Annotated in this window: 95 protein-coding genes and 2 pseudogenes (1 of these 97 only partly in view); 30 read left to right on the top strand and 67 right to left on the bottom strand. The window is 64.7% G+C overall.

Annotation, left to right across the window (positions count from 1 at the left end):
- The 18 genes and pseudogenes from urtD to cbiE all read right to left on the bottom strand — a co-directional run.
- Positions 1-171 carry the start of an urea ABC transporter ATP-binding protein UrtD gene (gene urtD, locus BLV20_RS11635; protein WP_092301312.1) on the bottom strand. Its footprint begins 690 nt before the window's first position, so the window shows 171 of its 861 coding nt (coding positions 1-171); its start codon is at positions 169-171; its stop codon lies off the left edge, out of view.
- Entirely contained in the window at positions 168-1,247 is a 1,080-nt protein-coding gene (urtC, locus tag BLV20_RS11630) for an urea ABC transporter permease subunit UrtC (protein ID WP_092301309.1), read from the bottom strand. The genes urtD and urtC overlap by 4 nt, the downstream gene beginning before the upstream one ends.
- Entirely contained in the window at positions 1,247-2,743 is a 1,497-nt protein-coding gene (gene urtB / locus BLV20_RS11625; protein ID WP_092301306.1) for an urea ABC transporter permease subunit UrtB, read from the bottom strand. The genes urtC and urtB overlap by 1 nt, the downstream gene beginning before the upstream one ends.
- A gap of 121 nt (positions 2,744-2,864) precedes the next feature.
- Positions 2,865-4,130 carry an urea ABC transporter substrate-binding protein gene (urtA, locus tag BLV20_RS11620; RefSeq protein ID WP_092301303.1) on the bottom strand — a complete coding sequence of 422 codons (1,266 nt, stop codon included), beginning with the start codon at positions 4,128-4,130 and terminating at the stop codon, positions 2,865-2,867.
- A gap of 411 nt (positions 4,131-4,541) precedes the next feature.
- Complete coding sequence (locus BLV20_RS11615; RefSeq protein WP_092301300.1) at positions 4,542-5,552, bottom strand: FecCD family ABC transporter permease; 1,011 nt, start codon at positions 5,550-5,552, stop codon at positions 4,542-4,544.
- On the bottom strand, positions 5,549-6,520 hold the full coding sequence (locus BLV20_RS11610; protein WP_092301297.1) for an ABC transporter substrate-binding protein: 972 nt from the start codon (positions 6,518-6,520) through the stop codon (positions 5,549-5,551). Before BLV20_RS11610 ends, BLV20_RS11615 begins: the two co-directional genes overlap by 4 nt.
- A 244-nt stretch (positions 6,521-6,764) precedes the next feature.
- Positions 6,765-7,305 (bottom strand): annotated as a pseudogene (locus BLV20_RS11605) (ABC transporter ATP-binding protein); the annotation flags it as partial.
- 130 nt (positions 7,306-7,435) lie between these two features.
- Positions 7,436-9,562 (bottom strand): TonB-dependent receptor, encoded by a 2,127-nt coding sequence (locus tag BLV20_RS11600; RefSeq protein WP_092302055.1) that lies wholly within the window; start codon positions 9,560-9,562, stop codon positions 7,436-7,438.
- Positions 9,563-9,731: 169 nt separating this feature from the next.
- Positions 9,732-11,114 carry a PepSY-associated TM helix domain-containing protein gene (locus BLV20_RS11595; protein WP_092301291.1) on the bottom strand — a complete coding sequence of 461 codons (1,383 nt, stop codon included), beginning with the start codon at positions 11,112-11,114 and terminating at the stop codon, positions 9,732-9,734.
- Positions 11,115-11,259: 145 nt separating this feature from the next.
- A complete protein-coding gene (locus BLV20_RS11590; protein ID WP_092301288.1) occupies positions 11,260-13,395 on the bottom strand; it encodes a TonB-dependent copper receptor in 2,136 nt (711 codons plus the stop codon).
- A gap of 91 nt (positions 13,396-13,486) precedes the next feature.
- On the bottom strand, positions 13,487-13,885 hold the full coding sequence (locus BLV20_RS11585) for a DUF2946 domain-containing protein (RefSeq protein ID WP_092301285.1): 399 nt from the start codon (positions 13,883-13,885) through the stop codon (positions 13,487-13,489).
- A 54-nt stretch (positions 13,886-13,939) separates the two neighbouring features.
- Positions 13,940-14,434 (bottom strand): copper chaperone PCu(A)C, encoded by a 495-nt coding sequence (locus BLV20_RS11580; protein WP_092301282.1) that lies wholly within the window; start codon positions 14,432-14,434, stop codon positions 13,940-13,942.
- A 48-nt stretch (positions 14,435-14,482) separates the two neighbouring features.
- Complete coding sequence (locus tag BLV20_RS11575; protein ID WP_092301279.1) at positions 14,483-14,881, bottom strand: DUF2946 domain-containing protein; 399 nt, start codon at positions 14,879-14,881, stop codon at positions 14,483-14,485.
- A gap of 113 nt (positions 14,882-14,994) precedes the next feature.
- Complete coding sequence (locus BLV20_RS11570; RefSeq protein WP_007932872.1) at positions 14,995-15,318, bottom strand: helix-turn-helix domain-containing transcriptional regulator; 324 nt, start codon at positions 15,316-15,318, stop codon at positions 14,995-14,997.
- A 5-nt stretch (positions 15,319-15,323) separates the two neighbouring features.
- On the bottom strand, positions 15,324-15,659 hold the full coding sequence (locus tag BLV20_RS11565) for a type II toxin-antitoxin system RelE/ParE family toxin (protein ID WP_092301276.1): 336 nt from the start codon (positions 15,657-15,659) through the stop codon (positions 15,324-15,326).
- 228 nt (positions 15,660-15,887) lie between these two features.
- The gene (locus BLV20_RS11560; protein ID WP_092301273.1) at positions 15,888-16,601 is read right to left on the bottom strand and encodes a cobalt-precorrin-6A reductase; all 714 of its coding nucleotides are present in this window, start codon (positions 16,599-16,601) and stop codon (positions 15,888-15,890) included.
- Positions 16,598-17,695: a cobalt-precorrin-5B (C(1))-methyltransferase gene (locus tag BLV20_RS11555; RefSeq protein ID WP_092301270.1), complete on the bottom strand. Its 1,098-nt coding sequence runs from the start codon at positions 17,693-17,695 to the stop codon at positions 16,598-16,600. The genes BLV20_RS11560 and BLV20_RS11555 overlap by 4 nt, the downstream gene beginning before the upstream one ends.
- 81 nt (positions 17,696-17,776) lie before the next feature.
- Positions 17,777-18,982, bottom strand: coding sequence for a precorrin-6y C5,15-methyltransferase (decarboxylating) subunit CbiE (gene cbiE / locus BLV20_RS11550; protein ID WP_092301267.1), 1,206 nt, complete (start codon positions 18,980-18,982; stop codon positions 17,777-17,779).
- 139 nt (positions 18,983-19,121) lie between these two features.
- On the opposite strand from cbiE, the gene cobG reads away from it, so the two are divergent.
- The 5 genes from cobG to BLV20_RS11525 all read left to right on the top strand — a co-directional run bounded on the left by cobG (position 19,122) and on the right by BLV20_RS11525 (position 24,636).
- On the top strand, positions 19,122-20,435 hold the full coding sequence (gene cobG / locus BLV20_RS11545; protein ID WP_092301264.1) for a precorrin-3B synthase: 1,314 nt from the start codon (positions 19,122-19,124) through the stop codon (positions 20,433-20,435).
- Entirely contained in the window at positions 20,428-21,054 is a 627-nt protein-coding gene (locus BLV20_RS11540; RefSeq protein WP_007932940.1) for a precorrin-8X methylmutase, read from the top strand. Before cobG ends, BLV20_RS11540 begins: the two co-directional genes overlap by 8 nt.
- Positions 21,054-21,785, top strand: a complete 732-nt coding sequence (locus BLV20_RS11535; protein WP_092301261.1) for a precorrin-2 C(20)-methyltransferase — start codon at positions 21,054-21,056, stop codon at positions 21,783-21,785. Before BLV20_RS11540 ends, BLV20_RS11535 begins: the two co-directional genes overlap by 1 nt.
- Positions 21,785-23,482, top strand: coding sequence for a precorrin-3B C(17)-methyltransferase (cobJ, locus tag BLV20_RS11530; RefSeq protein ID WP_092301258.1), 1,698 nt, complete (start codon positions 21,785-21,787; stop codon positions 23,480-23,482). Before BLV20_RS11535 ends, cobJ begins: the two co-directional genes overlap by 1 nt.
- Positions 23,483-24,252: 770 nt before the next feature.
- Entirely contained in the window at positions 24,253-24,636 is a 384-nt protein-coding gene (locus BLV20_RS11525) for a hypothetical protein (RefSeq protein ID WP_092301255.1), read from the top strand.
- 298 nt (positions 24,637-24,934) lie between these two features.
- Here the strand turns inward: BLV20_RS11525 and BLV20_RS11515 are convergent, their stop codons facing one another.
- The 14 genes from BLV20_RS11515 to BLV20_RS11450 form a co-directional block, all read right to left on the bottom strand.
- Positions 24,935-25,528, bottom strand: coding sequence for a MarC family protein (locus tag BLV20_RS11515; RefSeq protein ID WP_092301252.1), 594 nt, complete (start codon positions 25,526-25,528; stop codon positions 24,935-24,937).
- 62 nt (positions 25,529-25,590) lie between these two features.
- A complete protein-coding gene (locus tag BLV20_RS11510; protein WP_092301249.1) occupies positions 25,591-28,374 on the bottom strand; it encodes a hybrid sensor histidine kinase/response regulator in 2,784 nt (927 codons plus the stop codon).
- Between the two features lie 99 nt (positions 28,375-28,473).
- Entirely contained in the window at positions 28,474-29,769 is a 1,296-nt protein-coding gene (purD, locus tag BLV20_RS11505; protein WP_092301246.1) for a phosphoribosylamine--glycine ligase, read from the bottom strand.
- 175 nt (positions 29,770-29,944) lie between these two features.
- Positions 29,945-31,552, bottom strand: a complete 1,608-nt coding sequence (purH, locus tag BLV20_RS11500; RefSeq protein ID WP_092301243.1) for a bifunctional phosphoribosylaminoimidazolecarboxamide formyltransferase/IMP cyclohydrolase — start codon at positions 31,550-31,552, stop codon at positions 29,945-29,947.
- 81 nt (positions 31,553-31,633) lie between these two features.
- Positions 31,634-31,954 carry a DNA-binding transcriptional regulator Fis gene (fis, locus tag BLV20_RS11495; protein ID WP_007921650.1) on the bottom strand — a complete coding sequence of 107 codons (321 nt, stop codon included), beginning with the start codon at positions 31,952-31,954 and terminating at the stop codon, positions 31,634-31,636.
- Positions 31,951-32,964, bottom strand: a complete 1,014-nt coding sequence (dusB, locus tag BLV20_RS11490; RefSeq protein ID WP_092301240.1) for a tRNA dihydrouridine synthase DusB — start codon at positions 32,962-32,964, stop codon at positions 31,951-31,953. The genes fis and dusB overlap by 4 nt, the downstream gene beginning before the upstream one ends.
- A 193-nt stretch (positions 32,965-33,157) precedes the next feature.
- Positions 33,158-34,402, bottom strand: coding sequence for a DUF3426 domain-containing protein (locus tag BLV20_RS11485; RefSeq protein ID WP_092301237.1), 1,245 nt, complete (start codon positions 34,400-34,402; stop codon positions 33,158-33,160).
- Between the two features lie 30 nt (positions 34,403-34,432).
- Complete coding sequence (gene prmA, locus BLV20_RS11480) at positions 34,433-35,311, bottom strand: 50S ribosomal protein L11 methyltransferase (protein ID WP_092301234.1); 879 nt, start codon at positions 35,309-35,311, stop codon at positions 34,433-34,435.
- 274 nt (positions 35,312-35,585) lie between these two features.
- On the bottom strand, positions 35,586-36,941 hold the full coding sequence (accC, locus tag BLV20_RS11475; RefSeq protein WP_007921646.1) for an acetyl-CoA carboxylase biotin carboxylase subunit: 1,356 nt from the start codon (positions 36,939-36,941) through the stop codon (positions 35,586-35,588).
- Between the two features lie 17 nt (positions 36,942-36,958).
- Positions 36,959-37,420 carry an acetyl-CoA carboxylase biotin carboxyl carrier protein gene (accB, locus tag BLV20_RS11470; protein WP_092301231.1) on the bottom strand — a complete coding sequence of 154 codons (462 nt, stop codon included), beginning with the start codon at positions 37,418-37,420 and terminating at the stop codon, positions 36,959-36,961.
- A gap of 48 nt (positions 37,421-37,468) precedes the next feature.
- Complete coding sequence (gene aroQ / locus BLV20_RS11465; RefSeq protein WP_092301228.1) at positions 37,469-37,921, bottom strand: type II 3-dehydroquinate dehydratase; 453 nt, start codon at positions 37,919-37,921, stop codon at positions 37,469-37,471.
- Positions 37,922-38,065: 144 nt separating this feature from the next.
- On the bottom strand, positions 38,066-39,856 hold the full coding sequence (locus BLV20_RS11460; protein ID WP_092301225.1) for a protein-disulfide reductase DsbD: 1,791 nt from the start codon (positions 39,854-39,856) through the stop codon (positions 38,066-38,068).
- 157 nt (positions 39,857-40,013) lie between these two features.
- A complete protein-coding gene (locus BLV20_RS32005) occupies positions 40,014-41,057 on the bottom strand; it encodes a methyl-accepting chemotaxis protein (RefSeq protein WP_371914312.1) in 1,044 nt (347 codons plus the stop codon).
- A 973-nt stretch (positions 41,058-42,030) separates the two neighbouring features.
- Complete coding sequence (locus BLV20_RS11450) at positions 42,031-43,695, bottom strand: response regulator (RefSeq protein WP_092301219.1); 1,665 nt, start codon at positions 43,693-43,695, stop codon at positions 42,031-42,033.
- A 292-nt stretch (positions 43,696-43,987) separates the two neighbouring features.
- On the opposite strand from BLV20_RS11450, the gene BLV20_RS11445 reads away from it, so the two are divergent.
- The 4 genes from BLV20_RS11445 (at position 43,988) to speA (ending at position 48,402) form a co-directional block, all read left to right on the top strand.
- Positions 43,988-45,055 carry a DUF2333 family protein gene (locus BLV20_RS11445; RefSeq protein ID WP_092301216.1) on the top strand — a complete coding sequence of 356 codons (1,068 nt, stop codon included), beginning with the start codon at positions 43,988-43,990 and terminating at the stop codon, positions 45,053-45,055.
- A gap of 3 nt (positions 45,056-45,058) precedes the next feature.
- Positions 45,059-45,595, top strand: a complete 537-nt coding sequence (locus BLV20_RS11440; protein WP_092301212.1) for an NUDIX hydrolase — start codon at positions 45,059-45,061, stop codon at positions 45,593-45,595.
- A gap of 298 nt (positions 45,596-45,893) precedes the next feature.
- Entirely contained in the window at positions 45,894-46,265 is a 372-nt protein-coding gene (locus BLV20_RS11435; RefSeq protein ID WP_007921638.1) for a translation initiation factor Sui1, read from the top strand.
- A gap of 223 nt (positions 46,266-46,488) precedes the next feature.
- Complete coding sequence (speA, locus tag BLV20_RS11430) at positions 46,489-48,402, top strand: arginine decarboxylase (RefSeq protein ID WP_092301209.1); 1,914 nt, start codon at positions 46,489-46,491, stop codon at positions 48,400-48,402.
- Between the two features lie 62 nt (positions 48,403-48,464).
- Here speA and BLV20_RS11425 read toward each other — a convergent pair whose 3' ends face one another.
- Complete coding sequence (locus BLV20_RS11425; RefSeq protein WP_092301206.1) at positions 48,465-49,811, bottom strand: MATE family efflux transporter; 1,347 nt, start codon at positions 49,809-49,811, stop codon at positions 48,465-48,467.
- Positions 49,812-50,103: 292 nt separating this feature from the next.
- On the opposite strand from BLV20_RS11425, the gene BLV20_RS11420 reads away from it, so the two are divergent.
- Positions 50,104-55,008 (top strand): alpha-2-macroglobulin family protein, encoded by a 4,905-nt coding sequence (locus tag BLV20_RS11420; RefSeq protein WP_092301203.1) that lies wholly within the window; start codon positions 50,104-50,106, stop codon positions 55,006-55,008.
- 76 nt (positions 55,009-55,084) lie between these two features.
- Here the strand turns inward: BLV20_RS11420 and BLV20_RS11415 are convergent, their stop codons facing one another.
- A complete protein-coding gene (locus BLV20_RS11415; RefSeq protein ID WP_007921634.1) occupies positions 55,085-55,378 on the bottom strand; it encodes a hypothetical protein in 294 nt (97 codons plus the stop codon).
- A gap of 222 nt (positions 55,379-55,600) precedes the next feature.
- Here BLV20_RS11415 and pbpC point away from each other — a divergent pair, with 222 nt between their 5' ends.
- The 6 genes from pbpC (at position 55,601) to BLV20_RS11385 (ending at position 62,468) form a co-directional block, all read left to right on the top strand.
- On the top strand, positions 55,601-57,907 hold the full coding sequence (gene pbpC, locus BLV20_RS11410) for a peptidoglycan glycosyltransferase PbpC (protein WP_371914309.1): 2,307 nt from the start codon (positions 55,601-55,603) through the stop codon (positions 57,905-57,907).
- Positions 57,908-57,974: 67 nt separating this feature from the next.
- A complete protein-coding gene (locus BLV20_RS11405) occupies positions 57,975-58,277 on the top strand; it encodes a MazG-like family protein (protein WP_009041990.1) in 303 nt (100 codons plus the stop codon).
- Positions 58,277-59,026, top strand: a complete 750-nt coding sequence (locus tag BLV20_RS11400; RefSeq protein WP_092301201.1) for a methyltransferase domain-containing protein — start codon at positions 58,277-58,279, stop codon at positions 59,024-59,026. Before BLV20_RS11405 ends, BLV20_RS11400 begins: the two co-directional genes overlap by 1 nt.
- A 12-nt stretch (positions 59,027-59,038) precedes the next feature.
- Positions 59,039-59,665 (top strand): DUF4136 domain-containing protein, encoded by a 627-nt coding sequence (locus tag BLV20_RS11395; protein ID WP_092301198.1) that lies wholly within the window; start codon positions 59,039-59,041, stop codon positions 59,663-59,665.
- Positions 59,666-59,816: 151 nt separating this feature from the next.
- Positions 59,817-60,374: a DUF4136 domain-containing protein gene (locus BLV20_RS11390; protein WP_092301195.1), complete on the top strand. Its 558-nt coding sequence runs from the start codon at positions 59,817-59,819 to the stop codon at positions 60,372-60,374.
- A gap of 168 nt (positions 60,375-60,542) precedes the next feature.
- A complete protein-coding gene (locus BLV20_RS11385) occupies positions 60,543-62,468 on the top strand; it encodes a TadG family pilus assembly protein (RefSeq protein WP_092301192.1) in 1,926 nt (641 codons plus the stop codon).
- Here the strand turns inward: BLV20_RS11385 and BLV20_RS11380 are convergent.
- Both BLV20_RS11380 and BLV20_RS11375 read right to left on the bottom strand, forming a co-directional pair.
- On the bottom strand, positions 62,453-65,221 hold the full coding sequence (locus BLV20_RS11380) for a PAS domain-containing sensor histidine kinase (protein WP_092301189.1): 2,769 nt from the start codon (positions 65,219-65,221) through the stop codon (positions 62,453-62,455). The two genes, BLV20_RS11385 and BLV20_RS11380, sit on opposite strands and share 16 nt — an antisense overlap.
- The gene (locus BLV20_RS11375; protein ID WP_092301186.1) at positions 65,218-65,658 is read right to left on the bottom strand and encodes a TadE/TadG family type IV pilus assembly protein; all 441 of its coding nucleotides are present in this window, start codon (positions 65,656-65,658) and stop codon (positions 65,218-65,220) included. The genes BLV20_RS11380 and BLV20_RS11375 overlap by 4 nt, the downstream gene beginning before the upstream one ends.
- Positions 65,659-65,734: 76 nt before the next feature.
- Here BLV20_RS11375 and BLV20_RS11370 point away from each other — a divergent pair, with 76 nt between their 5' ends.
- Complete coding sequence (locus tag BLV20_RS11370; RefSeq protein ID WP_092301183.1) at positions 65,735-66,205, top strand: prepilin peptidase; 471 nt, start codon at positions 65,735-65,737, stop codon at positions 66,203-66,205.
- A gap of 126 nt (positions 66,206-66,331) precedes the next feature.
- A complete protein-coding gene (locus tag BLV20_RS11365; protein ID WP_092302051.1) occupies positions 66,332-67,117 on the top strand; it encodes a response regulator transcription factor in 786 nt (261 codons plus the stop codon).
- A 51-nt stretch (positions 67,118-67,168) separates the two neighbouring features.
- On the opposite strand, the gene BLV20_RS11360 is transcribed toward BLV20_RS11365, so the two are convergent.
- From BLV20_RS11360 to cpaB, 6 genes are read right to left on the bottom strand one after another with little or no spacing between them, the layout of a single operon-like run.
- Positions 67,169-68,056 carry a type II secretion system F family protein gene (locus tag BLV20_RS11360; RefSeq protein WP_092301180.1) on the bottom strand — a complete coding sequence of 296 codons (888 nt, stop codon included), beginning with the start codon at positions 68,054-68,056 and terminating at the stop codon, positions 67,169-67,171.
- 1 nt (position 68,057) lies between these two features.
- Entirely contained in the window at positions 68,058-68,942 is an 885-nt protein-coding gene (locus tag BLV20_RS11355) for a type II secretion system F family protein (RefSeq protein WP_092301177.1), read from the bottom strand.
- Positions 68,943-68,960: 18 nt separating this feature from the next.
- Positions 68,961-70,235: a TadA family conjugal transfer-associated ATPase gene (locus tag BLV20_RS11350; protein ID WP_092301175.1), complete on the bottom strand. Its 1,275-nt coding sequence runs from the start codon at positions 70,233-70,235 to the stop codon at positions 68,961-68,963.
- On the bottom strand, positions 70,232-71,422 hold the full coding sequence (locus BLV20_RS11345; RefSeq protein ID WP_092301172.1) for a CpaE/TadZ family protein: 1,191 nt from the start codon (positions 71,420-71,422) through the stop codon (positions 70,232-70,234). The genes BLV20_RS11350 and BLV20_RS11345 overlap by 4 nt, the downstream gene beginning before the upstream one ends.
- The gene (locus BLV20_RS31360; protein WP_175540184.1) at positions 71,419-71,586 is read right to left on the bottom strand and encodes a hypothetical protein; all 168 of its coding nucleotides are present in this window, start codon (positions 71,584-71,586) and stop codon (positions 71,419-71,421) included. Before BLV20_RS31360 ends, BLV20_RS11345 begins: the two co-directional genes overlap by 4 nt.
- A 20-nt stretch (positions 71,587-71,606) precedes the next feature.
- Positions 71,607-72,545 (bottom strand): Flp pilus assembly protein CpaB, encoded by a 939-nt coding sequence (gene cpaB / locus BLV20_RS11340; RefSeq protein WP_092301169.1) that lies wholly within the window; start codon positions 72,543-72,545, stop codon positions 71,607-71,609.
- 331 nt (positions 72,546-72,876) lie between these two features.
- On the opposite strand from cpaB, the gene BLV20_RS11330 reads away from it, so the two are divergent.
- On the top strand, positions 72,877-73,086 hold the full coding sequence (locus BLV20_RS11330; protein WP_371914311.1) for a Flp family type IVb pilin: 210 nt from the start codon (positions 72,877-72,879) through the stop codon (positions 73,084-73,086).
- Between the two features lie 67 nt (positions 73,087-73,153).
- Positions 73,154-73,567 carry a response regulator gene (locus BLV20_RS11325; RefSeq protein WP_092301159.1) on the top strand — a complete coding sequence of 138 codons (414 nt, stop codon included), beginning with the start codon at positions 73,154-73,156 and terminating at the stop codon, positions 73,565-73,567.
- 404 nt (positions 73,568-73,971) lie between these two features.
- Here the strand turns inward: BLV20_RS11325 and BLV20_RS11320 are convergent, their stop codons facing one another.
- From BLV20_RS11320 to BLV20_RS11305, 4 genes and pseudogenes are all read right to left on the bottom strand, one after another.
- Positions 73,972-74,694 (bottom strand): DUF4225 domain-containing protein, encoded by a 723-nt coding sequence (locus BLV20_RS11320; RefSeq protein WP_256577749.1) that lies wholly within the window; start codon positions 74,692-74,694, stop codon positions 73,972-73,974.
- Positions 74,691-75,176 (bottom strand): annotated as a pseudogene (locus BLV20_RS11315) (Hcp family type VI secretion system effector). The gene BLV20_RS11320 and the pseudogene BLV20_RS11315 overlap by 4 nt, the downstream one beginning before the upstream one ends.
- Positions 75,177-75,424: 248 nt before the next feature.
- Positions 75,425-77,095 (bottom strand): ShlB/FhaC/HecB family hemolysin secretion/activation protein, encoded by a 1,671-nt coding sequence (locus BLV20_RS11310; RefSeq protein WP_092301153.1) that lies wholly within the window; start codon positions 77,093-77,095, stop codon positions 75,425-75,427.
- A 198-nt stretch (positions 77,096-77,293) separates the two neighbouring features.
- Positions 77,294-78,886 (bottom strand): collagen-like triple helix repeat-containing protein, encoded by a 1,593-nt coding sequence (locus BLV20_RS11305; RefSeq protein ID WP_092301150.1) that lies wholly within the window; start codon positions 78,884-78,886, stop codon positions 77,294-77,296.
- Between the two features lie 360 nt (positions 78,887-79,246).
- On the opposite strand from BLV20_RS11305, the gene BLV20_RS11300 reads away from it, so the two are divergent.
- Positions 79,247-79,696: a DMT family transporter gene (locus tag BLV20_RS11300; protein WP_092301147.1), complete on the top strand. Its 450-nt coding sequence runs from the start codon at positions 79,247-79,249 to the stop codon at positions 79,694-79,696.
- Positions 79,697-79,703: 7 nt separating this feature from the next.
- On the opposite strand, the gene BLV20_RS11295 is transcribed toward BLV20_RS11300, so the two are convergent.
- Complete coding sequence (locus tag BLV20_RS11295; protein WP_092301144.1) at positions 79,704-80,558, bottom strand: MaoC family dehydratase; 855 nt, start codon at positions 80,556-80,558, stop codon at positions 79,704-79,706.
- Positions 80,559-80,560: 2 nt separating this feature from the next.
- Entirely contained in the window at positions 80,561-81,913 is a 1,353-nt protein-coding gene (locus tag BLV20_RS11290; RefSeq protein WP_092301141.1) for a 3-oxoacyl-ACP reductase, read from the bottom strand.
- 174 nt (positions 81,914-82,087) lie between these two features.
- Here BLV20_RS11290 and BLV20_RS11285 point away from each other — a divergent pair, with 174 nt between their 5' ends.
- Positions 82,088-83,365: an acetyl-CoA C-acetyltransferase gene (locus BLV20_RS11285; protein WP_092301138.1), complete on the top strand. Its 1,278-nt coding sequence runs from the start codon at positions 82,088-82,090 to the stop codon at positions 83,363-83,365.
- 278 nt (positions 83,366-83,643) lie between these two features.
- Positions 83,644-84,540 carry a PA4780 family RIO1-like protein kinase gene (locus BLV20_RS11280; RefSeq protein ID WP_092301136.1) on the top strand — a complete coding sequence of 299 codons (897 nt, stop codon included), beginning with the start codon at positions 83,644-83,646 and terminating at the stop codon, positions 84,538-84,540.
- Positions 84,541-84,690: 150 nt separating this feature from the next.
- Here BLV20_RS11280 and cueR read toward each other — a convergent pair whose 3' ends face one another.
- From cueR to BLV20_RS11265, 3 genes are all read right to left on the bottom strand, one after another.
- Positions 84,691-85,104, bottom strand: a complete 414-nt coding sequence (cueR, locus tag BLV20_RS11275) for a Cu(I)-responsive transcriptional regulator (protein WP_092301133.1) — start codon at positions 85,102-85,104, stop codon at positions 84,691-84,693.
- Complete coding sequence (locus BLV20_RS11270) at positions 85,101-87,497, bottom strand: heavy metal translocating P-type ATPase (RefSeq protein ID WP_092301130.1); 2,397 nt, start codon at positions 87,495-87,497, stop codon at positions 85,101-85,103. Before BLV20_RS11270 ends, cueR begins: the two co-directional genes overlap by 4 nt.
- A gap of 168 nt (positions 87,498-87,665) precedes the next feature.
- On the bottom strand, positions 87,666-88,049 hold the full coding sequence (locus BLV20_RS11265; protein ID WP_092301127.1) for a hypothetical protein: 384 nt from the start codon (positions 88,047-88,049) through the stop codon (positions 87,666-87,668).
- Between the two features lie 147 nt (positions 88,050-88,196).
- Between BLV20_RS11265 and BLV20_RS11260 the strand changes: the two genes are divergently transcribed.
- Positions 88,197-88,394, top strand: a complete 198-nt coding sequence (locus tag BLV20_RS11260) for a heavy-metal-associated domain-containing protein (RefSeq protein ID WP_007923288.1) — start codon at positions 88,197-88,199, stop codon at positions 88,392-88,394.
- A 97-nt stretch (positions 88,395-88,491) separates the two neighbouring features.
- Positions 88,492-89,688, top strand: a complete 1,197-nt coding sequence (locus BLV20_RS11255) for a multidrug effflux MFS transporter (protein ID WP_092301124.1) — start codon at positions 88,492-88,494, stop codon at positions 89,686-89,688.
- A 1-nt stretch (position 89,689) separates the two neighbouring features.
- Here the strand turns inward: BLV20_RS11255 and BLV20_RS11250 are convergent, their stop codons facing one another.
- From BLV20_RS11250 to BLV20_RS11240, 3 genes are all read right to left on the bottom strand, one after another.
- Positions 89,690-89,869 carry a hypothetical protein gene (locus BLV20_RS11250; RefSeq protein WP_092301121.1) on the bottom strand — a complete coding sequence of 60 codons (180 nt, stop codon included), beginning with the start codon at positions 89,867-89,869 and terminating at the stop codon, positions 89,690-89,692.
- Positions 89,870-90,015: 146 nt separating this feature from the next.
- Positions 90,016-91,029 (bottom strand): zinc-binding alcohol dehydrogenase family protein, encoded by a 1,014-nt coding sequence (locus BLV20_RS11245; protein WP_092301118.1) that lies wholly within the window; start codon positions 91,027-91,029, stop codon positions 90,016-90,018.
- Between the two features lie 32 nt (positions 91,030-91,061).
- Positions 91,062-91,355, bottom strand: a complete 294-nt coding sequence (locus tag BLV20_RS11240) for a putative quinol monooxygenase (protein WP_092301115.1) — start codon at positions 91,353-91,355, stop codon at positions 91,062-91,064.
- A gap of 128 nt (positions 91,356-91,483) precedes the next feature.
- Between BLV20_RS11240 and BLV20_RS11235 the strand changes: the two genes are divergently transcribed.
- Together BLV20_RS11235 and BLV20_RS11230 are read left to right on the top strand one after the other, a co-directional pair.
- Entirely contained in the window at positions 91,484-92,413 is a 930-nt protein-coding gene (locus BLV20_RS11235) for a LysR family transcriptional regulator (RefSeq protein ID WP_092302049.1), read from the top strand.
- A 109-nt stretch (positions 92,414-92,522) separates the two neighbouring features.
- Positions 92,523-93,899, top strand: a complete 1,377-nt coding sequence (locus BLV20_RS11230; RefSeq protein WP_092301112.1) for an MFS transporter — start codon at positions 92,523-92,525, stop codon at positions 93,897-93,899.
- Positions 93,900-94,404: 505 nt separating this feature from the next.
- Here the strand turns inward: BLV20_RS11230 and BLV20_RS11225 are convergent.
- The 6 genes from BLV20_RS11225 to BLV20_RS11200 form a co-directional block, all read right to left on the bottom strand.
- Positions 94,405-95,358 (bottom strand): adenosine deaminase, encoded by a 954-nt coding sequence (locus BLV20_RS11225; protein WP_092301109.1) that lies wholly within the window; start codon positions 95,356-95,358, stop codon positions 94,405-94,407.
- 214 nt (positions 95,359-95,572) lie between these two features.
- A complete protein-coding gene (locus BLV20_RS11220) occupies positions 95,573-96,538 on the bottom strand; it encodes a 2-oxoglutarate and iron-dependent oxygenase domain-containing protein (protein WP_092301106.1) in 966 nt (321 codons plus the stop codon).
- Between the two features lie 154 nt (positions 96,539-96,692).
- Entirely contained in the window at positions 96,693-97,775 is a 1,083-nt protein-coding gene (locus tag BLV20_RS11215) for a BMP family ABC transporter substrate-binding protein (protein WP_092301103.1), read from the bottom strand.
- A gap of 324 nt (positions 97,776-98,099) precedes the next feature.
- Positions 98,100-99,458, bottom strand: a complete 1,359-nt coding sequence (locus BLV20_RS11210) for an 8-oxoguanine deaminase (protein WP_092301100.1) — start codon at positions 99,456-99,458, stop codon at positions 98,100-98,102.
- 243 nt (positions 99,459-99,701) lie between these two features.
- The gene (locus BLV20_RS11205) at positions 99,702-100,385 is read right to left on the bottom strand and encodes an SDR family oxidoreductase (protein ID WP_092301097.1); all 684 of its coding nucleotides are present in this window, start codon (positions 100,383-100,385) and stop codon (positions 99,702-99,704) included.
- Positions 100,386-100,410: 25 nt separating this feature from the next.
- Positions 100,411-100,761, bottom strand: coding sequence for a MerR family transcriptional regulator (locus BLV20_RS11200; RefSeq protein WP_092301094.1), 351 nt, complete (start codon positions 100,759-100,761; stop codon positions 100,411-100,413).
- A gap of 81 nt (positions 100,762-100,842) precedes the next feature.
- On the opposite strand from BLV20_RS11200, the gene BLV20_RS11195 reads away from it, so the two are divergent.
- Complete coding sequence (locus BLV20_RS11195; protein ID WP_092301092.1) at positions 100,843-101,262, top strand: hypothetical protein; 420 nt, start codon at positions 100,843-100,845, stop codon at positions 101,260-101,262.
- A 40-nt stretch (positions 101,263-101,302) separates the two neighbouring features.
- On the opposite strand, the gene BLV20_RS11190 is transcribed toward BLV20_RS11195, so the two are convergent.
- The 7 genes from BLV20_RS11190 to BLV20_RS11160 form a co-directional block, all read right to left on the bottom strand.
- Positions 101,303-102,229 (bottom strand): ABC transporter permease, encoded by a 927-nt coding sequence (locus tag BLV20_RS11190; protein ID WP_092301089.1) that lies wholly within the window; start codon positions 102,227-102,229, stop codon positions 101,303-101,305.
- Entirely contained in the window at positions 102,229-103,335 is a 1,107-nt protein-coding gene (locus BLV20_RS11185) for an ABC transporter permease (protein ID WP_092301086.1), read from the bottom strand. Before BLV20_RS11185 ends, BLV20_RS11190 begins: the two co-directional genes overlap by 1 nt.
- Positions 103,336-103,350: 15 nt before the next feature.
- Positions 103,351-104,916 carry an ABC transporter ATP-binding protein gene (locus tag BLV20_RS11180; protein ID WP_092301083.1) on the bottom strand — a complete coding sequence of 522 codons (1,566 nt, stop codon included), beginning with the start codon at positions 104,914-104,916 and terminating at the stop codon, positions 103,351-103,353.
- 552 nt (positions 104,917-105,468) lie between these two features.
- Complete coding sequence (locus BLV20_RS11175; protein ID WP_092301080.1) at positions 105,469-106,050, bottom strand: IMPACT family protein; 582 nt, start codon at positions 106,048-106,050, stop codon at positions 105,469-105,471.
- A gap of 13 nt (positions 106,051-106,063) precedes the next feature.
- The gene (locus BLV20_RS11170) at positions 106,064-106,726 is read right to left on the bottom strand and encodes a TetR/AcrR family transcriptional regulator (protein ID WP_009046835.1); all 663 of its coding nucleotides are present in this window, start codon (positions 106,724-106,726) and stop codon (positions 106,064-106,066) included.
- A gap of 88 nt (positions 106,727-106,814) precedes the next feature.
- Positions 106,815-108,209 (bottom strand): uracil-xanthine permease family protein, encoded by a 1,395-nt coding sequence (locus BLV20_RS11165; RefSeq protein ID WP_092301077.1) that lies wholly within the window; start codon positions 108,207-108,209, stop codon positions 106,815-106,817.
- Between the two features lie 132 nt (positions 108,210-108,341).
- On the bottom strand, positions 108,342-109,262 hold the full coding sequence (locus BLV20_RS11160; protein ID WP_092301074.1) for a LysR family transcriptional regulator: 921 nt from the start codon (positions 109,260-109,262) through the stop codon (positions 108,342-108,344).
- 126 nt (positions 109,263-109,388) lie between these two features.
- On the opposite strand from BLV20_RS11160, the gene BLV20_RS11155 reads away from it, so the two are divergent.
- The gene (locus BLV20_RS11155; RefSeq protein WP_092301071.1) at positions 109,389-110,738 is read left to right on the top strand and encodes an omega-aminotransferase AptA; all 1,350 of its coding nucleotides are present in this window, start codon (positions 109,389-109,391) and stop codon (positions 110,736-110,738) included.
- 139 nt (positions 110,739-110,877) lie between these two features.
- Positions 110,878-112,371 carry a CoA-acylating methylmalonate-semialdehyde dehydrogenase gene (locus BLV20_RS11150; protein ID WP_092301068.1) on the top strand — a complete coding sequence of 498 codons (1,494 nt, stop codon included), beginning with the start codon at positions 110,878-110,880 and terminating at the stop codon, positions 112,369-112,371.
- Positions 112,372-112,905: the final 534 nt, after the last annotated feature.

Genomic DNA, 112,905 nt, shown 5'->3' with positions numbered 1-112,905 from the left:
GCCGTCGAAGCTGACGCTGATGTCTTCCAGGGTCAGGATGGTGCCGTGGCGAGTGTTCAGGCCCTTGCCGGCGGCCTGGCCGAGGCCGATGGCGTCGCGGCTGGCACCTGCGTCCTTGTTGGGTTCCAGAATGGGTTCGAGCATGAAGTCGGCCGTCGGTGTGATTCTCATGATTCGCCCCTTTTCTTCAGCAAACCGATGATGCCTTTGGGCAAATACAGGGTGACGATGATGAACAGCGCTCCCAGGAAGAACAGCCAGTATTCCGGGAAGGCCACGGTGAACCAGCTCTTCATGCCGTTGACCACGCCGGCGCCGAGCAGCGGCCCGATCAGCGTGCCGCGACCGCCCAGGGCGACCCACACGGCGGCCTCGATGGAGTTGGTCGGCGACATTTCGCTGGGGTTGATGATGCCCACTTGCGGTACATACAAGGCACCGGCCAGGCCGCACAGCACCGCGCTCAGCACCCAGACGAACAGCTTGAAGCCGCGTGGGTCGTAGCCGCAGAACATCAGGCGGTTTTCCGCATCGCGCAGCGCCGTCAGCACCCGGCCGAACTTGCTCCGGGCCAGGCGCCAGCCGATGTACAGGCTGGCCACCAGCAACAGCACGGTGGCCAGGAACAGCACCGCGCGGGTGCCCGGCTCGGTGATGCCGAAGCCGAGGATGCTGCGAAAGTTGGTGAAGCCGTTGTTACCGCCAAACCCGGTCTCGTTGCGAAAGAACAGGAGCATGCCGGCGAAGGTCAGGGCCTGGGTCATGATCGAGAAATACACGCCCTTGATCCGCGAGCGGAAGGCGAAGAAGCCGAACACCAACGCCAGCAGGCCGGGCGCCAGGACCACCAGGCACAGGGCCCAGAGGAAGCTGTCGGTGCCGCTCCAGTACCACGGCAGTTCGCTCCACGAGAGGAAAGTCATGAACGCCGGCAGGCTGTCCCCCGCGGCCTGGCGCATCAGGTACATGCCCATGGCGTAGCCGCCGAGGGCGAAGAACAGGCCATGGCCCAGGGACAGCAAGCCGGCGTAGCCCCAGACCAGGTCCAGGGCCAGGGCGACGATGGCGTAGCAGAGGATCTTGCCGACCAGGGTCAGGGTGTAGGCCGAGACATGCAGCGGGTTGTCCGGCGCCAGCAGCGAGAGCAGCGGCAGGGCCAGCAGCACCGCCAGGACCAGCGCGCCGACGGCGAGCGAGACCTTGGGCCCGGCCTTTTGTGTAGCGGTAACCAATAGAGGCTGGTTCATCAGTCGATCACCCGTCCTTTCAATGCGAAGAGGCCTTGCGGACGTTTCTGGATAAACAGAATGATCAGCGCGAGGATCAGGATCTTGCCGAGCACGGCGCCGATCTGCGGCTCCAGAATCTTGTTGGCTACCCCCAGGCCGAACGCGGCGAACACGCTGCCGGCCAGCTGCCCGACGCCGCCGAGCACCACCACCAGGAACGAGTCGATGATGTAGCTCTGGCCCAGGTCCGGGCCGACGTTGCCGATCTGGCTCAGGGCCACGCCGCCGAGGCCGGCGATGCCGGAGCCGAGGCCGAAGGCGAGCATGTCCACCCGTCCTGTCGGTACGCCGCAGCAGGCGGCCATGTTGCGGTTCTGGGTGACCGCGCGCACGTTCAGGCCCAGGCGGGTCTTGTTCAGCAGCAGCCAAGTGAGCACGACGACAAACAGCGCGAAGGCGATGATCACGATGCGGTTGTAAGGCAGCACCAGATTGGGCAGCACCTGGATTCCGCCCGACAGCCAGGCCGGGTTCGACACCTCGACGTTCTGCGCGCCGAACACCAGGCGCACCAGCTGGATCAGCATCAGGCTGATGCCCCAGGTGGCGAGCAGGGTTTCCAATGGCCGGCCGTAGAGATGGCGGATCACCGTGCGCTCCAGGGCCATGCCGATGGCGGCGGTGACGAAGAACGCCACCGGCAGGGCAACCAGTGGGTAGAACTCGATGGCCTGCGGGGCGTAGCGCTGGAACAGCAACTGCACCATGTAGGTGGAATAGGCGCCGAGCATCAGCATCTCGCCGTGGGCCATGTTGATCACCCCGAGCAGGCCGAAAGTGATCGCCAGGCCCAGGGCCGCCAGCAGCAGGATCGAACCCAGGGACATGCCGCTGAAGGCCTGGCCGAGCATCTCGCCCACCAGCAGCTTGCGCTTGATCTGGGCCAGGCTGGTTTCGGCGGCGGTGCGCACGCCGGCATCGGTTTCGACGCCGGGTTCGAGCAGGCCTTCGAGGCGGGTGCGGGCCAGCGGGTCGCCGGTTTCACCCAGCAGGCGCACCGCGGCCAGGCGCACGGCCGGGTCGCTGTCCACCAGTTGCAGGTTGGCCAGGGCCAGGCTCAGGGCATCATGCACGCCTGGGTCCTGTTCGGCGCCGAGGGTGGTTTCGAGGAATTTCAACTGCGCCGGCTTGGCGCTTTTCTGCAATTGCTGCGCGGCGGCCAGGCGGACTTTTGCGTCGGTGGCGAGCAACTGGTGGCTGGCCATGGCGGTGTCGATCAGGCCCCGCAGGCGATTGTTCAGGCGCAAGGTCTTGGCTTGGCCATCGACGGTCAGCTGGCCTTGCTGCAAGGCGCCGAGCAGTTCGAGGCGCGCCGGGTCGGGCTGCGCGGCCCAGCTTTCCAGGAGCCTGGCCTGTTGCGTGGCGTTGGCCGCGACGAAGTCTTCGGCATCGCCGGCATGGGCGGACATCGACAGCAACAGGGCGAAGGCGAGGATGAGGCGGTAAAGGGACATGGCTACGTCCTGAAAGACGATGAGGCCCCGTAGGAGCGAGGCTTGCCCGCGAAGGCGGTCGCAAGGACGCCAAAAGCTTCGCGGGCGAGCCTCGCTCCTACGGGGGGCGTGGGCTCTGCGCTCAGTTGCTCTTCACCGCGTAGTCCGGCTTCTTGTCGTTACCCGGGATGAACGGGCTCCACGGCTGGGCGCGGATCGGCCCTTCGGTCTGCCAGACCACGTTGAACTGACCGTCCGGCTGGATCTCGCCGATCATCACCGGCTTGTGCAGGTGGTGGTTGGTCTTGTCCATGGTCAGGGTGTAGCCCGACGGCGCGGCGAAGGTCTGGCCGGCCAGGGCTTCGCGGACCTTGTCGACGTCGGTGGACTTGGCTTTCTCCACCGCCTGGGCCCACATGTGGATGCCGACGTAGGTGGCTTCCATCGGGTCGTTGGTCACGGCCTTGTCCGCGCCCGGCAGGTTCTTGGCCTTGGCGTAGGCTTTCCAGTCGGCGACGAACTTCTGGTTCACCGGGTTCTCCACCGACTCGAAGTAGTTCCAGGCCGCGAGGTTGCCCACCAGCGGCTTGGTGTCGATGCCGCGCAGTTCTTCCTCGCCCACCGAGAAGGCCACCACCGGTACGTCGGTGGCTTTCAGGCCCTGGTTGGCCAGCTCTTTATAGAAGGGCACGTTGGAGTCGCCGTTGACCGTGGAGATGACCGCGGTCTTGCCGCCGGCGGAGAACTTCTTGATGTTGGCGACGATGGTCTGGTAATCGGCGTGGCCGAACGGGGTGTAGACCTCTTCGATGTCCTTGTCGGCCACGCCCTTGGAGTGCAGGAACGAACGCAGGATCTTGTTGGTGGTGCGCGGGTAGACATAGTCGGTGCCGAGCAGGAAGAAGCGCTTGGCGCTGCCGCCGTCTTCGCTCATCAGGTACTCCACCGCCGGGATCGCCTGCTGGTTAGGCGCCGCGCCGGTGTAGAACACGTTCGGCGACATCTCTTCGCCTTCGTATTGCACCGGGTAGAACAGCAGGCCGTTGAGTTCCTCGAACACCGGCAGCACCGACTTGCGCGACACCGAGGTCCAGCAGCCGAACACCACGGCGACCTTGTCCTGGGTCAGCAGCTGCCGGCCCTTCTCGGCGAACAGCGGCCAGTTCGAGGCTGGGTCGACCACCACCGCCTCAAGCTTTTTACCGTTGACGCCGCCCTTGGCGTTGATCTCGTCGATGGTCATCAACGCCATGTCCTTGAGCGAGGTTTCGGAGATCGCCATGGTTCCCGACAGCGAATGCAAGATACCGACCTTGATGGTCTCGGCGGCCTGGACGGTCCAGGTCATGCCCATCGCGGCAATGCTTGCCGTGAGTGTGAAAGCCTTGATCAAGCTGCGACGCTTCATTGTGCGATCTCCATGAACTTATGAGTTTTCTGGGTTGGCAGATGCGGACTACTGAAGGGCTGTTTTGCAAGGGGTGTGCCTAGTCGGCACAGGGCATGAAAACGTCGCTTTCGTGGCGTGGCAAAGAGGGCGGGCGCACCAATGCAGGGCCGCCAGGCGTCTTTGGTGCGCACGAATGCGCCGCGCTGGTGCCATGACCCTGTAGCCGCTGCCGCAGGCTGCGATCGCGACCGAAGGGCGCGCAAGGCTTGAGGATCGTCGAAGGCCTTCGGCCTTATCGCAGCCTGCGGCAGCGGCTACAAGGCGTCGTCCGCCAACCCGTGTCGCGTAGGAGCGAGGCTTGCCCGCGAAGGCGGTCGCGAGGACGCCAAAAGCTTCGCGGGCAAGCCTCGCTCCTACGGGTTGGGTTTTTTAGCGGCGGCGCATCAGGCCGATGAAAAACAGCCCGCCAATGGCCGCAGTGGCCACGCCTATGGGCAGGTCTTCGGGGGCGATCAGGGTGCGGGCGGCGACGTCGACCCAGACCAGGAACACGCTGCCCAGCAGCACGCACACCGGCAACAGCCGGCGATGCTCGGCACCCACAAGACGCCGGGCGATATGCGGCACCATCAGCCCGACAAAACCGATGGAACCGCTGATGGACACCAGCACCCCGGTCATCAGCGAGGCGATCAGGAACACCCGCAACCGCACGTTGCGGGCATTCAGGCCGAGGGTCACGGCGGTCTGCTCGCCGGCCATCAGCGCGTTCAACGGCCGCGCCATGCCCAGCAACAGGACCAGGCCGAGCAGCACGCTGGCCGCCGGCACCGCGAGCAGTTCCCAGCGCGCCAGGCCCAGGCCGCCGAGCATCCAGAACATCACCGCCGAACTGGCGCGGTGGTCGCCCATGAACAGCAGCAGGTTGGCCACCGCCATCATCACGAAGGACACCGCCACCCCGCACAGCAGCAGGCGGTCGCTGTCGAGCCGGCCGTGACGCGCGGCGATGCCGAGCACCAGCAACATGCTCGCCAGGGCGCCGATGAAGGCGGCGATGGGCAGGGTCAGCAGGCCGACGATTTCACCCACATGCAGCACCACGATCACCGCGCCGAGGGTGGCGCCGGAGGTCACGCCGAGCAGGTGCGGGTCGGCCAGCGGATTGCGCGTCACCGCCTGCAGCACCGCGCCGACCAAGGCCAGCCCGGCACCGACCAGGGCGCCGAGCAGCATGCGCGGCACGCGGATCAGCCAGACGATATGTTCCTGCCCGGCGCTCCAGTGCGCCTCGCCCAGGCCGAGGGTCTTGTGCAGCAGGATGCGCCAGACCACATCCACCGGCACCCGCGCCGAACCGAAACCCAGGGACAGCACGCAGGACGCTAGCAGCAACGCGCCCAAGGCTGCCAGCAGCAAGGCATAGCGACGATCGATCATGCGCCGTGGAAACCCTTGGCCAGGGTTTGCACCGCTTCGACGTTATCGATGCCCGGCGTGGCCTGCACGTAGGGGATCACGATAAAGCGCTGGTTCTTGATCGCATCCACCGATTGCAGCGCCTTGTTGTCCAGCAGGAACTGCCGTTTCTGCTCGGCGGTGATTTCGCTGTAGTCGACGATCACGATCACCTGCGGGTTGCGCTCGACCACGGTTTCCCAGTTGACCCGGGTCCAGCTGGCCTCGATGTCGTCGAGGATGTTGCGCCCGCCCGCGGCGTCGATCAGCGCCTGGGGCATGCCCAGGCGGCCGGAGGTCATGGCGCGGTCTTCGCCGCTGTCGTAGAGGAACACCCGCGGTTTTTCCGTGGGCAGGTCCTGCTGGATCGCAGCGACCTGTTGCTGCATCTCGGCGATCAGCTGGTTGGCGCGGTCCTGCACGTCGAAGATCCGCCCGAGGTTGCGCAGGTCGTTGTAGGTATCGTCGAGGCTGGCGGCCGGGCGCTTCATCACGAAGGCGCAGGACTCGGTCAGTTCCAGCACATTGATGCCCAGCGGCGTCAGGGTCTGCGGGGTCAGGTCGCCGCCGACGCGCATGCCGTAGTCCCAGCCGGCGAAGAAGAAATCGACATTGGCGTCGAGCAGGGTTTCCACCGACGGGTACTTGGCCGCCAGCTCCGGCAGGCCGTCGAGGATGCTGCGCATCTGGGGCGTCACCGCCTTCCAGCCGCTGATGCCGCTGTAGCCGACCATGCGCGACTTGAGGCCCAGGGCGAGCATCATCTGGGTCATGTTGATGTCGTGGCTCAGGGCGTGCTTGGGTGCCTCCTTGAAGGTCACCTCGCGGTTGCAGCTGGTGAGGGTCAGCGGGTAGCGGGTGGCTTCGGCGCTGGCCTGGCCGGCAAGCAGCGACAGGGTCAGGAGCAGGCCGGCGGGGATCAGGCGGTTGAGCGAGACGCGCGGGGTCATGGTTGGGTTATCCAGGTGATTCGTGGGTAGCCGGCGAGCGGGTGTTGGTCGACCAGGGCGTCGACGCCGAACACCTCGCGCAGCAGGGTAACGGTCAGCACTTGCGCCGGCGTGCCGCTGGCGACGATGCGCCCGTGATCGATCACGTACAGGCGGTCGCAGAAGGCGGCGGCGAGGTTCAGGTCATGGATGCTGGCGAGGGTGCCGATGCCCAGGCGCTTGACCCGTTGCAACAGCTCCAGCTGATAGCGCGGGTCGAGGTGGTTGGTCGGCTCGTCGAGGATCAGCAGTTGCGGTTGCTGGGCCAGGGCGCGGGCCAGGATCACCCGCTGTTTTTCCCCGCCGGACAAGGTGGCGAAGGCATGCGCCTCGAAGCCCAGCAAACCCACCGACTCCAGGGCCTGGCGGGCGATGGCGCGGTCTTCGGCGCTGTCGCCGTCGAACAGGCCCTTGTGCGGCGTGCGGCCCATGGCGACCACTTCTTCGACGCTCAGGCCGAAGGCGTCGGGGAACTCCTGCAACACCACGGCGATGCGTTGCGCGCACCAGCGTGGGGTCTGCTTCCACACGTTGTAATGATCGAGCAGGACTTCGCCCTGTTCCGGCCGGCTGAAGCGATAGCTGCAGCGCAGCAGGCTGGTCTTGCCGCTGCCGTTGGGGCCGATCAGCCCGACGAACTCTCCCGGCGCCACCCGCAGGCTGGCCTCACGCAGCCGGAACTGGTGATGACAATGGCCCTGGCCCAGGGGTGTCCAGGCCAGGTTGGCGAGATTCAGCGAGGTCATGCGGTGTCCGTGTGATTCCCTGTAGCCGCTGCCGAAGGCTGCGAAAAGGTCCGCAGGACCTTCCGAGGACCTCAAGAGCGCGTCCGCTACGCAGTCGATCGCAGCCTTCGGCAGCGGCTATAGGTATTGGTTAAAAGGCGTAATCGGCGGTCACGAAAAACGATCGCGGCTCGCCGAGGATCCATTGCTGGCCCTCATTGTATTGGCTTTGCGCGTACTGCCGGTCGAACAGATTGTTCAACTGCAAGCCCAGGGTAGTGTTGCGCAGCGCTTTCCACGACAGCACCGCATCGACCACGGTGTAGCTGGGCAGTTCGTTGCGGTTGGCCAGGTCGGCGTAACGGGCGTCGACATAACGCACCCCGGCACCGGCCCGCAGGTTATCGGTCACGGCCTTGTTCAGCCACAGGTTGGCGGTGCGTCGCGGCACATCCACCGGGCGGTTGCCGCTGCGCGAGACGAACTGGTTGCCGACCTGCTCCTCGAAGTCGTCGTAGCGGGCCTTGACGATGGCGGCGTTGGCCTGCAGTTGCCAGGCATGCGGCAGTTGCAGGTCGAGGCTGGCCTCCAGGCCGCGGGACGATTGCTGGCCGACCTGCTGCTTGAGCGTCGGGTTGCCCGGATCGTCGGTCAGCAGCTTCTTCTTGACGATGTGATAGGCCGCCAGGGTCCACTCGCCGCGCTGGTCCCAGAACATCTGCTTGAGGCCGATTTCGCTCTGTCGGGCGCGGGCCAGGTCGTATTGCTGCTGGCTCGGGCTCAGGGAAATCAGGCCGCCGACGCCGTCGGTGCTGGTGGCGTACTGGCCGTAGAACGAGGTGTCCGGCGTCAGCGCGAACACCAGGCCGGCCTTCCAGTTATTGCCGGTCAGGGTCTTGTCGCTCTGGCTGCCGTCCACCAGGTTGTCGCGATCCACCTGCACGTAGTCGCGGCGCACGCCGGTCACCAGCGACCAGCGTTCGCTCAGTTGCGTGCGGTTTTCGGCGAAGGCCGACATCTGTCGGGTGGTGCTGCGAAACTGTTCGCGATAGGCCGAGGCGCTGTCGAAGCGGCCCTTGTCCGGGTGCTGCAAATCCACCGGCTGGCCATCGGGCTGGGCATCGTTGAACGGCGAGTTGCTGTTGAGCTGGAAGCGGATGCGGTTGTAGTCGACGCCGGTCAGGGTCTGGCTGTCGAGGCCGAACAGGCTGTGCTTGAAGGTGAAGGTCTGGCGATCTCCGACCTGCTCCTGCTGGTGCTTGATGGCGAAGTTGCCGCTGCGCAGCAACTGCTGGGTGCTTTGACTGAAGCTATAGTTCTCGGCGTTCTGCCAGCGGCGCTGGGCCTTGAGGTAATACAGCTCGTTGCTGGCGCTGAGGCTGTCGGAGAGCTGCCACTGGCTGGTCAGGCGCGTCCACTGGTCGTTGTAGTGCTGCTTGTCGTTGCCGATGTTGTAGTTCTTGTCCCTCAGGCCTTCATGGAAGCGGCCATTGACCAGCGGTGTGCCGAAATAATTCATCGGCTGCTGGTCGCCGTAATCGTGGGCGAGGGTGAACGCCAGGTCGTCCGTGGCTTGCCAGCGCAGCGCCGCGCTGATGAAGTCGCTGGCGCTGTCGCCGCGATTGATCCAGCCGTTGCTGCGCAGGCGGTTGAGGTTCAGGCGATAGCTCAGGGTGTCGCTCAGCGAACCGCCGCTGTCCAGCGCTTGCTGCTGGCTGTCATGGGAGCCGTAGCCGAGGCGCAGGTGGTTTTCGATCTCGCCGCTGAAGGGCTTCTTCGGAATCACGTTGACCACCGCGCCGGTGGCGCCTTCGCCGTACAGCACCGAGGCCGGGCCGCGCAGTACATCCACCCGCTCCACCGACCAGGTGTCCACCGGAAAGGTCACGGTGCCCATGCCGCTGTACAGGCGGGTGCCGTCATACAGCTGCATCACCGAACCCTGGCCGGTAAAGCCACGGGCCGACAGCGAAGTGCCGCCGTCGCCCGGGGTGCCGGTGCGGCTGATGCCGGTGCCGCGCGACACCGCGTCCTGCACGCTGCGATCGCCGCGCTGGCGAATGCGTTCGCCGCTCAGGCTTTCGGTGCTGGCCGGGGTCTCCAAGGCGCTCAGGCCCAGGCGCGAGCCGGCGGTGGTCGGGGTTTGCAGGCTGATGTCCTGCGCGTCGATGGCCGGTGCGCTGATGGTGCCGGTGGGCAGCGTCAGGGGCGCGTCGTCGGCCTGGGCGGTGTGGTTCAGGGCCAGCAGGCAGAGGCTGGACGCCAGGTATTTATTCATCGGGTGGTTCATCGGGGCGGCTGAGTCGCTTCTTCCAGAGGGTTACCCGCAGCGTGGGCGGCTGCGGGTAGGGATCTTACACTTTAATGTTATAAAGTAACATTATGCATATCGGCAATTGAGCCGGCAGCAGTCTACAGAACCCTCTAAACCGCGCATCTCGGCTGATTCATGATGAAGATGAGGCCGATTCAGGCGACCGGTTCCAGCGCGACAGCAGCAAGCGATCCAGCAGCCAGACGCCAATCAGCGAGGCGCCGACCAGGGGAAAGGCCACGGCCAGCGCCAGCATGATCAGCATCGCGGTTTTCCATTTCGGCAGGTCATGGCGCAGCGGCGGCACGCCGAGTCGCCCCTGGGGACGACGTTTCCACCAGATCACCAGGCCGCTGACGGCGCTCAGCAGAATCATCAGGCAGATCAGCAGCACCGCGATCTGGTTGAGCGGGCCGAACATCTTGCCTTCGTGCAGCATCACCCCGACTTCGGTGGCGCGGGCGACGGGGCTGTATTGCTGCCAGCGCACGTCGGCGAGGACCTTGCCGGTGTATTGGTCGACATGCAGCGTGGCGTCGTTGCGCGGGTCGTCGGCGAACACGGCAATGGTGAACACACCGCTGGCGGTGGTCGGCAAGGTGATGCTGTAGCCGGCTTCGACCTGGCGCTGGGTGGCGATGTCCTGCACTTGCTGCAGGCTTATGGCGGGAGCCGCCGGGCCTTCCTGCGCGGCGCCGTGGGCCATGTGCCCGGCATGGTCGCCGGACATCGGCATCGGCGTGTTTTCCATCGCCCAGGGCACGGTCTGGCGGCTGGCGCTGTTGAGCGCGCCGGCCTGTTGGTCGGACTGCGGCACGTCGTTCCACATCGCCGCCGGGAAACGGTTCCACAACTCGGCGTATTGCTTGCCCCAGAAGCCGGTCCAGGTCATGCCGCTGAGCAGCATCACCAGCAGGAGCGCCGCGCCCCAGAAACCGACCACGGCATGCAGGTCGCGCCACAGCACACGGCCGCGGCTGCTGAACCTTGGCCACAGCACGCCGGCCGAAGACTTGCCGCGCGGCCACCACAAGTACAGCCCGGACACCACCAGGACAATGCCCCAGCCCGCCGCCAGTTCCACCAGGCGGTCGCCGAGGGTGCCGATCATCAGCTCGCCATGAATGGCCCGGGCGATGGCCTGCAGATTGTTCTTGGCGTCTTGCTCGCCCAGGATATTGCCGTGGTAAGGGTCGACGAAGATGTTCAGTTCGCCGCCTTGCTGCTGCACCACGAACTGCGCGCTGCGCCCGCTATCGAGCGGCGGCAGGTACTGTGTGACATGGCCTTGTGGATAAGCCGCCTGCACCCGCTTGAGCTGCTCATCGGCGCTGAGAACATGGTGCCCCGCCGGCACTTGCAGCAGGTGGCTGTACATCAGCGTGTCGAGCTGGGGCTTGAACAGGTAAATGATCCCGGTCAGGGACAGCATCACCATGAACGGGGCCACGAACAGCCCGGCGTAGAAATGCCAGCGCCAGGCCAGGTTATAGAAAGACACTTTCGGTTGGTTCATCAGGGCACGCTCCCTATTGGCAATTATTTTCTGTAGCCGCTGCCGAAGGCTGCGATAAGGCCGAAGCCCTTCAGCGATCTTGAGCATGCTGCGGCCGTACCGGCCGATCGCAGCCTGTCGGCAGCGGCTACATCTCTTGTTGTGTTTAGAAGCTCAAATCCACCTTGGTCCAGAGCGTGCGCCCCGGTTCGTTGATGGCTTGCGGGTCATTGGCCGGGTAGCCGAACCCGGCGTTGCCGGCCAGGTTCAGGTGCTCGGCGTAGGCCTTGCCGAACAGGTTGTCGACGCCGGTGCTGACCTTCAGGTTCTTGTTGATCCGATAGGCGCCGTTGAGCGAGAACACGCCGAAGCCGCCGCTCTTGCCGAAGTCCTTGCCGACTACGTTGCCCTTGTTTTCGTCGATGCGGTTCTGCGCCGCCACCACTCGCCACAGGGCCCCGGCGCTCCAGTTGTCCTCGCTGTAGGTCAGGCCGAAGCGCGCATCCAGCGGTGGCATCTGCGGCAGCGGCGTGCCGTCGCTGCTGTTCTTGCCCCAGGCGTAGGCCAGGGTGGCGTCGGCCTTCCAGTTGTCGGTCAGCTTGTAGGCCGCGCCGAGTTCGCCGCCCATGATGCGGGCATCGATGTTCTCGGCTTGCGAGGTCGTGCCCATCATTGTGGGGCGGTAGCTGAACAGGATGTAGTCGCGTACCTGGCCGATGTAGCCCGAGGCCCAGGCCTCCAGTTCCGCGGTCTTGTATTGCAGGCCGAAGTCGAGCTGGGTGGTCTTTTCCGGCTTGATCGAGTCGAAGGCGTTGACCGAGCCGGCCGGGCCCATTTTCGGCGAGAACAGCTCCCAGTAGTCCGGGAAGCGTTGCGCGTGGCCGAGGCCGGCATAGACCGTGGTCGGGCTGTCGGCCAGGTCGTGCTCGTAGCGGACGAAGCCGCTGGGCAGGGTGTCGGCGCGGGTATCGTCGGCGGTCGGGTTGGGCCGGGCCGTCATCCCGGAGCCGATGCTCTGGCGGTAATCCTTGGCCGAGGCGCGGTCCAGCCGGGCGCCGCTGATCAGCCGGTCGCGGTCGGCGGCGTACCAGGTCAGCTCGCCGAACACGCCGTAGTTGTGGAAATCGGCATCCTTGGTGCGCGGCTGGTCCTTGTAGGTGTCGATACCCATGCCTTTGCGCTGACGGTGCTCGTTGGTCTGTGCATCGATACCGCCGATCAACTGCACATCGGCCCAGCGCCAGGTGGCCTTGATCCGCGCGCCGAGGGTGCGGCGGTCGACGTTGCTGGCCATGGGGCCGGCCATCATCCCGGTGCCGGACGGCGTGCGCAGGGTGTAGTTGTCCATCACGTGGTCGGCGTAGTTGTAGTAGACCTGCGCCTCGACCTTATCCAGCACCTCGCCGATATTGGAGCGCTCGAAACGCAGGCCCAGGCTTTCCCGCTTGAACTGCGAGCCGTCCATGCCGCGCCCGGCGTAACGCGCTTCGCCGTCGCCCTTGCCGGCGGTGAGTTCCAGCAAGGTGTCGGCGTCCGGGGTCCAGCCCAGGGCGACGTCGCCGTTCCACTTCTCGTAGCGCGACGGCACGGTGTCGTTGTTGCCGTCCTTGTAATCGTCGGAATGGGCCTGGTTGCCGATCACCCGTACATAGCCCAGCGGGCTGCCGGCAGCGGCGTCGACCACCTTGTCGAAGCGGCCGTTGGAGCCGGCCAGGATGCTGGCGTTGACCCGTGTGCCGAGCTCGCCGAAGTTTTCCGGCTCGCGGTCGAAGAGGATGGTCCCGGCCGAAGCCCCCGGGCCCCAGAGCACGGTTTGCGGGCCCTTGATCACCGTCAGCTTGTCGTAGGTTTCCGGCGAGATATAGGAGGTCGGCGCGTCCATGCGGCCCGGGCAGGCGCCGAGCATCATGCCGCCGTTGGTGAGGATGTTCAGGCGCGAGCCGAACATGCCGCGCAGCACCGGGTCGCCGTTGGTGCCGCCGTTGCGCACCAGGGCAAAGCCGGGGATGGTCTTCAGGTAGTCTCCGCCGTCGCTGGCCGGCACGGGCTGGCGCGGGTCCTTGGGGTTGGTGACCACGGTCAATGGCGAGCTGGGGGCGATGGCGGTGATCACCGTCGGGCTCAGTTCCTCGCCGTGCTGGCTGTGATCGACCGGCTGTTCGGCCGCCAGCGCCAGTGGCGTGAACAGGGCACCGCAAAGTACCGCGATGGCATGGCTGAAACGTACACGAGGTTGGTTCAGGGCAAAGGTAGCGGGGGCCTGGGCAGGGCACAGGCGAGTGTCAGCAGAAAACCTGGACATAAAGGTTCCATCAATCATTTCGTAAACAACACGGCCAGCAGCCTGCGGCTGTCTTTTCTACAGTCGGCCGGGTGATGTGCAGTTGAGGGGTTTACGCAATGACTGGCGGGGCGCGGGTCAGGGCGCCGGGGAACACCGTCTGCCGGGCATGGCCCAGGCGCGGCGAGGGGGTGAGGAAATGGCTGGACGGCGAACTGTCGAGCGCCGTGAGCGAGAGGCTGCCAGGCAGCGCCGGGCAGTTGAACAGCAGGCTGCAATAACCGCACTTTTCCCAGAGCCCATGTTCGCCCTGGGCCTTGCCGTGCTCTGCGCCGTGCGGGGTTTCTCCGTGGCAGCCGGGCTCGCCCATGTCCATCGACATGGACATGTTCATCGGCATGGCCTGATCCATCGGCATCGACTGGGAAATCAGCGGACCGATAAAGATCATCAGCATGGCGAACAGGCTGATCCAGCTGCCGCGTCGTACCTTCAGCGGGGTACGCGGCATGGATCGCCCGGGGCCAGGCGAGCGCAAGGAATTCACGGTAATGAGAGCCGGCGCTTATTGGGCGTGCATGTGTTCCTGGGTGCCCGCGGGCGCCTCTTTCTGCACCGCCACTTCGACCGTGACGTCGCCGGATTTCTCGAAGTGCAGGGTCAGCGGGAAGCGCTTGCCGTCGCTGAGCAGGCTGCGGTCTTTGAGCTCCAGCAGCATCACGTGGTAGGCCATGGGCGCGAAGGTGACGGTTGCGCCTGGGGCGATCGCCACGTTGGCCACCTGCTGCATTTTCATCAGGTCGCCTTGCTGCACGTGTTCATGCAGCTCGGCCTTGCCCGAGATCGGCGAGTCGACGCCCAGCAGGCGGTCGGCGTCATTGCCGGTGTTGTGAATGACGAAATAGGCCGCGACGGTCGGCGCATTCGGCGGCAGTTCCTGCGACCAGGGATGGGCGATCTGCAGCGCGCCCACCTTGTATTCGTGGGCGGCGGCAAAACCGGTAGGCAACAGCAGGGCGGCCAGCAGCAGGGCTTGCAAGGCCTGTACGGATTTCAACATGGCAGTTCTCCAGAACGATTCGACACGCAGATCAATTGCGAGGTGGAATCAGGCCAGAGGTGAGGCGCGGGGGTTGAGGCTCGGCCATTGCTGGCGCGGCGTGGGCATCGCCAGCGCGGGTGGCGCGACGCTGCGGTTGGACTCGAAACGGGCGAAATACAGCTGCGGCGCATGGCCCGGCAGGGCGACCAGCGGGGCCGAGCCGGAACAGCACCAGCAGTGCTGCATAGTGGAGTGATCGTCGTTCTGCGGGGCTTGCTGCTCCAGCTTGCCCAGGGAGATCGCCACCAGCTTGGTGCCGCTGGATGAGCAGAAGCTGCCCCACAGCAGCTGTTCGGCAGGCGCTCGATCGGCCTGCTGCATGGCTCCCGAAAGCGGCATGGCAAGCATGTTGAACAGCACTGCGAAGCAGGCGATCCAGGCAAATGCGAGCCGTTGTCGGGACATGGTGACGATCCGTCAGGTTGAGCGAACAGGGGCGTATTTAGCCTGATCGCTGTGGATAAGTAAAAAGCCGTTGTGCGGTGTGGTGTCGCAGCGCGGCCTGGATTTCCCGCTCCTCAGTGAGCCGGTACGGCACGGACCTCGATGGCAACGCCGAGCTTGGCGCGAATGGCGGCGAAGATCGCGGCCAGGTTATCCATGCTCGGGTTGCCACTGGCGGACAGCATGCGATGCAGGCTCTTGCTCGGCTTGGCGGTCTCCCGGGCCAGCGCTTCGAAACCGACGGTGGCGTTGACCAGGTCGCGCAGAATGATCCGCGACATCTCCGGTTCGCCGTTGAGGAACAGCGTAGCAGCCTCGTCCAGCAGCGCCTGGGAAAACGCCGGGTCGCGCTCGGCGCGTTCGGCAATGCTGTGCTTGAAGCTTCGGGTCAGTGCCATGGGTGTCACCTCGTTTTCAGTTCGGCCTTCTTGCGGTAGTGGAACTCGGCGATCAGTTGTTTCGCCTGCCTGATGTCTGCCTGCTGGGTGGACTTGTCGCCACCGCCAAACAGGATCACCAGGTGCCTGCCTTCCCGGATCAGGTAGATCCGGTAGCCCGGGCCCCAATCGATGCGGTATTCGCCAAGGCCGTCGAACCACTTGATATTGGATGTGTTGCCCATTTCCAGGCGCAGCAGCGCGGTAGAAACCTTGACGGCTGCCTGGGTATCCAGTGTTTCGAACCAGCGGCCGAAGGGGCTGCGGTGGTTCTCTTGCTGGTATTCCTCGACTCTGATCATCGCCGGCCTTAAAGGTAACAAATAAGTTACTATATGGATAGGCCTTTGATCGTGACGCAAAGCCTGTCCGTGGCCAACGCCGCAAGTGTTTCCTCGGTCTTCAATACGCAAAGCCCCCGTGCCACGGCGGCCAGGGCTGTGCCTTACCGTTCAGCGGGAAGCTCCGGATGGCTTGGTAACGGGATGTATCTATGCGCGCTTTTGACGAGTCCCGGGCTGGCCAGGACCTCAGTGCAGAGCCCGGAGCAGCTCGCCCAGGTCGTGGAATTCCCGATCGACGGGCGGCAACGGCGGCCGCTGCAGGATCAATACCGGCAGCCCACGCTCGCGCGCCACTTCCAGCTTGGGTTCGGTGGCGCTGCTGCCGCTGTTCTTGCTGATCAACACATCGACACGCCGGCGTTCGAACAGTTCGCGTTCGCTGTCGATCAGGAAGGGGCCGCGTGCGCCTATCACTTCGCAGCGTTCGTTGCCGGGGTATTCGTCGAGCGCGCGCAGGGTCCAGAACTGTCCGGCGGGGATCTCCTGCAGATGCTGCAAGGGCTCGCGGCCCAGGGTGAACAACGGGCGCTTGAAAGGTTTGAGCGCCTGGACCAGTTCGGCCCAGTCGCGGACTTCCCGCCAGTCGTCACCGGCCTGTGCCTGCCAGGCCGGTCGGCGCAGGGCCCAGCAGGGGATGTCACACAGTTGCGCGGCGGTGGCGGCGTTCTGGCTGATCCGAGCGGCATAGGGATGAGTGGCGTCCAGCAGCAACTCGATGCCTTGCTCGCGGATGAATTGCGCCAGACCTTCGGCGCCGCCGTAACCGCCGACCCTGACCTGGCAAGCCAGGTCGGTGGGCACCCGGCCGATGCCCGCCAGGCTATAGATGTGCTGCGGGCCGAGGGTCCGGGCAATGGCCAGGGCTTCGCTCACGCCGCCCAGGAGCAATATGCGTTTCATTGGAAAGCTCCGGCATGGCCGACGATGCCGCCCTGGCGATCGATGGCGAAGACTTCGACCTGGACCTCGCGCGGCACCACGCTGCGGGCGAAGTCCAGGGCGTGCCGGCACACCGCGTCGCCCAGGGCGATGCCGGCGGCGCTGGCCATGGCCAGGGCTTGCTGGCTGGTGTTGGCGCCACGAATGGCGCTTTGCAGCGCCGGGTCGGCGCCAACCGCCGCGGCCCATTCGGCCAGTTGCGGCAGGTCGATGCTGGAATGGCGGCTGTGCAGGTCCATGTGCCCGGCCGCGAGCTTGCTGATCTTGCCGAAGCCGCCGCATAGGCTGAGTTTGTCCACTGGCACTTTGCGCAGGTGCTTGAGCACCGCGCCGACAAAGTCGCCCATCTCGATCAGGGCGATTTCCGGCAGGCCGTAGACGCGGCGCATGGTGTCTTCGCTGGCATTGCCGGTACAGGCGGCGATGTGCAGGTAGCCGTTGGTCTTGGCGACATCGATGCCTTGGTGGATCGAGGCGATATAGGCCGCGCAGGAGAACGGCCGCACGATGCCGCTGGTGCCGAGGATCGACAGGCCGCCAAGGATGCCCAGGCGCGGGTTCATGGTTTTCAGCGCCAGGGCCTCGCCATCCTCGACGTTGACCGTGACTTCGAAACCGCCCTGGTAGCCCCGTTCCCGGGCCAGGGTGGCCAGGTGTTCGCTGATCATGCGGCGCGGTACCGGATTGATCGCCGGCTCGCCGACGCCCAGCACCAGGCCGGGGCGGGTCACGGTGCCGACGCCTTTGCCGGCGATAAAGCGAATGCCGCTGTCCGGGCTCAGGCGCACCTGCGAATAGAGCAGGGCACCATGGGTCACGTCGGGGTCGTCGCCGGCATCCTTGATCGTGCCGGCTTCGGCGCCGTTGGCGGTGAGGCGGCAGAATTCCAGGCGCATCTGCACCTGCTTGCCCTTGGGCAGGGTGATCTGCACGGCATCGGCGCGGGTGCCTTCGAGCAACAGGCGCGCGGCCGCGAGGCTCGTGGCGGTGGCGCAACTGCCGGTGGTCAGGCCGCTGCGCAGCGGGGCCGGTTGTTCCGCTGTTTCTTCACGCATGCGCAGCCCCCAGGAGGTGCGAGCGTGCTCGCGGTGCCTGGATCGCGAGCACGCCCGCTCCTGCAGGAAGGGGGAGTCGGCTCATAGTGGTTTGACGAGGTCGAGCAAGGTAATGGGCAGCGCCTGGCGCCAGGTGTCGAACCCGCCCAACGGCTGGGCCTGGGCGACATGCAGGCGGGTCAGTTCGCCGCCGTGCCGTTCGCGCCAGGCCATCAGGGTCGTTTCGCTTTGCAGGGTCACGGCGTTGGCCACCAGCCGGCCGCCGGGCTTGAGCCGGGCCCAGCAGGTGTCGAGTACGCCGGGGCGGGTCACGCCGCCGCCGATAAAGATCGCGTCCGGAGCTTCCAGGCCGTCCAGCGCCTGGGGCGCACTGCCGCGAATCAGCTGCAGGCCGGGCACGCCAAGGGCGTCGCGGTTGTGTTCGATCAGTTGCTGGCGTCCCGGGTCGGCTTCGATGGCCAGGGCCCGGCAACTGGGGTGCGCGCGCATCCATTCGATGCCGATCGAGCCGCTGCCGGCGCCGACATCCCACAACAGTTCGCCGGGCACCGGGGCCAGGCGGGCCAGGGTGATGGCGCGGACATCGCGCTTGGTCAGCTGGCCGTCATGCTCGAAGGCCGAGTCGGGCAAGCCGGCCAGGCGCGACAGGCGCGGTGTGCCCGGCTCGGCCAGGCATTCGATGGCCACCAAGTTGAGGTCGGCGATGGCCGGGTCGCTCCAGTCGTTGGCATTGCCGTCGGTGCGCCGCTCGGCCTCGCCGCCCAAATGCTCCAGCACGCTCAGACGGCTCGGGCCAAAGCCGCGTTCGCGCAGCAGCGCGGCGATGGCCGAGGGGCTGAGGCCGTCATTGCTCAGGACCAGCAGGCGCACGCCGCTGAACAACTGGGCGCTGAGGGCGGCCACGGGGCGGGCGACCACCGAGAGCGTCACCACCTCTTGCAGCGGCCAGCCCAGGCGCGCGGCCGCCAGCGAGTAAGACGAAGGCGCAGGCAGGACGTGCATTTCTTCGTGGGCCACCTGTCGCGCCAGGCTGGCGCCGACGCCGAACAGCATCGGGTCGCCGCTGGCCAGTACGCACACCGGCTCGCCACGCTTGGCCAGCACCGGCTCCAGGGAAAACGGGCTCGGCCACAGTTGCCGCTCGCCGCGGATGCACACCGGCAACAGGTCCAGTTGCCGCTGGCTGCCGACGATCCGCGAAGCGCCCATCAGGGCCCGCCGGGCGTTCTTGCCCAGGCCCTTGAAGCCGTCTTCACTGATTCCCACTACTGTCAGCCAGGGCGACATTTATATTCCTCGAGGGTAAAACCTGTTCTTCCGACAGGCAGGCTTTTCATGCCTTCGGACAAAGCAGGCATAATACCGCGCCTTCGCCCGTGAAGCGCCTTTCCCACACAGCCGGTCACCCCCCTTGAACGAACGTCCGATGTCCACCGCTTTACGCCCCTCGGCCTGTCCGGGGTTGCTGCGTATCGTCCCGGCACTGGATGGTGGTATCTGCCGGATCAAGCTGGCCGGCGGGGCGATCAGCGCCGCCCAGGCCCGCGCGGTGGCTGCTGCGGCCGAGCGGTATGCCGGCGGGGTGATCGAGGCGACCAACCGCGCCAACCTGCAGATCCGCGGCATCGGTGCCGAACATCAGGCATTGATCGCCGAACTGCTGGCCGCCGGCCTGGGGCCGACCACCGCGGCCGGCGACGACGTGCGCAACCTGATGCTCAGCCCCACGGCCGGGATCGACCGGGCGATGATCGTCGACACCCGCCCCCTGGCCGGGCAGATTCTCGCCACCTTGCAGAGCCATCCGCGCTTTCATGAGCTGTCGCCCAAGTTCGCCGTGCTGCTCGATGGCGGCGAAGCCTTGGCCATGCTGGAGCATCCCCACGACTTGTGGCTTTCGGCGTTCGAAGGCGCGGGCGAGCCCTGGTTGGCTTTCGGCCTGGCCGGTTGCCCTGGGGACCCGCCCCTGGCCAGCGTGGCGCTGGAGGATGGGCTGGCCCTGGTGGTGGCGGTGCTGGAGCTGTTCCTCGACCTGGCCCGCCCCGAACAGACCCGCATGCGCCAGTTGTTGGCGGAACACTCGGCGGCTGAATTGCTGGCGCAGGTGTCCGCGCGCTTGCCGGGGCCGGTGATCCGGGTGGGCGATTGGCAGCGCGTGGCTCCTTCCGAGCCGTTGCATATCGGCACTTATCCACAGCGGGAGCCGGGCCAGGTCTATGTCGGCGCCGTCACGCCCCTGGGGCGGCTGGACCCGTCGATGCTGCGCGGCGCGGCGCAGTTGGCCGAGCAATGGGGCGACGGTAGCCTGAGGTTTACCCCCTGGCAAAGCCTGCTACTGCCGAACCTACGGGCCGAAGACGCGCCTGAAGCCACGCTCCGCCTGCAACAGCTGGGGTTTCTCTGTTCGCCAGAGCAGGCCCTGGCCCACCTGATTGCCTGCACCGGTTCCAGCGGCTGCGCCAAGGCCCTGGCCGATACCAAGGGCGACGCGGTGAAGCTGGCCGCCCGACTCCAGCGCCACGGCCAGCAGCCGGACGTGCATCTGTCCGGCTGCTCGCGCTCCTGCGCCGCGGCTCATGTGGCCCCGGTCACTTTGCTGGCCGTCGCCCCCGGTCGTTACGACCTCTATTTTCGCGATGCCGCGCAGCCGGGTTTCGGCACGCTGCACGCACGCAACCTTTCCCTTGAAGCGGCCGGCGCATTGCTCGATGCCCGCCCACGGAGCAACACCCATGATTGATTACATCCGCGACGGTCAGGAGATCTATCGCAACTCCTTCGCGATCATTCGCGAAGAAGCCAGGCTCGATCGCATTCCCGCTGACCTGGAGAAGCTCGCGGTGCGGGTGATCCATGCCTGCGGGATGGTCGACGCCATCGACGGCCTGCAGTTCTCCGAAGGCGCGGGCCAGGCCGGGCGCGCTGCCCTGGCCGCTGGCGCGCCGATTCTCTGCGATGCGCGCATGGTCGCCGAAGGCATCACCCGCGCGCGCCTGCCGGCGAACAATCAGGTGATCTGCACCCTGCGCGACGAAAGCGTGCCGGAGCTGGCCCGCGAGCTGGGCAACACCCGCTCGGCGGTGGCCCTGGAACTGTGGCGGCCGTACCTGGAAGGCAGCGTGGTGGTGATCGGCAACGCCCCGACCGCGCTGTTCTACCTGCTGGAAATGCTCGACGCCGGTGCGCCGAAACCGGCGCTGATCCTCGGCTTCCCGGTAGGTTTCGTCGGCGCGGCCGAGTCCAAGGCGATGCTCGCCGCCGACAGCCGCGGCGTGCCTTTCGTGATCATGCAAGGCCGCCTGGGCGGCAGCGCCATGGCCGCCGCCGCCGTCAACGCCCTGGCCACGGAGATCGAATGATGCAGCAACCTGGACGTTTGATCGGCCTGGGCGTGGGCCCCGGTGACCCGGAACTGATTACCGTGAAAGCCCTGCGCCTGCTGCGCGAGTCGCCGGTGGTGGCGTACTTCGTCGCCAAGGGTAAAAAGGGCAATGCGTTCGGCATCATCGAAGCGCATTTGCAGGATGCGCAGACCCTGTTGCCGCTGGTCTACCCGGTGACCACCGAAGCGCTGCCGGCGCCGTTGTCCTACGAGCAGGTGATCAGCGATTTCTACGACACCGCCAGCGAGCAGTTGGCCGCACACCTGGACGCCGGCCGCGATGTGGCGGTGATCTGCGAAGGCGACCCGTTCTTCTACGGCTCCTACATGTACCTGCACGACCGCCTGGCCGAGCGTTACCAGGCCGAAGTGGTGCCGGGCGTGTGCTCGATGCTCGGTGGCGCCTCGGTGCTGGGTGCGCCGCTGGTGTATCGCAACCAGAGCCTGTCGGTGTTGTCCGGCGTGCTGCCCCATGACGAACTCAAGCGCCGCCTGGCCGATGCCGACGCGGCGGTGGTGATGAAGCTGGGGCGCAACTTCCCCAAGGTGCGCCAGGTGCTCGAAGAGCTGGGCCTGGCCGGGCGCGCGCTGTACGTCGAGCGCGCGACCATGGCCAACCAGAAGATCGTGCCGCTCGATGAAGTGCAGCCGATGTCTTCGCCGTATTTCTCGCTGATCATCGTGCCCGGTGAAAGGTGGCAAGGTTGATGGCCCGTTCCGCGCCGGCCATCGTCATCCTTGGCCAAGGCAGCCTGGCGACTGCGCGCAAACTTCAGCAGCTGTACCCGGACGCGCTGATCCACGGCCTGGCCGAAAGGGTCGAGGGCGCAGACCGCTCGTACCAGGAATTCGGCGCGACCCTGCGTCAGCTGTATCAGCAAGGCACACCAATCATTGCCCTGTGCGCCGCGGGCATCGTCATCCGCACCCTGGCGCCGCTGCTGCTGGAGAAGGGCGCGGAGCCGCCGGTGCTGGCCGTGGCCGAAGACGGCAGCGCCGTGGTGCCGTTGCTCGGCGGCCTGGGCGGGGTGAACGTCATGGCCCGGGAAATCGCCGCCGGCCTGGGTGTGGCGGCGGCCATCACCACCAGCGGCGAGCTGCGCTTCGGCACCTGCCTGCTCAACCCTCCAAGCGGCTATGCCCTGGGCGACCTGGAACTGGGCAAGCGTTTCGTCTCCGACCTGCTGGGCGGTGAAAGCGTGCGCATCGAAGGCGCCGCGCCCTGGCTGGCCGAGGCGCGGTTGCCGGAAGATCGGCACGCCCGGTTGACCATCCGCGTCGGTTCGGCCGAGTGCGAGCCGGCCGCCAACGAACTGCTGATCTATCCGCGCAGCGTGCTGATTGCCTGCAACGGCAACATTGCGGGCGCCGACGCGCTGCGGGAGGCCTTGCACCAGAAGAAAATCGCCGTGCAATCGGTCGCCTGCCTGCTCGCCGCCGACCGCGATATGGCCAGCCCGGCCTTGCGCGAAGCCGCCGCCGAGCTGGGCGTGCCGCTGCGTTTTGCCCCGGCGGCGGGCAGCGTCGCCGAGTTGGCGCAACAGGCCGTGCCGCAACTGCTGCCGGCGCTCAGCGTGGGTGAAGACATCGCCATTGCCGTGGCCAGCCAGCCGCTGGACCCGCAGCAGATCGGCCGCCCCCGTGGCCGCCTGGCGGTGATCGGCCTGGGCCCCGGCGCCGCCGAACTGATGGTGCCGGCGGTGAAGGCCGAGCTGGCGCGCGCCAACGATATCCTTGGCTATGAAACCTATGTGCGCATGGCCGGCCCGTTCCGTGCCGACCAGGTCATGCACTGCACCGACAACCGCGAGGAAATGCAGCGCGCACGCCACGCCTTCGAGCTTGCCGCCCAAGGCCGTTCGGTGGTGGTGGTGTCTTCCGGCGACCCGGGGGTCTTCGCCATGGCCGCGGCGGTACTGGAAGCGCTGCACGAATCCAGCGAGCCGAGCTGGCACCAGGTCGAGCTGGAAATCCTTCCTGGCGTCTCCGCTTCCCTGGCCACCGCGGCACAGGCTGGCGCGCCCCTGGGGCATGATTTCTGCGTGCTGTCGCTGTCGGACAACCTCAAGCCCTGGGCAATCATCGAGAAGCGCCTGGACCTGGCGTCCCAGGCCGATCTGGCCTTGGCGTTCTACAACCCGATCTCGCGCTCGCGCCCTTGGCAACTGGGGCGCGCGCTGGAGATCGTGCGCCAGCACCGCACGCCGCAAACGCCGGTGGTGCTGGGGCGGGATATCGGGCGGCCGGGGCAGACGTTGCGCGTCATCACCCTGGGCGAGCTGACGCCGGAGCAGGTGGATATGCGCACCATGGTTTTGATTGGCTCATCCACCACCTGCGTGTTTCCCAAGGCTGGAGGCGGGGAGTGGGTGTATACGCCGAGGTGGTACGGGCAGAAACCCTAGGCAACCTCGAACCGCCGTAGGAGCGAGGCTTGCCCGCGATGGCGTCTGTGCTGGCGATGCATTTTTTGGACGGGGTACATATCCGTTTCTGCGGTAACGGCCACTTAGGGTTCCGCCCTTACGGCGACTCACTTTTTTCAGACGCCGGAATGCCGGCCCAGCCAAAAGTAACCAAAAGGTCTCGCCCCTGGCGTACGGCCTTCGCTGCGCTCAGGTTCCCTCGCTCCGGCGTCCCGAAGGGGCGGGTGGATCAAGATCAAAAGCCAAAGCTGCGCCATGCGCGACCTACCGGTCGGCGCTAAACCCTGTAGCCGCTGCCGAGCCTGCGAGGCTGCGATCGACCCCGCAGGGGGCGCAGGGATTTTGAAACCGCTGGAGGACCTTCGGTCCTATCGCAGCCTGCGGCAGCGGCTACAGGGGGGGGCGTTAGTTCGTGTAAGGCACTGTCTGAAAGTGAGGTTCTTCGCTTTCTTTTGTAAGGCTTTTCCGAGAAACTCCGGGCCGCTTGCGTCTGGGAAGGGCGCTGTCTAGCCTCGGGTTTGTCACTGGTTTTCAGTGATCGGGTTTAGCAGCTCGACAAATCTCAGGCGTACCAAGTGCCATGCCTTCCTGGTCGGATTTTATTCTGACAGGCCTGTTATGGCGGCTGTACGTGGGGCACCTTCGGGTGCGCCGGGTTCCTGAGCCCTGGTCTGCTAACCCGCGTCCAGCTGCCACCCTCAATCGTTTAGCAGCGACGGGTGAAAGCTCCATTGCTCGGGAGTTACACCATGAAAAAGCTCGTCCCCGATCCACCCGTTTCTCGCTCTTCCGCACGTCGCAATCCAGGGCACAAGCTGACCAATAAAGCGGTCCGGCATTCGTTGGCCAACGGTTCGGCGGAGGTGGTTTTCCTGCAGTCATTGGGGGCCACCGCGGGGCGTGCGGTGGGCAATGACTCGTTGTTTTGCGTGCGTGAAGGCATCAGCGCCGAAGAGGCGTTGCTTCACGTTTCGATCTTGCTCAAGGCGGCCGAGGAGGTGTCCGATGAGATCACCGAGCGGGCCAGTGGCGTGGAGCGTGGCCTGATCTGGTCGCTGATCCATAACGTGGAGATGGCGCGGGGTGTGGTGGACGCGCTGCTCGACGGCAGTCGCCCGCCCACGCAAGCCTGAACCCGAACCCGAACCCGAACCCGAACCCGAACCCGAATCCGAATCCGAATCCGAATCCGAATCCTGTAGCCGCTGCCGAGCCCCGCGAAGCTGCGATCGGCCTGGGCGGCATTCCGACGAAGCGGACGCAAAGGTCTTGAGACCGCCGAAGGCCTTCGGCCTTATCGCAGCCTGCGGCAGCGGCTACAGGTTCAGGCAATGCCCGCTAGACGATCTGAGTTTCACCCCAGAAAAAGCACAGGCTCACTGTCTCCAGTGAGCCTGCTTGTTCACGCCGCTTGTAAGCGTGTCGCTGCCGTTAACCCAGGTACCCCTTGACCCCGGTAAAGATGATCTGCGCCGCCAGGGCGCAGACGAACAGGCCCATCAGCCGGCTGACGATCTGCAAGCCTTGCTCGCCCAGGATGCGTTCGATGCGGTTGGACAGGTAGAGCACCACGCCGACCGTGAAGCTGGCCAGGGCGATGCTGAGGATTGCGGTGAGTTTGTCGTCCCAGTGGGGCTGGCCGACGCCCATCACCAGCAGGGCGCCGATGGTGCCGGGGCCGACTGTCAGGGGGATGGTCAGCGGCACTATGGTCACGTCCTGCTGCACGTTGTCGGTCTGGATCGCCGACTTGCCCTGGGCCATGCCCAGCGCCGAGATGAACAGCACGCTGCCCGCACCGATGCGGAAGGCGTCCACGGTGATGCCGAAGACACTGAAGATCACCCGCCCGAACAGATACAGCAACACGCTGGAGACCAGGGTCGCCAGCGCGACGTTCCACGCCAGGCGTCGACGCTCCTTGCTGGAATAACCGCGGGTCAGGCTGATAAAACAGGACAAGACGAAGAAGGGGCTGTAGAGCACCAGCATCTTCAGGTAAACGCTGAACAGCACATGGAGCATGGCGCAAACTCACAGCGAAGGAGGGCGAGCGGAGTTTAACAGGCGTTTGTCGTGCTGTCGGCTCAGGACGGTTGCGCCGTGATGCGGTTCTGCTGATCGCGCTGTGCCACCCAGTGCTCGATCAATTCGCGCAATTGCGACAGCTCCACCGGTTTGGCCATGTGCCCGTCCATGCCGGCCTGCCGCGCGCGTTCCTTGTGTTCGGTGAGGATGTGCGCGGTCAGTGCCACCACTGGCGTGCGCACGCGCTGGTTGCCGACTTCCCAGGCCCGCAGCTGCTGGGTGGCGGAAAAACCGTCGAGGATCGGCATCTCGCAGTCCATCAGCACCAGGTCGTAGCGCTGGGCTTTCATCGCTTGCAAGGCTTCTTCGCCGTTGCTCGCGGTATCGGGCTGCAGGTTGAGCTTGCCGAGCATGCCGCGGATCACCTTGGTGGAAATGCTGTTGTCCTCGGCGACCAGGATGCGGAAGTCGCTCGGCACCTTGACCGGCACCGCAACCCCGCTCAGCGCATGGGCCTGGTGGGGGACGAACTGGCCCTTGTTGCGCTGGGTCAGCTCGTCGGCCAGGGTGGTCTTGAGGGTATAGCCGGCCACCGGTTTGGCGAGGATGCGCTTGACCCCGGCGTTGCGCGCGATGACCTTGCTCGGCGCGTTGCTGATGCCGGTGAGCATGATCAGCAGGATGTCGTGGTTCAGGCTCGGGTCTTCCTTGATCTTGGCCGCCAGTTGCATGCCGGTCATGCCGGGCATGTTCTGGTCGAGCAGCACCACGTCGAAGTAATCGCGCAGGTGCGCCTTGGTGCGCAGCAGGGCCAGGGCTTCCTTGCCCGAAGGCACGGCGCTGACGTTGAGGCCCCAGGCACTGCATTGCTGCACCAGGACCTTGCGGCAAGTGTCGTTGTCGTCCACCACCAGCACCCGCGCCCCTTGCAGCGGGCCGTCGAGGTCGGAGGTCGGATGCTCCAGGCGTTCCGGGTCCAGCGGCAGGGTCAGCCACAGGGTGCTGCCCTGGTTGGCGCTGCTCTTGATGCCGAACTCGCCGTGCATCAGCAGGATCAGCTGACGGGCGATGACCAGGCCCAGATTGCCGCCCAGGCGGGTGCCGGCGAGGAAGTTCTTGCTGTGCAGTTCCGAGTGCAGCAGGGCTTCGCGTTCCTCGGCCTCCATCGGCTGGCCGCTGTCCTGCACGGCGATGCGCAGGCGCGGTTTGCTGGTGCGTTCGTCGAGGGCGACCACCACCAGGATCTCGCCTTCGTCGGTCTTCTTCAGGGCGTTTTCCAGCAGGCTGAGCATGGCCTGGCGCAAGCGTGTCGGGTCACCGCTGATGACCCGTGGCACCTGCGGCTGGATGAAGCTGATCAGCTCGACGTTCTGCTGCTCGGCCTTGGCGCGGAAAATGTTCAGGCAGTCTTCGATCAGCGCATTGAGATCGAACTGCACGTCGTCCAGCTCGATCTGCCCGGACTCGAGCTTGGAGATGTCGAGGATCTCGTTGATCAAGGTCAGCAGTTCGTTGCCGGCGCTGTGGATGGTCTGCACATAGTCGCGCTGCTTGACCGACAGCGGCGTGCCCAACAGCAGTTCGGTCATGCCCAGCACGCCGTTCATCGGCGTGCGGATTTCGTGGCTGATCTTGGCCAGGAACTCGGCCTTGGCATTGACCTCGGCGTTGCTCGCGGCGAGGTCGCGGCTGACGCTGAACTCGTTCTCGGTGATGCTGCGCTGGCGTTCGCCCAGGGCAATGCTCATCGCCAGCCCGCTCAGGCACATGGTTACCAGCAAGGTAATGATCAGGCCCTGGGGCGCGACCATGGTCAGCCCCAGCAACGCTGGCAGCACGATCAACGCACCGATATTGAAGATGCCCATGCCGGCCACGAAGAAGCGCGCCGGGCGGTAGCCTTTGTGCCAGTGATAGCTGGCGATGAACAGCATGCTCAGGCCGACCAGGGCCACCAGGCCGTAGGTGATGAGGTTCAGCGGCAGCGAGTCGACGAACAGCAGCAACAGGCTGCACAGGCCGACCATCAGGATGTCGACCAGCAGCAGCTTGTTCAGCGGATGCGAGCCCAGCGGGGCAAAAAAGCGATAGACGAACATCAGCCCGCACGGGGTGGTCAGCAGCAGCGCCAGGTAGGCGCCGGGAGTCTGTATCGCGTGCCAGTCCGGCAGCCAGGGGCCGAACAGGTTGAGCATCAGTGCCAGGCTAAGCATCACCAGGGCTTCGTAGGAGGCCAGCCACAGGCTGCTGCGCGAGCGGGTGTAGGCATAGCGCACGAGGTTGTGCAGCATCAGCATGCCCATGCAGCCGAACAGCAGGCCGTACAACACGCTCTGGCCCTGGTTGGCCGCGGTCATGACCGCCGATTGCAGGGTGATGTAAGGGCGCAGCTGATGATCGGAAACCAGGCGCACGTAGACATCGAGGGTCTTTTCGCTTTGCGGCAGCGGCAGCATGAAGTCGCTGCTGGGCAGGGGGCGTTCGGCCTGGGGTTGCTGGGTGCCGGAGGTCAGCTGCTCGACCAGGTTGTCGCCGTCCAGCACATACATGTCCAGGCGTGACAGGTCGGGGGCGAAGATTCGCAGCAGTTGTTCGTGCTTGCCCGGTTGCAGTTTGAAACGCAGCCATAACGCGCCTCCGGGTTCGGCGGCGGTAATGCGTTCCAGTTCGATCGGGCTGAATTGATTGGTGTAGCGCGGGGAACGGATGTCGCGCAGTTGCAGGTCGGCCTGTTCATCGAGCAAAACGGCCCAATTACTGCCTTGTGCGGCCTGGGCCGGGATCAAGCAGAGCAGGGTCAGCAGAGTGACGGTGAAACCTATGGCAGTCCTGAGCCAGCGCACGGCGAAATCCCTTCGTAGGTTGATGCCAGATTATAACTATGCGCGGCGCTGGAGCAGTCCGGCAAGGGCCTGGGGCCCTTGCCTGACCGGAAGACAGGATTACTCCTGATTTTCGCCACGCTCGCGGGCAATGGCCCGGTAACCGATGTCTTTGCGGTAGAAGCAGCCTTGCCAATCGATCTTAGCTGCCAGTTGGTAAGCCTGCTGCTGCGCGGCACCTACGCTTTCGCCCAGGGCAGTGGCGCAGAGCACGCGGCCGCCGGAAGTCACCACTTGACCGTCCTTGAGCGCGGTACCGGCGTGGAAGACTTTGCCTTCCAGTTGGGCGGCCGCGTCCAGGCCTTCGATCACCGCGCCCTTGGCGTAGTCACCAGGATAGCCGCCGGCTGCCAGGACGATGCCCAGGCTCGGACGTGGATCCCATTGCGCTTCGACCTTGTCCAGCGCCTGGGCCAGGGCGGCCTCGACCAGCAGCACCAGGCTCGACTGCAGGCGCAGCATTACCGGCTGGGTTTCCGGGTCGCCGAAGCGGCAGTTGAACTCGATGACTTTCGGGTTGCCGGCCTTGTCGATCATCAAGCCGGCGTACAGGAAGCCGGTGTAGACGTTGCCTTCGTCGGCCATGCCGCGCACGGTCGGCCAGATCACCTGGTCCATCACGCGCTGGTGCACTTCGCCAGTCACCACCGGGGCAGGGGAGTAGGCACCCATGCCGCCGGTGTTCGGGCCGCTGTCGCCGTCGCCGACGCGCTTGTGGTCCTGGCTGGTGGCCATTGGCAGCACGTTCTTGCCGTCGACCATGACGATGAAGCTGGCTTCCTCTCCGTCGAGGAATTCTTCGATCACTACGCGGGAACCGGCGTCGCCGAAGGCATTGCCAGCCAGCATGTCGCGCACGGCGTCCTCGGCCTCGGCCAGGGTCATGGCGACGATCACGCCTTTACCGGCGGCCAGGCCATCGGCCTTGATCACGATCGGCGCGCCTTTTTCCCGCAGATAAGCCAGGGCTGGCTCGATCTCGGTGAAGTTCTGGTAGTCGGCGGTCGGGATCTTGTGGCGCGCGAGGAAATCCTTGGTGAAGGCCTTCGAGCCTTCCAGCTGCGCAGCGCCAGCGGTCGGGCCGAAGCAGTCCAGGCCACGGGAGCGGAACAGGTCGACCACGCCAGCCACCAGCGGCACTTCCGGGCCGACGATGGTCAGCGAAACGTTCTTCTCGGCAAAGTCAGCCAGCTGCTCGAGGGCCAGGACGTCGATGGCCACGTTTTCGCACTTGGCTTCGATGGCGGTGCCGGCGTTGCCCGGAGCCACGAAGACCTTCTCGACCCGTGGGTCCTGAGCGACTTTCCAGGCCAGGGCGTGTTCACGACCGCCGCTACCAATGATCAGTACATTCATTTCAAAAACCTCGGATGACGCTAATTTGGGGAAGCGCGCAAGCCTGACTTTGTAGCCGCTGCCGCCAGGCTGCGATCAACCGCGAAGCGGTTGCAGGATTCAGATCGCTGAAGACCCTTCGGGTCTATCGCAGCCTTCGGCAGCGGCTACAGGGAGGGTGGCGCCCCATTGATACTTAGTGGCGGAAGTGGCGCATACCGGTGAAGACCATGGCGATGCCGGCTTCGTCGGCGGCGGCGATCACTTCGCTGTCGCGCATCGAGCCGCCTGGCTGGATCACCGCAGTGATGCCGACCTTGGCCGCGTTGTCGATGCCGTCGCGGAACGGGAAGAACGCATCGGACGCCATGACTGCGCCCTGCACTTGCAGGCCGGCGTGTTCAGCCTTGATCGCGGCGATACGGGCGGAGTTCACGCGGCTCATCTGGCCGGCGCCGACGCCGATGGTCTGGCGGTTCTTGGCGTAGACGATGGCGTTGGACTTGACGAACTTGGCCACTTTCCAGGCGAAGATCAGGTCGTGGATTTCCTGTTCGGTCGGGGCGCGCTTGGTCACCACTTTCAGGTCGTCGGCGCCGATCATGCCGATGTCGCGGCTCTGTACCAGCAGGCCACCGTTGACGCGCTTGTAGTCCCAGGCCGGGACGCGGTCCGCCGACCACTCGCCGCAAGCCAGCAGGCGCACGTTGGCTTTGGCTGCCACCACGGCGCGAGCTTCTTCGCTGACGCTCGGGGCGATGATCACTTCAACGAATTGACGCTCGACGATGGCCTTGGCGGTCTCGGCGTCCAGTTCGCGGTTGAAGGCGATGATGCCGCCGAAAGCCGATTCGGTGTCGGTGGCGTAGGCCAGTTCGTAGGCCTGGCGGATACCGCCTTCGGCGTCCGGGCTCACGGCCACGCCGCACGGGTTGGCGTGCTTGACGATGACGCAGGCCGGCTTGACGAAGCTCTTCACGCATTCCAACGCGGCGTCGGTGTCGGCCACGTTGTTGTACGACAGTTCCTTGCCTTGCAGCTGGGTGGCGGTGGCGATGCCGACTTCGGCAGGCTTGGCTTCAACGTAGAACGCCGCGCTCTGGTGCGGGTTCTCGCCGTAGCGCATTTCCTGGGCCTTGATGAACTGGCTGTTGAAGGTGCGCGGGAATTCGCTGCGGCCTTCGGTGGTCAGGGTTTCGGCCGCCTGGTTCACGGTGCCCATGTAGTTGGCGATCATGCCGTCATAGGCCGCGGTGTGTTCGAAGGCCTTGAGCATCAGGTCGAAACGCTGGGCGTAGGTCAGACCGCCGGCCTTGAGGCTTTCCAGGACCTGGGCGTAATCGCTGGCGTTGACCACGATGGCCACGTCTTTATGGTTCTTGGCCGCCGAGCGAACCATGGTCGGGCCGCCGATATCGATGTTCTCGATGGCGGTCGGCAGGTCGCAGCCCGGCTTGGAGATGGTGGCTTCGAACGGGTAGAGGTTGACCGCTACCAGGTCGATCGGCTTGATGCCGTGCTCGTTCATGATGGCGTCGTCGATGCCGCGACGACCGAGGATACCGCCGTGGATTTTCGGGTGCAGGGTCTTCACCCGGCCGTCCATCATTTCCGCGAAACCGGTGTAATCCGCGACTTCCACTGCGGCCACGCCGTTGTCCTGCAGCAGCTTGAAGGTCCCGCCGGTGGAGAGGATCTCCACGCCCAGGGCTTCCAGCTCCTTGGCGAATTCGAGGATCCCGGTCTTGTCGGAAACACTGATCAAGGCGCGGCGGATCGGCAGGCGGGTAGTCTGGTCGGTCATCTCAATTTCCATCAAAAGCAAAGGAGTCAGCAAAAAAGGCGACCGGTTTTACGCGGGCGCCTTTCTGGTTTGATTGAATGCTTACAGCAAATCGTACTGCTTGAGTTTCTTGCGCAGGGTGCCGCGGTTCAGGCCGAGCAACTCGCTGGCCTTGGTCTGGTTGCCCTTGACGTAGTTCATCACGCTCTCGAGCAACGGAGCCTCGACTTCGGAGAGCACCAGGTTGTACACGTCCGTGACGGCCGCGCCCTCAAGGTGGGCGAAATAATTGTGCAGCGCCTTCTCGACACTCCCGCGAAGGGTCTGGCCTTCTTCGCTCGGTGTATTGAGGTGCTGTTTCAAATTCACGTTGTCGCTCACGGGTGCTGTTCCACTCACTAAAGTCTCGGTCATCATCGTCATGCGGCCACCCCCTCTCCGTCCCCTGTCACCAGGCTCTTGTAACGCTCGGCAAAGAACTCACGAACGTTGGCGCACTGTGCTTCCGTATCTTCCAAACGATTGAAGTGGGCGCGAAACTCCCTGGCGCCCGGCAGGGTCGCGAGATACCAGCCCACATGCTTGCGAGCAATGCGTACGCCCATGACATCTCCATAGAAGGCATGCAGCGCGGCCAGATGCTCAAGCAGAATACGTTCCACTTCGAACAGCTCCGGTGCCGGCAGGGTTTGTCCGGTACGCAGAAAATGTTCGATCTCGCGAAAAATCCATGGCCGCCCCTGGGCGGCCCGGCCGATCAACAGCCCGTCGGCACCGGTAGCGTCAAGGACGTAGCGGGCCTTCTCGGGCGAGTCGATATCGCCGTTGGCGAATACCGGTATCGACACCGCCTGCTTGATCGCGGCGATGGTGTCGTACTCGGCAACACCGGTGTACAGGTCGGCCCGGGTCCGACCATGGACCGCCAATGCCGTGATGCCTGCCTGTTCGGCGATCTTCGCCACCGTCAGGCCGTTCTTGTTCGCCCGGTCCCAGCCGGTACGGATCTTCAGGGTGACCGGCACATCGACTGCAGCCACGACGGCATGCAGGATCTCGTTCACCAGATCTTCATCTTTCAGTAACGCGGAGCCGGCGGCCTTGTTGCAGACCTTCTTTGCCGGGCAACCCATGTTGATATCAATAATCTGTGCGCCCAACTCGACGTTGGCGCGGGCGGCATCCGCCAGCATCTGTGCATCGCCACCGGCGATCTGTACCGAGCGCGGCTCGGGATCACCCTCGTGGATCATGCGCAGGCGCGATTTGCGACTGTTCCACAAACTCATGTCGCTGGTGACCATTTCCGAGACTACAAGGCCTGCGCCCAACCGCTTGCAAAGCTGACGAAAGGGCTGGTCGGTGACACCCGCCATGGGGGCGAGAATCAAGCCGTTGTGCAATGTATATGGGCCGATGCGTACCGCCGACATAGGACTTCCCTGTTGTGGGGCCGGATCATGAGAGTTCGAAAAAGGGTTGGCATGATACCCGCTCTCGATGACCGGATAAAGGCTGAACTGGATAAAATCTGAACAGTTATTCCGTTATTGCCAACCGTTTGGTCGGCGAACAACAGCTAACAACCGCCGCCATCCAGTGCGGCCTGCGGCCGGATGCCGCGTCCTACTCGGGCGAGTGGAAGCTCAGGCTGTAATTGACCGCCTTGGGGCCCGGGTCGAGGATGTCCAGCGCAATGTGGATCGGTGTCTGCGGCGGCATCTCCGACACGCCTTCGAGTTCGCCCTTGACGTATTCGCCGGGCTTGAAGCGACGACTGGCGATCAGGTGCCCGTTGAGGTCGGCGAAACGCAGCTCCAGCAGCGGGAAGGGCTGGGAGAACGGCGCGCGGTTGTAGATGATTGCATCCACCACCAGGGCGCCGCTGAAGTCCGGATGGCTGCGCACCACCAGGTTGCTGCTCTTGATGCGGCCGATATCGACCTTCGAAGGCACTGTGCAACCCAGCTCGGGACACAGTTTCTGGAACCAGGGGCGGTATTGGTCCTGGCGCGCCAGTTCGTCGAAATGGTAGGCGATGTACTGGCCCGCCAGGCCGGCGGCGGCCAGCAGGATCAACAGGCTCCAGAGCAGGCGGCGGCCCCAGGGCGAACGGCGTTTTTGCCAGTCCAGCTGGATCGGATCGTCTTCCAGGTCCAGCAGCACGGCGTCGGGCGTTGCCGGTTCGGCGCGGCCGCGCTTGTGGCGGGGCGCAGGGCTGGGGGGCGGCTCGATCTCGTCGGGCTCGTCGGCGCTCAGGGAAATGTGCTGCGGCGTGGGCTCGAGGTCGTCGTCCAGGACCAGGGAGGCCGCCTTGGGTTCGTCTTCCAGGTCATCCAGGTTGAAAGACAGCGACGGTTCGGTGCGCCCAGACCGGCCGGTGTCGACAGGCGGCTCGGGCTTTTCGTCGAGGTCGTCGCGGGCGCCGGATGGCTGGCTGAACAGGCTGTCGGGCCAATGTTCCTCTTCGGCGTCCGGCTGGTCACGGCGGGCGCTGAGGGCGCTTTCCCTGGGCGGGCGCTCCTGGCCAAAGGTCTTGGCTGGCTGGATTTCCCGCTGTTCGAGCTTGGCCAGTTCCTCGTCCAGGTCGAGGCTGTCCAGGTCAAGTTCGGTGGCGTTCCACTGCTTCTGGCTGATGGCGCGCGGTGGTGGCGGCTCCTGCGGTTCGGCAGGGGCGGCCGGAGTGGAAGGTGCGGCAGGTTTGGCGACAGCGTCCTTGCCAGCGCGTTGCTCGAGCAACTGCCGTGCGGCGTTGAACACCTGCAGGCACGAGCCGCAGCGCACCACGCCACGGGCCACGCTCAACTGAGCGTGGCTGACGCGGAAGCTGGTCTGGCAATGCGGGCACTGGGTGACGAAGCTGTCGGTCATGCGGCGATCCGGTTCATACAGGCGGCCATTTTAGCGCCGACGGCCGGTGATGCGTACCCAGCCATCGAGGTTGGCGATTGGATCCAGGTCGAAGTCCTGGGCGTAAGCGGCTGCGACTTCTTCGCCCTGCTCGGCGAGGATGCCCGACAGCGCCAGGCGCCCGCCGCTCTTGACCAGGCTGGACAGCTGCGGGGCCAGGGAAACCAGCGGGCCGGCGAGAATGTTGGCGACCAGGACGTCGGCCTGGACCTGCGGCAGGTCTTCGGGCAGATAAAGCGGGAACAGCGCTTCGGCGATGTTGTTGCGGCCGGCGTTGTCGCGGGAGGCTTCCAGGGCCTGTGCGTCGATGTCGGTGCCCACGGCTTGCTTGGCGCCCAGCAGCAGGGCGGCGATCGCCAGGATCCCGGAGCCACAGCCGAAGTCCAGCACGTTGCAGTCTTTCAGGTCCTGGCCGTCGAGCCATTCCAGGCACAGGGCGGTGGTCGGGTGGGTGCCGGTGCCGAAGGCCAGGCCCGGGTCGAGCAGCAGGTTGACCGCGTCCGGCTCGGGCGCGGCGTGCCAGCTCGGGACAATCCACAGGCGCCGGCCAAAACGCATCGGCTGGAAGTTGTCCATCCAGCTGCGTTCCCAGTCCTGGTCTTCGATCACTTCGCTGTGGTGTTCGGGCAGCGGGCTGCCGGTCAGCAGCTCAAGGTGGGCCAGCACGCTGGCGGCCTCGGTGCCGTCTTCGAACAGGGCCAGCAGGTGGGTATGGTTCCACAGCGGGGTGGTATTGAGTTCCGGCTCGAAGATTGGCTGATCCTCGGCGTCCATGAAGGTCACCGAAACGGCGCCCACTTCGAGAAAAGCGTCTTCGTAGGTTTCGGCTTGTTCTGGGCTGATGGCGAGACGGACTTGCAGCCAAGGCATGGCGGGCACCTTTGAAATATGTAATGTGCAGCCTAGCGGGCTGCGAGAAGCGCGCAAGTTTACGCGAGCGAGGCGCAGAAGACGACACGCCAGGCGCCATTTCCCCGGGCAGCCCCATCCTTTGTAGGGGCGAGCGTGCTCGCGATAGCGACTGACGGGCTGCGCCGGTAATGGGCCGCCTGTGCGGACCGCGAGCGCGCTGGCGGCTACAGGTTTTGCGCCAGAAACGACAAGGCCGCTCGAAAGCGGCCTTGTCGGTCTGGTGCGGTGTCGATCAGTGTTGACCGGCCAGCTTGTGCTCCAGGTAGTGAATGTTCACGCCACCTTTGCAGAAGCCTTCGTCACGGGTCAGGTCGCGGTGCAGCGGGATGTTGGTCTTGATCCCGTCGACCACGATTTCGTCCAGCGCATTGCGCATGCGCGCCATGGCTTCTTCACGGGTTGCCCCGTAAGTGATCAGCTTGCCGATCAACGAATCGTAGTTCGGTGGAACCGCGTAACCGCTGTACAGATGCGAGTCGACGCGCACGCCATTGCCGCCCGGAGCATGGAAATGCTTGACCGTGCCTGGGCTTGGCATGAAGGTTTTCGGGTCTTCGGCGTTGATCCGGCATTCCAGGGCGTGGCCACGAATGACCACGTCTTTCTGGGAAATCGACAGCTTGTTGCCAGCGGCGATGCTCAGCATCTCCTTGACGATGTCGACGCCAGTGACCATTTCCGACACCGGGTGCTCTACCTGCACGCGAGTGTTCATCTCGATGAAGTAGAAGCGACCGTTCTCGTACAGGAACTCGAAGGTACCGGCGCCGCGGTAGCCGATGTCGATGCACGCCTTGACGCAGCGGGCGAAGACTTCCTGGCGAGCGGTTTCGTCGATGCCCGGAGCCGGCGCTTCTTCAAGCACCTTCTGGTGGCGACGCTGCAGGGAGCAGTCGCGGTCGCCCAGGTGGATCGCGTTGCCCTGGCCGTCGGACAGTACCTGGACTTCCACGTGACGTGGGTTGGTCAGGAACTTCTCCAGGTAGACCATCGGGTTGCCGAATGCCGCGCCCGCTTCGGAGCGGGTCAGCTTGGCCGAGGAGATCAGGTCTTCTTCCTTGTGCACCACGCGCATGCCGCGACCACCGCCGCCGCCAGCGGCCTTGATGATCACCGGGTAGCCGACTTCACGGCCGATACGCAACGCGGTTTCTTCGTCTTCCGGCAGCGGGCCGTCGGAGCCGGGAACGGTCGGTACGCCGGCGGCGATCATGGCGTGCTTGGCCGATACCTTGTCGCCCATCAGGCGAATGGTCTCGGCTTTCGGGCCGATGAAGGCGAAGCCGGAGTTCTCGACCTGTTCGGCGAAGTCGGCGTTTTCCGCGAGGAAGCCATAGCCTGGGTGAATGGCGGTGGCGCCGGTCACTTCGGCGGCAGCGATAATCGCCGGGATGTGCAGGTAGGAGTGCGCGGCGGAGGCCGGGCCAATGCAGACGGATTCGTCTGCCAGGCCCAGGTGCATCAATTCCTTGTCGGCCTTGGAGTAAACGGCGACGGTCTTGATACCCATCTCTTTGCAGGCACGCAGAATCCGCAGGGCGATTTCACCGCGGTTGGCGATCAGAACTTTTTCCAACTTCGCAGACATCGTTGGCTCTCCGCGGTTCAAACGATGGTGAACAGCGGTTGGTCGTACTCAACCGGCTGGCCGTCTTCAACGAGGATGGATTCGATCACACCGCTGGTTTCAGCTTCGATGTGGTTCATCATCTTCATGGCTTCGACGATGCACAGGGTGTCGCCTTTCTTCACGCTCTGGCCGACTTCAACGAAGGCTGGCGAGGTTGGCGAGGATTTGCGGTAGAAGGTGCCGACCATCGGCGAACGGGCAACGTTGCCGTTCAGCACAGGGGCAGCTGGAGCTGCTGGTGCGGCAGCGGCGGCCGGAGCGGCAGCTGCTGGTGCGGCGGCCGGGGCAGCCATCGGTGCCGGTGCGTAGTATTGCTGGGCTGGAGTCTTGCTGTGACGGCTGATGCGTACGGACTCTTCGCCTTCCTTGATCTCGAGCTCGTCGATGCCGGACTCTTCCAGCAGTTCGATCAGTTTCTTAACTTTACGGATATCCATGAATCATCAACTCCCAAGGGTCGGTCAGGGGCGTTTATTGCCTGTCGTTCAAGCTGTTGCTTGTCGTTCAAGCTGTTCTAGGGCGGCCTCCAGGGCCAGTCGGTAGCCGCTGGCGCCAAGGCCGCAGATCACTCCCACCGCAACGTCGGAGAAGTAGGAGTGATGGCGGAAAGGTTCGCGTTTGTGCACGTTAGACAAATGCACTTCGATGAATGGGATGCTCACCGCCAGCAGCGCGTCACGTAATGCGACGCTTGTATGCGTAAAAGCTGCTGGATTGATCAAAATGAAGTCCACGCCTTCATCGCGGGCGGCGTGGATGCGGTCGATCAATTCATACTCGGCGTTGCTTTGCAGGTAGAGCAGATGGTGGCCGGCCTCGCGAGCGCGACGCTCCAGATCCTGGTTGATCTCAGCCAGGGTGACTGCCCCGTAGACCCCCGGTTCGCGGGTGCCGAGCAGGTTCAGGTTGGGTCCGTGAAGAACCAGTAGGGTCGCCATCTGCCGTTCCTTGTTATTGCGCAGTGATTGGAATGTGCGGTTATCAGAACTCGGCGACTATGCCGCAAAGCCTTTGTGACTGTCCAGTTCTCTGCAATAGGCAGCACGATGACCGATGTTTAGCCAAAATATGTGACCAACTGACTAAATCCGGTCATTTGCCGCGGCAATGCGTTCGGCGAAGTCCCTGGCGCTGATTTCGCCGATTACGCGCACTTCGGCACGTTCGACGCCATCTTTGCCGAAGAACATCAATGCCGGCGGACCGAACAGTTGATAGCGGTCCAGCAGGGCGCGCTGTTCGCTGTTGCTGGCGGTGATATCGAAGCGCACCAGGCGATAGCCCTGCAGGCGCTCGAGGACCAGGCTGTCGCTGAGCACCTCGCGTTCGATGACTTTGCAGCTGATGCACCAGTCGGCGTACCAGTCGAGGAGCAGCGGGGCGCCGGCGCTTCGGGCATCGGCCAGGGCCTGGTCGAGTTCGCCGGGGGTGGTGACCGTCTGCCATTGGGCGGTGCTGGTTTTTCCGGGGCTGCCGATGGCCGCCACCGGTGGACGGGCGAGCGGGTTGAACGGATCGGTCTGGCCGCTGAGCGCGCCGTACCAGCAGGCCAAGGCATAAAACACCAGGAACAGCCCGAGCAACTGCGCCAGGCGTTCGCGGGGTGCCTTGTAGACAAACTCCAGGGCGCCGAGGAACAGGCCGACGCCGGCCGCCAGCGCGCCAATCAGCAACAGGCTGACCTGGCCCGGCAGGACCCGGCTCAGCAGGCCGATCGCCAGGCCGAGCAGCAGCACGCCAATGGCGTTTTTCACATACACCAGCCAGGGCCCGCTTTTCGGCAGCCAGGCCGCGCCGCCGGTGGCCACCAGCAACAGCGGCGTGCCCATGCCCAGGCCCAGGGCGAAGAGTTTCAGGGCGCCGCCCAAGGCATCGCCGCTGGCGCTGATATACAGCAGGGCACCCGCCAGGGGCGCCGAAACGCAGGGCGATACCAGCAGGCTGGAGACCACGCCCAGCACCGCCGCGCCCCACAGCGAGCCGCCTTCGGTACGCCCGGCGATGCGTTCCAGGCGCTGGCTGATAAAGCGCGGCAGCTTGAGTTCGAAGACATCGAACATCGCCAGGGCGAACACGGCGAAGAACAGTGCAAAGGGCACCAGCACCCAGGCCGATTGCAGGCGGGCCTGCAAATTGAGCTGGGCGCCGAACAGCCCCATCAGGGCGCCCAGAAGGGCGAAGCAGGCCGCCATCGGCAATACATAGGCGAGCGACAGGTTGAAGCCACGCCAGCCGCCGACCTGGCCCTTGAGCACCACGCCGGAAAGAATCGGCAGCATCGGCAGGACGCACGGCGTGAACGTCAGGCCGATGCCGGCGAGGAAGAACAGCGCCAGCTCACGCCAGCTCCAGACGGCTTTTCCAGGGGCGGAAGCAGGGCTGGCGGCGCTTGCGGCATTCGCCGAAGAGGCCGCGCCGTCGATTGGCAGGCGCTCGGTTTCCGGTGGATAACACAGGCCCTTGTCGGCGCAGCCCTGGTAGGTCACGGCCAGGGTGAAGGCTCTTTGATCGGCGGCGGGGCGCGGCAGTTCGATATCGAGAATGCCGTGGTAGACCTCGACATCGCCGAAAAACTCGTCGTGTTTCTGCTCGCCCTTGGGCAGTTGGGCAGCGCCCAGGGCGATGTCGGCAGGCTCGGCACGGAACTGGAAGCGGTGGCGGTAGAGGTAATAACCCTCGGCGGCGACGAAGCGCAGCTTGATCGATTGCGGCGTGCTTTGCAGCAGGCTCAGCTGGAACGCTTCGCGCACCGGCAGGAAGTCGGCACTGTTGTTGATCGAGCCCAGGGTCGAACTGGGGCGGCTGTCCAGCAACCCGCCGGCGGTCGCCGGCAGGGCAAGGACGAACAGCAGCAGGCAAAGCAGGCGACGCATGGCAATCTCGCGAATCGAAGGTGTGCGCATGATAGCGGAGAGCGGCGGGGTTCGCAGGCTGGTGGGCGGTCTGGGTGGCTTTTGATCGCGGGCAAGCCTCGCTCCTACAGGTTCGCGTCATCTGTAGGAGCGAGGCTTGCCCGCGATAGGGCTCAAGTCAGACGCGGAACGCCTGCACCGCCGTGTGCAGCTGGCCGCCCAGGGCCAGCAGGTTCTCGCCTTGTTCACGGCCTTCGCCGATGCGTTGCAGGTTGTCCCCGCCCAGTTGATGAATGCGCTCGCTGTGGTCGCGGATTTCGCTGACGGCGCCGCTTTGCTGGGCGGTGACATCGGCAATGCGTATCGCGGTGTCGGAAATGGTCTGGATCGCCCCGACGATTTCATCCAGCGCGCCGTCCGCGGCCTGGGCCTGGCTGGCCGTGGCCTCGGCGTGTTCGACCTGGGCGCGCATGCCCTCCACCGATTGTCGGGCGGCGGCTTGCAGGCCGGCGATCAGGGTCTGGATCTCGGCGGTGGCCCCGGCGGTGCGCTGGGCCAGGGAGCGCACTTCCTCGGCGACCACGGCAAAACCGCGGCCCATTTCCCCGGCCCTCGCGGCTTCGATGGCGGCGTTCAGGGCCAGCAGGTTGGTCTGGTCGGCAATGGAGCGGATGACCGTGAGCACGCCACCGATGGTCGCCGACTCTTCGGCCAGTTGTTCGATCATCTGCGCGTTGCCCTGCACCTCGCCGACCAGCGCATGCAGCCCGGTCAGGCTCAGGCCGATGACTTTCTGCCCCTGCTCCACCGCCACCCCGGCGCTGCGGCTGGCATCGGCGGCCTGGCTGGCATCGCCGGCGACTTGCTGGATGGTCGCTTCCAGCTCGCCCAGGGCGTCGCGGATCTGCGCGGTGTCGCCGGCCTGGCGCTCGGCCCCGCCGTGCAGGCCGCTGCTCAGTTCCGCCAGGGCGCGGCTGCTGCCGGCGACCTGCTCGGCGTTCTGCCGGATGGTGCCCACCAGGTCCACCAGATAGGCGCGCAGGCGGTTCAGTGATTCTTCGATATCGTGCAGCTCGCGGTTGGTCCGCCCCAGCTGGATGTCGCGGCTGAAGTCGCCCTCGGCCCAGGTCGACAGGGCCGGCGCCAGGTTGCTCAGGACCCGCGCCAAACGGCGCTGCAAGGTGTCGATGAGCAGGGCGATCAGCAGGATCAGGGCGATCATCAGGCCTTGCATCAACCGCACTTCGCCCTGGATCTGCCCGTGCTGGGCGCGCACGGTCGGCTCCAGCTCGGCGATGGCCTGCTGCACGGCGGCGATTTTCAGGTGGGTGGCGGCGCTGAGGTCGGCGCGTTTCTGGATCTGTTCGCGAGTGCGGTTCAGCTCGGCGGGGTAGCGGCCGAGCAGGCTGTTGAGCTCGCGCTTGAGGCCGATGCCGGCGTCTTCGGCGGCGGCCTTCTCGGTGTTCTCCAGGCCCATCATGGCGGCAAAGTCATCGGTGTTCGAGGCGTTGCTGGCGGCGACTCCGAGCAACGGCAGGGCTTCCAGCTGCTCGGCCTGGGCGCGCATGTTGCTCACTTCGCGCTCGACATCGGCGGCCAGTTCGCTGCGACCGCTGCTCACCAGTTTTTCGCGGGCCAAGGACAGCTTGCCCAGGTGCTGGGAGGCGGTCAGCAGCAACGGCAGGTAGGTCGCGGCGCTGGGATTGCTGGCCGCCCCGGTCGCGTATTGGCTCAGTTGTTCGAGGCTGGCGCCCAGCTCGCGCTCGGCCTGCAGCAGCAGCGCTTGTGGGTCGCCGGCCAGTTTGCCGGCGGCCAGCAAATCGGTCTTGCTGAAGTCGGCCAGGCCCGACAGGCTCGGGCGCAGGCTTTGCGCCAGTTCCGCGGGCAATTCGTCGAGCTGCGCCTGCTGGGTTTCGATGGCCTGGCTGGCGCTGCTCAGGCGCAGGGCATCGCCGCTGGCCAGGTAGTCTTCGATGTTGCGCGCCACCTGGTTCTGGAACTGCTGGGACAGCCCCAAATAGCGCTCCATCAATAGATAAGGGCGCTCGAGGGCGCGTTGCGACCACCAGAGCGTCGCGCCCAGGGCCAGGCAAACGGCAACTAATAGCAGGGTATTGAGATTGGTCAGCAGCTTCAGGCGCATCGCGTCCTACCAACGACTTGAATGGTAAGCGCCTGAATTTATTGCGTTTGCATTACAAGGTTATGACCGAATTGGTGGATTCCGATGAAAAAGTGGCGCTTTGATGGCGCGCCGCCTGGACCCGGTTTCGCCCGCTGTCCTTGGCGCGGTAGAGCGCTTCGTCGGCCTGGCTGGCCATCATCAGGCTGTCGGAGTCTTCCCGCAGTTCGACCACCCCGGCGCTGAAGGTGCACCACAGGTCCTGCGGCTGGGCCGGGTAGTGGATTTCGGCAAAACGCTGGCGGATTTCGTCCAGTACCTTGCAGGCGGCTTCAAGGTCGGTGTCGGGCATGACGATGGCGAATTCCTCGCCGCCGTAACGCCCGATGAAATCGGTCTTGCGCAGGCGTTGCTTGAGAAACAGCGCCAGGCTCTTGATTACCCGGTCGCCCATGGGGTGGCCGTGGCTGTCGTTGACCCGCTTGAAGTGGTCGATGTCGAGCATGGCGAAGCTCAGCGGCTTGTTTTCGCGGCGCGCGCGGAAGCTGCAGTCTTCGAGCAATTGCAGGATGTGGGTGTGGTTATACAGCCCGGTGAGGCTGTCGCGGACCATGCGCGCCTTGAGGTTGCGTGCGCGGGCGGCGCGGTTGCGCACGGTGGTGATCAGGTGGCGCGGCTTGATCGGCTTGGTCAGGAAGTCGTCGCCGCCTTCGCTCATGGCGTCCAGCTGCTTGTCCAGGTCGTCCTCGGCCGACAGGTAGATGATCGGCACGCTGACATAACGATCGTTATGGCGGATCACCTTGGCCAGTTCGGTACCGGTGCAGGCCGGCATATACATGTCGAGGATGATCAGGTCGGGCTGGAAGTCGGCGAGTTCGGCCATCGCCCGGATCGGCTCGATCAACGTCCGGGTAATGATTCCGGCGCTGTTGAGCAGGCGTTCGGTGTGCAGGGCCTGGGCGCGGGAGTCGTCGATGATCAGCACTTTATAAGGTTCGTATTGGGCGACGCAGGTGAGGATCTCGATTTTCTCCAGCAGGCTCGAGGCCTCCAGCGTACCGGTGAGGAATTCCTGGCCACCGGCGCGCACGGCGGCCAGGCGGGTCGGGGTGTCGGTTTCGTGGAGGCTGAAAAACAGCAGGGGCAGCTTCTGCTCCAGGCCTTCCTGGGCTTCGGCGGCCAGCTGCAGGCCCATGCCGCTGCCGCAGAAGTCGACGTCGATGACGATGGCCGCCGGCAGGCGCTCGATCATCGAGGAGCGAAACGCGGCGATGCTGTCCAGGGACTGGGCGCTGAGGCCGAAGAATTCCAGCTGCTTGGCCAGGCGTTCGGCGCGGTCGTGGTCTTGCAGCATCACGTAGATCGGCTTGCGCAAGGGCGGCAGGAAGGTCTGTTCCAGCTGGTCGCCATGGCGCAGGCCGGTGCGCGACAGACGCTGCATCAGCCGGTTGAGGTCGGTGATCAGGCCGCTGCTCAGGCGACCGCGGTTGGCGTCCACCGCTTCCAGCGAATCGCTGATGCTGCGGGCCAGCTGGGTATGTTCGGGTTGTTCGAAGCGTTCGGCGAAGCGCAGCAGGCGCAGGTTGGCCTCGCTGAGTTCGGACATGTCGGCGCTCGACCATTCGCTGCGCTGCAGGCGCTGCCATATCTCGAGGATCTGACGAGCCTGGTGAATTACCCGCTGGGCAAAGTGGTGCTTGAGGCGCTCACGGCTGGGGTCTTCTGGCTCGGTCATATCCTGACTACTAGTTAGGGCGCATGCTGAGGTCGAGTGGTGGCTCTATGCTAGCACCTCTTATGGAATGTACGAGTGTCGTACGTCAACAATCTGCAAAGCGACGTTATTCATTTCCCGACCGACTGGTCGCATAGGTTCTGGACTGTGCTTCATTTATAGTGGCCGCTCGATGTAAACCCGGCATGTGGCGTCTTGCGCGGCGGATGATTTTTAATCCGCCCGGTTCGAGGCACGATGGCGTAGGGTTGTGGTCGAACCGATGAACCCAAGTGATTGAAAGGATATAGCCATGCTGGACTGGAAGAACCGCGCGGGCAGCGCGCCGGATCGTGCTGCCGAACCCAAGTCGGCGACACGCAGCTACTTTGGTGGCCTGTTGTTCAGCCGCGCCCTGGGCACCTTGCTGGGGCTGTATCTGCTGGTAGCCAGTGCCCTGGGCTGGTACTGGAGCCAGGAGCCGTCGCTGTTCCCGGTTCAGCAAAGCGCGCAGGTGGCCGCCGAGAAGGAAGGCAAGCAGATGGTCGTCGGCTACACCACGGTGGAAACCCTCAAGTCCGTGGCCGGCACCTTGCTGAACAAGCCGGGTGGCTATATTTCCAACGACCGTTTCCCGCCGGGCCTGTGGATGGACAACATGCCGAGCTGGGAATACGGCGTGCTGGTGCAGGTCCGCGACCTGACCCGCGCCCTGCGCAAGGACTTTGCCCGTTCCCAGTCGCAGTCCGCCGAGGACGCCGACCTGGCCAAGGCCGAGCCGCGCTTCAACTTCGACAACAAGAGCTGGGTGCTGCCGTCCAGCGAATCCGAATACCAGGAAGGCATCAATTCCCTGAGCCGCTACCAGGCGCGCCTGTCCGATCCGAACCAGAAGAGTGCGTTGTTCTATGCCCGCGCCGACAACCTGAACAACTGGCTGGGTGACGTCGGTACCCGCCTGGGTTCGTTGTCCCAGCGCCTGTCGGCCAGTGTTGGCCGGGTCAAGCTCAACACCGCGCTGAAAACCGAAACCACGGCGCCGGGCCAGTCGCCGCAGGTTGACGAAGAAGTGGTGGAAACCCCCTGGATGCAGATCGACAACGTGTTCTACGAAGCGCGTGGCCAGGCCTGGGCCTTGTCCCACCTGCTGCGCGCCATCGAGGTCGATTTCGCCGACGTGCTGGCGAAGAAAAACGCCACGGTCAGCGTGCGCCAGATCATCCGTGAGCTGGAAGCGTCCCAGGAGCCGATCTGGAGCCCGATGATTCTCAACGGCAGCGGCTTCGGCGTGTTGGCCAACCACTCGCTGGTCATGGCCAACTATATTTCCCGGGCCAACGCCGCGGTCATCGACTTGCGTCAACTGCTCAATCAGGGCTGATCCATGGTGGTTACCTCCAATGAGGCGGCGCATCGCGCCGCCTCCGATGCCGAACAAGTCGCCTGGGTCGATGGCGAAGACCAGTTGCTGGGCGCGCTGGCCCGCTCGGAGTTGCGCGAGCGCGGCCTGATCGGGCGCGGCACCTATATCCTGCTGTTCAATTCCGCCGGCGAGCTGTGCGTGCACCGGCGTACCTTGAGCAAGGCCATCTATCCCGGCTACTGGGACGTGGCCGCGGGCGGCATGGTGCAGGCTGTCGAGAGCTACGCGGAGTCGGCGGCTCGCGAGCTGGAGGAAGAGTTGGGCGTGAGCGGGGTGGAATTGACCGCCCATGACCATTTCTTTTTCGAAGACACCGACAATCGTCTCTGGTGCTCGGCCTTTTCGGCGGTCTGGGACGGGCCTCTGCGCCTGCAGCCGGAAGAAGTGCTGGAAGCGCGCTTCATCCCGATCGACGAAGTGATGCGGGAAATCACCGAAAAGCCTTATTGCCCGGACTCTTTGGCGGCCTTGCAGCGCTATCTGGCGCGGCGTCGCTAAAGTTGTATAAATTGGCGCGGTTAGGCTCTTAGCAAGTCGGCTTTTTGCCGTTACACTGCGCGACCTTTTTCAAGCTGGGTCGGCATGCTTCTGTCGGAGCGCAGCTTGCTCGCGATGGACGTTAACGATAACGCATGCTTTCAGAGAGCACCCGTCATCCTTGCGTTCTTCGCGAGCAAGCTGCGCTTCTACAAGGTAGTCCGGCCCAGTAGCGCTGCCCCTGCCTGAGTGGGGCTTCGCGGTCGATGGCACAGGCCATGTGCTTCGACCAGTCTTTGTCCTCCCAAGAGGATTGCCGGTGGCCAAAAAAGCCGCATCCTTCGCCGCCCTTGGTGGCCTGGTATTTTCCACCGACGCAGGTCGACATTGCCCGGACTGTAGCCAGCCGGTGGCAGCCTGCATCTGCAAACAAACCGTTATCCCTGCCGGCGACGGCATCGCTCGCGTGCGTCGCGAAAGCAAGGGCCGTGGCGGCAAGACGGTGACCACCATCACCGGCGTGCCGTTGGCCGAAGACGCGCTCAAGGAGCTGGCGACCACGTTGAAGAAACGTTGTGGCACTGGTGGCGCGCTCAAAGATGGCGTCATCGAGATCCAGGGCGATCATGTCGAGCTACTCTTGGCAGAGCTGATCAAGCACGGTTTCAAGGCGAAGAAGTCCGGCGGCTAGCAGCCTCTGTGAAAACCACCCCTGACTTGATGCAGCCTTGATCCGATCCAGGTTTGCCGTCGTCTTCATGGTTTTCACAGAGCCTGTTCATGACCGGTTTCTAAACTCAGCGCTGTAACCGAGGTCTACGTCCTCGTTGCAGGCTAATCGTCATTTTCATTCTTTAGACTGCGCCAGCCCCGGACCGGGGTGGCGCTCTATGACTTCTTTATAGGGGACTTCGATGTCCGTACGACGCACACGCAAAGACGATGGCAGCCAATGGACAGTTGCGGACAGCCGCAGTGTTTATGGGATTCGCCATTGGGGGGCCGGGTATTTCGCGATCAATGACGCCGGTCGCGTCGAAGTTCGTCCGAACGGCCCGAACAGCTCGCCCATCGACCTGTTCGAACAAGTCGAGGAGCTGCGCAAGAGCGGCTTGTCCCTGCCGTTGCTGGTGCGTTTCCCGGATATCCTGCAAGACCGCGTACGCCAGCTGACCGGTGCCTTCGACGCCAACATTGAGCGCCTGGAATACCAGAGCAAGTACACCGCGCTGTACCCGATCAAGGTCAACCAGCAGGAAGCGGTGATCGAGAACATCATCGCCACCCAGAACGTCTCCATCGGCCTGGAAGCCGGCTCCAAGCCCGAGCTGTTGGCCGTGCTGGCGCTGGCGCCGAAAGGCGGCACCATCGTCTGCAACGGTTACAAGGACCGCGAGTTCATCCGCCTGGCGCTGATGGGCCAGAAGCTGGGCCATAACGTATTCATCGTGATCGAGAAGGAATCCGAGGTCGCCCTGGTGATCGAAGAAGCCGCCTCGCTCAAGGTCAAGCCACAGGTCGGCCTGCGCGTGCGCCTGTCGTCCCTGGCGTCGAGCAAGTGGGCCGACACCGGCGGCGAGAAATCCAAGTTCGGCCTGTCGGCGGCGCAGCTGCTGTCGGTGGTCGAGCGTTTCCGTGGCGCCGGCCTGGACCAGGGCATCCGCCTGCTGCACTTCCACATGGGCTCGCAGATCGCCAACCTGGCGGACTACCAGCACGGCTTCAAGGAAGCGATCCGCTATTACGGCGAGCTGCGCAACCTTGGCCTGCCGGTGGACCACATCGACGTCGGCGGCGGCCTGGGCGTGGACTACGACGGCACCCACTCGCGCAACGCCAGCTCGATCAACTACGACATGGACGACTACGCCGGTGTCGTGGTCGGCATGCTCAAGGAGTTCTGCGACGCGCAGAGCCTGCCGCATCCGCACATCTTCTCCGAGAGCGGCCGCTCGCTGACCGCGCACCACGCCATGCTGGTGGTGCAGGTGACCGATGTCGAGAAACACAACGACGACGTGCCGCTGATCGAGAACAAGGAAAGCCTGCCGGAAACCGTGCAGTGGCTGGTGGATCTCTTGGGCCCGACCGATATCGAGATGGTCACCGAAACCTACTGGCGCGCCACCCACTACATGAGCGACGTGGCCGCCCAGTACGCCGACGGCAAGCTGACCCTGGCCGAAAAAGCCCTGGCCGAGCAGTGCTACTTCGCCGTGTGCCGACGCCTGCACAACTCGTTGAAGGCGCGCCAGCGCTCGCACCGCCAGGTGCTGGACGAACTCAACGACAAGCTGGCCGACAAGTACATCTGCAACTTCTCGGTGTTCCAGAGCCTGCCGGATACCTGGGCCATCGACCAGGTCCTGCCGATCATCCCGCTGCATCGCCTGGACGAGGAGCCGCTGCGCCGCGCGGTGCTGCAAGACCTGACCTGCGACTCCGACGGCAAGATCAACCAGTACGTCGACGAGCAGAGTATCGAGACCAGCCTGCCGGTGCATGGCCTCAAGGACGGTGAGGACTATCTGCTGGGCGTGTTCCTGGTCGGTGCCTACCAGGAAATCCTCGGCGACATGCACAACCTGTTCGGCGACACCGACTCGGTGAACATCTACCAGAACCCGAACGGCACCGTGTACCACGCCGGGATCGAGACCCACGACACCATCGAAGACATGCTGCGCTACGTGCACCTGTCGCCGGAAGAGCTGATGACGCACTACCGCGACAAGGTGGCCAGCGCGAAGATCAGCGCCAGCGAGCGCACCCAGTTCCTCGACGCCTTGCGCCTGGGCCTGACCCGCTCGTCGTACCTGTCTTCCTGATAGGTCCAACGTTGAAAAAAAAAACCACCGCTTGCGGTGGTTTTTTATGCGCGGCAGAAAACTCAGCGGGCCGGGCTGAACCAGCCGTCGTGCCGGCGCAACCCCAGGGCGAAGGTCAGCAGGGTCAGGCTGCGCACCAGCATGAACAGCAGGAAGGCCAGCCACAGGCCGTGGTTGCCCAGGCCCTGCAAGGCCCAGGCGCAGGGCAGGGTGATGAGCACGCTGAGCAGCATGCCGTTGCGCATTTCCCGGGCGCGGGTGGCGCCGATGAACAGGCCGTCCAGCAGATAGCTCCAGACCGCGATCAGCGGCAGGGCGGCGAGGTAGGGCAGGTAGATGAGCGCGGTCTGGCGCACCTCGGCGATATCGGTCTGCATTTCGATGAACAGATGCCCGGCACCCAGGAACAGCACGGCAAAACCGCTGCTGGCCAGTAACGACCAGCCGCCGGCCACCACCAGCGAGCGGCGCAGGGCCAGGCGATCGCGGGCGCCGATGGCGTGGCCGCACAGCGCTTCCACCGCATGGGCCAGGCCGTCCAGGGCATGGGCGGTGAGCAGCAGGCCGTTGAGCAGCAGCGCATTGGCGGCCACCGTGGCATCCCCCAGGCGCGCGCCTTGCACGGTGATCAGGAAAAACACCGATTGCAGCGCCAGGCTGCGAATGAAGATGTCGCGGTTGACCGCCAGCAGCGGCCGCCAGCTGGCCCAGCGCTGCAACGCCGCCCAGGCAATCCGCCCCGGATAGGCGCGCAGGGCCGGGCGGGTCATGGCCAGGCCGATCAGCGCGCCGGTCCATTCGGCGATTACCGAGGCCCTGGCCGAGCCGGCCACGCCCCAGTCCAGGCCCAGCACGAACCACAGGTTGAGGGCGATGTTGACCAGGTTGGTGCTCAACAGGATCGCCAGCGGCGCGCGGGCGTTCTGGGTGCCGAGGAACCAGCCGACCAGGGCCATGCTGGCCAGCGCCGCCGGCAACCCGAATAAACGGGTGTGGAAGAACGTGCGGGTCATCTCGTCCAGCTCGGCCGACGGCTGCATCAATTGCAATGCCGCGCCGCTCAACGGCACGCCTATGGCGCCCAGCAACAGAGACAGGCCCATGGCCAACAGCAACCCTTGCACCAGGATCTGCCGCAGCGCCGCGCCGTCGGCACGCCCCGCCGCCTGGGCGGCAAAGCCGGTGGCGCCCATGCGCAGAAAACCCATGGCCCAGGCCAGGACGGTATAGAGGCTGGCGCCGACCGCCACCGCGCCCAGCTGGTGGGCGTGGGGCAGATGGCCGATGACGGTGCTGTCGACCAGCGCCACCAGCGGCACGGAAATATTGGAAAGAATCATCGGCGCGGCCAGCGCCCACACCCGACCATGGGTCGGACGGTGGCGCCAGGCAGAAATCAGGCTGGACATGCAGGCTCCTTGCGAGAGCCGGCATTGTAGCCGCTTGCCTACCCGCTCATGTGACACGAACTTGTAGGAGCGAAGCTTGCTCGCGATCAGCCGCAAAGCGGCGCTCTCAAATTCGCGCAACAGCCGCAAGGGGGGTGGTGACAGGGCCGGCGTCCATCGCGAGCAAGCTTCGCTCCTACGGAGGGCGCGCGGATGATGGGTTTTGCGTCGATCAATGTGCGCTGCGCCACAGCCAGCCAGGCGGCGGTGATATATAGTTCAACCCTTCGATACTCCTGCCAATGAGTGCCCCATGTTTAACAAAGGATTGTTCCTGGCCTGTGCGCTGGCCTTGCTGAGCGCTTGCGATTCGTCGACCTCCGACAAGGCGGCGACCACCCCGGCTCCGGCAGCGGCGGTACCCGCGGCCAAGGCCCGGCCCGTGCAGGATGTCGCTGTCCTCAAGCAGCGCTACGCCGGTCGCGAGTTGAACGTGGTGGACGTGTCCGAGGTGCAGCTCGATGGGGCCAGCACCCTGTCGGTGAGTTTCTCGGTGCCCCTGGACCCGCAGCAGAAGTTCGCCGACAAGCTGCACCTGGTGGACAGCAAGAACGGCAAGGTCGACGGTGCGTGGGAGCTGTCGGACAACTTCATGGAGCTGCGCCTGCGCCATCTCGAGCCGCAGCGCAAACTGGTGCTGACCGTCGACGCCGGGCTGCGCGCAGTGAACGACGCGAGCCTGGCCGCCGAATACGTCAGCCGCCTGGAAACCCGCGACTTGCAGGCCACGGTCGGGTTCGCCAGCCGTGGCACGCTGTTGCCGACCCGCCTCGCCGAGGGCCTGCCGGTGATCGCGCTGAACGTCGACAAGGTCGATGTCGAGTTCTTCCGCATCAAGCCCGAATCGCTGCCGATGTTCCTCGCCCAGTGGGGACGCAATAACAGCCTGCACAGTTACGAGTCCCGGGAACTGCTGCCAATGGCCGACCTGGTGTATGGCGGCCGCTTCGACCTCAACCCGGCGCGCAATACCCGCGAAACCCTGCTGCTGCCGATCGCCGGGCTCAAGCCGCTGCAACAGCCGGGCGTGTACCTGGCGGTGATGCGTGCCTCGGGCACTTACAACTATTCGCAACCGGCGACCCTGTTCACCCTCAGCGACATCGGCCTGTCGGTGCACCGTTACCAGAACCGCCTGGATGTCTTCACCCAGGCCCTGGAAGGCGGCAAGGCGCTGGACGGCGTCAGTCTGGAGCTGTTGGACGGCGAAGGCCGTGTGCTCGGCCAGGGCAAGACCGAGAAGGGCGGCCATGCCGAGTTGCCGCTGCCGAAGAAAGCCGAAGTGCTGCTGGCCCATCAGGGCGAGCAGACCAGCCTGCTGCGCTTGAACGGCGCCGCCCTGGACCTGGCCGAATTCAATATCGGCGGCCCCCAGCCCCATCCGTTGCAGTTCTTCGTGTTCGGCCCTCGCGACCTGTATCGCCCGGGCGAAACCGTGCTGCTCAACGCTCTGCTGCGGGACAAGGACGGCAATGCGGTCAAGCCGCAGCCGGTGAGCGTCGAAGTGCGCCGGCCGGATGAGCAAGTCAGCCGCAAGTTCGTCTGGGACGCCGATGCCTCGGGGCTCTACCAGTACCAGTTGCAACTGGCCGGCGAAGCGCCGACCGGGCGCTGGCAACTGGTGTTCGACCTCGGCGATGGCAAGCCGCAACTGTACGAATTCCTTGTGGAAGACTTCCTGCCCGAGCGCCTGGCGCTGGAACTCAAGGGCAGCGACACGCCGCTCAAACCGGACGAGACCGTCGAGATCAGCGTCAACGGTCGTTACCTGTATGGCGCCCCGGCCGCCGGCAATCGCCTGAGCGGCCAGGTCTACGTGCGGCCGCTGCGCGAGGCGGTCAAGGCCTTGCCGGGCTACCAGTTCGGCTCGGTCACCGAAGAAGAGCTGAGCCAGGACCTGGAGATAGAGGAGTCGACGCTGGATGAAAACGGCGAAGAACTGATCGCCCTGGAAAGCAAATGGGCCGAGGCCCGTTCGCCGCTGCAACTGATCGTCCAGGGCAGCCTGCAGGAGTCGGGCGGTCGCCCGATCACCCGGCGGGTGGTGCTGCCGGTATGGCCGGCGGACAGGTTGCCGGGGCTGCGCGCGCTGTTCGACGGCGCGGAAACCGACGGCGACGGCCCGGCCGAGTTCGAACTGCTGGTGGCCAACAATGAAGGTCAGAAGCTGGCGGCGGACAACCTCAAGGTGCGCCTGGTGCGCGAGCGCCGCGACTATTACTGGAACTACTCGGAAAACGACGGCTGGAGTTATCACTTCAACGAGAAATTCCTCACCCAGGACGAACAGGTCCTGAGCATCAAGGCCGGCGATACCGCGAAGGTCAGCTTCCCGGTGGAATGGGGCCCTTATCGCGTCGAGGTCGAAGACCCGCAGACCGGGCTGGTCAGCAGCCTGCGTTTCTGGGCCGGCTACCGTTCCCAGGACAACGCCGAAGGCGGCGCGGTGCGGCCCGATCAGGTCAAGCTGGCGCTGGACAAGCCGCTGTATGGCGACGGCGACACCGCCAATGTCACGGTGACCCCGCCGGCCGCCGGCAAGGGTTACCTGCTGGTGGAGTCCAGCGACGGCCCGTTGTGGTGGCAGGAAATCGACGTGCCGGCCGAGGGCAAGAGTTACGCGGTCAAGCTCGACCCGAAATGGGCGCGCCACGATCTGTATGTCAGCGCGCTGGTGATCCGCCCCGGCGAGCGCAAGGCCAACATCACCCCGAAACGCGCGGTGGGCCTGTTGCACCTGCCGCTGGACCGCACCCAGCGCAAGCTCGGCCTGACCTTGTCCGCGCCGGAAAAAATGCGCCCCAAACAGCCGCTCAAGGTGAAGATCCAGGCCAAAAATGCCGACGGCAGCGTGCCGAAACAGGCCCATGTGCTGCTGGCGGCGGTGGACGTGGGCATCCTCAACATCACCGAATACCCGACCCCGGACCCGTATTCCAGCCTGTTCGGGCGCAAGGCCTATGGCGCCGACCAACTGGATATCTACGGCCAGCTGATCGAGGCCGGTCAGGGCCGCCTGGCCAGCCTGGCCTTCGGTGGCGACGCGGCGTTGGCCAAGGGCGGCAAGCGCCCGGACACCAGCGTCACCATCGTCGCCCTGCAAAGTGCTCCGGTGACCCTGAACGAGCAGGGCGAAGGCGAGGTCAGTGTCGACATCCCCGACTTCAACGGCGAACTGCGCCTGATGGCCCAGGCCTGGACCGACGAGCGCTATGGCATGGCCGAAGGCAAGACGGTGATCGCCGCGCCGCTGATCGCCGAGCTGTCGGCGCCGCGCTTCCTCGCCGGCGGCGACCAGACCACCCTGGCGCTGGATTTGTCCAACCTGTCGGGCAAGGCGCAGAAACTCGATGTGCAGCTCAGCGCCGAAGGCCAGCTGGCGCTGGTCAACGAAACCCGCCAGAGCGTGCAATTGACCCAGGGCCAGCGCACCACGCTGCGGATTCCGGTGCGGGCGCTGGGCGGCTTCGGCCAGGGCAAGGTCAAGGTGCTGGTCAATGGCCTGGACCTGCCCGGCGAGAGCCTGCCGCCGTTCAGCCGCGAATGGACCCTGGGCGTGCGCCCGGCCTACCCGGCGCTGCTCAGGCATTACCGCGCGGTGCTCAAGGACCAGCCGTGGAGCTTGCCGGAAGGCGAGCTGGCCGCCTTCGAACCGGCCGGGCGTGAAGCGCTGCTGAGCCTGTCGAGCCGGCCGCCGCTGAACTTAGGCGAGCAGATCCGTGCACTCAAGGCTTACCCCTACGGCTGCCTGGAGCAGACCACCAGCGGCCTGTACCCGGCGCTGTACGCCGATGCCGTCAGCCTGAAACGCCTGGGCCTGGAAGGCGAGCCGGATGCCGAGCGTAAGCGCAAGATCGAACTGGGCATCGAGCGCCTGCTGGGCATGCAGCGCTACAACGGCAGCTTCGGCCTGTGGGGCGCGGACGGCGAAGAGGAATACTGGCTGACCGCCTACGTCACCGACTTCCTGCTGCGGGCCCGCGACCAGGGCTTCGCGGTGCCGGCCGAGGCGCTGAAGAAGGCCAGCGAACGCCTGCTGCGCTACCTGCAGGAGCGCAACCTGATCGAGGTCAACTACAGCGAAAACGCCGAGCACACGCGCTTTGCCGTGCAGGCCTACGCTGCTCTGGTGCTGGCGCGCAGTCAACAGGCGCCGCTGGGCGCGCTGCGCAGCCTGTTCGAGCGACGGACCGATGCGCGCTCCGGCCTGCCGCTGGTGCAACTGGCCATCGCCCTGCAGAAAATGGGCGACCAGCCACGGGCCGAGCAGGCGTTGATTGCCGGCCTTGCCGCCTCGCGCAACAGCAAGGACTGGCTGGCCGACTACGGCAGCCCGCTACGGGACCAGGCGCTGATCCTGGCGCTGCTGGAAGAGCACGACCTGGCCAAGGGCAAGCGCGAGGAGCGGCTGTTCGAGCTGTCCGACCAACTGGCGGCCAGCCCGTACCTGTCGACCCAGGAGCGCAACTCGCTGTTCCTCGCCGGCCGCGGCCTGCTGGGCAAGCCGGAAGCCAACTGGACCGCGCAACTGAGCAGCGGCGCCGAAAGCCGTGAGCTGAACAACAGCCAGCCCGGCCTGAAACTGGAAGGCGCGTTGCTGGCGTCGCCGCTGTCGATCAGCAATCAGGGCAGCGAGCCGGTGTACCAGCAACTGACCATTTCCGGTTATCCACAGCATGCGCCGCTGGCGGGTGGCGAGAACCTGAGCATCCGCCGCGAATACCTGGGGATGAACGGCCGGCCGCTGGACCTGCGGGCCCTGGACAGCGGCGACCTGGTGCTGGTGCACCTGGCGGTCAGCGCCAAGCAACGGGTGCCGGATGCCTTGGTGGTGGACCTGCTGCCGGCTGGCCTGGAGCTGGAAAACCAGAACCTGGCGCAAAGTGCCGCGAGCCTGGAAAACGCCAGCAGCCAGGTCAAGGAATGGCGCGAGTCGATGCAGAACGCCAGCCTCAAGCACCAGGAGTTCCGCGATGACCGCTACGTGGCGGCGTTGAACCTGGACGGCTACGACAGCGTCACGCACCTGCTGTACCTGGCACGCGCGGTCACGCCCGGCACTTATCGCGTGCCGCCGCCGCAAGTGGAGTCGATGTATCGGCCGAACTGGCAGGCAGTGGGTGAAACCCTGTCGGAGATGGTGATCAAGGGCCGTTGAAAGGAATGTCGCCAGCCAGTTCGCTCCTGCAGGAGCGCGCCGGCTGGCGATTGACTGTGCAGCGCTCGCCTGGCGGTCAGTGCACGACCCAGCTCAGCAGCCACAACCCCAGCAGCAGCCAGATGATGCCCATGACGATCGAGGCGCGCATGAAGGCGCGGACCGCCGAGTACAGCAGCATCAGCCCGACGATCAGGGTAATGATGCTGATGATCGAGGTGTCCATGCCCAGCGCCCGCGACAAGCCGTCGATAAAGTTGCCGCCGGCGTTGGTCAGGGCGTTGAACAGACCGCTGAGGCCATCGACGATAAACCGTATGACCGAACCCAGCGCCTGGCCGAGCCATTCAAAAAAGCTTTCTACCTGCATGCGTGCATCCTGATGAAAAAGTGGGCGTACTTGCCAGACCTCAGCCTTTGGCCATCGATCGCCCTGGCGAGTTCCGTTCAAGCATAGAGGTTCGCGGGTTTGATTTTTCGATTAGTTGTATCGCCCCTGCGCAGTCTCGGCGGGCGAATATTCGGCCGGGCAGCCTCCCTTGACTCGCCGCCAGCGCAACCGACTGGCCGCCGTGGCTGGCGAATCCTGCGGGTGATCCTGGGCAGCCTGTTATTGCTGTGGGCCGGGCTCTGGCTGGCCGATCGCCTCTGGCCGCTGCCGCTGCCCAAGGATGACCTGGCGCGGGTGGTGCTGGCCGAGGACGGCACGCCGTTGTGGCGCTTTGCCGATGCCAACGGCGTCTGGCGTTATCCGGTGCGCACCGACGAAGTCTCGCCCTATTACCTGGACGCGCTGCTGACCTACGAAGACCGCTGGTTCTACCGCCATCCCGGGGTCAACCCGATGGCCCTGGCGCGTGCCGCCTGGCAGAACCTTACGGGCGGGCGCGTATTGTCCGGCGGCAGCACCTTGTCGATGCAGGTGGCGCGCCTGCTCGATCCCCATTCGCGAACCTGGCACGGCAAGCTGCGCCAACTGTGGCGTACCGCGCAGCTGGAATGGCACTTGAGCAAGCAGCAGATCCTCACGCTCTACCTCAACCGCGCGCCGTTCGGCGGCACCTTGCAAGGGGTGGCCGCGGCCAGCTGGGCTTACCTGGGCAAGTCGCCGCAGCACCTGACCCATGCCGAGGCTGCGCTGCTGGCGGTGCTGCCCCAGGCGCCGAGCCGGCTGCGCCCGGACCGCCACGCGGCGCGCGCGCAGGCGGCCCGCGACAAGGTGCTGCAGCGCCTGGCGCAGTTCCAGGTCTGGCCGCAGTCGGCGGTGGACGAAGCCTTGCAGGAACCCCTGTTGCTGGCGCCGCGGCTGGAGCCGAGCCTGGCGCCCCTGCTGGCACGGCGGCTGAACCGTGCGGACAGCCCGCCGCTGATCCGCACCACCCTCGACGCCAACCTGCAACGCCGCCTCGAAGACTTGCTGCTGGGCTGGCGCGCGCGCCTGCCGGAACACACCTCGGCGGCGATCCTGGTGGTCGAGGCGCAGACCATGGCCGTGCGCGCCTACCTGGGCTCGGTGGATATCAACGACGCCCGGCGCTTTGGCCATGTCGATATGATCAGCGCCATGCGCTCGCCGGGTTCGACGCTCAAGCCCTTCCTCTATGGCATGGCGCTGGATGCCGGGCTGATCCATTCCGAATCGCTGCTGCAGGACGTGCCACGGCGGTACGGCGACTACCGGCCGGGCAATTTCTCCATGGGCTTTAGCGGCGCGGTGTCGGCCAGCACCGCCCTGGCCACGTCGCTGAACCTGCCGGCGGTGCAACTGCTGGAAGCCTACGGGCCGAAACGCTTTGCCGCCGAGATGCGCATCGGCGGCATGCCCCTGGCCTTGCCGGCGCTGGCGGAGCCGAACCTGGCGCTGATTCTCGGCGGCGCCGGTAGCCGCCTGGAGGATCTGGTCAGCGGCTACAGCGCCTTCGCCCGCGGCGGCAAGAGCGCCACGATCCGCCTGCAACCGGACGATGTATTGCGCGAGCGGCCGCTGCTGTCCCCCGGTTCGGCGTGGATCGTGCGGCGCATTCTCAGTGGCCAGGCGCGGCCGGACCGCGACCCGCGGGCGGAGTTGGTGCAGCGCCCGGTTCTGGCCTGGAAGACCGGCACCAGTTACGGCTTTCGCGATGCCTGGGCGATTGGCGTCGGGCCGCGCTATTTGATCGGCATCTGGATCGGCCGCCCCGACGGCACCCCGGTGCCGGGCCAGTTCGGCCTGGCTTCGGCGGCGCCGTTGATGCTGCAAGTGCACGATGTGCTGATCAACCGCGACAGCCAGCGCGGCATCAGCGCGCCGGTGCAGCCGGTGCCGATGAATGTCGGGGTGGCGGCGATCTGCTGGCCGCTGGGCCAGCCCATGAGCCGCAGCGATCCGAACTGCCGCCGCCAGCGTTTCGCCTGGACCCTGGACGGCACCACGCCGCCGACCTTGCAGGCGGCGGATCAACCCTTGGGCGTCGGCCTGCTGGAAAAAGTCTGGGTCAATGCCAAGGGCCTGCGGGTCGACGCCAAGTGCCCGGGCGCCCAGGCGCGGGATATCGCCCTGTGGCCGGCACCATTGGAGCCCTGGCTGCCGCGCATCGAACGGCGTGAAGCGCGCCTGCCGGCCAACGACCCAGAGTGCCCGGGACCGGCGCTGGCGGCAGCGGCGCCGCTGTCCATCGTCGGCGTGCGCGAGGGCGATCGGCTGCGCCGCCCGGCGGCCAGCCAGGAGTCGCTGCGGCTCAAGCTGTCGGCCCTGGGCGGCAGCGGCCGGCGCTGGTGGTTCGTCAACGGCGAGCCGCTGGGCGAGAGTGCCAACCAGGACAGCATCAACGCCAGTTTCGAACGGCTGGGGCCTTATCAGCTCAGCGTGCTCGACGAGGGCGGGCAGACGGCGCGGCTCGAGTTCAGTGTCATCGATTGAGGGGGGCGGTGCGGGCCTTGCCTTCATTCGCCATCCCCCCGAAGCTATACGCCTTCAGGAGACCCCGATGAACCTAGACGAACTGACCCAACGCCTGCACGCCATTCGCGATCGCAATGACTGGCGGCAATTCCACAGCCCGAAGAACCTGGCCATGGCCGCCAGCGTGGAGATGGCCGAGCTGGTGGAGATTTTCCAGTGGCTGAGCGAAGACCAGTCGCGGCAGCTGCCGGCCGACAAGCTGGCCCACGCCGGCCAGGAGGTCGGTGACATCGTGCTGTACCTGTTGCTGCTGTGCAGCGAGCTGGGCCTGGACCTGGAGCAGGTGGTGCGCAGCAAGCTGGCCGACAGCGAACGGCGGTTCAGCTGATGAGCGACCGTCATTTCGACCAGCTGGCGACCCGTTTCGCCGAAAAGATCTACGGCGGCGCCAAGGGCGCGATCCGCCTCGCGGTGCTCCAGGCCGACCTGGCCGAAGCCTTGCCGGACCGGCCGTTGCGGGTGCTGGATATCGGTGCCGGGCTGGGGCATATGTCGCTGTGGCTGGCCCAGCGTGGCCACCAGGTGACCCTGGCCGAACCGGCCGGGCCGATGCTCGAAGGCGCTCGCCAGCGCTTTGCCGAGGCCGGCCAGCAAGCGACTTTTATCCAGGCGCCCTGGCAGGACCTGCTGGGCCAGCTCACCGAACCCTACGACCTGGTGCTGTGCCACGCGGTGCTGGAATGGCTGGCCGAGCCCCATGCGATCCTGCCGGTGCTGCATCAGCTGACCGCCCCGGACGGCTGGCTGTCGCTGGCGTTCTACAACCGCGATGCGCTGATCTATCGCAACCTGCTCAAGGGCCACTTCCGCAAGATGCGCAAGAACGACATGGCCGGCGAGAAGCAGAGCCTGACCCCGCAGCAGCCGCTCGACCCGCGGGAACTGGCCGCGCAACTCGATGGTTTGTGGCGTGTCGAAACACAGAGCGGGGTGCGGGTTTTCCACGACTACATGCCGGTGGAATTCCAGGCCCGCGCCGAGTTGCAGGACCTTGTGGACATGGAATTGGCCCATCGTCGCCACCCAAGCTTTGCCGGGCTTGGGCGTTACCTGCACTGGATTTGCCGTCCGGTCTGAGCGGAGCCCGAAATGAAACGCCACGCAGCCTTGCTGTTGTTGTCCCTGGGGCTGGCGGCCTGTCAGAGCCCCAACCCTTATGTCGCCAGTTCCAACCCGCTGCCGCCGGCGCCCGCGCAGGCGGCCGGGACTTTCGACCGCAGCGCCTATCCGGCGCCCCAGCGCGACTATGGCCGCTATCGCAGCTGGGCCTGGCTCAACGGGCGCCTGCCCGGTGGCTCGGCCTGGGGCGATTCGGCGCAGGTCGCCGAGGCGGTCAGCAACGCCCTCGACCAGCGCGGCCTGCGCCCACGGCATGACAATCGCCCGGCGGACCTATGGGTCAGCGCCGACCTGCGCCTGGAAAAGCGTTTGCGCCAGGTCCGGGACGACTATGGTTACGGTTATGGCAGCTACGGTTATGGCGGCTATGGCTACAACCGCTACGGCACCGGCTACGGCATGTACAACACGGTGCCGGTGGTGCGCACCTACGAGGAGGAAGTCGTGGTGGTACGGGTCAACCTGTTCGACGCCGGCAGTGGCCAGCCGGTGTGGAGCGCCAGCGCGGAAACCTCGAGCCAGGGCAGCCTGAGCGAGCGCACCGATGCCCTGCACAAGGCTGTGGAAAGGGCCATGGCGGCGTATCCTCCTGATTAGGCGCTGTACGAAAAGTGGCGGCACGCCGGGCGCTTTCGGCGTTGCGCAGGTCATGCCGGGTTGAGCCGGCTGCTTGACCGTCGCTCGCCGCCTTCCCATACAGGTGCCAGCGATATCCCTTCAGCTGCATTTGGTCTTCTGGAGAAACATCATGTTCCGCCCTCTCGTTTTACTGGTCACCGCCGCGCTGCTCAGTGCCTGCGCCGCCAACCAGGTCAACCATGACTTCGATGCCAGCCGCGACTTCGCGGCCTATCGCAGCTGGAGCTTCAAGGAACCCGCGCTGCAATACCGCCCTGACGATCCGCGGATCAAGAGCGACCTGACCGAACAGCGCATTCGCCAGGCGGTCGGCGATCAGCTCGACCAGCGCGGCCTGCGTCCGGCCGCGGTGGGCAAAAAGGCCGATCTCGATGTCCAGACCTACCTGATCGTCGAGAACCGCCAGCAACAGGTCACCACCAACTACGGCGGCGGCTGGGGCGGCCCGTGGAACGGCTATTGGGGCGCGCCGATGTACAACGAAACGCGCAACATCACCTACAAGGTCGCGACCATCCAGATCGACCTGCTCGATGGCAAGGACGGCAAGCTGGTGTGGCGCGGCAGCGACGAGCAAATACTCAGCAGCACGCCCAATCCCACCAATCGCAGCGCGGCGATCAGGGAGACCGTCGGCCGCATCCTGGCGAACTACCCGCCCAAATAAATCGCTGCATCGCGCTACGGGGCGAGGGCAGCCCAGGCCCTCGCTCCGACACGGCACACTTCCCCAATGCAGCGCTGGCAAGTCGCCGGCGCTGTATTCCAGCCTTGACTACACTCCTTTCACCCCGTGGAGGTCGCGCCCGGCCGTGCGCCGGCAAAGGAGTGCACCATGTTTTCCCGCACGCAGTTTTCCGGCCCGGCCCGACAGCGTGGCGTTATTGGCCTGGTAGGGGCGCTGGCGCTGGGCACGGCGGTGTTGTGCACGCTGGTGGTGGTCGACAGCGGGCGCTTGTACCTGGACCAGCGCGAGTTGCAGCGGGTGGCCGATAACGCCGCGCTGGAAGCGGTGACGCGGGGCGGCAATTGCCTGGCAGGGAACAGCGCGGCGGCATTCGCCCAGCAAAGCGCGGCGCGCAACGGCTTTGTGGTGGGGGCCGACGGGCCACTGACAGCCACCTGCGGCTCGCTGCAGACCGGCACCAACAACCTGCGCACCTTCAGCGCCGATGCCAGCCAGGCCAGTGCGATCCGGGTGGTGGTCAGTGAAGCGGTGCCCACCAGCATTGCCCGCGGCATAACCAACCTGTTTTCCGACAACCCCCTCGGCGCCACGACCTCGTTGAGCGCCACGGCGGTAGCCGCCCAGCCCAAGCCGCCGCTGGCGCAATTGACGATTCGCAGCACCCTGGTCGATCTGAACCTGTTGGGCGACGTACTCAGCGGCCTCGCGGGTAGCGAGATCAATGTCAGCGCGCTCGGTTGGCAAGGCCTGGTCGATACCGACATCAGCCTGCTCAGCTACCTCAAGCAGTTGGCCATCGACCTGAATGTGAGCGCCGGAAACTACAGCGAACTGCTCGACGTCGATACCGACGTCACCCAGCTGCTCCAGACCACCATCAGCGTGGCCCAGAGAAATGGCGCCACCGCCGAGGTGCTGACGACCCTGGGCAGCATCAAGGCGGCCGCCATCAATACGGTTCCGGTGCAACTGGGTGACCTGTTGAAGTTGCAGACCGGCACCGCGGAATCCGGGCTGGATGCCAATGTGCAGCTGCTGAGCCTGGTCGAGGCGTTCCTGCAACTGGCCAGCAGCCAAAGCGCCGCGGCGGTCGAGCTGCCGGTGAGTGTATTGGGGCTGGCGGGCGTCACCACCCGGCTCAAGATCGTCTCGCCGCCCGAGTTTGCGATAGGCAACCCGGAACTGGCCGTGGTCGACCCGCTGGGGCCCAACCGCATTTATGCGCGTACCGCCCAGGTGCGGGCGTTGCTGAGCGTGGATCTCACCCTGATCAACACCGTGCTGCAGGCGGTGAATACCTTGCTGTCGCCGGTGGTGCTCACGCTCAATACGGTCCTGAGCACAAATCTGAGTTGCGTGCTTGGCAGCTCCTGCATCAAGACCGACCTGCTGATCCTGCCGGACGGCGCGAACCTGGATGTCAGCCTCGAAGTGGCGGCCGGCAGCAGCCATGTCACCGGCTATACCTGTGTCAGCGACAGTGACAACAGCCTTTCCGTCGACACCACCACCTCGGCGGTCAAGCTCAAGGTCGGGCGGGTGGACGCCAGCAACTGGCTGTCGTCGACTTCCGAGGTAAGCGTAAGCCCCTTGCCGCTGGTGGATATCGGCTCGAGGACCTGCGAGGGGCTGCTGGGCCCTTGCGGAGCACGCACGCCGTTTGCCGGCGGCGGCAGCGAATTGCTGATCGACACGTCGATCGCCGGTACCCGCGAGCCGAATTTCACCTTCGTCAATCCACCGAAAATGAAACAGGAACTGGCGGACGAGGATTGGCACAGCGTGACCGCGTCCAATGTGGTCAGCAGCCTGCAAACATCGTTGAGTGGCATTTCCCTGACTCAACATCCACCGACCATCGGCAGCCTGCTCGGCCTGGTGATCAATACCCTGCTGTCGGCGTTGAGCGGCGTCGTCAGCCTGCTGGCCACGGCTATCGGCGCCTTGCTCGGGCCGTTGCTGGACCCATTGTTGAACAATGTGCTGGCGGTGCTGGGCATTGACCTGGGCAAGGTCGAGGTCGGCGCCAACCTCACCTGCGGCCAGACTGGCCGGGCTTATCTGGTGATCTGATCGGCCTGGACCAGCGGCAGTTCGATGCAGAAGCACGCGCCCTCGCTGGCGTTGCTCACGCTCAGGCGGCCGCCCATGTTCTCGACGATGCCGTAGCTCACCGAGAGCCCAAGGCCGGTGCCCACGCCGGCCGGCTTGGTGGTAAAGAAGGGTTCGAAGATGCGCCCCAAGAGGCGCGGATCGATGCCGCCGGCGTTGTCTTCGACCCACAGCCGTAGCCACTGCGCGTCGTGCTCGGCGCGTATGGCGATCCACGGCTGCCAGCCCGGATCCGGCTCGCGCCGGCCCAGTAGCGCGTCGCGGGCATTGACCAACAGGTTGATCAGGACTTGCTCAAGCTGATCGGCATGGCCGCGCACCTGCGCCTGGAAGTCGAACTCGGCGACGCGCAATTCCACGCCCTTGCCGCGCATGCCGTCGGCCAGCAGCGACAGGCAGCCTTCCACCGCCTGGGCCGGATCGAAAGGCTGTTGCTCGATTTCCGAGCTGCGGCCGAACACCCGCATATGGTCCACCACCCGCCCGGCCCGCTGGACCTGGGCGTCGATGCGCTTGAGCTTTTCCAGCAGGTAGTCGAGCTGCACGTCGCCGTTGTCCAGGCGCTTGAGCACATTGACGATGGCCATGCGCATCACGTTCAGCGGCTGGTTGATTTCATGGGCCAGCCCGGTGGCCATTTCGCCCAGGGTGGCCATCTTCGCGCTCTGCATGAGCTGCAACTGCGAGCGCCGGACTTCGGTGTTGTCGCGGCCGACGGCCTGGATCTCCCGCAGGCGTCCTTGCTCGTCGAACACCCCACGATCGGACCAGACCCACCAGGCATGTTCGCGTCCCGGCAGTTGCAGGTTGATTTCCGCGGTGCTGACCGGGAATTCCGGGGTCAGTCGGCGGATGCGTTGGGTAAAGGCGGCGTGCTGTTCGGCGGACAGCCAGTCACCGAGGTTGGCCCCGGCCAGTTGTTCGGGCGGGCATTCCAGGTAGGTCGCCAGGGGCCGGTTGCCGAAGGTCAGGGTCAGGTCGGGCAGGTAGCGGCAGATCATCGCCGGGGAGTCTTCCACCAAAATCCGGTAGCGTTCCTCGCTCAGTCGAATCTGCTCGGCGGCCAGGGTGGCGTCGGTGACGTCGAGCCACAGGCCGACGGCTTCGACCGGCATGCCCAGGTCGTCGCGCAGCAGCCTGGCTTCGTCGAGCACCCAATGGTATTCGCCATGGCTGTCGAGCAGGCGGTAGCGGCTACGCACCGCGCCTTCGCGCAGCAACTGCCGGGTGCGTTCGAAGTAGCGGTCGCGGTCGTCGGCATGCACCCGTTCCGCCAGTGCGCCGTCGCCGCAGTCGGCCAGGCCCCAGCCGAGCAGCGGTTGCAGGCTGTCGCTGAAAAACGTCGGTTGCAGCGCGCCCTCGACATAACGCTGCACATAGATCACCGCCGGCGAATGGGCGATCAGGTTGTCCAGCCGGGCGTGGGCGGCGGCGGCCTGTTGCTCCTGGTTCTTGATGTCGCTGATATCCAGCATGAAGCCGACAAAGCGCGGGTTCTGGCCCAGGCCCAGGGCTTGTCCCTGCAAGCGGTACCAGATCGCCGGCAGCTGCGGATCGGCCCGTTGCAAGCGCACGCAGAGCAGCAGCGGCTTGCCTTGCCTGAGCTCCTGCAGGCGGCTGCTCAACTCCTGGCGGTCGGCCGGGTGGATCAGCGCCAGCCAGGCCGGCAGCGACAAGCGCCGGGTCTGGGGTTCCAGCAGCAGGTTGAGGGCCAGTTGCGGCGCCAGCTGGATCTCGTTGTCCTGCGGGAACAGCTCCCACCACCCGGTGCCGAGCAAGCCTTGCAGGGCTTCCAGGCGCTCCAGCTGGTGATGGTGCTGCTGCTCGCGCAGGCGCCCGAGCAACGGCCCGGCCAGGGCGGCGCACAGCTGCAGCCAATCGCGTTCGCTCAACTGCGGTGCCAGCTGGCGTACCGGGTAGAAACCGCAAAGCAGCCAGGCCGCGACGCCGTGGTCGTCGCGAAAGGGCACGACAAAACCCTCGCTGTTGCCGAATACGCTTTGCAGGCGCGGGTGTTCGCCGAGGCCCTGGGTAAAGGTCAGCGATTGCGGCGCGTTGCCGTTCAGGCTGTCCAGCCCGGTGCCCAGGGCCTGGCCCTTGTGCCACAGCTGCGGCGCATCGGCAGCCTGGTACAGGCCATGGAGATGCCAGCCCTGTTGCTGGTCGTCGAGCAGCGCGAGGGCGAGGCAGGGGATATGCCAGTGCTGGGCCAGGGCATGCAGTTGTTCATGCAGCACTTCGGGTAGGCGGGACAAGCTGCACAGGCGCAGTTGTTCGCTGATCTGCGTCGCGAACTGCTGGCAGTGTTGACGCTGCTGCGCCTGCTGGCGTTCCAGCAACAGGTCGCCAATGTCCAGCAGGTGCAGGAGCCAGCCTTGGGTCGAGGGTTGCACCCAGCCGCGCAGGTGCAGGGTCTGCCCGCCGGCGCCATGGAAGTCCAGGTCCAGCGTATGGCCCTGCCAGTCGCCAGGGGTGCCTTCGACACTCAGCGCACTGTGCGCCAGCAGGTAATCCAGCAGCGGCGCCGGTCGCTCGCCGCCGGGCGGCTGGGCCAGGGCGTGGCGCAGCGGGCCGGTCATTTGCAGCACGTGGGCGTTGTGGTCCAGGTGCACCAGCAGGCCGACCCCGGGAGTGGCCAGGGGCGCTGCGGGGGCGGGCGGCTGGGGCGCCGCGCGGCCGAGAAAACGCCCGAGAAGTTTGTCGCCCGAGCTCAAAATTGTAGGCTCGACTGGGCGCTGAGGCTGGCTGGCAGGGCCGGCACGCTGCCCACGCCCGGTAGCACCAGGAACGGAATGACCTGCCTGAGCTTGTCGGTGGAATAGTCGACGCGCACGGTGAGCAGGTCGCCCACATAGGTCACGGAGGCGTCCGTAGCGGGGTTGAAGTTGAAGGCGTCGGGGATCCAGGTCAGTTGTTCGCCCAGGGTGCTCCTGGCCTGGGCGATCAGGGCGGCGTCGTAACCGGGAATGCTGGGGTCCAGGGCAACGCTGCGCCTGACTGCTTCGGCGGTGGCCTGGTGGAACGACTGCACCATCAGCAGCGGCACGCTGTAGCTGACCAGGCCATAAAACACGGCGAAAAAAATGATGAAGACCATGGCGAACTCGATGGCCACGGCACCTTTTTGCTTTCCAGGCAGGTCCACTTTCACGGCTACGTCTACCCTGACTGCTTAGTAGGTCATGTCAGCATAGAATCATTCAGCCAGAAGGGACGATTTTTAACCGATGCAGCATTGGATTCTATTGGGCTGGCTGGGGCTGTGCGCGGTGCAGGATATCCGCCAGCGACATCTGGCCAACGGCCTGACCCTGGGGGTTGCGCTGCTGGCGCTGGGTTACCTGCTCTGGGCTGGCCACACCTGGCTGGGCGCCGCGGCCGCGCAAGGCGGTTGGGCGCTGTTGCTGGCGCTGCTGCTGACCTTGCCGGGTTACGCGCTGGGCCGAATGGGCGGTGGCGACGTGAAGCTTTTGGCGGCGCTGGGGCTGGCGTCCGATCCTTTGCACCTGCTGGGTACATTCATTGGCGCCGCGTTCGCCAGCGGCTTGTGGTGGCTGCTCGCTCCCAGGCTGTTGCCCGCTGTCGACCAGCCGCTGGCCAGGTCCTTGCGCCACCTCGACCCGCGCCAGGGGCAGAAATATGCCTTTGCCCCTTTTGTGCTGATTGGCATGGCCCTGACGTTGTCATGGGGCCGCTAGTCGTTGTGCCACCTATCTCTATGTACATAGTCGGAAAGTAGTCTACGTTTATTCTGTACCTGCCCGAAGTGGACGCGGCAGGGCAAGGAACATTCTGTCTTGGGCTTGCCAGGCATGGAGTCGCGCGTGAACAAGCTTATTCCCCGCATCAAAGTACTCGTGGTCGACGACCAGCCGTTGATAGTCGAAGAACTTTGCGAGTTTCTTGAAGGCAGCGGTTATCGCTGCGTACCTTGTGAATCCGGCCGTCAGGCGATCCAGCAGTTCATTGAAGATGCCGAAATCGGCCTGGTGCTGTGCGACCTGCACATGCCCGACCTCGATGGCATCCAGCTGGTGCAGGAACTGCAGCGCATCGCCGGCAAGCATCGGGTCTTCGAAGCCATCATGCTCACCGGCCAGGCCGACAAGCAGGATGTGATCAAGGCCTTGCGCGCCGGCATCGCCGATTACTACCAGAAGCCGATCGACCTCGATGAACTGCTGGCCGGCCTGCAACGCCAGGAGGCGACCTTGCAGGAGCGGCAGAAGAACCTGCAGCTGGGGCACCTGAACCAGAAGCTGCAGTTTCTTTCCGAGTCCATCGACGATCTCTACCAGGACCTGGACAAAGTGCGGCGCGCGCCGCTTTCGCCCGCGACCGCGCAGGAGTCGGCCAAGGGCGAGGGCGAGCCGATCGAGATGCCCGCGATCTTCAATCAGCTGTCACCCCGGCAACTGGATGTGGCCCGCCTGGTGGGCAAGGGGCAGACCAACTACCAGATCGCCTGTGAGCTGGGAATCACGGAAAACACTGTGAAACTCTACGTGTCCCAGGTGCTGCGCCTGACCCATATGCACAACCGCACCCAGCTGGCGTTGGCATTGGCGCCCAGCAATTCGGGGTTGCGCCAGCGGGTGACCGCGCACTGATCCCGCCGCTCGATGCTGCCCGGGGTCTTGCTGCCCCGGGCAGTGTTCCTTCTATTTGCCGAACGCCCTGGCGATGGCGCTGACGCCCGGCCCCGCCAGGACGATCAATAGCGCGGGAAACAGGAACAGCATCATCACCACCGACATTTTGGCCGACATCTTCGAGATGTATTCCTGCAGGCGCGTCAGGCGCCGGTCATCGAGCAGCAGCTTCAGCGACTGCAACGACTTCATCCCGCCGCCGCCTTGCTGGATCAATTGCTGGAGGATCACGCAGGTATCGGTGAACTCATCCACGGCCAGCAGCCGCGCCGCCTTGTTCAGTTCTTCTCCCAGCTCCAGGCCCGAGTCCACCCGGGCCAGCACCAGGCGCAGTTCCTGGGTCAGGACGGGGAGCAACGGTTGCGCCTCCTTGCTCAGCACCCGCAGCGCCTGCTCCACCGCCATGCCGGATTCAAACAGGATGCGCACCAGCGGAATAAAGGTGGAGATCTCCAGCGCCAGTCGTTTCTGGCGCCTGTCGGCGGCCATGGCCAACAGGCGCTTGGGCAACAGGTAACCGCCGCACAGGGCGAACACCGGGGCGGCCCAGTGGTTTTTCGCCTCCGGGAAAAACACCCCCTGGACCACCAGCGTCAGCCCCAGGGCGAGCACCGGCACGCCGATCTGGCAGGCGGCGTACAGCGAGCGATGCCGCGCGCTGCGCCAGCCCAGGCGGTTGAGCAGCAACTGGGTTTCGTTGTCGAGCCTGACCGCATGCTGGCCGATCTTGCTGTCGCCGAGTATTTGCAGCCAGTTGCCGAATTTGTCCTGCGGCGCCAGGCGGCCCAGCAGGCGCTCGGTCACCTGGCGCGTCCGTCGATGCTGTTCCAGCAGGGTGCTCAGCACCAGCAGCATGGCGGCGAACAACAACAGCGCACTGATCAGCAAGGCCACCATGTCAAATACTCCGCAGCATGCGCCAGAGCGCCGCGCAACCGATGGCCTGCAACCCGAAGGCGGCCAGCAGCATCAGCCGGCCGCCGCTCTGGTTCCACATGCTCATCAGGTAGGTCGGGTTGGTCATCAGGAAATAGCCGGCCAGCGACACCGGCAAGGCCCCGAGGACCATCGCGGTAATGCGGGTTTCGCCGGTCATGGCGCGCAGTTGCCGGGCCGCCTGGTCGCGCTCGCGGATCAGCTTGATGAGGTTTTCCAGCAACTCGCTGGCGTTGCCGCCATAACGATGATTGACCTTGAGCCCCAGGGCGAACAGGCGCAGTTCATCGCGCTCGTACAATTCGGCGAAATCCGCCGCCGCGTCCGCCAGGTTGACCCCCAGCTGCACGTTGCGCTGCACGCGGCCCATGGCGTGTTTCAACGGATTATCCGCGACCTCGATGCCGCCCAGCACCGCGTCGGTCAGGGTGCGGCCCGACTTGAGGCTGCGCACGGCATGCTCGAGCAATTGCGGCAGCTGTTCGATCATGCGCTTGAGGCGCTTCTGGTAGCGCCAGCTGATATACAGGCGCAGCAGCAAGGGCGGCGTGACCAGCAGGATCGACAGCCCCAGCCACTCGCCCAGCCCATAACCGAGCAGGCAACCCAGCGCCCAGAGCGCCAGCCACAGCCCCAGGCGTTCGGTGGGGCGGCCGAGGCCGGCGCGCAGAAAGGCCCTTTCGAGCCTGTTCCAGGAGGTTTTTTTCACGCTCAGTTGCGGCTGCCCCTGGGCCAGGCGCTCGAGCACCCGGGCGGTGTTGGCCTGGCGCAGGCCGCTGTAGAACAGCCAGCCCGACAGCCCCAGCAGGGTCACGCAGACAAGGGCAAGCAACACCGGAGCGATCATGCCGTGGCCCTCTCTGGCTCAGTTGACGGGCAGGCCGGTGTCGCGCCGCAGCTTGTCGCCAGCGGGGTTGACCGCCTCGCGCAAAAAGCCGAAACCGCTATACCGGTTCAGACGGAACAGGGTGTTGGTGACGTAGACGTCTTCGCGCACTCCCACCACTTCCACCACTTCGCTGACGCAGCGCCGGCCATCGGGCAGGCGCGTCAGTTGAATCACCACGTCCAGGGCCGCGCAGATCATTTGCCGCAAGGTGCGCTCGGCGATCTGGCGCCCGGTCAGGCCCACCAGGGTTTCCAGGCGCAGCAGCGCATCCTGGGCATTGTTGGCGTGCACGGTGCTCATCGAGCCGTCGTGGCCGGTGTTCATCGCCGTCAACACATCGAGCACTTCGACGCCGCGGATCTCGCCGAGGATGATCCGGTCCGGGCGCATGCGCAGGGCGTTGCGGATCAGGTCGCTGGCCTTGACCTCGCCATGGCCCTCGGCATTCGGCGGGCGGGTTTCCAGGCGCACCACATGGGGATGGCCCAGCTGCAGTTCGGCCACGTCCTCGATGGTCACCAGGCGTTCGTGAGGGTTGATCAACTGGCTGAGAATGTTCAGCAGGGTGGTCTTGCCGGTGCCGGTGCCGCCGCTGATGAGGATGTTGCAACGCTTGCCCACGGCCTCCTGGACGAACTCGAAGATGGCCTGGTCGATGGTCTGCATGGCCATCAGGTCGCTGCTCTTGAGCATGTCCTTGCGGAATTTGCGGATCGACAGGCACGGGCCGTCCAGGGCGATCGGCGGGATGATCGCGTTGACCCGGCTGCCGTCGGGCAGGCGCGCATCGACCATCGGCGACGACTCGTCGAGGCGCCGCCCCAGTGGCGCGAGGATGCGCTGCATGACCCGCTCTACATGGTGCGCGTCGATAAAACGCAAATCGCTCTGGTGCAATACGCCGTCGCGCTCGACGAACACCCGGTGCGGGCCGTTGACCAGGATCTCGGTCACCGTCGAGTCGCGCAGCAAGACTTCCAGCGGCCCGAAGCCGGTGAGTTCGTCCACCAGCTCTTCGGCCAGGCGTTCCATTTCATAGCGGGAAATCGCCAGGTGCAGGCGCGAGATGTACTCGGCCACCTTGTCGGTGATAAAGCGCGCCAGCGCCTGGCGCGAACCTTCCAAAAGGTTTTTCCCCGACTCTTCGATGGCATCGATGACGTAGCGATGCAGCACCAGTTTCAGGCCATCGTGATCGGTGTTGCCGACCGGGCCGTGGGACTTGGCGCCGAACAGTTTTTCTCCGCTCATCGGCTTCCCCTGAGGCGCTCGAACCAGCCGGGTTTTGTCGAGGGCAGCCCTTCGGAACGCCTGGCCAGGCGCTCGCCGAGGGCCTTGATGGCTTGGGTCAGGCTTTCGCGGGGGGCCAGTTCGAACAGCGTGACGCCCTGGTTTTTTGCGTTCAGCCGCACCTCGGGGCTATAGGCCAGGACGGCGATCACTTCCAGGGCGAATGTCTTGCCCAGGGTTTCCGCATCCGGGGCGACCCCGCGCAGGTAGCGGTCGACCAGCAGGCGCGCGTGTTCGAGCTTCATGCCTTTTTCGCGCCAGAGATTGAGTACCGCGAGGTTGCGGCGGCAATCGAGCACGCTCTGGTCGGTGTACCAGAGCAGCTTGTCGCAATGGCCGACGAAGGTGCGCAGGGCCTCGCTGTCCGGTTGCCCGGCGAGGTTCACCACGATGTGCTGGAAATGCTGGCGCAGGGCGCTGAGCAGCATGTACAGCTCGGCGGCGCTGGTGCGCTCCAGCGGCTCGTCGTGGCTGGCATAGGCCAGGATCCGCAGGCCGGCCTCGGTGCTGGTAAAGGCGCTGTCGATCAAGGTCGCGTCCAGGCGCCGCAGGTGACGCAAGGCGTCGCCGAAGTGGAACGAACTGTCCAGCCCCAGCAGGGCCAGGCTGTCGCCGCGCGGCAGGCCAAGGTCGAGCAGCAAGGTCTGCTGGCCACTTTTCTGCACCACCAGCGCCAGGTGGCTGGCGAGCAGTGCGCCATCTGCGTCGCTCTGGGTGCCGTAGAGCACGGTCAGGCCGCCGAGCTGGGTGTTCGGCGTGACCGGCGGCAGGCGTTTGCTCAGGCGCCGCACCAGGCCGGCGACCTCGCTTGAGCGCGAGCCGTAGGCCACGAAATCCCGGGCCCCGGCGCGCATGGCGTTGAGCACCAATTGGTTGTCCATGCCGTCGCCCAGGGCGACGATGGCGAGCATCGGCTTGGCCTCCAGCGCGCCTTCGATCAGCGCCGCCTGGGCGACCACATGCTCGCGGTCGAGCCCGACGAAGACCAGGCTGGCGAACGTCACATCCACCAGCGCCAGCAGTTCGTCGAGGCTGCCGTTGCCGGCGCTGACCACTTGCCCGAGCGGTGCCAGGGCGCCTTGCAGCCATTCCAGGTCGGTGCCGTTGCGGGTGATCGCGAGAAAGGTCTGGCTCAGGTTCTGGTTCATTGCGAGGGCCCGCCGCGTTTGCCGAAGTTGCCGTTGTCCGGGACATCCAGGCGGTGTTTGTCCAGGTCGTCATGAGGTGGCGGTACGCGGGGCTCGACCGACTCCGCGCGCGACATCGGGGCCCAGGCCAGGCCCTCGGACAGGTGCTTGAAACCATTGCGCATGAAAAGCCGTCCTTGTTCGATCAAGGTGTTTTCTGGGTTACTTCGGTGCCGCGCACAACTTCCACCAGGGCGCGCCGCGGTGTGTCGTCGACGGTCCTGGCCGTGGCCGCGGAGGGGCTGGACAGGGCCAATTGATTGAACTGGATCAGCGACCTGCCGACATTTTGCAGTTGCTTGGACGAACCGCTTTTACCCGCCCAGTAATGCGCCAGGCGTTGCTCGTCGGCGCTGCGCACCGCCAGGCGCAACACGCCGGCCTGGGCCGCCAGCATCAAGCGGCTCAGCAAGGGTTCCGGGACGGCCAGCAGTACGCTGCGCGCGCTGATGCGGCGCTGGTCCTGCTTGAGCTTTTCCTCGGCGCTCATCGGCGGCGAGCCCGGCTCGCCATCGTTGGTCAGGCCCAATTGCTCGCCAACGCCAAGCACCCGCAGTGCCGGCACCACGACCTGGGCCGAGGGGAGGTGGTTGTTGCTGTCCTGGCGCAGGAACAGCAGCACATCGACGTAGTCGCCGGGGCTCAGTTGCCCGCTGGCGCCGATGACTTCGTCCACGGCCACCGCCAGGGCGCGTTCATCGGGGCGAATCATGCGGGCCACGCTGCCGCCGGCAGTGAAGCTTTCCTCGTTCAACCAGGTGCCCGCCGACAGCGCGCGCCACGGTGCGCGCCCGACGACCTGGGCAAGGCTACTTATGCTGCCGGCGGGAGCGGTGTGCAGCCGCTCGAGGATGACATCGTCACCCGTGATGGGGGAGAACGGCGGTACGTCGCGTACCAGCACCACCACGGGTTGGCGGGCCGCGTCTTCGGCGGAGGTGGCGACGGTTTGCACAATGGCGGGGGAAGGCTGCGCTACGGGTTCGGCCGCGGGCCGGCGGCTCAAGGCCAGGCCCCAATAACCGGCAATCAGAGCGCCAACCAGAAACACTCCAGCCAACCCCATAGTGATACGACTGTTCATGACGGCTCTCCCTTTCCTGCTGCATTACCGACTCGCAGATCCACTGAGTCAATTTCGCAATCAGGCAGCTATGAACAAGCAACTATTTCGCTATTTGAAGGTAGAACAGCTGCAACAAAACGCCATTACCGTTGGAAAAATAACTTGGGTGCTCCGTATGGCTGTCCGAAATAGCGTTTTCTTGACGTCAAAGCCTGGAATTAATACTTAGTGATTAATTCGTTCTTACAGTTGTTGGCGGGTAGTTTGTTGACAATGCTCTGATGGCACAGGGAAATCATGTTGCACTGCTGCAACACTCGGTGCATTGAGGAGAAATTAGATGTTCTTCATGCTCGCCACCCAGTGGATTACCCTCCAGGCCTCCCGACTCCTGCGTTTGCTCAAGAATAACGAGGGCGCGTCAGGGATCGAGTACGCACTTATCGCCGGTATGGTGGCCGTGGCCATCGCGGCATTCGTACCTGATATATCGACCGCTATCACCGGTACCTTCGAGACTCTGCAATCGGCGTTGGAAGGAACCGAAGAAGAATCGTAATACGGGCCCTCAAGGCTTTATCGAAGCGTCGATATCCTCTGTACGCGATCACTTTCAGGTATTGCCCATGAGCGCCTCTTCTTCTCCACGCCAACAGCTGCTTCTCGTGGACGATGAAGAGGACGCTCTGCTCGAACTGGCCGAATTGCTGGAAGGTGAAGGCTTCTGTTGCTTCACCGCGACCTCGGTCAAGCTCGCCCTGGCCCATCTCACCCAACACCCCGACATCGCGCTGGTCATCACCGACCTGCGCATGCCGGAGGAGAGCGGCCTGTCGCTGATCCGGCGGCTGCGCGACCACACTTCCCGGCAACACCTGCCGGTAATCGTCACCTCGGGGCACGCCGACATGGACGACGTCAGCGACCTGCTGCGCCTGCAAGTCCTGGACCTGTTCCGCAAACCCATCTACCACGTGCGCTTGCTGGAAACCTTGAATACCTTGTTCCCGCAGCCGCCTACCCAGCTGGTCAATCGCTGAATTTCCCTTTCTTCCAGGGCCACTGTGTAATCCAGAAGATGACCTGTAGGCGGATAACTAGGGTGCCTCTTTGAAGTACCTCTTGGTCGGGTATTGATTCGGCGTGAGTTCACTTTCGTGAAGACCAACGTTTTCGTTCCCAATTAGCTGGAAGGGTAAACGCATAGACAAATATCATAACAAGGGATAGCCAGCCCATTACGGAGTTATCTATGCGCCCTATAAATGGTAGCGTGCTGTCTTGCACAAAAAAAACGTGAATAGAGCCGAGCAGTACGTTATAGATAGCAACTCCCCAGAACTTGAATGGGGAAAAATTTCGACCTGAAAACGCGAAGTATGCCCAGTAGGAAGGCCAGTACAGAAGCACCGTTATCAGCGCGAAGATGGGATAGAAAATAAAGTTACTCATTAGAAGGATGGCACGCGCTATACATGGTTTTTGCAGTCGCACTGTCCATCAATCTATCGAAGACAAAGCCTCCTCGCGTAGCTTGTTGATACCCTCTAACATAGTCCGTATTCACGTACCTAAACAAACGCCAAGCATCGGGTTTTAATACCATTCTACCTATGCCGTAGGCTGACGAACTCAAGTCAATTACTCCATAGGCCACATCGGCTTCACAATTACCTTTTCCCAGCATTCCAGAAATAGCACGGTAGCCTGTTCTTACTGGTCCAACGGTATCGGTACGGTTCTCGAAAAGGTTGCGCCCGTTTTCATAGATATTATTAGCTCCGTTGAGCATCATGGGCGCTCCGGCAAAAAGGCAAAGCGTGCCCACGGAGGCGTAGCAAATCCCTGCGCCTGCAGCAAACTGAAGCGCTCCCGAGATAGCGCTTGCTCCTCGTAAGGCCACGTCTCTTGCCTGACTGAGTAGACTGCTTTGCTCATCCTTTAGCTCTTTTAATCCTTGCTCAGCGCTTTTATTACCCTGAGAAACATCATTGACTATACTTTTTGCGTAGTAAGCAACTTCGCGGTTGAATTGCAAACGTAGAGTGCCGTCTTTGATGTGTCTGGCACCTAATGTACTGGCTTGGTTTCCTAGTTTTCTAGCGGCGTCACTGACCAGCCAGTAATCACAACTGCTGGGCGTGCAATTGTCATCTATTGACCTCATTCGTTGTTTCCCCAAGTACTGTGTCCACTGGTCCCGGCAGAGTGGTGGGTCCAAGTGATTTCCCTATAACGAATGGCGACATGCTCTTGCGGTTCAGCATCGTTTTGCAATAGGGCGTGGGGCACTTAAAGTGTCAGGTCGGCAATAACTCCACCACTGATCGAAACGGAGTAGAATTTTTCCTGCATGCCAAAAGACGATACTCGGTAAAAGCTGATAGTGCAGTTTACTTCCTCTCTGCTTGAGAGGGCTTGAGCGATGAGTGGGGAGGACTTGTCGATGTTTTTGGTTACTATTATTGGACTGTGTGTTGGTTTATTAATGTTCCCGATATTAACTATGTTGTGACTGTAAGACAGCACTATGATTTCGTCGGTATGTCCTGCCTGACACTTATTACCAATAGAGTCTTGGGTTGAACAACCTGCAGAAATGAGTCCTTGCGTCTTGCCGGTGATGGTCATGTAACCGTGGTTAGCCATGCGTGACACTCCTTTTAGTCAGCCGAACAATCCTATTGCAGGGCGGAGCAGGTGTGTTGTAAGGCATTTCTGAAATCTATACGAAATATTCGAACTTGAATCCGACAGAGGCTCTGTGAAGAATCTGGCCTGGTAAGTCTATGGGCAGGTCGAGAAACCAGAGCGTCCGGGTTTATTCTGATTGTTGCTCGGACAAAACGACCCGCCTGCGAGCGGGTCGTTTTGTTGTGCCTGTTTTGTGGGGAGGCTTACAACTGGTAGCTGAAGCTCAGGGTGTAGCGCGGGCGCCGGTTGTAAGTGTCCAGGGCTTCATCGGACATCGGCTTGGCCGCCTCGAGGGAGATGTTGTAGTACTTGGCGTCGCCGAAGCGCAGGCCGACGGCGGCCGATGACAGGTCGTTGTCCTTGACCGGCAGTTCGTTGAACCAGGTCCGCGAGCGGTCCAGCACCACGTATGGCTGGAGGATTCGCAACCAGCGGCTTTCGCGATTGAAGCTGTAGTTCACCTCGTAGGCCACCCCCCAACCCTTGTCGCCGGACGCCTGGTCGTCGGGGTAGCCGCGGCCGAAGTTCTGCCCGCCGAACACCGCGCGCTCGCTATCGGGCAGGTTGTCGCGGCTCCAGTACAGGGCGGCCGAGAGCACCCCTTGCCAGTTGTCGAAGAACTTGTCGCTCTGCACGCCGGACAAGCGCAGGCGGAAGAAGTCCAGGTCGTAGAGGTTGTCGTTGGTTTTCGCGCCCATGGCGTCCAGACCCTGGTAGACCCCGGCACTGAGGATCCGCAACTGCCGCGCATTGGCCTTGCGCCAGTCGCCCTCGAAGGCCAGGGCGCGGACATTGGTTTTCAGCTCGATGCTCTGTGGATAACCCACCACCTGATAGCGCGTCTTGTCGTTCACCGCATACAGGCGCGAACCCAGGATCAGCAGCTCGTTGGGCGCGGCGATGACCGGGTGGCTCAAGCCAATGGAGTAGCGGTCGTTTTCCCGGTGGGGCTTGAGCTCGATGCCGTTGTCGAGCTGCACATTGCTTCCCGGGTCGGAGCGGTAGCGCGTGCCGTAGAGGCTCAGTTGGGTGCCTTCGTCATTGACGAACTGGTTGTAGTCCAGGCGGTAGTAATGCTCGTGATCGTCCCCCGGCGGGAACAGGCCGCTGACCGTTACCTGCTCGCCCATGGAAGTCTGCGAGTTGCTGCTTGCCGCCAGCAGGGCTTGCAGGCCATTGCGATTGTCTTCGGTGGCGCTGAGGCTGCTGGTGAAGGGTTTGCGGCTGGCCTGAGCAATCAGGTAGGCCGCGCCGTCGGTGGTTCCCGGCGGCGGTACCTGGGCTTGCAGGGTGACGCCGGGAATGCGGCTCATCAAGGTGGTGTAGTGCTCGAAGGTCTTGCGGGTCAGCGGCCGTTCGGCCTTGAGCTTTGCCACCAGCTTTTCGAGATAGGCCGAGACCGGGCCGATATCGCCCTGCAGTTGGTAGCCCTTGATGTAGCCCTCCACCAGGACCACGCGCACGATGCCGTGCTCGAAGCTCTGTTGCGGCAGGAACGCATAGGACAACAGGTAGCCGTCCTGCTGGTAGCGGCGGGTGATTTCCCGGGTTGCCTCGATCAGTTGCCCGAGGGTGGTTTCATGGCCGATCAGCGGCTTGTAGATCTCCGCCAGTTCGTTCAGTGGGTAGAGGGTGCCGCCTTCGATCTGCACGGTGCTGACGTTGACGGTGGTGCCCATCATCAGGGGCTGGGCCTGCGCCGCGGTGGGCTCCGCCAGCTTGGGCGCCGGGGTCGTGGGGCGATAGGCGTCGGCCGGCAGGTTGGGGACCGGCAGGTTGCGGATGGTTTCGTTGCTATTGAGGAAGCTGGGAAGATTTTCGGCGTGGGCGTATGAGCAAAGCGAGACTAACAGCAGGGGAGCCAAAGCGCGCATAGGACACTCCATGGTCAAGTCGCAGCAACGCGAGAGGTACTTCAGTCGACGGCGCTTGTCAGGGTCTTGGCCTTGATCAAGGACTGCAACCGTTATGCTCCAGGCAAGAAAAAGACGAGAGACTCAATCGAATCCCTCGTCTCCAACCAAGCGTAGGCGCTGTAGGTAGGGCCGTCGAATCGGCCAGGTGCAAAACGCTTATGGAGTGCCGCTCAAGGTTCCGGTCAGCCCGCCGAGCACACCGGTGAGGCCGCCGGTGGTGCCGCTGGTGGTGCCTCCGTCGACCAGGGTGCCGACCGAAGTCACCGTAGCCCCCAGGGTGTTCACGGTCTGGCCCACGGCAGTCACTATCGGGCTCGGGGCGCTGGCCGTGATGGTGGTGCCCGCGCTGCTGACGGCACCGCCGACCTGGGTGATCAGCCCGGCGATGGGGGTGCCGGTGCCAGTCGTGGTGCCTACTTGTTGGGTGATGCCGGTGACGGTCGTGGTGATAGGGTTCAACACTGCGCCGACCGTGGCGCCGACATCGGCCAGCGGCGCCGTGGTGCCGACATTGGCCACACCCGTGCCGCCCAGGGCGCCACCCACCGAGGCGACGACGTTGCCGACCGAAGCGGTGCTGACCCCCGTGGCGCTGATCAGGGTGCTGGTGCTGCCGGTGTCCAAGCCGGTACCCAGGTTGACCACTGCACCGCCGACGGTTTCCAGCAGGCCGGTGCCGCCAATGGTGCCCCCTCCGGTGCTCGGCGCGGTCGTCAGGCTGCCGGTATTGTCAATGGTGGTGGCGACATTGTTCAGGGTGCCGCCCAGGGTATTGGTCAGCGTGTTGCCACTGCCTGCGGCGGTGACGCTGTCGCCCAGGCCGTCGACGGTCGTTGCCACCTTGTCGATCAGGCCGCCGACCGGAGTGCTCAGGCCTGTGGAGCTGAGCACCTGGCCGGTCAAGCCTTCTGCCAGGGTGACCACCGGTACCAGCAGGTTGTTGCCCACCTTGTCCGTCACTGTGCCCAGGGTGCCGCTGCTGGTCACGGTGGTGAGGGTGTCGCCAAGCATGGTGACCTTGTCGCCGACGCCATCGAGTACCGGGGCCACTTTGGTGACCACGCCACCCACCAGGGGAATGCTGCTGGTGCCGACGACCAGTTTGCCGCTGATGTCCGAGACGCCATCGCCGACGTCCGACACCACGTTGCCGACTATGGCCGTGGTCTTGCTCAAGGCTTGTGGATCGCTGCCCAACTGGCCGAGGCCGCCGGTCAGGCCATCGCCTACGGTATCGACCACATTGCCGGTGGTGTTCACCGCGCTTTGCAGTACGCCGCCGACCACCGGAAGTGGAGCCAGCGCGGTGCTGAGGCCGCTGACGCCATCGCCGACGCCGCTGATGGTGGTGCCGAGGTCGGACACCAGGGTCGAGGTCACCAGCGGGGTGGTGGTCGGTGTCGTCGGGTCGGTCGGATTGGTTGGGTTGGTGGGATCGGTGCCGCCACCACCGGTACCGCCGCCCGTGCCTCCGGTACCGCCAGTGCCACCGGTTCCCGCGGTGCCGCCATTGGTCCCGCCGGTGCCATCAGTGCCGCCGGTCCCGCCTGTGCCTGCGGTGCCGTCACCGGTTCCGCCCGAGCCGTCGCCGGACCCGCCTGTGCCGCTATCGGTGCCGGCCGCGCTGTCCGGCGAGGAGCTGGCGGAGCTGCTCTTGTGGCCGCCACCGCCGCTGCTGCAACCGGTCAGGCCGAGGGCCAGGATCAGCGCCAATGCTGTGCTTGTTTTCAACCAGACTTGAGTTTTCATGGGAAAGATTCCTTGCACCTGTACAACGTTTTGTTGTTTCCGATAACTCCCCAGTTCTACTGCTGGAGATGTTCTCGACCGTTGTCGCTATAAGAGGCCCAGGCGCTTTTTTCGACCATTCTCAACTTGGTATTAACAACTTGTATATCGGCTGTTTTTGCCCCTGCGCAGGAACTGGGTTAAAGCCCGGAATGGCGTCATATGTAATGTAAAAACAATGGGTTATGTTTTTTGTTGGTGGGCTGCAAAGAGATTTAAATCGAAAGTTATATATACACAATTAATGGTTCTTCAAGCGCGTCACGGATTTGGCGTCAACGTGGCTTATAATCCACAACCTTTTATTGCTGGAGAACTTTTATGCCTGCCCCTGTCTGGTGGCTGCTTTGCCTGCCGGTTATTGCCGGCGCTTTTTTACCCTTGCAAGCGGGAATCAACGGCCAATTGGCCAAGCAGGTTTCCAGCGTGCTGGCCGCGGCGCTGATTTCGTTTTTTGTCGGGACGCTGGCCTTGCTGATCCTGGCCACCATGCAGCGCGAAGTGCCGGGCCTGAATGCCCTGAAAAGCCTGACCTGGTGGCATTGGTGCGGCGGCCTGCTGGGGGCGTTTTTCATCGCCACCGCGGCCTTCGCCGGGCCGCGCATCGGCGCCATGCTGTTCATGGCATTGGTGCTGGCCGGGCAGTTGGGCATGGCCCTGGCGCTGGACCATTTCGGCTGGGCGGGGTTTCGCGAGGCGCCGATCAGCCTCGGCAAGATCGCCGGGCTGGTGCTGATCCTGGCGGGGGTATTCCTGATTCGTCGCGGTTGAGGCCAGCTCAGCCCAGCGGCTGCCAATGCCCGCTCATATGCTCCAGGTCGCCGGCGCCCATCAGGCGCAGGTCGCCGTGCGAGCCCGCGGCGCTTGCCAGCAGGCACACCTCGCTGGGCAGGCGCACCGGCTTGCGGAAGTCCACGGCGATCTCAATATTGGACGCCGGCAAATGTTCGCTCAATGCCGCCAGGGTCCGCGCCTTGTTCCACATGCCGTGGGCGATGGCCTGGGGGAAGCCGAACATCCGGGCGCTGATAGCGCTCAGGTGGATCGGGTTGTAGTCGCCGGAGACCCGGGCGTAGCGTCGGCCGATATCGGCGGGGGCTTGCCAGCGTGTCAGCTCGCCGAGGCTGACCTGGGGCGCAATGTCTTCGGGCGGTGCTTCGCCCGGCAATTTCACGCCTCGACAGAGCATCTGGCTGTGCGCTTCCCACAGTGGCCCCAGGGCGTCGTCGACCTGGGTCAAGAGGTCGAAAACCGCGCCTTTGGCGTGGGGCTGCAAGTTGTCCACCCGCACCCCGATACTCAAGTCGCGGACCCCGCCCATGGGCCGCAGCACGCGAATGCGGTTAGCCAGGTGGATCAGCCCCAGCAGCGGGAAGGGAAAATCCCGGGCGGTGAGCAATTGCATCTGCAAGGCGAACGCCAGCACATGCGGATAGGTCGGCGGCAGCAGGCCGTTGTCGCTAAAGCCGCAGACCTGGCGATAGGCCGCAAGCCTTGCCGGTTGCACGCTCACCTGATGGCGCAGGCCATCTTCTGGCAGCTCGGTGCCGGTGATCCTGCGGCGGGTTGCTGCCTTCCAGTACAGCTCGGGCAGGTTCGGCGGAGTATCCAGCTGATGCCATTGCCGGCTCATATTCACGCTCCCAGTACGCTTTGCCCACAGACACGCAGCGCCTGCCCGGTGACCGCGCCGCTACCCGGCTGGCCGAGCCAGGCCACGGCTTCGGCGACGTCCTGCGGCAACCCGCCTTGCCCCAGCGAACTCATGCGCCTCCCGGCCTCGCGCAGGGCGAACGGAATGTGCGCGGTCATCTGGGTTTCGATAAAACCCGGGGCCACGGCGTTGATGGTGATGCCGCGCTCCTGCAACAGCGGCGCCCAGGACTGGGCCAGGCCGATCAGCCCGGCCTTGCTCGCGGCATAGTTGGTCTGCCCGCGATTGCCGGCGATACCGCTGATGGACGCCAGCAGGATCACCCGGCCGTTGTCGTGCAGGGCGCCGCTGTCGAGCAGCGCCTTGGTCAGCACCTGCGGGGCTTCGAGGTTGACCGCCAGCACCGCGTCCCAGAATTCCGGGGTCATATTGGCCAGGGTCTTGTCGCGGGTGATGCCGGCGTTGTGCACCACGATATCGATGCCGTCCGGCAACTGTTCGACCAGCCGGGTCGGGGCGTCTTCAGCGCAGATATCCAGGCTGATCGCGTGGCCGCCCAGGCGCGCGGCCAGGGCTTCGAGATCGGTCTTGGCGGCGGGCACGTCCAGCAGCACCACCTGGGCGCCATCGCGGGCCAGGGTCTCGGCGATCGCCGCGCCGATGCCACGCGCCGCACCGGTGACCAGGGCCCGCGCGCCGGCCAGCGGCCGGGTCCAGTCCTGGACCTGGGTCGCGCAGGGGGTCAGGCGGATCGCCTGGCCGGAGATGTAGGCGCTTTTCGGCGAGAGGAAGAAGCGCAGCGCGCCTTCCAGCTGGCTTTCGGCACCCTCGCCGACATAAAGCAATTGCAGGGTGGCGCCGCCGCGCAGCTCCTTGGCCAGCGAACGGCTGAAACCCTCCAGGGCGCGCTGGGCGCTGGCGGCGAACGGATCGCTGAGGGTTTCCGGGGCACGGCCGAGAATCACCAGGTGCGCGCTGGGCTCGAGGTTTTTCATCAGCGGCTGGAAGAATTCGCGCAATTGCTTGAGCTGGCCGGTCTGCAGGATGTCGCTGGCGTCGAACACCACGGCCTTGATCCGCGGGCCGTGGCCGGGAATCCAGGCCGTGGCGAGGGTCGGATCGGTGCCGTAGCTGTAGATGCTTTCGGTCAGCCGAGGGGCGATCGCGCCAATTTGCTCGGTCAGCGCCCCGCCGCCGATCAGCAGCGCCCCCTCGACCGGGCGCATGCGGCCGGCCTGCCAGCGTTCCAGACGTCCCGGCGACGGCAAGCCAAGAGCCCCGACCAGGCGATGGCCGACGGACGAGTTGGCGAAGTCTACGTAGCGATCTGACATGGAACATGCTCCAAGAACTGAGGTTCAAAGTGTGGACCACGAAGGGCCTTTGGTCGTTCGATCCACGAAATCCGCGCGGGGTTCTGCCAATCAACGGCCCGCTCGCCGTTCGGCGACTTTGCGTACAGAACCTACGCTTGTCGGTTGTGCCACTCACAGAATAGGGAGCTTTCCATGACTCAGCTGCGTCGTGTTGCGATTATCGGCGGCAACCGCATCCCCTTTGCCCGTTCCAACGGGCCTTACGCCACCGCGAGCAACCAGGCCATGCTTACCGCGGCCCTGGAAGGCCTGATCGAGCGCTACCGCCTGCACGGCCTGCGCATGGGCGAAGTGGCCGCTGGCGCGGTGCTCAAGCATTCGCGGGATTTCAACCTGACCCGCGAATGCGTGCTCGGCTCGCGGCTGTCGCCGACCACCCCGGCCTACGATATCCAGCAAGCCTGCGGCACGGGCCTGGAAGCGGCGTTGCTGGTGGCCAACAAGATCGCCCTGGGGCAGATCGAATGCGGCATCGCCGGCGGCGTCGATACCACGTCGGACGCGCCGATCGGGGTCGGCGAGGGGCTGCGCCAGATCCTGCTGCAGGCCAATCGCGGCAAAAGCCTGGGCGACAAGCTCAAGAGCTTCCTGCAGCTGCGCCCCCAGCATCTCAAGCCGGAACTGCCGCGTAACGGCGAGCCGCGCACCGGCTTGTCCATGGGCCAGCACTGCGAGCGGATGGCGCAAACCTGGAACATTCCCCGCACCGAACAGGACCAGCTGGCGCTGGAGAGCCATCAGAAAATGGCCGCCGCCTATGCCCAGGGCTGGCACGACGATTTGATGACCCCTTTCCTCGGCCTGACCCGCGACAACAACCTGCGCCCGGACCTGACCCTGGAAAAGCTCAAGTCACTGAAGCCGGTGTTCGAGCGCGGCGACAAAGGCACCCTGACCGCGGGCAACTCCACGCCGTTGACCGATGGCGCGTCGCTGGTGCTGCTGGGCAGCGAGGCGTGGGCGAAGGAGCGCGGTTTGCCGGTCCTCGCCTATCTGCGCGACGGCGAAGCGGCGGCGGTGGATTTCGTCAACGGCGCGGAAGGGCTGCTGATGGCGCCGGTCTACGCCGTGCCGCGCCTGCTGGCCCGTAACGGCCTGACGCTGCAGGACTTCGATTACTACGAAATCCACGAGGCCTTCGCCGCGCAGGTGCTGTGCACGCTCAGGGCCTGGGAGGATGCGGACTACTGCAAGAGCCGCCTGGGGCTGGACGCGCCCTTGGGCTCCATCGACCGCAGCCGGCTGAATGTCAAAGGCAGCTCGCTGGCCGCCGGGCATCCGTTCGCCGCCACCGGCGGGCGCATTGTCGCCAACCTGGCGAAGCTGCTGGCGGCGGCGGGGCAGGGGCGCGGCCTGATTTCGATCTGCGCCGCCGGAGGGCAGGGCGTGACGGCGATTATCGAGCGCTGAGGGCCGAGCGTTGCCGCGCCAATGCCGCCATTGCCGGCCACCAGCGCGAGGCCGGTGTCAGCTTTTGTCACACACGGCTTGGCCCTGGGCGACCAACAGCCGCCGAACACTCGGCTATGATCTGGGGCGGTCGGGCTTGTCGGGATGGCGGGCTGACCTGGCACATTGAGTGCATTGGGCACTGTCGCAGGTCGGTAACCTCTCCCCGTGGTGCGAGGATTGCCGTATAACGAGTGACATTCGCGTGTTTGGTAATAAAGGACCCCTGATAAAAGCTGATGAAGACTCCAAAACGCATTGAACCCCTGATCGAGGACGGTCTGGTCGACGAGGTGCTGCGCCCACTCATGAGTGGTAAAGAAGCAGCTGTTTATGTGGTGCGCTGCGGCAACGAATTACGTTGCGCCAAGGTTTACAAGGAGGCGAACAAACGAAGTTTTCGTCAGGCGGCCGAGTATCAGGAAGGCCGCAAGGTACGCAACAGCCGTCAGGCTCGCGCGATGGCCAAGGGGTCCAAGTTCGGGCGCAAGGAGACCGAGGACGCCTGGCAGAACGCCGAAGTGGCGGCCCTGTTCCGCCTGGCCAACGCCGGCGTGCGGGTGCCCAAGCCGTTCGACTTCCTCGAAGGCGTGCTGCTGATGGAACTGGTGGCGGACGAATATGGCGATGCCGCGCCGCGCCTGAACGACGTGGTGCTGGAGCCGGACCAGGCCCGCGAATATCACGCGTTCCTGATTTCCCAGATCGTGCTGATGCTGTGTACCGGCCTGGTGCACGGTGACCTGTCCGAGTTCAACGTGCTGCTGACCCCCGACGGCCCGGTGATCATCGACCTGCCCCAGGCGGTGGATGCGGCGGGCAACAACCATGCCTTCAGCATGCTGGAGCGGGATGTCGGCAACATGGCCTCCTACTTCGGGCGTTTTGCCCCGGAGCTCAAGCGCACCCGCTACGCCAAGGAAATGTGGGCGCTGTACGAAGCCGGCACCCTGCACCCGGGCAGCGTCCTGACCGGCGAGTTCGACGACCCGGAGGAACTGGCGGACGTCGGCGGCGTGCTGCGGGAAATCGAGGCCGCGCGCCTGGACGAGGAGCGACGCCAGGCCATGCGCATGGCCGACGACGCACCAGCGGCGAAGTCCGAGGAACCACCGCCTCCGCCCTGGATGCAGTGATTCACGGGCACAAAAAATCCGGCAATCGCCGGATTTTTTGTGCCCGTGAATCACGTAGCCGCTGCCGCTAGGCTGCGATCGACTGCGACAGGCGCTGCTCTTGAAATCGCCGGAAGGGCCTTTGGCCCTTATCGCAGCCTGCGGCAGCGGCTACAGGTTATGGGGCGTGCAGCATCCGCCGGAGGCCAGGTCCTTGAGGATCGGGCAGTCCGGGCGGTGGTCGCCGTGGCAGTGCTCCACCAGATCCTGCAGGGTGTCGCGCAGCCCGGCCAGCTCGGCGATTTTCTGGTTGAGCTCGTCGATGTGCTGGCGGGCCAGGGCTTTGACATCGGCGCTGGCGCGCTGGCGGTCCTGCCACAGGGTCAGCAGCTTGCCGACTTCTTCCAGGGAAAACCCCAGGTCCCGCGAACGCTTGATAAAGGCCAGGCTGTGCAGGTCGTCGTCGCTGTACAGGCGGTAGCCGCTGTCGCTGCGATGGGCCGGCTTGAGCAGGCCGATGGACTCGTAATAGCGAATCATCTTGGCGCTCAGGCCGCTCTTGCGGGCTGCTTGGCCGATGTTCATCGGGCGTCCTCCGGGTCTTTGGGTTTCCAGGTTTTCAACAGTAGCGCATTGCTCACCACGCTGACGCTGGACAGCGCCATGGCCGCCCCGGCCAGCACCGGGTTGAGCAGGCCGAACGCCGCCAACGGAATGCCGATCAGGTTGTAGACGAAGGCCCAGAACAGGTTCTGGCGGATCTTCGCGTAGGTCTTGCGGCTGATCTCCAGGGCCGCCGGCACCAGGCGCGGGTCGCCGCGCATCAGGGTGATCCCCGCTGCGTGCATGGCCACATCGGTACCGCCGCCCATGGCGATGCCGATATCGGCGGCGGCCAGGGCCGGCGCGTCGTTGATGCCGTCGCCGACCATCGCCACCACGCCGGTCTTTTTCAGTTCGGCGACTGTGGCGGCCTTGTCGGCGGGCAGCACTTCGGCGTGTACGTCGGTAATGCCCAGGGCATCGGCGACCACCTTGGCGCTGCCGCGGTTGTCGCCGGTCAGCAGGTGGCTGCTGATGTGGCGCGCGCCCAGTTGCTGCACCGCTTGCAGGGCGCCGGGCTTGAGCGTGTCGCCAAAGGCGAACAGGCCCAAGACCCGCGGCTGCGGTTGTTGTTCGATCAGCCAGGACAAGGTGCGGCCCTCGGTTTCCCAGGCCTGGGCCGAGGCTGCCAGGTCGCCGGCGAGCAGGCCGCTTTCTTCCAGCAGGCGCCGGTTGCCCAGGGCCAGTTGCCGGCCGTCCAGGGTGCCGGCAATGCCGCGGCCGGTCAGGGACTGGCTGGCGCTGACGTCGGCCACCGCCAGTTGGCGCTCGGCGCACAGGTCCAGGACCGCCTTGGCCAGCGGGTGTTCGCTGCCGCGTTGCAGGGCGCCGGCCAGTTGCAGCAGGCGGTCTTCGTCGCCGTCGACGGCATCCAGGTGGGCGATGCGCGGCGTGCCGGAGGTCAGGGTGCCGGTCTTGTCGAAGACCACGGCGCTGACTTCATGGGCGCGCTCCAGGGCTTCGGCGTCCTTGATCAGGATCCCGTGGCGAGCGGCGACGCCGGTGCCGGCCATGATCGCGGTCGGCGTGGCCAGCCCCAGCGCGCAGGGACAGGCGATGACCAGGACGGCGACCGCGTTGATCAACGCGGTTTCCACCGGCGCGCCATACAGCCACCAGCCGACTAGTGTCGCCAGGGCCAACAGCAGCACCGCCGGCACGAATACCTGGCTGACCCGGTCCACCAGTTTCTGGATCGGTGCCTTGCCGGCCTGGGCGTCTTCCACCAGGCGGATGATGCGCGCCAGCACGGTTTCCGCGCCGAGGGCCAGGGTCCGCACCAGCAGCCGGCCTTCGCCGTTGATGGCGCCGCCGGTGACCGCGTCTCCGGGCTGCTTCGGCACCGGCAGGCTTTCGCCGCTGATCAGCGCTTCGTCGGCGTGGCTCTGGCCTTCGACCACTTCGCCGTCCACCGGGAAGCGTTCGCCGGGCTTGACCAGTACCAGGTCGTTCAGGCGCAGGGCGCTGATCGCCACTTCCTGCTCACGGCCATCGACGACCTGGATCGCCCGTTCCGGGCGCAAGGCTTCCAGGGCGCGGATAGCGCTGGCGGTCTGGCGCTTGGCGCGGCTTTCCAGGTACTTGCCCAGCAGCACCAGGGCGATTACCACCGCCGAGGCCTCGAAATACAGGTGCGGCATGCCGCCGGCGGGGGTAATGGCCCATTGGTAGAGGCTCAAGCCGTAGCCGGCGCTGGTGCCCAGGGCCACCAGCAGGTCCATGTTGCCGGCGCCGGCGCGCACGGCTTTCCAGGCGGCGACGTAAAAGCGCGCGCCGAAGATGAATTGCACCGGCGTGGCCAGGGCGAACTGCGCCCAGGCCGGCAGCATCCAGTGCAGGCCGAAGGGCTGCACCAGCATCGGCAGCACCAGCGGCAGGGCCAGCAGGATCGCCAGCACCAGGGACCAGCGCTCGCGATTCAGGCGTTGTTCCTGATCGTCGCGTTCGGGGTGTTCGGCCTGCCACAGGCTGGCGGAATAGCCGGCCTTGATGACCGCGGCGACCAGGGCCTGGGCATCGACCTGGCCCAGCAGATCGACATGCGCGCGTTCGTTGGCCAGGTTGACGCTGACTCGGCTGACCCCGGCCACCTTGGCCAGCGCGCGTTCCACACGGCCAGCGCAGGAGGCGCAGGTCATGCCGCCGATATTCAGTTCCAGGCTGTGGGCCGGCACGCTGTAGCCGGCATCCTGCACCGCGGCCATCAGCGCCGGCAGGCTGTCGCCGGGCGCCTGGACACGGGCCTGCTCGGTGGCGAGGTTGACGCTGACGGCGACCGCGCCTGCCACTTTGCTCAAGGCACGTTCCACCCGCCCGGCGCAGCTGGCGCAGGTCATGCCGGCAATCGGCAGGTCAAAAGTGGTTGTTTCGGACATCACTGATACTCCCTGTAAACGGTTGTCTACAGGATCAACCTTGCCATGCTGGCAAGGTCAAGCGCCATGGCGCGGGGTGCTTCAATCTGTCTCGGGGGCAAACATCCGGAGCGTCGCCCGTGCCGGCTCCGGGAGGGGCAAGGTGGGCACAGGCGCCGCTGCGTGGCCTCAATATTCCAGCGAGGCGGGCTTGAGGTACAGGCCGGACGGGGTCATGGCGATGCGGTACTTCAGCACGTCGCCAGCCTTGAGGCTGATGTCCTGCGAGCCTGGTGCGAGCATGCCCGGGTTGCAGCCGGGCATCTGCCCCGGCAGCAGTTTCAGGCGCAGCGAGACTTTGCCCGGCGGCAGGTTGAAGGAGGTGGCTTGTTCCTGGAACAGCCGGCCCGCCAACTGGTCCTGGATGTACAGGCCGATTTCGCAGGACGTGGCGACCTCCAGCCGTTCCCGGGAAATAATCAGGACGCCGTAGTCCTCGCCGGCGGCGTTGACCGAAGGGGTTGCCGCGATCAGGCCGAGGAGGCTGAACAGGCTGATAACCGACCAGCGCATGGCTGAATCTCCTAGTGTCGTGTCGTTGAGGGTGAAGCTTGGCCGAGCGCGTCGCCGATTGCCAGCCCGGCAGATGCGTCCGGAACTTGACCTTGTCATGATGGCAAGGTCGAGACTGGCGGCAACCCTCACAACAGGAGAAGCGTCATGCAAGTGTTCAATGTCGAAGGAATGTCCTGCGGTCACTGCGTCCGGGCCATCACCCAGGCGGTGCAGAGCAAGGATCCGGCAGCCAGCGTCAAGGTCGATCTCGGTGCCCGGGAAGTGGGTGTCGAAAGCCGTTTGTCCGCCGACGAGGTGATCAGCCTGATCAGCGAAGAAGGCTACGCGGTCAAGCTGGCCTGACCGGCCTTTTTGATAGTTAGCGACCTATCGGAATGTTCAAGGCCTCCAAGCGCGGATAGACTGTCGGGCTGCCGACCGACCCGCATTTGGATGCCTGATGAACCTTCGCACAATCCTGATTCTCGGCGCCCTGAGCGCCTTCGGTCCTCTGGCCATCGACTTTTACCTGCCGGCGTTCCCGGCGATGGCGCTGGCCTTTGGCACCGATGAACAACACGTTCAACTGACCCTGGCGGCCTACTTCCTCGGCCTGTCCATCGGCCAGCTGGCCTATGGCCCGGTGGCCGATCGCTTCGGCCGGCGCATCCCGTTGTTGGTCGGGGTCGGGCTGTTCACCCTGGCATCCCTGGCCTGTGCCTACGCGCCGAACCTGGAATGGCTGATTGCCGCGCGTTTCGTCCAGGCGCTGGGCGGTTGTGCGGGCATGGTGATTTCCCGGGCGGTGGTCAGCGACAAATGCGACGCGGTGGGTTCGGCCAAGGTGTTTTCCCAACTGATGCTGGTCATGGGCCTGGCGCCGATCCTGGCCCCGATGCTCGGCGGCCTGCTGGTGAATCTCCACGGCTGGCAGTCGATCTTCATCATGCTGACCCTGTTCAGCGCCCTGGCCGGCCTGGCGGTGGCGCTGGGCTTGCCGGAAAGCCTGCCGGCCCATGTGCCGCGCCAGCCGTTGTCCGGAGCCTTGCGCCAGTACGGCCGGCTGCTGGCTGACCGGGTGTTCCTCGGCCATGCCTTGACCGGCGGCATCGCCATCGCCGGGATGTTTGCCTATATCGCCGGTTCGCCTTTCGTCTTCATCAAACTCTACGGGGTGCCGGCCGAGCATTTTGGCTGGTTCTTCGGCATCAACGCCGGCGGCTTCATTCTGGTGGCGCAGATCAATGCCCGGCTGCTGGCCAAGCGCGGCCCGGCATTCCTGCTGGCGCGCACGGTGTGGATCTATCTGCTGGGGGGCCTGGCGCTGCTGGCCGTCAGTTCGCTGCGCCCGGCGCAACTCTGGCCGCTGCTGGTGCCGTTGTTCATTTGCATCGCCAGCCTGGGGTGCATCATTCCCAATGCCTCGGCGTGCGCCATGAACGGTCAGGGCGCACGGGCCGGCAGTGCCTCGGCAATGCTTGGCTGCCTGCAATTCAGCGTGGCCGCCGGTGCCGCGGCGCTGGTGGGCGTGCTGCACGATGGCAGCGCCGTGCCGATGGCCACGGTTATCAGCCTGTGTGGGATTTTGGTGGTGACGCTGGCAATGGCCACCCGCAAATTGCAGAACGCCAGGGCGCTGCAAGCCGCCCAGCTGTAAATCAGCCGGCGGCGCGCTGTTGGCTTTCGGGGAATCGGTGGGGGGCTTGCAGACGTGTTTCCAGGGTATTGGCGAAGGCTCGGGCTTCGGCCTCGCTGCGGAAAGTCACCGCATGCTGGTCGAGTTGAACCTGCCATTGGGCACCTTTGGATTTTGCCAATTCTTTTATCAGGATCTTCATTGCTGACTTCCTCGCGTAAAAGACTGCATTGCAAAGGCCCCCAGTGTAGACCCGAATACGGTCGCAAGTATGACAAGCGACAACTGTCGGACTGACGGCATCCCGCCCCCTTTGCAGAGCGCGCGGGACGCCGTCCGGCCCCCGTCTCAGAAGCCTTCCAGCACGATCTTGCCCTTGGCCTTGCCGCTTTCCAGTAGCGCGTGGGCGCGCCGCAGATTGGCCGCGTTGATGGTGCCGAAATGCTCGCCGAGGGTGGTCTTCAAGGTGCCGGCGTCGATCAGCTCGGCGACGCGATTGAGCAGGTTGTGCTGCTCTTGCATGTCCGCGGTTTCGAACAGCGAGCGGGTGTACATGAACTCCCAGTGCAGCGACAGGCTCTTGCGTTTGAGCTTGGTCACGTCGAGGGTTTTCGGATCGTCGATCAGCGCCAGCCGACCCTGGGGCGCAAGCGCCTCGACCAGCTCGTCCAGGTGCGCATCGGTCTGGGTCAGGCTGGCGACATGGGTGACGCTGGCCTGGACGGCCTTCTTCAGTTCCTGGCTCAGCGGCTGGCTGTGGTCGATCACCAGGTCGGCGCCCAGCTCGCGTACCCAGCGCTGGGTCTCGGCGCGCGAGGCGGTGCCTATGACTTTGAGCGCGGTGAGCTGGCTGGCCAGCTGGGTGAGGATCGAACCCACGCCGCCGGCGGCGCCGACGATCAACAGGCTCTGTTGTCGATCGGCCTGGTCTTCGGCGATCTGCAGGCGTTCGAACAGCAGTTCCCAGGCGGTGATCGCGGTCAGCGGCAGGGCGGCGGCTTCGGCGAAGCCCAGGCTCTTGGGCATATGGCCGACGATGCGCTCGTCCACCACGTGCAGTTCACTGTTACCGCCGGCGCGGGCGATCGAGCCGGCGTAGAACACCTTGTCGCCGGCCTTGAACAGGCTGACTTCGCTGCCCACGGCCTTGACCACTCCGGCCACGTCCCAGCCCAGCACCTTGGCGGCGCCGCCTTCAGGCTGGACGTTCTGCCGGACCTTGGTGTCCACCGGGTTGACCGAGATGGCTTTGACTTCCACCAGCAGGTCGCGCGGGCCGGCGACCGGTTCCGGCAGTTCGATGTCTTGCAGGGACAGCGGATCGTTGATGGGCAGGGAGGCGTAGTAGGCGATGGCTTTCATGGTGGGGTTTCCTGATGACTATAAAGAAGGGCTTAGAGGACCAGCAGCAGGCGCTTGAGCTCGAAATGCTCGATCGCCTCGCGGGTCTGGCTGAGGAAATTCTGGAAGTGCGGCGTAGCGTTGTGAAACTCCAGGGCCGCCTCATCGTCCCAGCGCTCCAGAACATAAAAGGTGCCTGGGGCCTCGGCGTCCTGATGCAGGTTGTAAAACTGGCAGCCGGCTTCTTCGCGGCTCGGCTGCACCAGGGCGCTGAGTTCGCGCTTGAGCACGGCCTGCTGGCCGCTCTTGGCGACAAGGGTGGCGATGGCGGTAAAGGCTTGCGACATGGAAGCTTCCCTCGAGGGTTGGCGTGATAGGGCGGGATGCACAGATCATTGGCCATTTCCCCGGAAGATAAAACCGGCTAAAACAGCAGTCTCTTTCAATATTTTTTTGATAATGCCCGGTGACCCAGATGCTGCGATTCGATGACCTGCAATTGTTCGTGCGCGCCGCCGACCTCGGCAGCCTGTCTGCCGCGGCGCGGGTCATGGACCTGTCGGCGGCGGTGGCCAGCGCCGCGCTCAAGCGCATCGAGCAGCAACTCGGCGCCCGGCTGCTGGCGCGTTCGACCCGCAGCCTGCGCCTGACCGCCGAGGGCGAGGGCTTTCTCGAATACGCCCGCGCCGCGCTGAGCAACCTGGAGGAGGGCCGGCGCCTGCTGGCCAGCGGGCAGGATCAGGTCAGCGGCGTTCTCCAGTTGTCCGCGCCTTCGGATTTCGGGCGCAACCTGCTGTTGCCCTGGCTCGACCAGTTCCAAGAGCAACACCCCCGGCTGACCGTGCGCCTGCTGTTGGGCGACCGCATTGCCGATCTTTTCCGCCAGCCGGTGGACATCGCCCTGCGTTATGGCGAGCCGGAAGATTCCAGCCTGGTGGCCTTGCCTGTGGCGCCGCAGAACCGCCGGGTGCTGGTGGCCGCGCCCGACTACCTGGCCCGCCATGGCGAGCCGCGTCAGCTGGAGCAACTGGCCCAGCACAATTGCCTGCTCTACATGCTTGGCAGCCGGGTGCATGACCATTGGAGTTTTCACGACGGCAAGCGCGAGGTCGGCCTGACGGTCAGCGGCGATCGTTTCAGCGACGACGCCGATGTGGTGCGCCTGTGGGCCGTGGCGGGGCGGGGGATCGCCTACAAGTCCTGGCTCGATGTGTCGACCGATGTGCTGGCCGGGCGGCTGCGGGTGCTGCTGCCGGAACTGCGCTGCGAACGGGCACCGCTGAACCTGTTGTGCGCGCATCGGGCGCAGTTGAGCAAACCGGTGAACCTGCTGCGGGATATGTTGCAGGCGCGCTGCGCCGAAATCTGGGCGCATTACCCGACGCCGGCCCTTGCCGATCAATGACCCCGGCCGGCGGCGTCGTTGCGGGGTGCGGGCAGGTCGTATCCAGCACTGAGCGGCGGCGTCGATCTTGCACACTCAATTGCAGACCATTCAATCGGGGGGACGGGGCATGGCAAGTCAGGGATACAGTGCGGCGGAGCGGCTGGAACGCTTGCCCATCAGCGGTTATCACCGAGTCATTTTCATCATCATCGCCCTGGCGTTTTTCTTCGACTCCATGGACCTGGCGATGATGACGTTCCTGCTCGGCTCGATCAAAGCCGAGTTCGGCCTGAGCACGGCCCAGGCCGGCCTGCTGGCCAGTGCGAGTTTCTTCGGCATGGTGGTGGGCGCGTCCTTGTCGGGCATGCTCGCCGACCGCTTTGGGCGCAAGCCGGTGTTCCAGTGGAGCATCGTGCTCTGGGGCATCGCCAGTTATCTGTGCTCCACGGCGCAGACGGTGGACAGCCTGACCCTGTTCCGGGTGCTGCTGGGGATCGGCATGGGCATGGAGTTTCCCATCGCCCAGTCGATGCTGTCGGAGATGATCCCGGCCAAGCGACGCGGGCGGTATATCGCCTTGATGGACGGTTTCTGGCCGCTGGGTTTCGTCGCGGCGGGCGTGCTCTCGTACTTCCTGCTGCCGCTGATCGGCTGGCGCGACATCTTCCTGGTCCTGGCGATCCCGGCGGTGTTCGTGCTGGCGATTCGTTTCTTCATTCCCGAGTCGCCGCGCTGGCTGGAGCAGGCCGGGCGGCACGCCGATGCCGACCGGGTGCTGCGGCAGATCGAGGATAAGGTCCGTGCCTCGTTGCAGCGCGCGGATCTGCCCGAGCCGGTGCGCCTGCCGCGGGTGGACAGTGTGCCGGGGCACTTTTTCTCGGCCTTGCGCGAAATCTGGTCGCCGCTCTATCGCCAGCGCACCCTGATGATCTGGAGCGTGTGGTTCTTTGCCTTGCTGGGTTTTTATGGCCTGACGTCGTGGCTCAGTGCCTTGTTGCAGCAATCGGGTTTCGCCGTGACCCAGTCGGTGTACTACACGGTGCTGATTTCCCTCGGCGGGATTCCCGGCTTCCTCATGGCCGCCTGGCTGGTGGAGCGCTGGGGGCGCAAGCCGGTATGCGTGATCACCTTGCTGGGCGGTGGGGTCATGGCGTTCTTCTACGGGCAGAGCGCGGTGTTCGGCGGCAACGTGGCGCTGCTGATCAGCTCCGGCCTGTTGATGCAGTTCTTCCTGTTCGGCATGTGGGCGGTGCTCTACACCTATACGCCGGAGCTGTACCCAACGTCGGCACGGGCCACCGGTTCGGGGTTCGCCTCGGCGGTGGGGCGCATCGGTTCGCTGCTCGGGCCTTTGGTCACCGGCGTGGTGTTCCCGATGACCGGCCAGGGTGGGGTATTCGCCCTGGGCGCGTTGTGTTTCGCGGTCGCGGCTGCGGTGGTCTGGCTGTTCGGGATGGAGACGCGCGGTAAGACCCTGGAGGAACTGAGCGAAATTGGCACCTGACCCGTAGCCGCTGCCGCAGGCTGCGTTAGGTCCGCAGGACCTCAGGCGTCATTGAGATCGCTGCGACCGTTCCGGTCGATCGCAGCCTTCGGCAGCGGCTACATGGTTGCGGGCGTGATTGGGTGGTGGGATGAAGGCCCGGCAAAGCGCTGGAGGAGTTGAGCGAAATTGGCAGCTGACCTGTAGCCGCTGCCGCAGGCTGCGATAAGGTTCGAAGAACCTTCCAGGCCCCAAGAGCGGCGCCCGCTACGTCGGAATGCCGCCCAGGTCGATCGCAGCCTTCGGCAGCGGCTACATGGTTGCGGGCGTGATTGGGTGGTGGGATGAAGGCCCGGCAAAGCGCTGGAGGAGTTGAGCGAAATTGGCACCTGACCTGTAGCCGCTGCCGCAGGCTGCGTTAGGTCCGCAGGACCTCTGGCGTCATTGAGATCGCTGCGACCGTTCCGGTCGATCGCAGCCTGCGGCAGCGGCTACAGGGATCGCGGGCAGTCTGCCCGCGAGGGGGTTATGGCTTGACCAGGCGTGCATCCAGGCTGTTCTGCGCCAGGCGCTTGGCCTGGTCCTGGGTCATGCCCAGGTGGGTGTACAGCGCGTGGAAGTTCTCGGTGACGTAGCCGCCGAAATAGGCCGGGTCGTCGGAGTTCACGGTGACCTTCACCCCGCGTTCGAGCATCTCGAGGATGTTGTGCTGCGACATGTGGTCGAACACGCAAAGCTTGGTGTTCGACAGCGGGCAGACGGTCAGCGGGATCTGCTCGTCGATGATGCGCTGCATCAGCCGCTCGTCCTCGAAGGCGCGCACGCCGTGGTCGATGCGCTGGATCTTCAGCAGGTCGAGGGCTTCCCAGATGTATTCGGGCGGGCCTTCTTCGCCGGCGTGGGCGACGGTCAGGAAGCCTTCGCCGCGGGCACGGTCGAACACGCGCTGGAACTTGCTTGGCGGGTGGCCCATCTCGGAGCTGTCCAGGCCGACTGCGACAAACGCATCACGGAACGGCAGCGCCTGATCGAGGGTTTTCTGCGCTTCTTCTTCGCTCAGGTGGCGCAGGAAGCTGAGGATCAAACCACTGGTGATGCCCAGTTGCTGCTCGCCATCCTTGAGCGCGGCGGCGATGCCGTTGAGCACCACTTCGAACGGGATGCCGCGGTCGGTGTGGGTCTGCGGATCGAAGAACGGCTCGGTATGAATCACGTTCTGCTCTTTGCAGCGCAGCAGGTAGGCCCAGGTCAGGTCGTAGAAATCCTGCGAGGTGCGCAGTACGTCCGCGCCCTGGTAATACAGGTCGAGGAATTCTTGCAGGTTGTTGAAGGCGTAAGCCTTGCGCAGGGTTTCCACATCGCTCCAGGGCAGGGCGATCTTGTTGCGTTCGGCCAGGGCGAACAGCAGCTCGGGCTCGAGGGATCCTTCGAGGTGCAGGTGCAGTTCGGCCTTGGGCAAGGCGTTCAGCCAGTCGTACATGGGTGTGGTCTCATCAGGTGCAGTCGGGCGCTGCGTCAACGTATTGCGCTCCATCATCCTGCGGCGAAAAGCCTACCGCAAGGTTCGATGACAGGCGCCGTGCCCTCGGTGTCCCGAGGGCTGCGCGGGCGGGCCAGGTTTCACCGCGTCCGTAAGGGCAGGCATTCTACCGCCGGGCGCTGAAAGATTCGGCAAAACCTGATCGACCGCTGGATCACACGGCCTGCTGCTCGCGCCGGTAGGCGTAGGTGTCGGCGAACCGCGACAGCAGGAATTCGGCGCAGGTGGTCACCGGGTATTTGGGCGGGTGCGCCGCATCCTGGCAGCCGGGCAGACATTCGATGCGCGTATCCGGATGGGGCTCGGCGAAGAACGGCATCGAGTAGCGGTCCACCCCCAGCGGGCTGATCACCCGGTGCGGCGTCGACAGGTAACGGTCGTTGCTCCAGCGCGCCATCATGTCGCCGAGGTTGACCACGAAGGTGCCCTCAATGGGTGGCGCGTCGATCCACTGGCCCTGGACGTTGCGCACCTGCAGGCCGCCGGCGCTGTCCTGGTAGAGCAGGGTGATGCAGCCGTAGTCGGTATGGGCGCCGGCGCCTTGCTGCTCCTCGCTGCTGGCGGTATGCCGCGGCGGGTAATGGATCAGGCGCAAGACGCTGACCGGCTCCTTGAAGCGGCTGTCGAAAAAATCGCGCTCGATGCCCAGGGCCAGGGTCATGGCCCGCAGCAGGGTCTGGGCCAGGGCCTGCATGTCCAGGTAGTGCTGCTCCATCAGGGTTTCCCAGCCGGCGATATTCGGGTGCCGGTTGCTGCCGCGCAGCGGTTTTTCCGCGAGCACCTCGGGATGTCCGGCCGGCAGGTGCAGGCCCATGTCGAAGGTTTCCTTGAGGTCGCTGGGCTTGGCCGGGTCCAACTGCTCGGTGGCAATCGCGCCATAGCCGCGATGGTGGCGGGTCTGGGTGATATCGATCTTGAGTTTCTCGGCGGCCGGCAGGGCGAAGAAATGCCGGGCGGCGTCGAGCAACTGGTCGATGCGCCCGGAGCTGATCGGGTGGCCCTTGATATAGAAGAACCCCCACTCGCGGCAGGCGCGGTCGATCTGCTGGGCGACGCGGCTCCAGCCGTGGGCGTCGTCGCCGTAGAGCGGGCTGATGTCGATGATTGGCAGCTGGTTCATATAGATGCTCTCAAAGTAATCACTGCCCTGTAGCCGCTGCCGCAGGCTGCGATCGACCGGAACGGTCGTGGCGGTCTCAAGGACGCCGCAAGTCCTTGGACCGGCGTAGCCCGGGCTGTCGCAGCCTGCGGCAGCGGCAACAGGGATCAGCGAGTCATTTCGGAATGTCGGCCTTCATGCCTTCCACGTAATAGTTCATCGATGCCAGTTCCGCGTTGCTGGCGCTGACCCCGGCGGCGAGTTTCTCCACGCCGGCCTGGTCCTTGATCGGCCCGGTGAACGGATGGAAGGCGCCGCTCTTGATGTCGGCGATGATCTGCTCGGCCTCACGCTTGACGTCAGCCGGCACCAGATTGCTGATCGGCAGCTCGACCGTGCCTTCCTTCAGGCCGCCCCAGTAGTCCTGGGATTTCCAGCTGTGGTCGAGCACGCCCTGGGTGGCCTGGATGTAATGCGGCCCCCAGTCGTTGACGATGGAGGTCAGCACCGCTTTCGGCCCGAAGTGAGCCATGTCCGAGGCGTAGCCCACGGCGTACACGCCACGGCGTTCGGCGGCCTGGATCGGCGCCGGGCTGTCGGTGTGCTGGAAGATCACGTCGGCGCCCTGGTCGATCAGGGCATTGGCGGCATCGGCTTCCTTGCCCGGGTCGAACCAGGAGTTGACCCATACCACCTTGATCTCGGTGCCCGGGTTGTACTTGTTCAGCGCCAGCTGGATGGCGTTGATGTCGCGGATCACTTCCGGGATCGGGAAGGAGGCGATGTAGCCGACCTTCTTGCTCTTGGTCATCTTCGCCGCGAGGAAGCCACCGACGTAGCGACCCTCATAGGTGCGGGCCAGGTAAGTGCCGAGGTTCTTGTCCTGCTTGTAGCCGGTGGCGTGTTCGAAGGTGGTCTTGGGGAATTGCCTGGCGACTTTCAGGGTCGGGTTCATGTAGCCGAAGGAAGTGGTGAAGATCAGGTCGTACTTGTCCTTGGCCATGTTGCGGATCACCCGCTCGGCGTCGGCGCCTTCGGCGACGTTCTCCACATAGTTGGTCTTGATCTGTTCGCCGAATTTCTCCACCAGCGCCAGGCGCCCCTGTTCATGCTGATAGGTCCAGCCGTGGTCGCCGATCGGGCCGATGTAGACGAAGCCGACCTTCAGCGGATCGGCGGCGCTGGCGCTCAGCGAGAGGCTCAGGCCGATGGCCGCGGTGAGGGCGCATAGCAATTTTTGCAGTGGGCGTTTATGCATGAATCCGGACTCCATTTTGTTGTGGGGCAAGGCGTGAGCAGCTCAATGCAAATAGCTGACCAACAAGACAACAAAATTTTTCGGAACCGGGCGATGCCTTCGCGGGCAAGCCTCGCTCCTACAGGACATGCAGCTTCTGTAGGAGCGAGGCTTGCCCGCGAAGAGGCCCGCTCGATCGGCGCGGGATCATCCCGGTGCACCTTGGGCAGCCACGCCATGCGCTGGTGCACGAAACGCTGGAGGCTCACGCAGCCCTTGGCTGATCGCTGCCTGCTCGATGCATCCGGGTTGCGGGCGCTACAGCTTGCTTGCGAAACGCCCGGGTCAGGCGCCGCCAATCAACTCCCGGGCCGCCTGCCGGTGATCGGCAATCAGGCCCCGCACATCCAGGCCCTCGACCTGCCCGTCGATCACCCGCCACTGGCCGCCGACCATCACCCGGTCCGCGCGATCCGCGCCGCACAGCAGCAATGCCGAGAGCGGGTCATGGCTGCCGGAGAAGCGCAGCTCATCGAGCTTGAACAGCGCCAGGTCGGCCTGCTTGCCCACGGCCAGCTCGCCAATATCGTTGCGTCCCAGCAGCCGTGCCGAGCCCTGGGTGGCCCAGCCCAGCACCAGCTCCGGGGTGATCTTTTCGGCGCCGTAGCGCAGGCGTTGCAGGTACAGGGCCTGCCGGGTTTCGAGAATCATGTTGGAGGCGTCGTTCGAGGCCGAGCCATCCACGCCCAGGCCGACGGGCGCGCCGGCGTCGGTCAGATCCAGGGTCGGGCAGATGCCGGAGGCCAGGCGCATGTTGGAGCTCGGGCAATGGCAGATGCCGGTCCCGGCGGCGCCGAGGCGGGCGATTTCATCGGGGTTGAAATGGATGCCGTGGGCCAGCCAGGTGCGCGGGCCGAGCCAGCCGACGCTGTCCAGGTAATCCACGGTGCGCAGGCCGAAGCGTTGCAGGCAGAAGTCTTCCTCGTCGAGGGTTTCCGCCAGGTGGGTGTGCAGGCGCACGTCGAGTTTTTCCGCCAGCTCGGCGCTGGCCGCCATGATCTCTGGGGTCACCGAGAACGGCGAGCAGGGCGCCAGGGCGATCTGGATCTGCGCGCCGGCGCCGCGTTCGTGGTACGCGGCGATCAGCCGCTGGCTGTCGGCGAGAATCACCTCGCCCTGCTGCACGGTCTGCTGCGGCGGCAGGCCGCCATCCGCCTCGCCGAGGCTCATGGAACCGCGGGTAAGCATGGCGCGCATGCCCAGTTCGCGCACGCTGGCGACCTGCACGTCGATGGCGTTTTCCAGGCCTTCGGAGAACAGGTAATGGTGGTCGGCAGCGGTGGTGCAGCCGGACAGCAGCAGCTCGGCCAGCGCCACTTTACTGGCCAGGGCGAGTTTTTCCGGGGTCAGCCGCGCCCAGACCGGGTACAGGGTTTTCAGCCAGGGGAACAGCGGCTGGTTGACCACCGGCGCCCAGGCGCGGGTCAGGGTTTGATAGAAGTGGTGATGGGTGTTGATCAGCCCCGGCAGCAGCACGTGCTCGCGGGCATCGAAGACCTGTCCACAGGGCTGGGCGGGTTGCTGGCCGGCGCCGAGCACTTCGACGATCAGGCCGTCTTGCAGCACCAGGCCGCCGCGGGCGTCGAGGGCATTGCCAGTGAAAATGGCGAGGGGATTTTTTAACCAGGTACGGGTCGCAGGCATGGTGGCCGGCTCCTCTGAAAGTGGGTTCAGGTTAGCCAGCTCAGTGTTGCCCTGTCTGCTGATCCAGGGTCGCCACGGGGGCGAGGTGCGCAGTTTACGGGGAGACCGCTGCGCGGTCTATCGCGGGCAAGCCTCGCTCCTACATACGGCGGTGACTGTAGGAGCGAGGCTTGCCCGCGATGGCGTCCGGCGCTCGACCACGAACTGGGCGCTGCGATGTCGGCAGCGGCTACAGGTGCAGGCTTACCAGGGAATGGTTTCGCCCTTGTAGTTGACGAAATAGTGCCCGCCCTTGCCGGTATAGGCGTTGACCTGCTCGATCAGGCCGCGGGTGCTGGTCTCGACGTCGATGTCCGCGCCTTCGCCGCCCATGTCGGTCTTCACCCAGCCCGGGTGCAGCGACAGCACGGTGAGTTTCTGCTCGAGCTGGGTCACCAAGCTGTTGGTCATCGAGTTCAGCGCCGCCTTGCTGGCCTTGTACAGCGCCAGTTCCGGCGCGTCGGGCATGGTCACGCTGCCCAGCACCGAACTCATGAACGCCAGCACGCCGCTGTCCGGGCGGATCTGCGGGAGGAAACGCTGGGCCAGGTTGATCGGCGCCACGGCGTTGGTGAAAAACAATTGGCCGACTTCCGCCAGGGTCGCCTTGCCTGGCGTCTGGTCGTCGGGCCCCTTGACCCCGGCGTTGACGAACAGCAGGTCGAATACCTGGTCTTTGAGCTTCTGGTTCAGGGCGATCACCGCCTGCTGGTCGTCCATGTCCAGTTGTTCGATGCGCACCGGGCCCAGGGCTTCGAGCGCCTCGGCCTTTTGCGGGTTGCGCACGGTGGCAGTGACTTGCCAGCCATCTTCCAGCAGGCGTTGCACCAGGCCCAGGCCCAGGCCTCTGGAGGCGCCGATGATCAGTGCGGTTTTTGGTGTAGACATGCGGGAGTTCCTTGATGAGTGAAGATCATGGATTTAAGGGACAACGCTGGCCGAGCCGTCGTTGCAGTTCCTGGCGCAACTCGCCCAGTTCGCTGATGCGGGTCTCGATCAGGGTCAGTTTGTCTTGCAGCAATTGCGTCACCGCGCTATCCGGATCGCTGGCCTGCCACAGCGCGGCAACGCTGCTGCCGATCTCGCCGAGGCTGAAGCCCAGGCGTTGCGCGGTCTTGATGTAGAGCACCAGCTGCACCATGTCGCTGGGGTATTCACGATAGCCGTTGGCGCTGCGTTGTGCTGCGATTAACCCGCGCTGCTCGTAAAAACGCAGGGTATCGCGGCTGACGGCGCAGGCCTGGGCAAGTTCACCGATGCGCATGCTGGAGTCTCGGAAGGGCTTGACCCTGGAGCATACTCCAGGCTTTAGCCTGTGTGCTCCTTGATATCCGGAGCGACCTTTATGTGGAGCACAGCGCAATACCGCCAATTGGTGCGGGCCAGCGGTTGGTACGACCTGATCGTCACCGCCGCCTTTGTCACCCCCTGGAGCTTTCTCTTCCTGCACGGGCTGATGCAGCAGTGGAGCCAGGCCCTCGACCTGCCCGGCGCACTGCCGCCGTTCGAGCCCATGCATATGTTGATGGTCAACCTGATGGGTTCGATCGTCTGCGTCTGGTCGGTGCTGCGCATCCGCGATCCGCAACTGGCCTTCGGCCGCTACGACGCCGCCGGCCGGCTGCTGTTCGCCACCTGGCAGGTCTACGCCCTGGCCCATGGCGGCACGGCCTTGATCGGCGTGATCCTGTTTTTCGAACTGGCCTGGGCAGTGGCGCAACTGTGGCCGGTTCGCGAGCAGGACAGACGCCTCGATATTCCGTAGGAGCGAGGCTTGCCCGCGAAAACCCCCACCCGAACGCTATCTAACGCCCCGCCTGCCACGGCTGCCCCAGCGACACCGGCGCATACAGGCGGGTGCGCAGCGCATCCCGGGACAGCAGCACCAGCACCAGGATGGTCGCGGCATACGGCAGCATCGCCAAGAGGTTCGAAGGGATCGCCAGACCCAGACCTTGCGCCACCAGGTGCAGGATGCTGGCGAGGCCGAACAGGTAGGCGCCGAGCAGCAGGCGCCACACCCGCCAGCTGGCGAACACCACCAGCGCGAGGGCGATCCAGCCGCGACCGGCGCTCATGTTTTCCGCCCACATCGGCGTATAGGCCAGGGACAGGTAAGCCCCGGCCAGGCCGGCCATGGCACCGCCGAACAACACCGCCAGGGTGCGTACCCGCAATACCGGCAGGCCCATGGCGCTGGCCGCGTCGGGGTTTTCGCCGACCGCCTGGATGATCAGGCCGACCCGGCTTTTCAGGATCACCCAGGCCACCAGGGCGAACAGGGCGAAAGACAGGTAGACCAGCAGGTCCTGGGCAAACAGCATGCGCCCGATCAAGGGGATTTCGCTGAGCAGCGGAATCGCCATCGGCTCGAACCCGGCCAGTGGTTTACCGACCCAGCTGGCACCGACGAAGCTCGACAGCCCGACCCCAAAGATGGTCAGGGCCAGGCCGCTGGCCACCTGGTTGGCGTTGAACACCAGCGCCACCAGGGCGAACAGCGCCGACAACAGCATGCCGGCGAGCATCGCCAGCAGCACGCCGAGCCACAAGTTGCCGCTGTTCAGGGCGACGATAAAACCGATCACCGCGCCAAACAGCATCATGCCTTCCTGGCCGAGGTTGAGGACGCCGCTCTTCTCGCAGATCAGTTCGCCCAGGGCCACCAGCAGCAGCGGCGTACCGCAGCGGATCATGGCGTAGAAAATATTGCTCAACAGATCGATATCCATCACAGCGCTCCTGCCTGCACGGAAGGGGGGGCGGCGCGACGTGCCCAGCGCAGGTGCAGGCGCGGCCGATAGAGAATCAGCACGTCACTGGCCAGTAGGAAGAACAGCATCATGCCCTGGAACAATTGGGTGATGGCTTGTGGCAGGTTGAGGCTCATCTGCGCATTTTCGCCGCCGATGTACAGCAGCGCCATCAGCAGGCTGGAGAACAGGATGCCGATGGGGTGCAGGCGGCCGAGAAAGGCCACGGTGATCGCCGCATAGCCATAGCCGGGCGAAACCTGCGGCACCAACTGGCCGATGGGGCCGGTGACTTCGCACACCCCGGCCAGGCCGGCGAGCCCGCCGCTGATCAGCAGCGCCAGCCAAATCAGGCGCTTCTCGCGAAAACCGACGAAGCCGGCGGCGCGCTTGTCCAGCCCCAGCACTTTGATCTGGAAGCCGACGAAGCTTTTTTGCAGCAGCACCCACACCGCCACCAGGGCCAGCAGGGCGAAATACACCCCGGCGTGCACCCGGCCGTCTTCCAGAAGCAGCGGCAGGCGGCTGGCATCGCCGAACATCGCCGACTCGGGGAAGTTGAACCCGGCCGGGTCTTTCAGCGGCCCGTGCACGCAATACAGCAGCAGGTTCAGGGCGATGTAGTTGAGCATGATGCTGGTGAGGATTTCATTGGCGTTGAAGTGCGTGCGCAACCAGGCGGTGAGGCCGGCCCAGGCGGCGCCGGCCAGGGTGCCGGTGAGCAGGATCAGCACCAGCGCCCAGCGGCTTTGCAGGTCGATGATGTTCACCGCCAGCGCGCTGCCGGCCAGGGCGCCGAGCAGCAGCTGGCCTTCGGCGCCGATGTTCCAGATCCGCGCCTGGTACGCCACGGCCAGGCCGAGGGCGCAGAGCAGGATCGGCAGGGCCTTGACCAGCAGTTCCGAGACGCCATACAGGTCGCTGATCGGGGCGATCAGCAAGGTGTGCAGGGTTTCCAGCGGGGCGTGGCCCAGGGCGACGAACAGCAGCGAGCCACAGCACAGGGTCAGGGCGGCGGCCAACAGCGGCGAGCACCAGAGCATCAGGCGCGATTGCTGGCCGCGGGGTTCGAGAGAAAGCAGCATAAATAAACAGCTCCGTTACGCTGGCTGAGCGGATAAGTGGACGGGGGTATCGAACTGGCCGGCCATCCAGCCGCCGACTTCGACCAGGCTGGTGTCCGCGGTGGCCTTGAGGGCCGACAGGCGCCCGCTGCACAGGGCCGCCAGGCGATCGCTGATCTGGAACAGTTCGTCGAGGTCTTCGGAAATCACCAGGATCGCCGCGCCCGCATCGCGCAGGGCCACCAGGGCCCGGTGGATAGTCGCGGCGGCGCCGACGTCGACGCCCCAGGTCGGGTGCGCGGCGATCAGTAGCCGGGGTTGCTGGAGGATCTCCCGGCCGAGGATGAATTTCTGCAGGTTGCCGCCGGACAGGCTGCGGGCGGCGGTCTGGCTGTCCGGGGTTTTCACCGCGAAGCGGCGGATGATGTCCTCGGCCAGGGCCAGCACCTTGCCGCGCTGAATCAGACCTTTGCTCACCAGCCCATGCTGGAAGGCGGTCAGCAGGGCGTTGTCCGCCAGGCTCAGTTCCGGTACGGCGCCGTGGCCCAGGCGCTCGGCCGGGACGAACGCCAGGCCCAGCCGGCGGCGGGCATCGGGACGCAAATGGGCAACGTACTGACCGGCGAAGCGCAAGGTGGACGCGGCGGCGCGGCCCAGGCGCTGTTCGCCGCTGAGCAGGGCCAGCAGTTCGTCCTGGCCATTGCCGGCGACCCCGGCGATGCCGACGATTTCACCGCTGCGCACGTCCAGGTCGATGTCCTGGAGCGAACAGCCGAACGGGTCCGGGTTCGGCCAGGAAAGTTTCTGCACCTGGAGGAAGGCTTCGCCGCCCTTGGCCTTGGGGTAGTCGGCGATCAGGCCCGCGGCTTCGCCGACCATCAGCCGCGCCAGTTCCTGGTCGGAGCATTCGGCCGGTATGCAGTGCCCGGCCACCCGCCCGCCGCGCAGCACCGTGGCGCTGTGGCACAGGGCACGGACTTCGCCGAGCTTGTGGCTGATAAACAGAATGCTGCAGCCCTCGCTGGCCAGGCGGCGCAGGGTGACGAACAGTTCGTCGGCCTCCTGGGGCGTCAGCACCGAGGTCGGTTCGTCGAGGATCAGCAGGCGGATATCTTGCATCAGGCAGCGGATGATTTCCACCCGCTGGCGTTCGCCGATGGACAGGCTGTGCACCAGGCGTTCCGGCTCCAGGGCCATGCCGTAGCGCTGCGAAACCTGGCGGATTTTGGGCGCCAGCTGCTTCGGTGTACCGGCCGCGGCGCCCATGGCCAGGGCGATGTTTTGCGCCACGCTCAGGGTCTCGAACAGCGAGAAATGCTGGAACACCATGCCGATCCCCAGGCTGCGCGCCTGGGCCGGATTGCGTATGAGCTGCCGCTGCCCCTGCCAGATCAGCTCGCCCGAGTCGGCCTGGGTCACCCCGTAGATGATTTTCATCAGGGTGCTTTTGCCGGCGCCGTTTTCGCCAAGCAGGGCATGGATTTCCCCCGGCTGGATGCTCAGGTCGATAGCGTCGTTGGCCAGGCAACCGGGGTAGCGTTTGGTGATGCCGCGCAGTTGCAGGCGGGGCGTTGCGGCGTGGATGGGGACTGGGTTTGGCATGACGGGCTCGGGTGGCTGAACGTTATGCCGGTGGACAAAGCAATTTCCTGGCCAGTGAGTCAGGAAAACGCCTGAGCCCGATAAAGTGCAGCCTCGAATGCCCTTTGCCCTTCTTTGCATTGACCCTGCGGCACCAGTTCGGGGCAGGGCGTTGGCAAGGGCTGCGGTTTTGCCCACAAAGGGCTGGTCGAAAAATGATCAGCCGCCTGCAAGCCTTGCCGCATCGGCGACTGGCGCAGCCTTGCACGGGTTATCCACAGCTTGCTCCACAGTATTTGTGCGCAAGCCGCAAGAGCGGGCATAAGCGCTGCGGGGCTTTCTTCTAAAAGCGATAAACCGAGCTAACTTGCTGTTTTAGCTTGAAAAATACATTCGTGACGAGCGATTGGCTGAAAAGTGAGCAACCACCGCAAAGCCACGTTACAGAAGGGTTACAGGCAAGTGTGCTCAGGTTATCCACAGTCGGGTACACAGCGGGTGTGGGCAAGTCGACTGTCCACCGCAAATGTTGTGCACAGGATGATTTCGAGGCGTGGGTCGCTCTTGGTGCACTCAGCGTTGCAACAGGATGCGCCCGCGACTCAGGTCGGCCAGCTGGCTTTGCAAGGTGGCGATCTGGCTTTCGCCCAGGGCCAGTTGCAGTTCTACGCCGTTGGCCGTGAAGTGTTCCTCGACCAGCAGCCCGCCGAGTTCCGCGACCCGCAGCTTGACCAGTGCCAGTTCGCTGAAGCTGCAGGCGCACCGCAGGGCTACACGGCTGACCAGTTCGATGCGCTCGGCGCCTTGCAGGCACTTGTTGGCGCTGCCGCCATAGGCGCGGGCCAGCCCGCCGGTGCCCAGTTGAATGCCGCCGTACCAGCGAATCACCAGCACCGCGACTTGATCGCAGTCCTGGGCCTCGATGGCCGCGAGGATCGGTCGGCCGGCAGTGCCGCCGGGCTCGCCGTCGTCACTGCTGCGGTATTGGTCGGCGAGTTTCCAGGCCCAGCAATTGTGCGAGGCGTTGAGGTCGCTGTGCTGTTCGATAAAGGCCTGGGCCTCGGCCGCGCTGCTGATCGGCGCGGCGAGGGCGATAAAGCGGCTTTTGCGAATCTCTTCGCGGTATTCGCAAAGGCCGGCGAGGGTAAAGGGCATGCGTTGTGTTCTTTTATAAGGCGGGCTTGAGGCCGCAACCCTTGAGGATAATGCGGATCAGGTTGTTGCCGGCGTCTTCCATGTCCTGCTTGGTCAGCTTGCTGCGACCGGTGACGCGGCAGATCTGGGTGGCGAAGTCGGCGTAATGCTGGGTGCTGCCCCACAGCAGGAAGATCAGGTGCACCGGGTCGACCGGGTCCATCTTGCCGGCGTCGATCCAGGCCTGGAACACCGCGGCGCGGCCCTGGAACCAGGCGCGGTAGTCCTGGCTGAAGTATTCGCTGAGGCATTCGCCGCCACTGATGATCTCCATGGCGAAGATTCGCGAGGCCTGCGGCTGGCGCCGGGAGAACTCCATCTTGGCGCGGATGTAGCGGCTCAACGCTTCGGCCGGGTCGTCCTCGGCGGTCAGGGTGTTGAAGGTGCTGTCCCACAACTCGAGGATGTTGCTCAACACCGCGACATACAGCCCAAGCTTGTTGGTGAAGTAGTAATGCAGGTTGGCCTTGGGCAGGCCGGCATTCTGCGCGATGGTGTTCATGCTGGTGCCTTTGAAACCATGACGGGCGAACTCGTCTTCGGCGGCCTTGATGATCGCTTCTTCGTTTTTCTGGCGAATACGGCTGGCGGGCTTGGCGGTTTGAGGGCCGGCGTGGGCTGGGACTTCAAGGGTCATAGGCATTTCCGAGCTGTTCTGTGGGTGCAACCTGTGCGTTGATAGCGCACCCACAAGCGCCAGACAAGTCTTCTGGGCAGAAAACCGCTCAAAGCGGTTCCAGCCTGTCGCTTTCGCCAGCCGGGTTTGCGTCATGCAGTACGGCCCGGTCTTCCGGCAGCAGCAGGCACATGACGATCGCGGTCAGGCCGCCGCTGGTGATTGCCGAGTCGAACAGGTTCTGCACCACCTTGGGCAACAGGTGCAGCAGGTTCGGCTGCGCCGCGATCCCCAGGCCGACGCCGAAGGAGGTGGCGATGATCAGCATGCTGCGCCGGTCCAGCGGGGCCTGGGCGAGGATGCGCACGCCCGCCGCGGCGACGCTGCCGAACATCACCAGGGTGGCACCGCCCAGCACCGGCTTGGGGATTTGCTGCAACACTGCGCCGATCATGGGGAACAGGCCCAAGCAGAACAGCAGCAGGCCGATGTACAGCCCGACATGGCGGCTGGCCACGCCGGTCAGCTGAATCACCCCGTTGTTCTGGGCGAAGGTGGTGTTGGGAAAGGCGCTGAAAGTTGCCGCGATCATGCAACTGACGCCGTCGCCGAGAATGCCGCCCTTGAGCCGGCTTATATAAGAAGGGCCGCTGATGGGCTGGCGGGCGAGCATGCAGTTGGCGGTCAGGTCGCCGACGGTTTCGAGGGTGCTGATCAGGTAGATCAGCGCCACGGGCAGGAACGCCGTCCAGTCGAAGCTGAAGCCGAAGCGGAAAGGTGTCGGCAGGCTGATCAGCGGCAGGTCGGGCAATGCCTGGGGGACCAGCTTGCCGCTGAACCAGGCGGCGAGGCTGCCCAGGGCCAGGCCGATGATGATTGCCGAGAGCCGTACCCAGGGCGTATTCGAGCGGTTCAACAGGATGATGGTCAACAGCACCAATAGGCCCAGCGCGAGGTTGCCCGGTGCGCCGAAATCCGCGGCATTGAAGCCGCCGCCTAGGTCGGTGATGCCGACCTTGATCAGGCTGACGCCGATCAGGGTAATCACGATGCCGGTGACTAAAGGCGTGACGACGCGGCGCAATTGGCCGATGAAGCGACTCAGGACAATCTGCACCACTGCGCCGAAAAAGCACACGCCGAAGATCATCGCCAGGATGTCTTCCGGGCTGCCGCCCCGTTGCTTGACCAGGAAACCCGCGGACAGCACCGCACCGAGAAAGGCGAAGCTGGTGCCTTGCAGGCAGATCATGCCGGCGCCGATCCCGAATGGCCGGCGCGCCTGAATAAAGGTACCGACCCCGGAAACCATCAGCGCCATGCTGATCAGGTAGGGCAGGTGGGCGCCCAGGCCCAGGGCCGAGCCGATCACCAGCGGTGGAGTAATGATGCCGACAAAGCTTGCCAGCACATGCTGCAAGGCGGCGAGTAGCGCCGCGGGCGGTTTCGGGCGATCGTCGAGGCCGTAGATCAGATCGCTTGGGCGGGAGGTTTCTGGCTGCATGGGCTGGGAACTCGGGGCTGGCGGTTCAAAGTCCTCATGCCCTGCAAAAAGCTGTCCAGGTGCTCAGGTTATTGCGCTGATATTTCGCTGCAGGCCAGTGACATCAAGGTTTCCAGGCGTTCGCCTGCTTTCTCAGCGAGTCGCCGCCAGGCTTTCCAGGAAGCTTTCCAGCACCAGATGGGGGCGTCGGCCCTTGCGGGTGACCGATGCCAGGCTCAGGTCATAAAAGCGCGAAGCCGGTTTGAGCGCGCGCAGCCGCCCCTGCTGGACCCAAAGGTTGGCGTAATGGTCCGGCAGGTAACCGATGTAGCGTCCGGTGAGAATCAGGAACGCCATGCCTTCGCGGTCCGAAGCGCTGGCGGTGCAATTGAGCGCCTGGTAATGGGCCTGGATCTCGGCGGGCAGGCGGAAGGTCGGGGCGATGGCGTCCTGCTCGTTGAGGCGCCGGTCGTCCAGTTGCTTGTCGTCGACATAAAACAGCGGGTGGCCGACGGCGCAATAAAGCAGCGAGCGTTCGCTGTACAGCGGCTGGTATTCCAGCCCGGACAAGGCGCTGGCCTGGGGCACCACGCCGACATGCAGGCGCCCGTCGAGCACGCCTTGTTCGACCTCGTTGGGGGCGATCATGCGGATCTGGATCTGCACGTCCGGCCCGCGTTCCTTCAATTGCGCCAGGGCATGGGTGATGCGCATGTGGGGCAGGGTGACCAGATTGTCGGTCAGGCCGATGATCAGTTCGCCACGCAGATGGCGGTGCAGGCCGTTGACCTCGGTGCGAAAGCTTTCCAGGGCGCTCAGTAACTGCAGGGCCGATTGATACACCTCGCGCCCCTCCTCGGTCAGTGAAAACCCGGCGCGCCCGCGTTGGCACAAACGCAGGCCGAGGCGTTGCTCGAGGTCACTCATCTGCTGGCTGATGGCCGAACGGCCGATGCCGAGCACGGTTTCCGCGGCGGAAAAGCCGCCGGATTCGACCACGCTGCGAAAGATCCGCAGCAGGCGGATATCAAAGTCGCTGACTTGCGCCAACGGGTCGGCGCGACGGCTGCTCATAGTTTAGTAAACCGCTGACTGAAGGTTATAAAAGTTGGATTTCACCGACTTTATAGCCGTGGCAACTTAGCTGCAACAACGCTTTCCGATCCCTGCGCCGCTTATTGCCCTGCGAGGTTTTGCCCCATGAACATGCATGAAAACGCTCCAGCTTCCCTGGCCAGCCAGCTCAAGCTCGATGCTCACTGGATGCCCTACACCGCCAACCGCAACTTCCAGCGCGACCCGCGCCTGATCGTCGCCGCCGAAGGCAGCTGGCTCGTGGATGACAAGGGGCGCAAGGTCTACGACTCGCTGTCCGGCCTGTGGACCTGTGGCGCTGGCCACACCCGCAAGGAGATCCAGGAAGCGGTGGCCAAGCAGTTGGGCACTCTCGATTACTCGCCTGGCTTCCAGTACGGCCATCCGCTGTCGTTCCAGCTGGCCGAGAAAATCACCGCGCTGACCCCGGGCAATCTCAACCACGTGTTCTTCACCGACTCCGGTTCCGAATGCGCCGACACCGCGGTGAAAATGGTGCGCGCCTACTGGCGCCTCAAAGGCCAGTCGACCAAGACCAAGATGATCGGCCGTGCCCGTGGCTACCACGGCGTGAACATTGCCGGCACCAGCCTCGGCGGGGTCAACGGTAACCGCAAGCTATTCGGCCAGGCGATGATGGATGTCGACCATCTGCCGCATACCTTGTTGGCCAGCAACGCGTTCTCTCGCGGCATGCCGGAGCAGGGCGGTATCGCGCTGGCCGATGAGCTGCTCAAGTTGATCGAGCTGCATGACGCCTCGAACATCGCCGCCGTATTCGTCGAGCCTATGGCCGGCTCCGCTGGCGTATTGGTGCCGCCGCAGGGTTATCTCAAGCGCCTGCGGGAAATCTGCGACCAGCACAACATCCTGCTGGTGTTCGACGAAGTGATCACCGGCTTCGGCCGTACCGGCAAGATGTTCGGTGCCGACAGCTTTGGCGTGACCCCGGACCTGATGTGCATCGCCAAGCAAGTCACCAACGGCGCCATTCCGATGGGCGCGGTGATTGCCAGTTCCGAGATCTATCAGACCTTCATGAATCAGCCGACGCCCGAGTACGCGGTGGAGTTCCCTCACGGCTACACCTATTCGGCGCACCCGGTGGCCTGCGCCGCCGGCTTGGCGGCATTGGATCTGCTGCAAAAGGAAAACCTGGTGCAGAGCGTTGCTGACGTGGCACCGCATTTCGAGAAGGCGCTTCACGGCATCAAGGGCGCCAAGAACGTCATCGACATCCGTAACTACGGCCTGGCCGGCGCCATCCAGATTGCCACACGGGACGGCGACGCCATCGTGCGTCCGTTCGAAGCGGGCATGGCGCTGTGGAAAGCCGGTTTCTACGTACGCTTTGGCGGCGACACCCTGCAGTTCGGCCCGACCTTCAATAGCAAGCCGCAGGATCTGGATCGCCTGTTCGATGCCGTTGGCGAAGTGCTGAACAAGATCGACTGATTTCCAAAAACTGTAGGAGCTGAGCTTGCTCGCGATGGCGCACTTATAGGCGCCATCGTGGTTTGGCTCATATTCAAAGTCATCTATATAGAACAGGCGCCCCTTGGCGGGCGCCTGTGGACAACTTCAGGAGTTCCCGATGAGCGTTATCCCGCATTTGATCAATGGTGAACTGGTGACCGAGAACGGTCGCGCGGTCGATGTGTTCAACCCTTCCACCGGCCAGGCAATCCACAAGCTACCGCTGGCCAGCCGCGAAACCATCCAGAGCGCCATCGATGCCGCCAAGGCAGCCTTCCCGGCCTGGCGCAATACGCCGCCGGCCAAACGTGCCCAGGTGATGTTCCGCTTCAAGCAATTGCTGGAGCAGAACGAATCGCGCATCGCCCAGTTGATCAGCGAAGAGCACGGCAAGACCCTGGAAGACGCCGCCGGTGAGCTCAAGCGTGGTATCGAAAACGTCGAGTTCGCCTGCGCCGCCCCGGAAATCCTCAAGGGCGAGTACAGCCGCAACGTCGGCCCGAATATCGATGCCTGGTCCGACTTCCAGCCGCTGGGTGTGGTTGCCGGCATCACCCCGTTCAACTTCCCGGCTATGGTGCCGCTGTGGATGTATCCGCTGGCGATCGTCTGCGGCAACTGCTTCATCCTCAAGCCCTCCGAGCGTGACCCGAGCTCGACCCTGCTGATTGCCCAGCTGCTGCTGGAAGCCGGCCTGCCGAAAGGCGTGCTGAGTGTGGTGCACGGCGACAAGGCCGCGGTGGACGCGCTGATCGAAGCGCCGGAAGTCAAGGCGCTGAGCTTCGTTGGTTCGACGCCGATTGCCGAATACATCTACGCCGAAGGCACCAAGCGTGGCAAACGCGTTCAGGCGCTGGGCGGGGCAAAGAACCACGCGGTGCTGATGCCGGATGCCGACCTGGACAACGCAGTCAGTGCCCTGATGGGCGCTGCCTATGGTTCGTGCGGCGAGCGCTGCATGGCTATCTCGGTTGCCGTGTGCGTGGGGGATCAGGTGGCCGATGCGTTGGTGGCCAAGCTGGTGCCGCAAATCCAGGCGCTGAAAATTGGTGCCGGTACTTCCTGTGGCCTGGACATGGGGCCGCTGGTCACTGGGCAGGCGCGGGACAAGGTCAGCGGTTATGTCGAAGACGGCGTGAAGGCGGGCGCGAAGCTGGTGGTCGACGGTCGTGGCCTGAGCGTGCCGGGTCATGAAGAAGGCTTCTTCCTCGGTGGTTGCCTGTTCGACAACGTCACCCCGGAAATGCGCATCTATAAAGAAGAGATCTTCGGGCCGGTGCTGTGCGTCGTGCGAGTGAACAGCCTGGAAGAGGCGATGCAACTGATCAACGATCACGAATACGGCAACGGCACCTGCATCTTTACCCGTGACGGTGAGGCCGCGCGGCTGTTCTGTGACGAGATCGAAGTAGGGATGGTAGGCGTCAACGTTCCGCTGCCGGTGCCGGTGGCCTATCACAGCTTTGGCGGCTGGAAGCGTTCGCTGTTTGGCGACCTGCATGCTTACGGCCCGGACGGCGTGCGTTTCTATACTCGTCGCAAGGCAATCACTCAGCGTTGGCCGCAGCGCGCCAGCCATGAAGCATCGCAGTTCGCCTTCCCTAGCTTGTAATAGATAGAAGGGAGTAAAGGCCGCCCTTGGGGCGGCCTTTGCTTTTTTTGGGGTGGTTTTGGCCGATATGACAGATTTGTGAAAATAAGTGTTGACGGCAGATTCTGGAAGTCTATAATTCGCCCCACTTCCGGCGCAGTCGAAACGGAAAACTCCTTGAGATTCAACGAGTTACACGGTTTTCGGCAGCGGTCACGCTTCAGCTCATCGAAGCCCGAAGGAGTTGATTCGGCAGTGTGTTTTCGCCGAGTTAACGGTTCGATCTTCTCGGTCGAAAGCGGAGAAAAAGAGGTGTTGACAGCAGCGTGTAACGCTGTAGAATTCGCCTCCCGCTGACGAGAGATCGGAAGCGCAAGTGGTTGAAGTTGCAAAGGAAACTTTGAAAACTTCTTAAAATAACCGCTTGACAGATGCAGAGGCTGCTGTAGAATGCGCGCCTCGGTTGAGACGAAAGACTTAACCAACCGCTCTTTAACAACTGAATCAAGCAATTCGTGTGGGTGCTTGTGGAGTCAGACTGATAGTCAGAAAGAT

It is taken from the genome of Pseudomonas sp. NFIX28 (assembly GCF_900107395.1).
Taxonomy (GTDB): Bacteria; Pseudomonadota; Gammaproteobacteria; order Pseudomonadales; family Pseudomonadaceae; genus Aquipseudomonas.
This window is presented reverse-complemented; position numbering and strand designations above follow the sequence as displayed.

What these genes read in the sequence shown, in the direction of transcription:
- urtC (WP_092301309.1), bottom strand. Translation starts at nt 1,247, where the DNA reads ATGAACCAGCCTCTATTGGTTACCGCTACACAAAAGGCCGGGCCCAAG.
- urtB (WP_092301306.1), bottom strand. Translation starts at nt 2,743, where the DNA reads ATGTCCCTTTACCGCCTCATCCTCGCCTTCGCCCTGTTGCTGTCGATG.
- urtA (WP_092301303.1), bottom strand. Translation starts at nt 4,130, where the DNA reads ATGAAGCGTCGCAGCTTGATCAAGGCTTTCACACTCACGGCAAGCATT.
- BLV20_RS11615 (WP_092301300.1), bottom strand. Translation starts at nt 5,552, where the DNA reads ATGATCGATCGTCGCTATGCCTTGCTGCTGGCAGCCTTGGGCGCGTTG.
- BLV20_RS11610 (WP_092301297.1), bottom strand. Translation starts at nt 6,520, where the DNA reads ATGACCCCGCGCGTCTCGCTCAACCGCCTGATCCCCGCCGGCCTGCTC.
- BLV20_RS11600 (WP_092302055.1), bottom strand. Translation starts at nt 9,562, where the DNA reads ATGAATAAATACCTGGCGTCCAGCCTCTGCCTGCTGGCCCTGAACCAC.
- BLV20_RS11595 (WP_092301291.1), bottom strand. Translation starts at nt 11,114, where the DNA reads ATGAACCAACCGAAAGTGTCTTTCTATAACCTGGCCTGGCGCTGGCAT.
- BLV20_RS11590 (WP_092301288.1), bottom strand. Translation starts at nt 13,395, where the DNA reads ATGTCCAGGTTTTCTGCTGACACTCGCCTGTGCCCTGCCCAGGCCCCC.
- BLV20_RS11585 (WP_092301285.1), bottom strand. Translation starts at nt 13,885, where the DNA reads ATGCCGCGTACCCCGCTGAAGGTACGACGCGGCAGCTGGATCAGCCTG.
- BLV20_RS11580 (WP_092301282.1), bottom strand. Translation starts at nt 14,434, where the DNA reads ATGTTGAAATCCGTACAGGCCTTGCAAGCCCTGCTGCTGGCCGCCCTG.
- BLV20_RS11575 (WP_092301279.1), bottom strand. Translation starts at nt 14,881, where the DNA reads ATGTCCCGACAACGGCTCGCATTTGCCTGGATCGCCTGCTTCGCAGTG.
- BLV20_RS11570 (WP_007932872.1), bottom strand. Translation starts at nt 15,318, where the DNA reads ATGGCACTGACCCGAAGCTTCAAGCACAGCATTGCCGAACGCGCCGAG.
- BLV20_RS11565 (WP_092301276.1), bottom strand. Translation starts at nt 15,659, where the DNA reads ATGATCAGAGTCGAGGAATACCAGCAAGAGAACCACCGCAGCCCCTTC.
- BLV20_RS11560 (WP_092301273.1), bottom strand. Translation starts at nt 16,601, where the DNA reads ATGAAACGCATATTGCTCCTGGGCGGCGTGAGCGAAGCCCTGGCCATT.
- BLV20_RS11555 (WP_092301270.1), bottom strand. Translation starts at nt 17,695, where the DNA reads ATGCGTGAAGAAACAGCGGAACAACCGGCCCCGCTGCGCAGCGGCCTG.
- cbiE (WP_092301267.1), bottom strand. Translation starts at nt 18,982, where the DNA reads ATGTCGCCCTGGCTGACAGTAGTGGGAATCAGTGAAGACGGCTTCAAG.
- cobG (WP_092301264.1), top strand. Translation starts at nt 19,122, where the DNA reads ATGTCCACCGCTTTACGCCCCTCGGCCTGTCCGGGGTTGCTGCGTATC.
- BLV20_RS11540 (WP_007932940.1), top strand. Translation starts at nt 20,428, where the DNA reads ATGATTGATTACATCCGCGACGGTCAGGAGATCTATCGCAACTCCTTC.
- BLV20_RS11535 (WP_092301261.1), top strand. Translation starts at nt 21,054, where the DNA reads ATGCAGCAACCTGGACGTTTGATCGGCCTGGGCGTGGGCCCCGGTGAC.
- cobJ (WP_092301258.1), top strand. Translation starts at nt 21,785, where the DNA reads ATGGCCCGTTCCGCGCCGGCCATCGTCATCCTTGGCCAAGGCAGCCTG.
- BLV20_RS11525 (WP_092301255.1), top strand. Translation starts at nt 24,253, where the DNA reads ATGAAAAAGCTCGTCCCCGATCCACCCGTTTCTCGCTCTTCCGCACGT.
- BLV20_RS11515 (WP_092301252.1), bottom strand. Translation starts at nt 25,528, where the DNA reads ATGCTCCATGTGCTGTTCAGCGTTTACCTGAAGATGCTGGTGCTCTAC.
- purD (WP_092301246.1), bottom strand. Translation starts at nt 29,769, where the DNA reads ATGAATGTACTGATCATTGGTAGCGGCGGTCGTGAACACGCCCTGGCC.
- purH (WP_092301243.1), bottom strand. Translation starts at nt 31,552, where the DNA reads ATGACCGACCAGACTACCCGCCTGCCGATCCGCCGCGCCTTGATCAGT.
- fis (WP_007921650.1), bottom strand. Translation starts at nt 31,954, where the DNA reads ATGACGATGATGACCGAGACTTTAGTGAGTGGAACAGCACCCGTGAGC.
- dusB (WP_092301240.1), bottom strand. Translation starts at nt 32,964, where the DNA reads ATGTCGGCGGTACGCATCGGCCCATATACATTGCACAACGGCTTGATT.
- BLV20_RS11485 (WP_092301237.1), bottom strand. Translation starts at nt 34,402, where the DNA reads ATGACCGACAGCTTCGTCACCCAGTGCCCGCATTGCCAGACCAGCTTC.
- prmA (WP_092301234.1), bottom strand. Translation starts at nt 35,311, where the DNA reads ATGCCTTGGCTGCAAGTCCGTCTCGCCATCAGCCCAGAACAAGCCGAA.
- accC (WP_007921646.1), bottom strand. Translation starts at nt 36,941, where the DNA reads ATGTCTGCGAAGTTGGAAAAAGTTCTGATCGCCAACCGCGGTGAAATC.
- accB (WP_092301231.1), bottom strand. Translation starts at nt 37,420, where the DNA reads ATGGATATCCGTAAAGTTAAGAAACTGATCGAACTGCTGGAAGAGTCC.
- aroQ (WP_092301228.1), bottom strand. Translation starts at nt 37,921, where the DNA reads ATGGCGACCCTACTGGTTCTTCACGGACCCAACCTGAACCTGCTCGGC.
- BLV20_RS11460 (WP_092301225.1), bottom strand. Translation starts at nt 39,856, where the DNA reads ATGCGTCGCCTGCTTTGCCTGCTGCTGTTCGTCCTTGCCCTGCCGGCG.
- BLV20_RS32005 (WP_371914312.1), bottom strand. Translation starts at nt 41,057, where the DNA reads ATGATCGCCCTGATCCTGCTGATCGCCCTGCTCATCGACACCTTGCAG.
- BLV20_RS11450 (WP_092301219.1), bottom strand. Translation starts at nt 43,695, where the DNA reads ATGACCGAGCCAGAAGACCCCAGCCGTGAGCGCCTCAAGCACCACTTT.
- BLV20_RS11445 (WP_092301216.1), top strand. Translation starts at nt 43,988, where the DNA reads ATGCTGGACTGGAAGAACCGCGCGGGCAGCGCGCCGGATCGTGCTGCC.
- BLV20_RS11440 (WP_092301212.1), top strand. Translation starts at nt 45,059, where the DNA reads ATGGTGGTTACCTCCAATGAGGCGGCGCATCGCGCCGCCTCCGATGCC.
- speA (WP_092301209.1), top strand. Translation starts at nt 46,489, where the DNA reads ATGTCCGTACGACGCACACGCAAAGACGATGGCAGCCAATGGACAGTT.
- BLV20_RS11425 (WP_092301206.1), bottom strand. Translation starts at nt 49,811, where the DNA reads ATGTCCAGCCTGATTTCTGCCTGGCGCCACCGTCCGACCCATGGTCGG.
- BLV20_RS11420 (WP_092301203.1), top strand. Translation starts at nt 50,104, where the DNA reads ATGTTTAACAAAGGATTGTTCCTGGCCTGTGCGCTGGCCTTGCTGAGC.
- BLV20_RS11415 (WP_007921634.1), bottom strand. Translation starts at nt 55,378, where the DNA reads ATGCAGGTAGAAAGCTTTTTTGAATGGCTCGGCCAGGCGCTGGGTTCG.
- BLV20_RS11405 (WP_009041990.1), top strand. Translation starts at nt 57,975, where the DNA reads ATGAACCTAGACGAACTGACCCAACGCCTGCACGCCATTCGCGATCGC.
- BLV20_RS11400 (WP_092301201.1), top strand. Translation starts at nt 58,277, where the DNA reads ATGAGCGACCGTCATTTCGACCAGCTGGCGACCCGTTTCGCCGAAAAG.
- BLV20_RS11395 (WP_092301198.1), top strand. Translation starts at nt 59,039, where the DNA reads ATGAAACGCCACGCAGCCTTGCTGTTGTTGTCCCTGGGGCTGGCGGCC.
- BLV20_RS11390 (WP_092301195.1), top strand. Translation starts at nt 59,817, where the DNA reads ATGTTCCGCCCTCTCGTTTTACTGGTCACCGCCGCGCTGCTCAGTGCC.
- BLV20_RS11385 (WP_092301192.1), top strand. Translation starts at nt 60,543, where the DNA reads ATGTTTTCCCGCACGCAGTTTTCCGGCCCGGCCCGACAGCGTGGCGTT.
- BLV20_RS11370 (WP_092301183.1), top strand. Translation starts at nt 65,735, where the DNA reads ATGCAGCATTGGATTCTATTGGGCTGGCTGGGGCTGTGCGCGGTGCAG.
- BLV20_RS11360 (WP_092301180.1), bottom strand. Translation starts at nt 68,056, where the DNA reads ATGGTGGCCTTGCTGATCAGTGCGCTGTTGTTGTTCGCCGCCATGCTG.
- BLV20_RS11355 (WP_092301177.1), bottom strand. Translation starts at nt 68,942, where the DNA reads ATGATCGCTCCGGTGTTGCTTGCCCTTGTCTGCGTGACCCTGCTGGGG.
- BLV20_RS11350 (WP_092301175.1), bottom strand. Translation starts at nt 70,235, where the DNA reads ATGAGCGGAGAAAAACTGTTCGGCGCCAAGTCCCACGGCCCGGTCGGC.
- BLV20_RS11345 (WP_092301172.1), bottom strand. Translation starts at nt 71,422, where the DNA reads ATGAACCAGAACCTGAGCCAGACCTTTCTCGCGATCACCCGCAACGGC.
- BLV20_RS31360 (WP_175540184.1), bottom strand. Translation starts at nt 71,586, where the DNA reads ATGCGCAATGGTTTCAAGCACCTGTCCGAGGGCCTGGCCTGGGCCCCG.
- cpaB (WP_092301169.1), bottom strand. Translation starts at nt 72,545, where the DNA reads ATGAACAGTCGTATCACTATGGGGTTGGCTGGAGTGTTTCTGGTTGGC.
- BLV20_RS11330 (WP_371914311.1), top strand. Translation starts at nt 72,877, where the DNA reads ATGCTCGCCACCCAGTGGATTACCCTCCAGGCCTCCCGACTCCTGCGT.
- BLV20_RS11325 (WP_092301159.1), top strand. Translation starts at nt 73,154, where the DNA reads ATGAGCGCCTCTTCTTCTCCACGCCAACAGCTGCTTCTCGTGGACGAT.
- BLV20_RS11320 (WP_256577749.1), bottom strand. Translation starts at nt 74,694, where the DNA reads ATGAGGTCAATAGATGACAATTGCACGCCCAGCAGTTGTGATTACTGG.
- BLV20_RS11310 (WP_092301153.1), bottom strand. Translation starts at nt 77,095, where the DNA reads ATGCGCGCTTTGGCTCCCCTGCTGTTAGTCTCGCTTTGCTCATACGCC.
- BLV20_RS11305 (WP_092301150.1), bottom strand. Translation starts at nt 78,886, where the DNA reads ATGAAAACTCAAGTCTGGTTGAAAACAAGCACAGCATTGGCGCTGATC.
- BLV20_RS11300 (WP_092301147.1), top strand. Translation starts at nt 79,247, where the DNA reads ATGCCTGCCCCTGTCTGGTGGCTGCTTTGCCTGCCGGTTATTGCCGGC.
- BLV20_RS11295 (WP_092301144.1), bottom strand. Translation starts at nt 80,558, where the DNA reads ATGAGCCGGCAATGGCATCAGCTGGATACTCCGCCGAACCTGCCCGAG.
- BLV20_RS11290 (WP_092301141.1), bottom strand. Translation starts at nt 81,913, where the DNA reads ATGTCAGATCGCTACGTAGACTTCGCCAACTCGTCCGTCGGCCATCGC.
- BLV20_RS11285 (WP_092301138.1), top strand. Translation starts at nt 82,088, where the DNA reads ATGACTCAGCTGCGTCGTGTTGCGATTATCGGCGGCAACCGCATCCCC.
- BLV20_RS11280 (WP_092301136.1), top strand. Translation starts at nt 83,644, where the DNA reads ATGAAGACTCCAAAACGCATTGAACCCCTGATCGAGGACGGTCTGGTC.
- cueR (WP_092301133.1), bottom strand. Translation starts at nt 85,104, where the DNA reads ATGAACATCGGCCAAGCAGCCCGCAAGAGCGGCCTGAGCGCCAAGATG.
- BLV20_RS11270 (WP_092301130.1), bottom strand. Translation starts at nt 87,497, where the DNA reads ATGTCCGAAACAACCACTTTTGACCTGCCGATTGCCGGCATGACCTGC.
- BLV20_RS11265 (WP_092301127.1), bottom strand. Translation starts at nt 88,049, where the DNA reads ATGCGCTGGTCGGTTATCAGCCTGTTCAGCCTCCTCGGCCTGATCGCG.
- BLV20_RS11260 (WP_007923288.1), top strand. Translation starts at nt 88,197, where the DNA reads ATGCAAGTGTTCAATGTCGAAGGAATGTCCTGCGGTCACTGCGTCCGG.
- BLV20_RS11255 (WP_092301124.1), top strand. Translation starts at nt 88,492, where the DNA reads ATGAACCTTCGCACAATCCTGATTCTCGGCGCCCTGAGCGCCTTCGGT.
- BLV20_RS11250 (WP_092301121.1), bottom strand. Translation starts at nt 89,869, where the DNA reads ATGAAGATCCTGATAAAAGAATTGGCAAAATCCAAAGGTGCCCAATGG.
- BLV20_RS11245 (WP_092301118.1), bottom strand. Translation starts at nt 91,029, where the DNA reads ATGAAAGCCATCGCCTACTACGCCTCCCTGCCCATCAACGATCCGCTG.
- BLV20_RS11240 (WP_092301115.1), bottom strand. Translation starts at nt 91,355, where the DNA reads ATGTCGCAAGCCTTTACCGCCATCGCCACCCTTGTCGCCAAGAGCGGC.
- BLV20_RS11235 (WP_092302049.1), top strand. Translation starts at nt 91,484, where the DNA reads ATGCTGCGATTCGATGACCTGCAATTGTTCGTGCGCGCCGCCGACCTC.
- BLV20_RS11230 (WP_092301112.1), top strand. Translation starts at nt 92,523, where the DNA reads ATGGCAAGTCAGGGATACAGTGCGGCGGAGCGGCTGGAACGCTTGCCC.
- BLV20_RS11225 (WP_092301109.1), bottom strand. Translation starts at nt 95,358, where the DNA reads ATGTACGACTGGCTGAACGCCTTGCCCAAGGCCGAACTGCACCTGCAC.
- BLV20_RS11220 (WP_092301106.1), bottom strand. Translation starts at nt 96,538, where the DNA reads ATGAACCAGCTGCCAATCATCGACATCAGCCCGCTCTACGGCGACGAC.
- BLV20_RS11215 (WP_092301103.1), bottom strand. Translation starts at nt 97,775, where the DNA reads ATGCATAAACGCCCACTGCAAAAATTGCTATGCGCCCTCACCGCGGCC.
- BLV20_RS11210 (WP_092301100.1), bottom strand. Translation starts at nt 99,458, where the DNA reads ATGCCTGCGACCCGTACCTGGTTAAAAAATCCCCTCGCCATTTTCACT.
- BLV20_RS11205 (WP_092301097.1), bottom strand. Translation starts at nt 100,385, where the DNA reads ATGTCTACACCAAAAACCGCACTGATCATCGGCGCCTCCAGAGGCCTG.
- BLV20_RS11200 (WP_092301094.1), bottom strand. Translation starts at nt 100,761, where the DNA reads ATGCGCATCGGTGAACTTGCCCAGGCCTGCGCCGTCAGCCGCGATACC.
- BLV20_RS11195 (WP_092301092.1), top strand. Translation starts at nt 100,843, where the DNA reads ATGTGGAGCACAGCGCAATACCGCCAATTGGTGCGGGCCAGCGGTTGG.
- BLV20_RS11190 (WP_092301089.1), bottom strand. Translation starts at nt 102,229, where the DNA reads ATGGATATCGATCTGTTGAGCAATATTTTCTACGCCATGATCCGCTGC.
- BLV20_RS11185 (WP_092301086.1), bottom strand. Translation starts at nt 103,335, where the DNA reads ATGCTGCTTTCTCTCGAACCCCGCGGCCAGCAATCGCGCCTGATGCTC.
- BLV20_RS11180 (WP_092301083.1), bottom strand. Translation starts at nt 104,916, where the DNA reads ATGCCAAACCCAGTCCCCATCCACGCCGCAACGCCCCGCCTGCAACTG.
- BLV20_RS11175 (WP_092301080.1), bottom strand. Translation starts at nt 106,050, where the DNA reads ATGCCCTTTACCCTCGCCGGCCTTTGCGAATACCGCGAAGAGATTCGC.
- BLV20_RS11170 (WP_009046835.1), bottom strand. Translation starts at nt 106,726, where the DNA reads ATGACCCTTGAAGTCCCAGCCCACGCCGGCCCTCAAACCGCCAAGCCC.
- BLV20_RS11165 (WP_092301077.1), bottom strand. Translation starts at nt 108,209, where the DNA reads ATGCAGCCAGAAACCTCCCGCCCAAGCGATCTGATCTACGGCCTCGAC.
- BLV20_RS11160 (WP_092301074.1), bottom strand. Translation starts at nt 109,262, where the DNA reads ATGAGCAGCCGTCGCGCCGACCCGTTGGCGCAAGTCAGCGACTTTGAT.
- BLV20_RS11155 (WP_092301071.1), top strand. Translation starts at nt 109,389, where the DNA reads ATGAACATGCATGAAAACGCTCCAGCTTCCCTGGCCAGCCAGCTCAAG.
- BLV20_RS11150 (WP_092301068.1), top strand. Translation starts at nt 110,878, where the DNA reads ATGAGCGTTATCCCGCATTTGATCAATGGTGAACTGGTGACCGAGAAC.